This window comes from Shewanella sp. NKUCC05_KAH (genome assembly GCF_019345585.1).
GTDB classification, from domain to species: Bacteria; Pseudomonadota; Gammaproteobacteria; order Enterobacterales; family Shewanellaceae; genus Shewanella; species Shewanella oncorhynchi.
The window spans coordinates 1-115343 of record NZ_JAHKQZ010000002.1 but is presented as its reverse complement, the minus strand read 5'-3'; the positions used below and the strand labels follow the sequence as shown (position 1 = coordinate 115343).

Sequence of the window (115343 nt, the reverse complement as noted above, 5' to 3'; positions counted from 1 at the left end):
GATTCTTACTGGATCGATTGTTCGACAAAGACGGGAAGAGAAGGCGGCCTTGGTGGCACTTACCAGTGAACGATGAGTTAAGCGCGATGAGCAAAAGCAGAACACAGCGATTTTTAGTGGTGGGATTATTTTTAATTGGCGCAACATTGTTAGGAAAGGGACTCTATATGCAAGCTAAAGCACACTTTGCACAGTATTTGATTGAACAGGCGTGGACTAAAACCTTGGCTGATGGTCAATCCCATAAACCTTGGTCATGGGCGGATACCTATCCCGTGGCAAAGCTGTCTATTCATCGTGAGCAAGTGGCGGCGAACAACAATATTGAAGCAGAGCTTAATGACAGTTTATATGTTCTTGCGGGGGCTTCTGGGCGAAATTTGGCCTTTGGTCCGAGTCTGGTGTTGTCCAGTGCGCCAGCGGGGCAAAAAGGCAATACTGTGATTGCCGGCCACAGGGATACGCATTTTGCGATACTCAATGGCATGGCCGTGGGGCGTCGATTATCGTTACAAACGCTTAAAGGCAATCACATTATTTATGAAGTGGTGGCGACTCAGGTCGTACATGAAACAGAAACTCACTTTATGGCGCCATCCGATGATAATCGCTTAACGTTAATTACGTGTTATCCCTTCGATTCACTTCAAGGCGGTGCTGAACTGCGGTTTGTGGTGCAGGCGATCCCCGTCGAAAATGAGTCGATGGAAACACTCGGTACGAATGCATCCGTTTCAATAGGGAGTGGCGTGCAAGGGAATATTGGAACTGTTTCTCGCAGTTTCAAACATTAATCTGAAATCTCATTTAAATCCTTCATGTAGCTTTCAAAAAAATGCTCTTTTGTTAATCATCTTAGCCTGAAGCTGAATTATCGGCTTCAGGCTAAGTTATAACCATCAGTTACTGATAGGCAGCACACGATTTCGTCCTAAGCGTTTGGCTTCATAAAGTAATTTGTCTGCCGCTTCAATCAATTGCATACCCGTTTGTTTTTCTTGCCATTGGGCGACGCCAAAGGAAGCACTGATATTATTGATGCGTTCGTCTTTGCGTCTGTCTTTTAAACTGAGTTTTTCGAGTCCACGGCGCATAGCTTCGGCCAGTTGCCTTGCGATGCGTAGCTGACTTTTAGGGACAATAATCGCAAATTCTTCACCGCCAAACCGATACAGTTTCGTGCCATCGCGGCAGGATTCCTGTAGTCGTTTCGCCACAGCGCGTAACACTTGGTCGCCGAGCTGGTGGCCATAGGTGTCGTTAAACACTTTAAAATGGTCGATATCGGCCAAGATCACACAAGTGCCTAAGGGGGCTTGGGCTATCATTCCTGCAAAATCAGTGTCGAAGGCGCGGCGATTAAAGCAGCCTGTCAGTGCATCGTAGAGAACGTCTTTTTCTGTTTGTTCAAGTTTTTTCTTTAGTGCGTCTATTTCGGTTTGAGCCTTCTGCAACTGACCGGTAAAGAACTCTGTGCTCGAGCGAATATTGTCCGACTCTTTCACTAAGCTGCGGACCAGATCGAGTACTTGCTCAACACTAAAGCCCTCGTCTTCGATGCGGTTGAGCTTTTCAAAATTACTTTCGATACGTGACTGGAAGTCATTGGCATCTAGATTGGTATCTTTGAGTGATTGGGAAAGCTCAGTCACCATAGCATCCAGATTTTGGCGCATTTCTCTGACATCGAGTTCAACTGGGTCGGCAACATATTGGCGATACAAGATTTCGCTACTGACTGGAGGGCAAGTGTTGTATTGGGCAATAACAGTATCGAGTTGTTGATTTAACTCCGGATTTTGTTCACCAACATAAGTGTACCAAAGCGCATAGTTAACGGGGGTGGTCGGAATTTTATGTTTGAGCATCAGAGGCACTGCTTTTTTGAGGTTCAGTGCAGCGGCTTGTAATAACTCTAGCGACATATTGTTACCTTACTCAATGAAAATACACGGATATTTTAAAATTTCGCTATTTTTTATTCTGTTGCAGTCAGGTTTAGGTCAACGACAAAAATATCGGTCAGATGGAGACATGATTACCGTTTACTCTTGGATGTAGCGACTCCGTTTGCGCTAAGACTTCCATCATAAATTAAAGATGATATGGTAAAGTCTATCCTTAAAACCAAATAATGATAATAACTTGGGAGAAAGTTGTGAAAAATTTAATCATAACCACAAGTCTGTTGGCCACTATCTCATTACCTGTCTTTGCTGAAACGGCATTTGTGAAAAGTCTCGATCTCGTGCAATACCGAACCGATGTGAAAACCTTAGCGAGCGATGCTTTTGGGGGACGCGCGCCCTTGTCTGAAGGTGAGACGTTAACTTTAGACTATTTAGTGACAGCATTTAAAGATATGGGTCTCAAACCCGGATTTGGCGATAGCTATTTACAGGCGGTTCCTTTGGCGCAAATTAGTGCCGATCAAAACATGCAGCTTGATATCGGCGGACTTAAATTTGCCAATGGCAGTGAATTTACCGCGAGAACCCAAAGAATCGCCGAAAAAGTCAGCTTGAATAAAAGTGATGTGGTATTTGTTGGCTATGGTATCAATGCACCCGAATATGGCTGGAATGATTATCAAGGGTTAGATGTAAAAGGCAAAACGGTCATCGTACTCGTGAATGACCCCGGCTTTGCGACCCAAGATCCAACAATATTTAAAGGCAATGCTATGACCTATTATGGTCGCTGGACTTATAAATATGAGGAAGCGGCGCGTCAAGGCGCTGAGGCCGTGTTTATTGTCCATGAAACCGCGCCAGCCGCCTATGGCTGGGGAGTGGTGCAAAACTCCAACACGGGCACTAAGTTTACTCTGGTCGATGCCAATAATAACCAAGGTCAAGTGGGCGTGATGGGCTGGGTTCAGCACGAGGCCGCACAAAAAATCTTTGCCAAAGCGGGATTGGATTTTGATACCTTAAAACGGCAAGCTGCCAAGCCAAACTTTAAGGCTATCCCACTTAAGTTGAGCGCGCAGCTCACGTTAAACAATAAAATTGAACGCGCCGAGTCCCATAACGTTGCGGCTTTACTGCCTGGCAAAACGCGCCCCGACGAAGTGGTGATGATGCATGCCCATTGGGATCACCTCGGTACTGTGATTGAAGACGGTAAGTCAGAGATTTTAAACGGAGCGGTCGATAATGCCAGTGGTGTGGCGGGGGTTTTAGCGTTAGCGCGTTACTTCAAACAGCAAGCTAGCACGGCGCCACTGGATCGCTCGGTGCTCTTCAGTGCCTTTACTGCAGAAGAAACGGGTCTGATTGGTGCACAGCATTTTGCTCAGCATCCCAGTGTGCCAACCAAAAATATCGTCGCCTTTTTAAATATCGATGGCATGAATGTAAATAAAGGCGTGGATTACATTTTGCGCTATGGGGAAGGGGTATCTGAGTTGGAGCAATACTTAGATAAAGCTGCCAAAGCCCAAGACCGTTCGGTAAAAGCGGATCCAAGACCACAGAATGGATTGATGTTCAGATCAGACCATTTTGCGCTGGCCCAGCAAGGTGTACCAGGATTGTTATTTATGAGTCTTGGGGATACAGATCCTGACTATATTGCGCATAAATATCACCAAGGAGCCGATGATTATGATCCAAATTGGACGTTGGAGGGGGTGAGTCAAGACCTAGACTTGATCGCCAGTATGATAACCACTTTAGCGAATGGTTCAGATTGGCCCCATTGGCTTGAATCATCAGACTTTAAAGCCAAACGTGAGCAGGATGGCCGTAAATAGGTTTAATGGGTTGAATCATGAGGGCGTCCAGTAGGCGCCCTTATTTTTTAGCACTAATTTGGCTAGGGTTCGGGCAACTGTTTGAGTTAGAAGGGGTGTTTAATACAATATGGGAAGAGATTTTTTATAAAATTAAAAGGAATAACTGATAGAAAGCATAGGGCCAATAAAATTGTAATAGATGTTGTAATCGGCGATTTGAGTATCTTTATTCGGCGAATTTTGGGCGATATCAACGTCAACTTTATAGTAGTTATAGGCCACGCTCATACGCCAGTTTGGGGTGATTTGTGCATTAACCCCCACTTTAATATCAACCAGTTCGCCTTTGACATCATTGAGTTTGATATAGAAATACTGTGCATGGCTGGTGATTTGCCAACCGGGAACAAATTCATACTGACCATATATGCCAATATCGGGCAGTGGTGCAGTGACATTTTCGTCAACAATGCGCGGAATTGCTTGGCTACCGCAGACATTATTGAGTAATTCCGATGAAGCGCAAACACCAATCACCCCTTCAAAACCTGTCTTGATAAACATAGTATGTAAACCAAGTGATAGACCGACATCATAGTTACTGCCTTGAAATACATCATAGCCATAGCCGAAGCGCAGTACATCAATGTTTAAAGTTGAATTTAGATTACCGCCTGCTTTGATATCGTAAATGGTGTCGTTAATCTCGAGCTGGAAGGGTTTGGTTAAGGCTTGGGTTTCGGCGTTACGATGAAGCTGTTTCCAGTCTAGGTAGATATTGTGCCGTTCGTTAAAGTGATAATTTAACTCGATAAAGGGTAAAAATTCGTTTTCTGCAAGTTGTAGATCGGACTCATAATCTAAAGTGAAATTATTACCCGAAATAGGGTTAGTGACTTCCATATTGGTGTCTGATTGCGAATAAAAGCCGCCTAACTGAATAGTAAAATCATCGGCTTGCACTTGAGTGCTGAGCAGTGACGCTATGATTAGGGGTAATAGGCGGATCGACATGTTAAGGAGTGACTCCTGCATTATTCTTATTATGTTTAGCGATAAGGTCAGAATTTAGTGCCATAAAAAAACAACATTTGGAGTTTAACAGCAAATTTTTCAATGTGAACAAAATGTTTTAAAAAATGCAAAAAATTGTGATTCAAAACAAAAGTAGGGCTGGTTCTCGTGAGGTTGAATGAAATTTGAGTGAGCGATCACATCAATTGTGGATTGAAAGACTAAGGACAAGTGTTTCCTTCCTGAACGGCTTTAGGATTGTTGCGTTGTTGATGGGGCGAGATACAAATGGATATAGACACAAACATGGCGGAGAATCATCGATATTGAGAATATCTAGCGGTACGATCCCGCTAGATATTGATATGTCCTAGTGCTTCTATTTCGTCTCGATAGAGGACGCAGACGATAGAGGTGGCGGGGTAGAAGTCTCAGCCTCTACGCTATCAGCTACGATTTTTGGGCTACTTGGTTCATCTTTATTAAACATGCCTAAACGGATACGAATAAAATGCAAAATTTGCGCGGCAATATCCACATTCAAACAGGACTCTAAGCCCTCAAACCCTGGAGATGAGTTAGCCTCACAAATTTTGTAATGGCCGTTATCAAACAATAAATCGATACCTGCAACATCAAGATCGAGAATATTGGCTGTTTGGGTGGCAAGCCATTCAATTTCAGGAGTGATCTGAAATGGACGCGCTGAACCACCGGCACTGACATTGGCTTTGAAACTGTCTTCTTGACCACGCCTTTCATAGCAACCCGCCACACGACCACCAATAGTGAATACGCGTAGATCGCGCCCATGACTGTTAGCGATAAACTCTTGCAGAATGATGTTAGCGTTTTTATTGGTCGCTTCAATCAGCTGCATTAAATCGTCAAATTCACGCGCCTTATGGGATAAAAACACACCACTGCCCTGTGAGCCTGAAAGTGTTTTTATCACCACAGGAAAACCGAGATGGCGTTCTACGAGGGCGATATCGACGGGGAACTTAACCAACATGGTTTTAGGCGTAGGCAGATTTTTCTCGGCCAACAATTGTTGGGAGAATAACTTGTCTTTAACGATTTCAATGGCTTTAGATGGATTGAGGCAATATACCCCTAATCTTTCTAAGTGACGAATAATGGCTAAAGCAAAGTAGGTCGTGCCTGAGCCCATTCGCGGAATGATAAAATCGGGCAGCTCGACGGCTTGCCCATTCAATAAAATACTCTTGTTATCTTCTCTGGTGACAGTCAGATCAAATTCATCAGGTGCATAAACTTCCAACTCTATGTTATCGGCTTTTGCTGCCGCCAGTAGACGCTCAATTTCATACCATTCAGGTTTTAGCTGAGTCGCGGTTTCTTTATATAAAATCCAACCACGCATTTAGTAGCAAACCTTAATCTTCATTCTTTATCCTCGGGTTCAGGTTCATCCTGAACATCATCTTCAATATCAAATACAGCCTCAGCCTCAGCCTCTATTTCTATCTCGGGCTTGGTTGCAGGCAAATGCACTGTACCAACCACGGCATAAAAGGGTTTCCCCATGGCGAGCCTGCGATACTTTACCCAGATCTGCTCTAACAAGCTACTGGGGGCGATATTTCCTTTGGCGACTTCCACAAATTGGGCTTCATCAGAGGTGCAAGGCAGCGTTTTTCCTTCCGCTAAATTCTTCATCGCATGACCATGCAATTCAAGGAGTTCAGCTTCTTTATTGGTAAAATCGCCGCTTCGTTTAAAGCCTTTGGGGAAATTAGCGTCGTCGTAGAAACGTTTTTGAGAGACAAAACTGGCAGCAACTGAGCCGTTAAACGTCTCAGAACCCTTGTTAGCGTTAAAAAAAGACTGTTCAGACATGGCAGATACCCTCTAGTTTTTGATATACAAAGATTTGCAACTGGAGTATTGGCTAGTATTATTGATTTATAAATCAAAAAAATTTGCCTATGTTGGTCAAGAATTTTTATGGATACCGATTTACTAAAAACCTTTCTCGAAGTCTCCCGTACTCGCCATTTTGGTAAAGCGGCTGAGAATCTTTATCTCACCCGAAGCGCTGTGAGTTTTAGGGTGAAACAGCTTGAGAGCATTTTGGGTGTCGCCTTATTTGAACGGCAACGTAATAATATTCAGCCCACGCCAGCAGGCGAACGTATGCTTGGTCATGCCGAGGCGGTGTTAACAGCATGGGAGCGGGCTAAGCAAGATGTTTCCCTCAGCCAGTTACAGACAACGCAGCTTGCCATCGGTGCAGGGCCGAATATTTGGGACGCTTACTTGCAAGGTTATTTACAGGGACTGCATGTCGGTTTACCTGGCGTGGCGTTGCGCACCGAAGTGCTACCCGCGAATGCAATGACGCGTCAGCTAATGGACCGTACCCTCGATATTGCGATTTCATTCGATCCGCCAAAGCTTGATCAATTTGAGATAGTACAACTGGGGCAAATTAATTTGTTGTTGGTGTCGAGCTTAAAAGGTCAAACGGTAAAAGCGGTTGTGCCGGGGCAATATGTAAAAGTCGATTGGGGTACGGCGTTCAATATTGTTCACGCGCAGGAATATGCCTCGCTGCCAGTGCCAACGCTGCACACGAGTTCAGCACGTATTGCGTTAGATTTCATCTTGAATAATGGCGGCTGCGCATTTTTACCTGAGCATCTAGTGCAACATGCATTGCGCGGCGGCGAATTGCATCTCGTCAGCGGCGCGAATGCCATTTCACGAAATGTGTATCTTGCGTATTGGGCTGAGAATGACCGCTTAGCCCAGATCAAACAAGCCATCGACTTTTTAAGGGACGATGGCTCAATGGTTTCTCATACAACGGTTTAGAAACTAAGAATTAAAGCACTAGCGGTGTTAATACAACCAGCCAAGTTAATCCACAAAGCGCAAGACTCATAAAGACGGCAGCCGAGGCAATGTCCTTGGCTTGGCCACTTAACGGGTGTATTTCACTGCCGACACGGTCAACCACAGCTTCAATCGCCGAGTTTAATAGCTCAACAATCAACACGATAAACAACGTGAAAATCAGCATAAGGCGTTCAATAGTGCTGATATCAACCCATAAGGCTACGGGTAACATGACTATCGTCAAGATTAATTCCTGTCTGAAGGCGGCTTCGTGGATCCAAGCGGCTTTTAGGCCCTTCATCGAAAATCCCGTCGCTCTGAATATGCGCTTAATACCGTGATTATTGGCTGGTTTCATAGTGTTTCCAATTGACGTTAGCGACAAAGCGCTGAGGTTCTACTCATTCAAAACAGGGTGGATAAATCCTACTGTTGTCTTTGTTAACATTTGACTGAGTCATAAATTTGGCCGCAGTATAGCCTGAGATGAAAAGTGCATAAACAATTAACTGAGCAAATTTGATCATCAACATTCGTTGTTAACTTAGGGAGTTAGTGACTTTTGCGGTTATTTTAGTGCAACTTTAGCCGTGCGGCCTAAGCTTGATGAAGGATATATTGCCGCGTGGGCAAGGGAATGACTCATACTAACCCGTTACGAAATTTAACATTTAATCAGTTCATCCGTTTTAGTGTTTTTAAGCTCAGCTTGCTCATACTTTGCGGTTTAACTCTTTCGGTTAACGCACAAACCTCACCACCTGCCATACAACTAGCTACTGAGTTTGATGCGACTCGAACTTCGCAAGATATTAATATTCAAAATTTTTTGATTAGTGAGAAACTCGACGGGGTTCGAGGTTACTGGAATGGCAAGGAATTATTCACTCGGCAGGGAAATGCCATCGCCACACCCATTTGGTTTACTGCGAATTTTCCGAATTATCCCCTCGATGGTGAATTATGGCTTGGGCGAGGTCAGTTTGAAGCGATGTCGAGTTTAGTTCGACAAACCTCAGCTAAGGATGATGATTGGCGCAAAGTGCGATTTATGGTGTTCGATGTCCCCAAGGCGAGTGGCGACTTTCAGCATCGCTATCAATTTGCGCTGACTGAACTGAGTGGCAAATCGAATTATCTTGAAGTCATAGTGCAGTTCCAAGTAGAAAGCCTTGAAACCCTGTATCAAAAACTCGATGCCTTAGTTGCAAAAGGCGCCGAAGGCTTGATGCTGCATCGCAGTTCTGCGACTTATATCAGTGGCCGCAATCCTCATTTGATGAAGCTAAAACCTTATTATGATGCTGAAGCTACTGTTATCGCTTATATCCCTGGTAAAGGTCAATTTGCAGGGCAGATGGGCGCATTAAAAGTGCAAACGCCAGACGGCCGAATTTTTAGTATTGGCACAGGTTTTAGTCTCGCAGAGCGCCAACATCCCCCCGCAGTGGGCACTATCATTACCTATAAATATCTTGGTCTTACCGTTAACGGTTTACCGCGGTTTGCCAGTTTTTTACGGGTAAGAACCGATGTTGAAACTGAGTAGCCGTTCCTAGTAAATCAAATTGCGCATAAGTCTTTACGCTGAGTAATGCGCAATTGATATTTTGATAGTATTATTCGTAATAGGCGACTGTCGATAATAGTTGTTCACTGAAATTAAAAATATCATCTACAGAGTTAATAGGATGACGAGTTTCATTTTTATTTTCATCCACTAATCCTAGATACTTTTGTTTAGCATTGAAGTGTAAGCGGCATAAGGGTTTTCGGTTATTATCATCCAATAGTATGCCAAAGTAACTTTGGGTATCCCTTGCGATGATTCGATTAACTTCTATTTTTGCCTCAATATAGCTTTTATCACATTGAAACCGTCAATTTCTTCTTCAGTAGTAACTACTTTAATTTTTTCATCATTGGATGGGATTGGGGTATCGATTAAATTTTTGTTTTCATCAGTTGGTTTATCATTGCCAATAGCGGATTTTAAACGTTCATTAATGCTGTCGTTGAGAAATTGTCTTAGTGCTTTATGAGTAATTTCAGCAAATTGATGTTTTACTTTAGGTGTAAGAACCCCATCATAAGCCCTTGAGGCAAAAAAGCGAATAAACTCTTCTTCAGGTTCTTTAAATTGCTCACTAATAACACGTTTTATCTGACTCAAGTATTTTAGTTCTCCTGCCGCGCTGACTATTGAGTTAACGTCGAACGAGTTTTTAGTCAGCTTTTTAACTTCAGGAATTAAGTGTTCATCAATATTTTCAAGATCTAAGATCAGAAATGGTTTTTCATCCATTTTGTTAGGAGCATCAAGATCGGTATAAAATTGATATTCAGTACCGTTTGTAAGAATAGCTAAGCGTGCGTTTGTGACAGAAAAATAACGAAATAGTTGTGACGCATGCTTTATGGACAGCTTTTCATTGTACTTTTTGCATTCAATAAGGATTTGCACTTCACCTTCCTTAATTAATGCGTAGTCAACTTTCTCACCTTTTTTACCTATAGTATCTGCCGTAAATTCTGGGACAACTTCGCTAGGATTAAAAACATCATATCCTAGAACTGTATGCAAAAATGGCATGACTAAGGCATTCTTAGTCGCTTCCTCAGTTTGAAGGCTATTAGCAATTTGAGGGATACGTTTTGATAGAACATCGATTCGTTCAATAAAATCCATTTTACTTTTCCTCTTCTTGTACTTTGTGGTGTATTTTTTATTTGAGCGAGTATGCGGTGAACAGTCAGTTTTATTTTAAACCGTACTCTGACATATAAACCTAGTCGATAAAAAATCCTTAGCAAGGAGGCTAATTTGTTTCTGTGCTGTTTATCGTATATTTTACGGGTTAGGTTAAATTTTGTGCGTACTTGGTATGTATATGGCTCAAGGGGAATATTTTAGCTGAGGTGACACCCTTAACTTTCGGATCGTAGCGCGCATTTTATTTTTGATAATGGTTTGGCGTAAGAATATTTTGCTTTTATAGGTTTAACATGTTGTATTTATAGGTAAATAATTAATGTATTAAGCTGCTTATCATATTAAGTTTACATCTAGGTTTAAGCACATTAGATAAATTATTGATAATACTAAGCTATGAGGTATTCATGTTAAAAAATCAAAGTGTACGGCGAATATTGATGGTTTGTATGGGTAATATTTGTCGCTCACCGACGGCAGAGGCGGTTTGTCGTTTTAAGATTGCTGAGCGCAGGCTTAATATTGAGGTGGATTCGGCGGGTACTATTGGTTATCACCAAGGGGATAAGCCCGATAGCCGCGCTATTGAGGCTGGTAAAAAGCGGGGTTTTAGTTTCGAGGGCATGCGGGCGCGGCAGGTGGTGAATGCTGATTTTGAGCATTTTGATTTAATTCTAGCTGCGGATAATGCCAATTTGGCGGATCTGCTTAGCCGTTGTCCGGTTGAGTATCAACACAAGTTACAGTTAATGTTGTCCTATGCTGATACGCAAATAACGGAAGTACCAGATCCTTACTATGGCGGCGCACAGGGTTTTGAACTAGTGCTCGATCTCCTCGAGCAGAGTATGGAAGCTTTATTAGATCAATTGACCGAAAAGTTCCGTTGAGATGCGTATTTCCATTTACGGTTTGGGTTTTATGATAAGTGCGGGTAAATCCCCTTATGCGAGATGACGATGAAAGTAATGGATTCTGAAAACCGAGTATGGTTCCTTTTGGAGCATGAAGGTCGCTTGTACTTGAATGCAAATTGCAACATGAGTGCATTTGGCTATAGCTATATGATCCAGCTCAATGGTCAGGAACTGCAAAATTATGAAGGTGGTGGCCGCGAGTATCTAAATAATCTTGCTCACGATATTCATTATTCTGTTCCAATCGCAAAAGACACAACGTCAATTTACAAAGGTCGTGAAGTTTCAAAACAGCTAGCTGGTTTAGCAACAGAAGCGATTAAAGCGTGGCGTGCTTAAAATCGGTTAACTCTAAAATGCCCCAAAGCTTGTTTCAAAGTTTAAAATGCAAGTAGGGCGAATAAAGTTGTGGCTATAAAAAAGCTAATGTGATGAGGTTACTTTCAACCTAGAAGTCATGCCAGTCCTAACTTTCAATAAAGCCACAGCAAAGTAAACATCATCATAAAGTCATTAATAGATATCAGTATAGTTTGACTACAAACATCAATGGTTGTGGGCTGCTTGCCTTACAAGGTTAAGTTGGTAAGATGTTGTTCATAAAGAAAATCAAATCGTTGTACATCTAAGGACATATATGGAAATTTCATTACTTGCCGATAATCCCTCTGCGATAGACACGGTAGCTAGTTGGTATTTCAACGAATGGTGCCAAGACAATGGTAGCTATACCAAGGAGGAAGTCGCTGAAAAAGTCTCTGCATCAATAAATCGAGATACCGCGCCTATTCTGATCATTGGAAAAGTAAATGGTGTTCTTGCTGGTTCAGCAGAGCTAAAAATTCGAGAAATGGACATATACCCAGAATTTGAATTTTGGCTTGGTGGTGTTTACGTCACTCAGCAGGCTAGGGGACAGGGTGTCGCCTCAAAACTTGTGAAAGAGATAATATCGCTAGCACATAAAATAGGTGTGAAAAAATTATATCTTCAAACAGAAGATTTAACTGGAGGTTTGTACTTACATCATGGATTTAAGCCTATAGAACAAGTGAATTATAAAGGTATAAATGTATTGGTTATGGGCACAAACATCGGTGAATAACAAGTTTGTGAAGGTACACTGCGGCTCAATTGTGGGAAGCAAGTGGAACGATATGATCATATTTCACAGGGCTACCTAAGTAGGTCAAAGCATCCCCAAATGGCATCATTTTTAATCTTAGAGTTTTCGTCAGTACAAGAAAATAGATTTCCTGTTTCAACAGTAAGAACAAGTTGTGTTCTGTTTCAGTCAAAGTGTTTATAAAGTCATTAGCAAGGCCATATAATCAGATGCTGAGTGACTCTTTACAGAATCTAATGATGAAAATGAGTCGAAATCTTCCAAACTTTGACAGTTATTGTTGAATCAATGGCTACCAAATAAGAATAGGCCGCGCGTAGTTGCGACCGATTTTACGATCGCTTAGTTAGTTCCTGTCCACGCTTGGTCCTCGCAGACTTCAGATCAATGTTGAACTCTTGATATCACATTATGCTTTTTACCGCTGTTATCGTCGTGTCGTGCGGCGAGCTTTTTTGCAAATAAAATAAACCTCCTGCCTCACGCTTGACAATAAGTGAAACGTAAACAATCTTTTAACATGGAATATTTTCAGAAGGTTACTTTTCTTTCTGCAGCATAGAATTGTTTTCACTACGGGAACACAGGAGTGTTTAACCCTTCCACTGAGATTACTAGGTTCATTTGAGGTGATCCTCAATGAATAATCTAGACTCAAGGTATCGTGATAAAACGCAATCATGAAAAGGAATTTCAATGAAAGACGTTAATATTTATCCGTATCAATCAATCTGTTCAGACTGGCTCAGTAAGCCAGAGACTGCGATCAAAACAGCAAACTTCAATTTTAATATCGAAACCCATTTATTGGGATTTGGTTGAGGTCAAGTTTTGTTCGCTATTTGTATTGTGACATCACGCCTGCAGTGGCGAGTGTTGTGAAAGCCCTGATTTTAAGTCGTTAAAGAAAGTGGAGTTGTAAACGTTTTAAGCATTGAATAAGTCCCAATAACAAGGAGAGTTAATTTCATGTCTATCAAATCTTTTAGCTACAGTACGCTTTTTTTGTGTATGAGTGCTGCTGTACATGCAGAAGCACCAGTAGAGACAAAAACAGCTATAACGCTACCCACGTTAAGCCCTGTTATGCCACTGGAAATCACAGCAAAACCCCCGTTCTCACTCGAAAGCCTGCAACATGATTTTGATGATTTTTCTTGGCAATCGTTTATTGCACTTAACTGGCCAGCAAATGCCGATGGCACACCTAATACCACGTCCACCATTGGGCAAAAAACTAACCAGCCAGTCGTGTGGCTGCATTGGAAGGAAAGCCGGGAGATTTTTTTACCCGATGGCGTAAAACCACCTGGGTGGGATCAGTCCAATAATGTGCCGGATGTTTGCAAAAGTATTGATCCCAAGTCCATTCCTCAAGGGACTATTTATTTAACGCAAGTAGGGAAGACCCCGAATGTGTTGGATGAAAGTGGTGAGCCTTTTACAACGGGTCCATTGATTGATCAAAACGGGCTTTATACCCGTTATGAAATATTAACCAATGAAACCATGTTCAATTTTATTTTGGACAATAACCTTTACAGTAAAAAAGGACAGAAACAGTTTAATGCCGATGTCGACTTTACCGCGAGCGACAGTAAAACCGGGCAGGTAGGTTCTATCATGCTTAAAGCCTCATGGATAAAAATGGGCGGCAAGTTTGATTCGACGAATTACTATACAACTTACGCGCTTGTTTATAACAATCCCGAAGAGCAACACGGGGTCAAGCCCGCGTGTGCGCTTGAACAAGTCGGTCTAGTGGGGTTTCACATTGCTCACAAAACCACGGGTGAACCACAATGGATTTGGTCTACCTTTGAGCATGTCGCTAACGCGCCAACCCAAGGTGAGTCAGCATCATTGTCGGCATATAATTTTTACGATGCTAAATGTACTGACTGCAAAGTGAATGAACCACCAGCACGCCCGTGGGATCCGGCAAACCCGCACACTAAACCAACTCAAGTGGAACGCGTCATTCCTATCACTGCCGACGCTAAAGCCTTAAATGCCAGTTATCACGCTGCACTCGACGCTGTAGTGCCGGGATCGGTATGGATGAATTACGAATTGGTCAGTACGCAATGGCCTACCGATGCTAAAAATCCCACCGATCCAACGGGCGTGCCTGCTCCCTCATTTTTAGCGAACACCACGCTCGAAACTTATATCCAAGGTTCGGTAAAGCAAACATCAAGTAGCTGTATGGCTTGTCACAATAATGCGGCAACCACTAACGGTAATTTTGCAGATTTCACTTACTTGCTGCAACGCGCGCAATAATTTACGAAAGGAACTCATCATGACTGATATTACAGGCGCGACTGCCGATACTATGAATAATTTTATTGGTTTGAGCGCGGTATTAACCGGCTTTGCTACCAGTATTATTGCCCCGACATTGGATCCCGTGGATATTAAATCCGAATACTTAGCCGTGTTTACGCAAAAAATAACCGAAGAATCAAAGGACCTAACTTTAGTTACAACTATTCTGCACAAATTTACGGCGTTAAAAGCGCAGCAATTATCAGATCAACAAATTGGCACGCAAATGCTGGTGCCAGACAACGGGGCTAATTTTGTATTGGCCTGTCGTAAATTGATTTTTATGTGGTACTCCGGTGCATGGCCAACCATTATTCCCGCGACGGATACAGAGCCGGAAACCACGGTTAGCGATATGATTTCGGCAAAAAGTTATACCACGGGTCTAGTCTGGCAAGTTATGCAGGCGCATCCGATGGGGGATTCAAATTATCGATATGGCTATTGGGCAAAAGCACCCGCTGCACTGTCGGCATATACGGGTCATCAAGGAGGTGCAGTATGAGCGCGCAAACCAATTACGATGTCATTATTGTGGGCTCTGGTATTGCGGGCTCTATCATGGCTTATCAACTGGGGATGGCGGGGAAAAAAGTATTAATCCTCGAAGCAGGGCAGGAAGTGCCTGTTGACCGCAGTGGTTACATGGAAACCTTTTTTAAAGCCAATGCCAAAACACCTGAGTCACCTTATCCTCCTACTACGCAAAATCCAGCGGCATCGACGGCGGATAATCCACTCGGACTGCCTGATCCTGCGAAGGAAAATGTGCCGCGTTATACCGTGTTGCAAATTGGCGCATGGCGTAATCCAAAGCAATGTTATTTCGACTACACGCCGCAGCCTGAACATTTGAAACCTGACAGTACTGAAGCAAAGTTTGCTTTTGCCAGTTCCTATGAGCGCATTGGCGGCGGCACAACTTGGCATTGGCTGGGAACCAGTTTGCATTTATTGCCCAATGATTTTGAATTGCAAACCCAGTATAAGCAGGGCGTGGATTGGCCCGGTGGAAAACAATTTTATCAGGCGCTGGTTCCTTACTATGAACAGGCGACCAATGAGATTGGCGTCGCCGGTGACAAAGAGGCAATGGATCAGCTTTATCGCGGATTTAATGTTTCACCGGATGGTGTTTATGGGCCGAATTACGATTACCCAATGCCTGGCATTGTTTCATCTTTAGTTGATCAACAATATGAACAAGCTGTGAGCGATATGGTGTACGACAATATTCAATTGTCAGTCACGCCAACCCCTCAGGGGCGCAATTCATTACCGGGTGAACGCCGTCAATGTGCGGGGAATACAAATTGTATTCCTATTTGCCCTATCCAAGCCAAATACGATGCTACTGTGACGCTCGGGCGAGCATTGCAAACCGGTAATGTTGATGTGTTTTATCGTCACGTCGCGACAAATGTTCAAGTGGATGAAAATACAAAGGATGTAGTTGGTATTGATTATGTGACCTATCAAACTCACGGGGGGATAGCGACGGGCGGCGGTACCGTTACGGGTAAAAAATATGTGATTGCAGCTCACGCGATTGAGACGCCTAAATTATTGCTCATGTCTAAACGTAATAAAGCCTGTCCGAACGGCGTCGCCAACCATAGCGATCAAGTGGGGCGTAATTTGATGGATCATATTATGTATTTGGCCTGGGGTCTGGCGAAAGATCCTGTCTACGGTTTTCGAGGGCCTTTATCTACTGCGGGTATCGAAAGTTTACGCGATGGCGCCTTTCGTAAAGACCGTGCCGCCTATCGTATTGAAATCGGCAATGAAGGTTGGCAGTGGGCAGCAAATGATCCATTCACAACCTTAGCTGATTTTGTATTTGGACAAAATAATTCGCAATTAAATGGGGATTCTGTCAATCAGCAGGGAATTTCATTACGGTTTGATCCCGCCATGTCTGCGAATAGCGCTTTATTTGGTGCCTCACTGGTGAATACCTTGAATGGTATTTACACACGGCAAATTCGTATGGGCTATTTAATTGAACAATTACCTGATCCGGAAAACCGTGTCGAGTTGTCGGAGACGCTGAAAGATAACTTAGGTTTGCCGCGCCCCAAATTAACCTATCGTGTACGCGAGGATTATGTGCGCAATGCGTTCGTGTCGGCTAAAGATATTTCGACCAAACTCTTTGACGCCCTTGATGCGCGGGAATATACCAAGGCTCCGCCTGCGCCGGTATTTTATGGTGATAAGAGTCAAGTAACGTCGAATAATTTTGAATATCAGGGCCATAATTTTACGTTTTACGGTGCTGGACACATTGTGGGGACGTATCGAATGGGGGACTGCAGAGATACGTCGGTGGTGAATCCTCGTCAGCAATCTTGGGATCATAGCAATCTGTTTTTAGTCGGTAGCGGAGTGTTTCCAACGGTTGCAACGGGTAATCCAACCCTCACTTTGGCAGCGTTGGCATTCCAGGCAGCAGATCATGTTTTGGAAGACCTTAAAATAAGTTAAAAAGTTGTAATTATTCATTAACTCGCTGTTAATTCCCATTGAAAACCGCGTGCAAATTGGCGCGGTTTTTGGCTAACTGAATATACCTTCATATTACGCTAACTGGCATTTTCCTACTCATAATGCAGTTTATTGTCATCGTATTTAAAATCAAAATATTACAGTTTTTTATGTTGATAATTAGTTTGAAAACTGTGCATGCGTGTGTTGTCGGATAGTATGTTTGATAGAAAACTGATAAGTTTCATTCAAACAATGCGTTAATTGGGCGTGCTTTGATAAGCCAATAAGTTTAACGTTCACAAATACTTATTAAAAGGTTAGCTGAACACATGACTACTAAGAAATATATCGTTGTCAATCCACATGAAAGCGAGTTTCCTAACCCCATTACGTTCAAAAAAGGTGATTCTCTTACCGTTGGAGACAAATATGCAGGTCCTGAAGGCTGGGATCTCTGGTTCCTTTGCACTACGCCGGGGCAAGATGCTGGTTGGGTTCCTGGTCAAGTGATTCAGCGCCTAAAAAATGCCAACGGGCTGGCGCTTGAGGACTATACGGCAAGAGAACTTAATGTGCATGAAGGTGAACAACTCATTGGCACACGAATGTTGAATGGCTGGGTATGGTGTATAAAAGCTGTCAGCGAAGAATCAGGGTGGGTACCATTAGAAAACTTGAAAGAAGTGGTAGATCTATCCCGCGACTAAAGCACCTTTGCTGTGCAGTCAAACCCAAGATGGTTCCTTGGTGTATTGTGCTAAGAGGATGATGAATGGCTGATATTGAGAGCTTATATCAGGCACGCAGAAGTCATTGGCGTAAAAGTGTTTTTTAACGCGAAAGTTTCGTTTCAGATAATAAAAAAGCCAGTATATTCAATATATTGGCTTTAACTTTAAACTTGATAAATGAGCGCCATAAGCTGGAATATAAAAGTCATCAGCGTCTTGTCTTTAACGTCTTTAACAAAATCTGCGCCTTATATTCGAAATGCAGAGTGGCGGGCTGACTAGTCGTTATGGCGTTTGCCTGAACGTTTAAGTCTCTCTGCTGCCAGTTTGGCTTCTTTCTCTGCTTCTTTTTCGGCCATGATACGGGCGACTTCAATCTTTTCAAGCTCTGCCATCGCAGGCGTTTCTAGCGAGAGTAAGCCTATTTTCCCCGAGCGATATTCATGCAGTAATAACTCTGATGCCTTGTGCATATCGATGCGACCACCTGGACGCAGCGCACCACGTTTGCGGCCGATTTCCTCGAGAAGTGCAACATCATCCTTGGGTAATTCACTTAAGTTATAGCGCTCACAAATCTCTTTTGGATAAGCGGTTAAGAAATACTTGGCGGCGAACAGGGCCACATCTTCATATTCCATCGCCGTATCTTTAATGGCGCCAGTGACGGCAAGGCGATAGCTGCTCGCTTCGTTATCCACTTTGGGCCATAAAATACCCGGGGTGTCCGACAGCACGATACCGTTACGTAAATTGATCCGTTGCTGGGTTTTGGTTACCGCAGGTTCGTTACCGGTTTTGGCGATAACACGGCCAGCTAAGGTATTGATGATGGTAGATTTCCCAACATTGGGTATCCCCATGATCATAGTGCGAATGTCTTTTTCGGTTTTATCGCGACTTGGCACTAGCTTACGGCAGAGATCAGGGATTTTTTTCACCATTGCCGCTTGCAGTGTCGTGATCGCTGTGGCTTTGACGCCTTGCTCACGCTCTAAGTATTCAATCCATTGTGCGGTGATCTCTGGATCGGCCAGATCAGATTTATTGAGCAGTTTGATACAAGGTTTGTCGCCTCGAAGCTGAGCCACCATGGGGTTTTCGCTACTGTAGGGAATACGCGCGTCCAGCACTTCGATAACAAGATCGACCTGAGGCATAGCCTCTTCAATCTCCTTGCGTGCCTTGTGCATATGCCCCGGATACCACTGAATTGCCATGATAACGCCTTGTCCTAAATAACTTAAAGAACGGCTATTCTACCTTGAAGGTGGCGAATGTCATAAAAAAAGCGCCCTAAGGCGCTTTAATCGCTTAATCCTTGACTGTCTCTTGCGATTGTTACTTGGATTAATAGGCTGAATTAAGGCTTAGATCACCCCGAGTTCGCGCAATCTTTCCATTAGATAACTGTCAGCGGTATAGCGATCCGATAGCACTACAGCAGGGTTTGGATGTAAAAATAACGGCAAAGAGATCCGTGACTTGGTTTTATCCGTACCTTCAGGATTGATGACGCGGTGAGAGGTCGATGGGAAATAGCCGCCAGAGGCTTCCTGTAACATGTCACCGATATTGATAATAATGTTGCCAAAATCGCTTGGAACATCTAACCAAGTGCCATCTTTGGCTTTCACTTGCAATCCAGGCTCATTGGCAGCAGGTAATACTGTGATAAGGTTGATATCTTCATGTGCCGCGGCGCGAATGGCGCCCATTTCTTCACTGCCCGTCATCGGCGGGTAATGCAGAATGCGCAGCAAGGTTTTTTGGCTGTTGGCGATCATTTCTGGCAATGGCATCGAAAACTTGGCTTTTACGTCTTCTGGTGAGTAGGTTTCAATCCACTCTAAAAGCTCAGCGGCCAGCGCGTTGGCTTTATCGTAATAGGCGAGAATATTGGCACGCAGTGAATCGGGGATACGGCCCCAAGGGTAGACGTGGTAGTACTCTTTAATGTCTTTGACTGTGTTGCCTTTGGCAGTTTCAGAAATCGATGCGGGGAAGAAACCGTCGTGGGTTTCCTTTTTAAACATGTAGTCGTTTTTAGCTTCTGAGTTAAAAAAGGCTTGCCACTCGGTGTAGATGTCTTCAACTAAGCGCTTATCAATCGGATGATTAGATAAAACACCAAAGCCAGTTTCCCGAAGTGATTCAACGAATTGCTGGGCACTGTTTTCAGCGCGGTAATCAATGGTTTCTAATTTCATTTTGGTTTCTACTTGTTATATTTAGTTGTAATTTGACCCGCTGCAAGTGTAGCCGTGCGCTGATGTGGGTGCAAATACTCAGCGACTGTGATCTGGATCAACTGCCGTATTTTCCGTCATTTATGCAGTCGCTTATATGAGCACTTATATTAGTAGTTACTTGAGTGGTAAGATTTTAGTCACCAGCCGCATTTTGAAGCCGAGTGCAAGAAATCTTGCTTGGAGTGGGTCTTATGTTGGCTTCCTTATAAATCAGCTTCTTAATCAAAGAATATCGAAATACACAACGACGTGAGTCGAAAGGGCATTAATATGAATAAACTGACCGATTTTGAACGCTATGTTATCGAAGAGAAAGGCACTGAACGCCCCTTTAGTGGTGAGTATTATGAGCACGATGCTAAGGGTTTGTATTTATGCAAAAAATGCCATGCCCCCTTGTATCGCTCTGAGCATAAATTTAATGCCCATTGTGGCTGGCCTGCCTTCGATGATGAAATTGCTGGCGCTGTAACCCGCCATATAGACGCTGACGGCCGCAGAACTGAAATTGTTTGTAGCCAGTGCGGCGGTCACTTGGGGCATGTCTTTGAAGGTGAAATGTTAACACCTAACAATATCCGTCACTGTGTTAACTCAGTTTCTATGGTTTTCAAAGGGATGGATAACGCTGTTGAACAAGCAGCGAATCACTTTGCGACTTTTGGTGCAGGGTGTTTTTGGTGCGTCGAAGCGATTTTTAAAAGCCTAAAGGGCGTGGTGAATGTCACTTCAGGTTATGTCGGCGGCGAAGCCCATGATGCCGATTATAAATCTGTTTGCTCGGGCCAAACTGACCATGCTGAGGTTGTGCATATCGAGTTCAACCCTGAGGAAATTGATTTTACGACGCTATTACAGGTCTTTTTTGAGAGCCATGATCCGACCACGCTTAATCGCCAAGGTAATGATAAGGGGCCACAATATCGCTCCGTGGTGTTTACCCATAATGCTGAGCAGATAGAGCAAACTACCGCTATGCTTGCTCAGTTAGCAGCAGCCAAGGTTTTTGATGCGCCGATAGTGACCCAGGTTTCAGCGTTTGATACTTTTTATCCCGCTGAAAATTATCACAACGACTACTTCGCTTTACACGGTGAGCAGCCCTATTGTCAGATGGTCGTGCGTCCTAAAGTGGAAAAAGTAAAAGCCTTGTTTGCAAGATTACAGAAGGCTTAAGCGATTTAGCACAGGGTGTTAAATACAAAGACGCCACCAATAAAGGTGGCGTTTTTTATGGGGTTTCTAAAGTGCAAAACCTAGTTGTTCTCTTAACAAGCAGAATAGCTATGGGTTTAACGATTAGCGTAACTTTTGATTCGCTACCGACGCAACTATCGGCTTTCAGTTAACCATTGGGCGTATTGTTTGGTGTAATAGCTGACAATCAAATCTGCACCCGCCCGCTTTAAGCCGATAAATGTTTCAGTCACCACCGCACGCTCATCCAACGCGCCCGCAAGGGCGGCAAATTTAATGCCCGCATATTCACCGCCGACTTGATAGGCGGCGAGTGGTAAGTGGGTTTCTTGTCTTAAACGGCTGAGCACATCTAAGTAGGGTGTGCCGGGTTTAACCATCAGGATATCGGCGCCTTCGGCTTCATCTAATGAGGCTTCTAACAGGGCTTGACGACCATTAGCATAATCCAGTTGATATCCCTTGCGATTTCCACTGAGTTCACAATCGACCGCGGCTCTAAAAGGACCGTAAAAAGAAGAGGCGAATTTTGCCGAGTGGGCCAGAATCGCCACATGTTCAAAACCTGCGGCATCGAGCCCTTGGCGAATGGCTTTTACTTGACCGTCCATCATGGCCGATGGTGCTAACATATCAGCGCCAGCTTTGGCGGCTGTTATCGATTGCTTAACTAAATTTTCGACTGTGAGGTCGTTGCAGACTTCATTATTGTGAACTATGCCGCAATGGCCGTGATCTGTGTATTCACAAAAACAAATGTCGGGGATCACCATCATCTCAGGCACGGTAGCTTTAATGGTGCGCACCATACGGGCGAGTAAACCATTGTCGTCCCATGTATCGCTGCCCTTATCATCCTTAGTGTGGGAAATCCCAAAGGGCATCACATAGCGGATCCCGAGGGCATAAAGCTCGCGAACTTCATCCGCCAGTGCGCTCTCAGGTAAGCGGCTGATGCCAGGTAGCGTGGAGATGGGCACGGCATGGGTGATGTGCTCTTCAATGAACAGGGGATGGATAAGATCGCTCAGCGAAATATGGGTTTCGCGCAGCAGATCGCGCATTGCTTCTGAATTACGTAAGCGTCTTAAGCGACGCAATGGAGGCGTGTTTAACATGAAATGTCCTTATCGAAGGCGGGTTAAAGCAATCGTACAATACTAAGGGAATGGCAAGGGATAAATTCGCCCCTTACTTTTCTGCTCTGACAATCAAAGTTGAAAAAGTTTCCCCAAGCGAGCTATATTCGTTAATGAGTTTATTGATCATTGACTTAGATCACATAAATTCATCTCGTCCAGATTTGCGACTGAATATCATGAGGGCGCTATTTTAGCTGAGTTGCTTGCTTAGCCCTTTGTTTTCGGACATTTGATGTTATTATTTGCGCCAGTTTTCTCATGGCATATTCGCTCAATACAGATTATGTAAATTTGATGCGAAATCTTGCCCGCAATCCGGTTTTGAAATGACAATAACACACGAACACTCTGCTTGTATTCTTGCCTTAGACACTTGTACCGAATCCTGCTCAGCTGCGCTGCAATACCAAGGTCAGATTTATGCTGAACTTGCCGATGCGCCGCGTGAACACAGTCAACGTCTGCTGCCTATGGTCGATTCAGTGCTCAAGCAAGCGGGCATTCGCTTAGATAAAGTGACTGCGATTGCTTACGGACGAGGCCCTGGCAGTTTTACGGGGATCCGTATTTGCACGAGCATGACGCAAGGTCTGGCACTGGGGTTAGATTTGCCTGTGATTGGTATTTCAACCTTAGCGGCAATGGCACAAATGGCGATTAGCGAGCATCAAGCCGAGCAAGTTTTGTGCGCCATTGATGCGCGCATGGGGGAAGTGTATTGGGGCCAGTTTGTGGCCGTTGATGGTATTGCAACGCTTGTCGGTAAAGAAGTGGTCAGTGCGCCTGCGGACGTACTGCTTCAGCTCGATACTCAAGCGCCAATTGTGGGCTGCGGCACAGGTTTTGATGCTTATCCCGATTTGCTGGCACTCGGCAAGGGGATTTTAGCTCTCGAGGCCGTGAAATATCCCGATGCAAAGGCTATGCTGATATTGGCTGAAGCAGGCATAAAAGCTGGACTGACAACCTCGGTCGATGAGCTTGAACCTGTGTATTTACGTGATACAGTCACATGGAAAAAGTTACCCGGCCGTGAATAAGCTGTTCTTTGCTTGAGTATCTGCGATAGAATCTCAGGCAACTGATACTAAGCATTCTTTACGATGAATGGCTTAACGATGGATAGTGCAAACTTAAGGCTTCTTGATGCAAGTTAATGTGAATCAAATGAGTTTGACGAATGCTGTAGCGAGTAATAGACCCGCTATCGCTCAGGGGCTGACTGCGCCTGAATCGTCACGCCCAGTGATTGAGCAAGATGCCGTCGAAACCCTTAGTTTAGAAACTCAGCCTAAAAGTAAAAACGTAGCGGGAAATTTACAGTCAAGGCTTGGTGCGCACCTCGAGTATGAGCAAGATACTCGCGGCCATCAGGGAGCGATTGCCCAATATTTACAAACCCAACATGCCGCCAAACGCGATGAAATTCAGCAAATGGTGGGTGTGGACTTGTATGCTTGAGCATCAAAAAACGTCTTCCCGTTCAACCTCGCGATTTTCCTCTTCTAAACTGACAGGCTTAGCCACAAGCGGTGTGCCAAGCCGTGGTTTGTTTATTATCGAGCTAGTTTTAGCTTTATTGATAACTCGAATTCCCTATTTGAGCGTGCCGTTTAAATGGCTTGAAAGCTATTTCCATGAATTGTCCCATGGCATTGCAACGATTTTAAGCTCGGGCGTGGTCAGCCATATTCAGTTGTTTCCGAATGGAGCAGGATTTTGTTTTAGCCAAGGCGGCTCGCCGATGTTTATTGGCTTTGCTGGGTATTTTGGTGCAGCCTGTTGGGGATATTTAATCTATTTATTAGCGACTTGGCCAAAGGGGATCCGCGTGAGTTTTGCCTTGCTAGGTGCCTTAGTTGTGCTAAGCGGCTTGCTTTGGGGCAGGGATATTCTCACGTTAGCGATTTTAGCTGTGCTGACTATTATTTTGTTGTTACCGCTTAAACTCAGTCAAAACAAAATGTTGACTCAGTTTTTGCGTATTATTGGCTTGATGATCATGCTTAATGCGCTTGCGAGTCCGACAGTGTTGCTCGGGCTTGATGGTCAAGGTGATGCAGTGATGTTGGCCGAGCGTTCTTGGATCCCCGCGTGGATTTGGGTGGGATTATGGTTATTAACCAGTGCCTGCGCTTTGTATTTTGCGTGGCGCCGTGTCGATAACGCTGCGAGTCGTTAGTTCTCAAGCTTGTTTAAGGCCTCAGTCGTCTAGTGTTTTCCCCATCGTTTTTCTGCTTTGAACTTTGTTGATTTAGGTAAAGGTGATTTTGCTCATCACTTTGAGCTATAACCACTTATGTCGCTTAAAGCTTAGTTTTCCGACTTCTATTCCTTGGATTTTTGGCCATTGGCTGCTAGGTTAAGCCTTCGGTATCCATGGAGAATTACAATGAAAAAAGTCACCTTAGTTGCCAGTCTGCTGCTTGCTGGTTTATGTTCGAGTGTTACCTATGCCGATGAAAGCTTAGATAAAGTCTTAAAAAGCGATTTTCGTCAGGCTAAAAATGCCAGTCGTGACGTTTATCGTCATCCCGCTGAAACCTTAACTTTTTTTGGCATTACCCCAAAACAGACTGTGATTGAACTCTGGCCGGGTAATGGCTGGTACAGTGAAATATTAGGGCCTTATCTTGCTAAAGAGGGCCGATATATCGCAGCCAGTTTCGAAACAGCTCCTGCAACAGATACTCCCGGAAATCGTTATCGCGCGAACGCGGGAACTAAGTATGCTGCGTGGATGACGGCCAATAAAGACGTCATGGGCAATGCTAAGATTGTTACCTTCGATCCTCCACATAAGATGGATTTAGGTGCTGACGGTAGTGCTGATCTGGTATTAACCTTCCGAAATCTACATAACTGGGCATCGACAGATCAGTTGGAAAACGTGTTTGCCGCGTCTTATAAAGTGTTGAAGGACGGCGGTATCTTTGGCGTGGTAGAGCATAGAGCCAACGAAGGAATGAACTTCAGCACTGGCTATATGGATCAAGCGGCTATGGTTGCTTTAGCCAAAAAAGCAGGTTTTACCTTAGTTGAAAGTGCAGAAATCAATGCGAACCCCAAAGATACGAAAGATTACGCCAAAGGTGTTTGGACGCTACCGCCCTCTTTTGCCTTGGGTGATACCGATAAAGAAAAATACCAAGCGATCGGTGAAAGTGACCGTATGACACTTAAATTTGTCAAAAAATCATCTTAATTACCTGACATCAGAGGCATTATGTGGCAATCTTTCGCCCCCAAAAATCAAATCGAATTTGTATTACCTCATATTACGGTCGCGGGCCGATTATGGGGGGCGAAGGATAAACCTTTATTGCTTGCCTTACATGGTTGGTTAGATAACGCCAACAGTTTTGAACCTTTAACAGCGCATTTACTCGATTATCAAGTGCTCGCCATTGATTGGCCAGGACACGGCTTTTCTGCACATAGGCCGGGACACTATCCGCTGCATTGGATTGATTATTTGTATGATTTAGACGCGTTGTTAACGGCATTACCGCAAAAGCCAGCGGCAATGATTGGGCATTCGCTTGGCGGTATAATCGCCTCAGCTTACACGGCGACATTTCCCGAAAAGGTTAACAAGCTGGTATTGATCGAAGCGTTAAGCCCCTTGTCTGAGTTGCCAACGCAAGCTAAGGCGCGATTGAAAAAAAGCTTCTATCAGCATGAGAAGTATTTAACTCAGAAGCATGGGCAGGCAAAGATTTACGACAGTATAGATACTGCGGTGCGGGCGAGGGCACATTTAACAGGACTTGCCGAACCTTGGTGTCGTTTGTTGCTCGATCGTAATATGCAGCCCGAAGGTGATGGCATAGGTTGGCGTAGTGATCCTCGATTAAGATTAGATTCACCCCAACGATTAACCTTCGCCCAAGTTGATGCCTTGATGCAGGACATCAATGTTGAAACCTTATTAATTTGTGGCAAACAGGGATTTAGCCAGTTGCAGAGCGCGATACCTAAGGCCAGAACGTGGTTCAAGCATTTGTCTGAGCACATAATTGAGGGCGATCATCATGTGCATATGGACAATGCCGAAGGCGTTGCACGTTTGATCCGCAAATTCGTTTAATAGGTTGCTTATATGGGTATAAAAAAGACGCTAGGTTTTTTGTTTTTTTTATGTGATGATGATCAAAATTAAAACGCTCGTATGATTTATGACGAGTAAATTAATAACTATAAAATGTAAGCCGGTATTTTAACTCGGTATTTATCGAGTCTTGACGCTTGTATGGATATTGTTTCCGCAGTTGTGGGGATTTAGGAGAGAGTAGTGGATCAGCCTTGGATTAATCATTTGCCAGAAGATGTGCCTGCTGAAATTAATGTGGAACAATACTCATCGCTTGTCGACATGTTCGAGACGGCGGTGGCTAAGTATGAAGATCAACCTGCATTTATCAACATGGGTGCCACGCTAACCTATCGTAAATTGGAAGAACGCAGCCGAGCATTCGCTGCGTATTTACAAAATGAATTAAAGCTTGAAAAGGGCGACCGTGTCGCCTTGATGATGCCAAACCTGTTGCAGTATCCCATTGCACTGTTTGGTGTTTTGCGTGCAGGTATGGTGGTTGTTAACGTTAACCCACTTTATACACCGCGCGAGCTTAAACATCAGTTGATTGACTCTGGCGCCAAAGCCATTGTGGTGGTGTCAAACTTCGCCCGCACTTTAGAAGAAGTGGTCGAGCAAACTCCTGTTGAAAGCGTGATTATCACCAGTTTAGGTGATCAATTAAGTGCACCAAAACGTACCTTAGTGAACTTTGTGGTGAAGTACATCAAGAAGTTAGTGCCAAAATACGATTTACCCCATGCCTTATCAATGCGCGATACCTTATCAACGGGTCGTCGCATGCAATACATCAAACCAGAAGTCACTAACGATGATTTAGCGTTTTTACAATACACAGGAGGCACCACTGGGGTCTCTAAAGGCGCTATGTTGACCCATGGCAATATTGTTGCAAACGTATTGCAGGCCGATGGTGCATATTCTCCCGCTTTAAACGATGGCAGTGAGTTTGTCGTAACGGCCTTGCCGCTGTATCACATCTTCGCCTTGACCGTGAATTGCCTGCTGTTTTTGCACAAAGGTAGTCAGAATTTACTCATCACCAATCCTCGCGATATCCCAGGATTTGTGGCTGAGTTGAAAAAGTATCCTTTTACCGCATTAACTGGGGTGAATACCTTATTTAACGCTTTAGTGAATAGTGATGATTTTTCCCAGTTGGATTTCTCACGCTTAAAACTCTCTATCGGTGGCGGCATGGCGGTACAAAAAGCCGTGGCGGATAAATGGCAAACCATTACTAAAACCCGTTTACTTGAAGGTTATGGTCTGACGGAAGCCTCACCCTTATTAACCTGTTGTCCATATAACTTAGACGGTTATAACGGTTCAATTGGTTTTCCTGCACCTTCGACACTGATCCAAATCCGTAATGATGACGGCAAGGTATTAGCCCAAGGCGAAACCGGCGAGCTGTTTGGTAAAGGTCCTCAGGTGATGAAAGGCTATTGGCAACGTCCTGAAGAAACCGCCAAAGTGATCGACACTGACGGTTGGTTAGCTACGGGCGATATTGGTTATATGGATGAGAAAGGTTTCTTCTATATTGTCGACCGTAAGAAAGACATGATCTTAGTATCAGGCTTTAACGTATTCCCTAACGAAGTCGAAGAAGTGGTCGCACTTCATCCAAAAGTGATTGAAGTGGCTGCCGTTGGTGTGCCAAACGACGCCAGTGGCGAGTTAGTGAAGGTATTTGTGGTGGCAAAAGATAAATCTTTAACCGCTGAAGACATCATTAAGCACTGCCGTATTCATTTAACGGGATATAAAGTGCCGAAGCTGGTAGAATTTAGGGACGAGTTACCTAAAACCAACGTGGGTAAAATCTTGCGACGAGAGCTTAGAGACGAAGCTAAGCGCGCGTAAGATTGAAGCCGGCATTTGCCGGCTTTTGTTTTTATGGACTGTGATTGACCCACAGGATCTGGAGAAGAATTTGTCAGCGTTTCAATATGTGAGTGATGAAGCAAGCCTTAATGCCCTCGTTGCCCAATATAAACAGAGTAAGATACTCGTGTTAGATACCGAGTTTGTTCGTACTCGTACTTATTATGCCAAGTTAGGTTTGATTCAAGCCTATGATGGTAAAACCTTAGCTTTGATTGATCCGGTCGCTTTACCTGATTTAGCCCAGTTTTGGGCGCTGTTATCGGACCCGAATATCGTTAAGCTAGTGCATTCCTGCAGTGAAGACTTAGAAGTTTTTGCGCACTATGGCAAATGTCAGCCTACGCCTTTGTTTGATAGCCAAATTGCCGCCTCTTTGTGTGGTATGGGCCACGGTGTGGGTTATGCCAAGTTAGTTGAAACTTGCCTTGGTGAAGTAATCGATAAAGGTGAATCGCGTACAGATTGGATCCGTCGTCCTTTAACGGAAGCCCAGTTAAGCTACGCCGCCAATGACGTCCTGTATTTGTATCAGCTCTATCCTCAACTTGAAGCGAAACTCAGCGCCCAAGGGCGTTTAGCTTGGTTATACGAGGAAGGGGAAAGGATGACTCAGGGCAGGCTTGCCGATCCTGATCTCGATACAGCCTATTTGAAAGTGAAAAATGCTTTTCAACTCACTGAAATTCAATTGGCTTACCTTAAAGTGCTCGCCAAATGGCGCCTTGAAAAAGCCTTAGTCCGTGATTTAGCTTTAGGTTTTGTGATCAAAGATCATGGTCTTATCGCATTAGCGAAGAAGCAACCTAAAACTTCGGCTGATTTGTTTAAGCTCAATGACTTGACCGAACAGGAAAAACGCATTCACGGCAAAGATTTATTACGTGTGCTACAAACTGCGGATTTGGTTAATTTACCCGAGTTAGTGGATGTATTGGCGTTAAAATCAGGCTACAAATCGGCCTTTAAAGCGATTAAAAGCTGTTTGGTCGAATTATGTGAAAAGCATGATGTGCCGCAGGAAATGCTCGGTTCTAAACGTCATATCCATGAGTTTTTGCAATGGCGTTGGGATAAGCAACAAGGGGATTTACCGGCAGTGTTATGCGGTTGGCGAGGGGAATTAGCAACTGAGGCTTTAGCAAAGCTTGAGGTCTAGTGCTTAATATTTCGTACTTGAAGCTATCGCTGAAAAACATCCACATCAAAATGTCATCTTCAATTGAAGATGACATTTTTTGTGTCATCGACTTATCTGTCAGGCAAAGTGACGTTAAGCTCGAGTACCGACAGGTTGGCGTCGTTTTGATCTAACTGCACAGAAACTTGATCATCAGAAATCGGCACATATTTGCGAATAACGGCAATGATCTCTTGTTTCATCTGTGGGAAATAATCGGGAGTGTCCCTTTGTCCACGTTGATGAGCCACGATGATCTGTAGGCGCTCTTTTGCCATTACCGCAGTGCTAGGCTTTTTCTTGCTTTTGAAATAGTCGAGTAAAGACATAATTAGCTACCAAATATCCGTTGTAAGAAACCTTTCTTTTCTTCCGTAATAAAGCGTACTGGTACATCTTCACCCAGTAAGCGTGCGACTGTATCACTGTAGGCTAAACCTGCATCACTTTCTTGGTCGATAATCACAGGTACGCCTGAGTTAGAGGCTTTCAGTACAGATTGTGACTCAGGAATAACGCCGAGTAACTCAATGGCCAGAATTTCTTGAACATCGTCAACACTCAACATTTCGCCCGATTTTACACGGCTCGGTGAATAACGAGTCAAGAGTAAATATTCTTTTATCGGCTCTAGATTCAGTTCTGCGCGGCGTGATTTGCTTTGCAGCATACCTAAAATACGGTCTGAGTCGCGTACTGAGCTGACTTCTGGGTTAGTGGTCACAATAGCGATATCGGCAAAATACAGTGCCATCATAGCGCCTTGCTCAATCCCTGCGGGAGAGTCACACAGAATAAACTCAAAGTCTTTGGCCAAATCGTCTAGAACACGGCCGACGCCTTCTTTGGTCAGTGCATCTTTATCACGGGTCTGTGAAGCGGGTAAAACGAATAACTTATCGCAGCGTTTATCTTTGATCAGCGCTTGATTTAAATTGGCTTCACCATTGATCACATTAACGAAGTCATAAACAACACGACGCTCGCAACCCATGATCAAGTCTAAGTTTCGTAAACCTATATCGAAATCAATAACGACTGTCTTGTGTCCTTGCATGGCAAGACCGGTCGCAATTGCAGCACTCGATGTGGTTTTACCTACGCCGCCTTTACCTGAAGTGACAACAATAATTTGTGCCATGTTTCTCTCTATCCTTTGTTCTGCCATTTAGAGGGGCAATGATTCAACCATAAGCGACTCACCGTTTAGGCGAATGCAGCCGCTTTTATCTGAGCTATGTTGTTGTAGATTTTCAGCGAGCCAATATTGCCCTGCTATTGAAACGAGTTCGGCCTCCAGAGAGTGGGCAATGATAACGGCGCTGGTATCGCCCGCGGCGCCTGCCATGGCTTTCCCTCGTAATGCGCCATAGATATGAATGCTACCATCTGCGATGACTTCTGCGCCATTGCCTACCGCACCAAATATGATTAAATCACCATTTTTTGCATAGACTTGTTGGCCTGAACGAATATTTTGCTTCACTATTTTAGTTTGGCGCGGGGCCGGCGGCGGGGTACTGCTCTGTTTTCCCGCTTTGACTATGGCAAGGCCTAAGTCTTTTGCTTGTTTACTGAGTACGGTTGTCGCGCCCGTTATGCCAACAATCACTAATTGACGTGAGATCAGCAGATCCTTTAACGCACTTAAATTCAAGCTGTCGTGCTGAATGGCACTCAGATTGACGACTAAAGGAGCACCCAGAAAAAACTGAGGAGCCTGTGCCAATTTATGGTCTAATTCAGTCATGACAGCTTGTAAATCGCTGCTATTAATATGAAGCACTGAAAGAGTAAAAGAAGCGCCTTTTAACTCTAAGCTAGGTTTTGACATCCCGGCACTATTCTCCAGAAATCATCAGTCGGTTCGCTGATTTTACAATTAAATTACTAGGCGACCATGTTATAGTGTGCCCCATTGACTGGCAAGTTTGAACTATTGGATATTTGATTCTTATGCTATGTGCCGTTTATAAAAGTAGCCGAAAGGCTGATACTTATTTATTTGTGAAGAAAAGAGATTGTTTTGACGATGTTCCAGTGCCTTTGATGGAAATGTTTGGCGTGCCAAAGTTGGTGATGGTGTTTCCTATCGCTAAACGCGATGCGTTAGGTATGGCAGATATACATAAAGTCAGAGCAGCAATGGCAGAAAATGGCTTTTATTTACAAATTCCACCACCTCAGGTGAATTTATTGGCTGAGCATAAGCTGAGCCTTGGGATCAAAGATTAACTGGGTAGCATCAAGACGCTGCTAATGAGCTCAGGCGCGTGAAACCACACTCGTTAATCTCAGTGGCATTGCGTATCTGACGACAAATTAGTGTAAAATAGCCCGCATTGAGCGGGTTTTTTATTAAGAAGATACAGTTAATCATGGCATTTTGGCAGAGTAAAACATTAGCGCAGATGAGCACAACCGAGTGGGAATCCCTGTGTGACGGTTGTGGTAAATGTTGTTTAAACAAGTTGATAGATGATGAAACCGAAGACTTGTATTACACCAATGCAGCTTGCCTTTTGCTCGATCATCAAACGGCAGGCTGTCAGCATTACAGTGACCGTTTCACCTATGTCCCCCAATGTACAGTGATCACGATTGATAATATCCATGAGTTAACTTGGTTGCCCGACAGTTGTGCCTATCGCCGCCTAGCGGCAGGGCGTGAGCTACCGAGTTGGCATCCGCTGCTCACAGGCTCCAAAGAAGCGATGCATTTAGCGGGTATGTCGATCCAAGGCAAGGTGGTGGATGAAAGACGCGTGAAGGATATTGAAGATCATATCGTGCTATGGCCACTTAAAGACGTTGATTAACAGACGTGAATTCATTTTGCTGTAGCGTTATCGATTGAAAATTAACTTATTAATTGAAACGACACTTGTTGATTGGAACGTGACCGTCAGAATGAAAACAACAAGGGAGCGATTCGCTCCCTTGTGCATTTTGGGTGTTAAGTGAATTTAAATTCCATCAAATAATGCTCGACTAGATTTTTAATCCCACCATCAACTGATCAAGTTGACCAGCTGTTGCTTGCAGCTCATCACAACCTGAAACCGACTGGTTGGCCGATTGCTCCACATCGTGTGATTGGTTGCGAATTTCCATTAAGTTAGTCGCAATCTCGTTGGCCACTGCCGATTGCTCTTCGGCCGAGGTCGCAATTAGCACACTCATTTCAAACACTTTGTTGCTGTGGTGGGCGATAAACTCTAAGTCTTTACCCGTTTGCAGTACGTGTTGTTTACCTTCATTAGCTTGATTCACAGTACGTGACATCACTTGTGTCAGATTGCGAGTACCCGATTGAAGTGATTCGATCATGGTTTTGATTTCAACCGTTGCGGCCTGAGTTCTCCCCGCTAAAGTACGTACTTCATCGGCCACCACGGCAAAGCCACGACCTTGTTCACCGGCGCGTGCCGCTTCAATTGCCGCGTTGAGTGCCAGTAGGTTGGTTTGCTGGGAAATCGCATTAATGGTTGACACCACTTCATCAATTTTACTGGCGTTGTCATTGAGTACACCCACCGCATTTGAGGCCGCGGAGATCTCATCCGATAACACATCGATGGCCTTAACTGTGGTTTCAATATCTTTCCCGCCCGCGCTAACCTGTTGATTGGCTTCTTGGGTTTCGGCTGAGGATTGTTCGGCATTGCGGGCAACTTCTTTCACTGCGGCAGTCATTTCTTCCATTGCCGTCGCTAAGGAGTCCAGATGTTGTCTCTGGTTTACCGCCAAGGATTGGCCTTGCTGCGCTGTGCTACGAAACGATGATACAACTTCGCGTATTTTAGCGGTCGATTCTGCGATTTGCTTTACTAAGGTATGTTGACGTTCTACTAAGGTATCTATGCTGATGGCTAAGATACTGAACTCGTCCTTCACTTCGAAGAAGTTTAAACGCCCCGTTAAATCACCCGATGCGGCCCGTTTTAATGCCATCACCGTCGTATAAAGTGCGCCGCCTACGAAGGTTGAAATGTAATAGCTGAACAAAAATAGCACAAACAAGAGTGCCGCCATTAGGCCATAAACCAGCAGGTTATCGTTGGCGAGCAAGGCATCAATTTCTTTGCTGTCTAGGGGAATAATCGTGATCAGGTTTTGATCGTTAACCCGACTCACAGCTCTAGGTTGCTTACCGCTATCATCGATACCACCGCCACTGCGAGCGATGGATTGCGCTTTACTGTCGGCTTCATTTACCGAAACAATGCTGACATTACCTTCAATTTCGCGACTAAGTTGATTAAGGATAGTTTGGCGTTCTGGCTCTGGTAGTTTGTTATATAAGCTGCCAGTGACTTGGTTGATTTGTTGTGAAGCATTTTGCAGACTGTTGAGCTGTCCTTGAATTAAGGTTTGCTGGGATTGGTTATCTAGGAAAAGCGCCAGTCCGACAATCATTAACATGGGAACGATAGAGAGAATAGCGAATTTAGTTTTTAAGGTCATATGGATAAGATATTGATCTATCCAGCGAAATTTTACTTCTTTCATGAGTGCCTCGATAAAATGGGCTATAAACCGAATTTATATCGGTCAGTTTGCCATAGACTTTATAGTTTTCTGTTTTGTAATGATTTATATGGTTAATGTAGTCTAATTGCAGTCGTTATTGTGTTGTTTGCTGCAATTTTGGCAAGGTACAGATGTGAGTTTACAGTTTAGTTACAAATGCTGCTAGTGGCTGAAAGCGGAAGTTGTTTACGTCAGAATTGAGGTTTGGGTTTCCCCTTGAGCAAAACTCAGGCTCTGAACTGGGGTAACACATGAATTTGCATGATAAAAACCCCCAATAAGCCCTAGTAATATGCCGCTCGCTCGCGTAAAATTTCTATCCTTTTATTTCGTTATAGCTAGCAAAGCGTCTGGCATTAACGCCCGATAACCTGAGCACCCAAATAGCCTGAAAGTTTGGCGCCCATAGCACTTGTTTATCAAGCGCGACTATGCAGTGGAAGAGAAAATGCAGCAGTTAACTGAGATCGTAGAACAAGCCTTAGTCATTATTGACCAGGCCAGTGATCTAAAAGCACTGGATGATATCCGTGTCGATTACCTTGGTAAGAAAGGTAAGATCACCGACATGATGAAAATGATGGGTAGCTTAAGCCCTGAAGAAAAGCCAGCCTTTGGCCAAGCGGTCAATGATGCTAAACAGGCGATTCAACAAAAATTAACTGAGCGCATCGATGGTCTGAAAAGTTCGGAATTGGAAGCCAAATTAATCGCTGAAAAGATTGATGTGACTTTGCCAGGCCGCACCCAAGAGATCGGTGGCTTACATCCTGTGACTCGAACCATTGAGCGCATCGAAACCTTTTTCGGGGAATTAGGGTTCTCGGTAAAGCAGGGGCCTGAAATTGAAGATGATTTCCACAATTTCGACGCACTGAATATCTCTGAGCACCATCCTGCGCGTGCTGATCATGATACCTTTTATTTCAATCCTAAACTGATGCTGCGTACCCAAACTTCGGGCGTGCAAATCCGTACTATGGAAACTGAAAAGCCACCATTACGCATTATTTCTCCGGGCCGTGTTTATCGTAACGATTACGACCAAACTCACACGCCTATGTTCCACCAAGTGGAAGGGCTTTTGGTTGATGAGCATGTGAACTTTGCCGAATTGAAAGGCATTTTGCATGACTTCCTGCGTAACTTCTTCGAAGAAGATCTGCAAGTGCGTTTCCGTCCATCTTACTTCCCATTCACTGAACCTTCAGCGGAAGTGGACGTGATGGGCAAAAATGGTAAATGGCTAGAAGTGCTTGGCTGCGGTATGGTACATCCGAATGTGCTGCGCAGCGTTGGCATAGATCCAGAAAAATACTCTGGTTTTGCTTTTGGTATGGGTGTCGAGCGCTTAACTATGTTGCGTTACGGCGTAAACGATTTACGTGCGTTTTTTGAAAACGACCTACGTTTCCTGAAGCAATTTAAATAACGGAGCTGTAATAGCATGAAATTTAGCGAATCTTGGCTTCGTGAATGGGTAAACCCTTCAGTCAGCCGTGAAGCATTATCCCACCAGATCACTATGGCCGGTCTCGAAGTCGATGACGTTGAAGTCGTTGCTGCCGATTTTAGCGGTGTCGTGATTGGTGAAGTGGTGGAGTGTGGTCAGCATCCCGATGCCGATAAACTGCGCGTGACCAAAATCAACGTTGGTGGTAGCGAACTTATCGATATCGTCTGCGGTGCACCAAACTGCCGTCAGGGTCTTAAAGTGGCCGTGGCTATGGTTGGCGCCGTATTACCTGGCGATTTCAAAATCAAGAAAGCCAAGCTGCGTGGCATGCCATCAGAAGGCATGTTGTGCTCTTACAGCGAGCTTGGCATTAACGTCGAAAGCGATGGCATTATCGAATTGCCATTGGACGCGCCATTAGGCACTGATATCCGCGACTATCTGCAACTTAATGATGCCGTTATCGATGTAGACTTAACGGCTAACCGTGCCGATTGCTTAGGTATGGCAGGTCTTGCCCGTGAAGTGGGCGTGTTAAACCGCCAAACAGTGGTTGAGCCACAGTGGCAAGCCGTCACGGCAACGACAGATGCACAGGTCACGATTAACGTTAACGCGCCTGCTGCGTGTCCACGTTACTTAGGCCGTGTGGTTAAAAACGTCAATGTGAAAGCGCCTACGCCATTATGGATGCAGGAAAAACTGCGCCGTAGCGGTATTCGCTCTATCGATCCTATCGTAGACATCACTAACTTTGTGTTGATTGAATTCGGTCAACCTATGCACGCTTTCGATCTTGCCAAGTTAACGGGCGATATCCAAGTGCGTTTAGGCACTGGCGAAGAGAAAATCACCCTGCTTGATGGCAGCGAAGTCACGATTCCATGCGATACCTTAGTGATCGCCGATGATGCGCGTCCATTAGCCCTTGCTGGTGTGTTTGGCGGCGAATATTCAGGCGTGAGCGACACGACCCAAGACATACTGCTTGAATGTGCGTTCTTCGCGCCGCTTGCCATTATGGGTAAGTCACGTCGTTTAGGTTTGCATACAGATTCATCACACCGCTTTGAGCGTGGTGTTGACCCTGAGATGCAACACAAGGTTATCGACCGTGCTACGCGTTTAGTTCTGGATATCTGTGGCGGTGAAGCTGGCCCTGTAGTTGAGGCTAAATCAGAGGCTGATTTACCCAAACCTGCACAAATCGTTTTACGTCGCAGCAAGTTAGATCGAATTTTAGGTCACCATGTACCTGATAGCGATGTCGTTGAAATCCTACGACGTTTAGGTTTTAGTGTGGTTGTTGGCCAAGATAGTTGGCAGGTCACTACCGCGACTTATCGTTTTGATATGGCGATTGAAGAAGATTTGATCGAAGAAGTTGCCCGTATTTACGGTTATAACAATATCCCGAATACGGCGCCTGTTGCCGCACTGCGTATGTCAGATCATAAAGAATCTGACTTAAGCCTAAAACGCGTGCGTGCCTTATTGGTCGCTCGTGGTTTCCAAGAAGCGGTAACCTACAGCTTTGTCGATCCAAAACTGCAAAATCTGGTTCACCCTGGTTTAGACGCTATGGTGTTACCAAACCCAATTTCCAGTGAAATGTCGGCCATGCGCCTGTCAATGTTCACCGGTTTATTGGCCGCCGTTGGCTACAACCAAAGTCGTCAACAGAGTCGCGTGAGACTTTTTGAAACTGGCCTGCGCTTTGTTCCTGATATCAATGCAGAATCCGGTGTAAGACAGCAAGCAATGCTCGCTTGTGTCATTACTGGGCTCCAAAATGATGAACATTGGGCTATGGAATCGAAAACTGTTGATTTTTTCGACCTTAAAGGTGATTTAGAAGCAATTATCGGCTTGACAGTTTCCGCATCAGAATTTAGCTTTAGAGGAGCGACGCATTCTGCTCTCCATCCGGGGCAATGTGCTGAAATATTGAGAAATGATCGAGTGATCGGTCATATAGGTGCAATCCATCCTAGTTTGGAGAAGCCTTTTGGACTCAATGGTAAAACCATCGTTTTTGAGTTGGAATTGGATGCTTTATTGCATACCAGTTTGCCGCTAGCCCAAGCTGTATCTAAGTTTCCAGCTAATCGTCGTGACATCGCAGTCGTAGTAGATGAGAGTGTATCTGCAGGTGATGTAATGAAATTGATAAGAAAAGTTGGCGAAAATCAGTTGGTTGGCATAAACTTGTTCGATGTATACTTAGGTAAAGGTGTTGAACCTGGCAAGAAGAGCCTGGCGATAGCACTTACATTACAAGACACTACTCGTACGCTTGAGGAAAAAGAGATTGCTGAGACCGTTGGTTCAGTCGTTTCTGCCCTTAAGTCCGAGTTCAACGCATCGTTGAGGGATTAAAGTATGGCACTTACCAAAGCCGAAATGGCAGAACATCTTTTTGAAACACTCGGAATGAACAAACGTGTCGCCAAAGAGATGGTTGAGTCGTTCTTTGAAGAGATTCGGGGCGCACTTGAAAGTGGTGAGCAGGTCAAGTTATCTGGCTTTGGCAACTTTGACCTTAGGGACAAGAATCAAAGACCGGGAAGGAACCCAAAAACAGGCGAAGATATCCCAATTTCTGCTCGTCGTGTCGTGACTTTCCGTCCCGGCCAAAAGCTGAAAACTCGTGTAGAAGCAGCAAACACGGGTAAGTAATTTCGTTTGTTTGATGGGAAAGCCACTCCTTAGAGAGTGGCTTTCCTGTTTATTTTTTCGTGCAATATCTCCATTGTTTTTATCCACTGTCTGAGGTGAATTCTTTGTCAAGACAGCCCAAACATTTTGACCGTCGTTTTAAACTCGCCTTATTACACCCTAGATACTGGGCCACTTGGTTAGTGATTGGTCTATTAGTGATTTTCGGACTCATGCCCGCATGGCTGCGTGATCCTATTGCAAGATTATTGGCAAAAATAGTGATGCCAATTGCTAAAAAGCCCATTAGCGTTGCGAGAGCCAACTTAAGGGCGTGCTTTCCTGAACAATCCGCCGCCGAGATTGAAGTGTTAATCCGTGAGAACGTGCAAAACTTCGTTTTGGTGTTGTTAGCACAGGGCGAATTGCTGGTGCGCTCAAAAGCGCATTTACGTCGTCGAGTTAATTTAATCGGCTTTGAACATGTGACTAAAGCGCAGGCTGCGGGGCAACCGATCATTTTTATCATGCCCCATGTGTGGCCAATCGATTATGCTGGTTTACGCCTTAACCTTGAGTTGCCTATGGTGACTATGGCCAAAGCCCATAAAAACGGGTTATTCAATTGGTTTAGTAATCGTGTACGCAGCAGTTGTGGTGGCCATGTGTATATGCGCGAGGCGGGCATTCGGGCGTTATTGGCTGAGCTTAAGCGCGGTAACAGTTTCTTTTATCTTCCCGATGAAGACTTAGGTCCTGAACAAAGCGTGTTTGCGCCTTTTTTAGGCACAGTGAAGGCAACGCTACCTGTTGTTGGGCGTTTAGCGCAGGCGGGTAATGCTCAAGTGCTGCCAGTAAAGATTGGCTACAACCAAGCGACACGCCAATTTGATCTCACCGTGATGGCGGCCGTTGCGCCTGAAGACATGATGGGCAAAGAAAACGAAGCGTTGGCACTGAACAAAGTGGTCGAGCAAGTTATCTTAGCTTATCCAGAGCAGTATATGTGGTTCCTGCGGTTGCTCAAGACGCGCCCAGAGGGTGAAGCTTCTATTTACGGCTGATTGTAGCGTGACTGAAATAGTGTGGTTTAAAATGGCTTTGAGCTCTGATTGCTCGAAGCCATTTTTGTGTTGAAGGGCGTTATTTATTGATAGCACTCTTTATTTATAGAGCGTTTTATCAATAGCGCTGTCGTTAACCATGCGTATCGTGGATGATTAATCCTCGTTCTGTTCCATCTCAAGTTGCATCAGTAACATATCTTCGCCATCGAGTACGCGAGTACGAAAGCTTTGACATGCAGGGCAGACGACCGTGCGCTCACTCAGTACGGATTCAGTCTGGCAGTCTTGACAAAGTATCACTAGCGGCTGAATTTGCATATTGAGTAGGGCTTCTTTGCAAATCCCATCGAGCTTAAACGTATCGAAGGCCGTTTGTAGCAGGCTAGGTTCAACCCCGCTCATGACTCCCAGTTTGATATCCACTCGGGTGATTTTATCGGCATGATTGGCCTGAGCGTGCTGTTCGCATTGCTCAATCAGGGCACTCACAATCGAATATTCGTGCATCAGCAAATCCTTGGCAGCAGTTCACCTTGGGGAAGATCGAGATAACGCTTAGTATTCCAAGGCGTTCTTAGTACGACTTTCCCCACTAAATCTTCACTCACAGTGCCGATTATCGCTGCATGCTCACAGCGCCCAAAGCGTTGCATGATCTCGAGCGCACCTAAGGCGATGTCGTTGGGAACGGCGAGAATGAAAGTGCCTTCGTTGGCAAGATCCATGGCTTCGAAACCATAGAGCTCGCACAGACCTTTGACTTCATCGCTAACGGGAATACTGGCTTCATTCACTGTGATGCCAACATTGGAGGCAATGGCCCATTCGTTAAGTACAGCCGATAAGCCACCGCGAGTCGCATCGCGCATCGCATGAATGGGAATATTGGCGGCGATCAATTGCTCGACTATGGGCCAGAGCGTCGCACAGTCACTTTGCAATGCTGATTCGAGCGTGAGTCCTTCACGTGCCATTAAAATCGCTGCACCGTGGCAACCAATATCACGGGAGACAATAATGGCATCGCCCACGGTGACATTTGCCGCGGAAATATTGGGACGCAAGATACGACCAATGCCTGAGGTATTAATAAATAAACCATCGGCGCACCCCTTGGGTACGACTTTAGTGTCGCCGCAGACTATCCGTGCACCACTGTGTTTTAATTCTTTCGCCATACTGCGGACAATCGTCGTTAAATCCTTGATAGAAAAGCCTTCTTCGATGATCACACTACAACTCAAATACTGAGGTTCTGCGCCCATCATAGCGAGATCGTTGACTGTGCCTGCGATGGCGAGCTTGCCGATATCACCGCCGGCAAAAAATAAAGGGGATACGGTGAAAGAGTCTGTGGTAAAGGCGTTGGCACCGTGCAAATCGAGTTTAGCAGCGTCTTCTTCGCTGCGAAGGATTGGGTTATCAAACTCGGCAAAAAACAGATCACGGATCAGTTTATTCATTTCTTTGCCGCCACCGCCGTGGCTGAGTTGAATGGATTTATCTTTAAGCGTATCAGCCATGATGTGGCTCCTTGATATCGATACCTTGATAGCGGTAATAGGCATTGCAGGCACCTTCGGAGCTGACCATGCAACTACCTAAGGGCGTTTCGGGATTGCAGCCGCGTCCAAAAACTTTACAGTCCTTTGGTTTAGCAAGCCCACGAAGAATATCGCCACACTGACAGGCCTTGTGATCGTCAATTTCCTTCACGGGTAGTCGGTCTTTAAAGCGCAGTTCGGCGTCCCTGTGGGCATATTCGGGTTTGAGCTGCAGCGCTGAATTGGGGATTGGGCCTAGGCCACGCCAGCGAAATTGCGGTCTGACATTGAAGAATTGATTTACTTTGGCCTGCGCCGTGAGGTTGCCGTCCTCCGATACTGCGCGGCTGTATTGGATATCGAGCTCCGCTTTACCTGCGGCTTTTTGGCGCACAATCCGTAAAATCGACTCCATCACATCGACGGGCTCAAATCCTGCGACAACCACGGGCGTGCCATAGTTTTCGACTGTGCTGCGATAGATTTTTGCGCCGCTGATCACGCTCACATGGGCTGGGCCGATAAAGGCGTTCACTCTGGCTTTTGGGTCGTGCATTACGGCATCAATTGCGGGTGGCACTAATACATGATTGATATGAAACAGTAGATTTTCGAGTTTTTCTTGTTCGGCCAGTTGTAACAAAATTGCTGTCATTGGGGTTGACGTTTCAAAGCCAATGGCGAAGAACACTACGGTTTTATCGGGATTGTCGCGGGCAATTTTGAGCGTATCTAAGGGATCGTAAATTGGGCGAATATCGCAGCCCTTGGCCCTAAAACTGGCTAAAGAGCCTTGAGAACCGGGCACGCGGATCATATCGCCCAGGGTCACAAGAATAACATTTTCTTGGGAGGCAAGCGCCGCGGCTTGGTCGATGCGCTCTTTAGGCATAATGCACACTGGGCAGCCAGGACCATGGATAAATTCAATATTATCTGGCAGTAAATCTAGCAAGCCGTATTTCATAATCGTATGAGTATGGCCACCACAGACTTCCATGATATTGATTTGTTGCTTAACCAATTTAGCGGTTAACTGAATATCCCGTGCTAAATTGGCAATCGTTTGGGGATCGCGAAAGCCTTGATAGAGGTGTTTTAGTTCAAGCATGCTTTTTCCTCGGTGCACTCGATAGGGGTGCGCCTTGCGACTTAATCCTGCACTGCTGATGGTCAGTGTATGGCTTCATTTTCAAGCTTAGTGACGATTTCTTTGTATAGATCAATGCTTTGCTGCGCATCTTCCTTATCAATTTTGTTCATCACAAAACCAATATGGATCAACACATAGTCGCCAATTTCCAGTGGCTCATTCATTAAATGACTGCTGACATCGCGGCGCACGCCTAAGGTATCGACGGTGACACTCTGGCGCTCAATATCGACCGCCACCACTTGGGAAGGTATGGACAAGCACATTATTGTGCACCTCGAATATTGTCTTTAAGCCAAGCGGCTACAGCCTGCATGGAGTCGCCATCTTTAATTGAGACTTCAATAATTTGAGTTGCTGGATTGAGTTTTTTAAGCTGCGCTCTGGCTTCGTCCATCTTGAAATCAAAATAGGGCAGTAGATCGCACTTTGTGATAAAAACTACATCGGCGCGGCGGAACATCACAGGATATTTTTCAATCTTATCATCGCCTTCTGGCACTGATAGCAGCACGATATTTTTGTGAGTGCCCACATCATAACTGGCTGGGCAGACGAGATTACCGACGTTTTCGACAAAGCAAATATCGAGTCCTTCAAGCGGCAGATGATGTAGGGCACCGTGCACCATAAAGGCGTCGAGGTGACAGGCGCTGCCCGTTTGAATTTGATAGGCCTTAATGCCTTTAGCGATGAGGCGGTCGGCATCGCGTGAGGTTTCTAAGTCGCCCTCGATCACCGCATAGTTGAGCTGCGTGTATTCTTTGAGATTTTCTAATAGGGTGGTTTTGCCACTGCCCGGGCTACTCATGATGTTGAAGGCAGTAATATTATGTGCCTCAAAGTGGGCGCGGTTATGTCCAGCTTCGACATCATTTTTATCTAAAATTTTGTGGATGACTGACAAGGTTTTTTTATCGTTTAACTGAGGATTTGTGTGTAACTCTTGATGGCTATGCTCATGAGTATGTGAATGGTCATGATTATGCTCATGGCTATGGGCATGCGCGCCTAGATGATCATGGTCGTGGCGGGTAAGGGAGCAGCCGCAGTCTTTACACATTTTACCTCTCCTTGTATCGGCAGAGTACGAGGACTTTGCCTGACAAATAATGATTGATGTACGAATCGTTAATTTGGTTGCGCTAATGTTGAGTGTGATACAAATTGCGCTACGGATCTTTGATGTTCGTCAGGTTTATGGGGATAAAAATGGCGAGTGAACATCAGGGCTTATCAAATAAGTAAGGTTATTGACTCTGATGAATGCCATACCAAAGTTGGCCTAGGGCGATGCCGCCATCATTGATGGGGATCTGTTTACTGGATAACACTTTATTTCCTTGGGCGCTGAGCTTGCTCAGGCAGTATTCCAATAGATATTTATTTTGAAATACGCCACCGCAAAGCACGGTTGGGAGGTGTTGATACTGGGCTGCATAATCACAGATAGCATCACCTAATGTGTGTAAAAAGGCGCGGGCGATGGCATAGCATCTATTGTCTGTTAGCGGTTGTGCTGTAATCAATTCAACAATTTGCTTGAACATCTCACTGCTTCGCCACTGGTCGATGTCAAGAGGTAAGTTAAGCGAAATGACTTCAAGGGCTAATGCATCGGCGCGATTGGCCGCGGCTTCTATTGCCATGCCCGCTTGGCCTTCAAACAGTGTGGTTTCGATTAAACCTAAGGCGCAGGCGAGGGCATCGAACAGTCGCCCGACAGAGGAGGTTTTTATCGCGCTGCCGTTCTGCCAGATCTTATGTAAGTTAGCCAGAGTGTTTGGGCGCATGTTGTTTAATATAGGTAATTGTAATGCGAGCACAGCATCGAGGCTCATTTGCTCGAACAATAATGCCAGTAACAACCTCACGGGTTGCTTAATGGCTTGCTCGCCGCCTAGCAGGGCTATAGGCTCAAAATGGGCCAGTCGCTGCGCTTTATCGAGCGTAGTTAATAGCACTTCACCACCCCATAAACTGCCATCTTCCCCAAGCCCAGTACCGTCAAAACTAAAGCCCAATACGGGATCTCGATATTGGTTAACTGCCATTACGCTGAGCACATGGGCATGGTGGTGTTGCACCGATAAACATTGATTTTGACGGGTATCGCTGAGTTTTACACTCGAGTTTGAGTGCATTTCAGCCCAGCGTGAAGGGGCATAATCTGGGTGTTTATCGCAAATAATAAGATTTGGCGTAAAGTGATACAACCGAGCAAAAGTGGCTAAGGTGCGCTCAAAATACTGCTCGGCGCTGACACTGAACAGGTCGCCAATATGGGGACTTAAAAACACATTATTGCCAAAGCCTAAGGCAATGGCATTTTTTTGTTGTGCGCCCACGGCCAAAATTGATTGGGTCAGCGGTATCTCTAAGGGGAAACTTAACGGTGCATAGCCGCGGGCGAGGCGCAATACTTGCACCTCTGCGGAGGAATCCAGTTGCGGCTGGATCACTTGCACCACACTGTCATCACAGCCATTAATAATCGGCCGATTATGATCGACTATCGCATCTACCACATGGCTTAAGTGACTAATAAGCTCATCACAATCAGTGATGATAGGTTCACCGGAAACATTGGCGCTGGTTGCAACTAATGGCCCTTTGAAGAGACCTAATAGCAAATGATGTAGCGGTGTGTAGGGCAGAAATACCCCGAGTTTATTCAGATTGGGGGCGACAGCTAAGCTGAGATCATGTTCGGCTCGGCTGCTCATCAGCACTATGGGCCTTTCCTGCGAACTCAGCACTCGCCACTCGGCATCCGTCCCTGTGACATAGTGCTGCGCCATGGTGATATCCGCCATCATCACCGCTAGCGGCTTGGCTTGGCGCTGTTTTCGCAGCCGGAGTGCGTTGACGGCATTGTCACTTCGGGCATCACAGATTAAGTGAAATCCACCCAATCCTTTAATTGCCAGAATCTGCCCTTGGCGTAATCTGTCAGCCGCTGCTGTCAGTACCGCAAGGTCCGTACTCAATTCAGGTGCGCTGACATTTGAGGCACTGGGAAGGATGTATTCCCCTTGCGGTGTTTTTAAACTGAGTCTGGGGCCACAGGCGGGGCAGCTCACGGGCTGGGCATGGTAGCGGCGGTCGAGTGGGTTTTGATATTCTTTGGCGCACTCGGGACACATGTCAAAATCGGCCATGGCGGTGTGGTGTCTATCATAGGGTAAAGCATTGATAATCGTGTATCGAGGGCCACAGTTAGTGCAGTTGGTAAAGGCATAGCCAAAGTGGCGGTCATCAGGATTATGTATATCGTTCATGCAGTCTTGGCAGGTACTTTTATCTGCCGATACCGCCACCAGTGCACCTATCGGTGAACTTGGGTCATCGTCCTCATGGCTGTCGCTTTTTATGATCTCAAACGTGCTTTCGCTTAATAAAATCGGCAGTGGTATTTGGCTGATATTGTCGATACGGGCGAGTGGCGGTGGAGTGGTATTGAGTACAGTGATAAAGCGAGTGAGGTTTTCATCATTACCTTGCAGCTCAATGGTCACGCCCTTGGCATTGTTGAGCACAGTGCCCGTCAGTTGAAACTCAAGGGCATAACGATAGACAAAGGGGCGAAATCCCACCCCTTGTACTATGCCAGTGACGTGCAACTGACAACGCTTTAACGTGGCTCCCTTGTGGACAAGGTATTCCAACGCGAGCCTTCGTTTTATCTGCAGGTCACTGTGCTTTTTGTGGCGACTATTATGCCTATGTGGCTTCATGCGTTGTGACTTAACTTTTGGCCTCCTAATCATGGGCATTCAGTTGGCGCTGCTTAACGTAAAGTGCCCCAACGGCTAAGTTATCGCCGTCTAAATCTAGGCTGCGATTGATCACTAAGGGAAAGTTTTTGCCTAAGCGTAAGCTGATGCGTTTGCACAGGGTTTCATTGATTAATTCATTACCCGCTAAGGCTATATTGTGCACGCCGATATTTAAATCGATATGCTCGATCCAGTTAGATAAATAGTCCGCCAGCGAGTCTTGCATCGCAAAGGCGAGCTGACTCGGATCGTCATTACCCGCAATACGAAAACTTAAGACAGTGCCTAAGGTTTTACACCAATTTAGGCTGCGGTGGGCTTCACCTTTGGTCAGCGGATAATCGATACGCGGTGCATTGGCACCGTGGTAGCGCATGGCAGCGGCCATGAGTGCATCGCTGAGCCTTGCTTGGCTTTGAGTCTCTTCTTGTGTATTAAGGCCAATTAATATGGCAGCAATCGCCCACAGGCTTTGTAAGTTGTCCCGTCTGCCGTGAAGCTTCAGGCTTAAAAGTTTTAGGTAATCTTCGGGGAACAGGCTCTTAAATTTTTGCGCTACGGCTTTTTGCGGACTGCTGTCCAGTTGATGGAAGATTTCGTAACCGTTATCGGGCAGCTCGGGCAGGGCAAAGAAGAGTTCAGTGTCGCCCTTATTATCGCAGGTGACAATTTGACTGGCGTGGGTATGGCTTAAGTAAATGACCGCGGCATTTTTTGCCTGTTTATGACTGGTAAACTTACCGTTGAGCAGCGCACTGAATAGCGCTGCGTCTGCAAGGGTGTGATTTTCTGTGTTGACTGTATTTTGATTATTATCGCTTAGCATACTAGTGCAATGAATATCACTGTCTTCACTTGACGCTACTTGAGTCAATACTGCCACACTCAGTTCGCCTTGGTGCGATCGTGAACGTTTCGCCGCTTGCCATTGGGCTTGATAGCCGTGAAAACTGACTTTTTCCCTTAAGGGTTCTGGAGCGATAAAGTGCTTGGTTTGAACCTGTGTTGAGCTTAAATCGTGACTGGCGATTTGTGCCCAAGCACCATCGACCCACGCTAGCTTTGGCCTATTATGCGGCCCTTTAATGTAAACCCAATCGACCCCTTTTTGTCGTAATACTTCCCCGAGCACTAAGATCACTCGGCTGTAGGCAAAGCAAATGTCGTACAGTGGTGCACTGAGTTTGTCGTGTTCTTGCGTGGGTCTCGCGCAGATAAGCGGCTTTTCAATACTCGAAAGCGCGAGTACCTGCGCATCGTTCAGACAAAAATGGGCATTCAGCGTATTGGGATTACAAATTAACAGTTGTGGCCGCTCGCCTAAGGGCTGAGCAAACGGTGTCAGACAAAGTTGCAGATTATCGGCGGCCGCTAATGTCAGTGGACCTTGTGTCAGCAGTCCCTGTGCCATGGCTTTAATATCTGACAAGGTTAACGCTTTTTGTGCGGACGTTAATTGTGTTTCGCCCTTGCAGCAAGGGCAAATTAAATCGAGTGTGCCAAACTTAGCCGACTGATTATCGCCAATCAACGGATAACAATGCTGGCAAAAAGGCACTATGGCAGGGCTTGATCCAGACTGTGGAAAGGGCAGTAAGGTTTTACTGCCTTGGGGCTCGTCGATGACTTTAATGCTAGAGTCAATCAACCAAGCGGAAATCAAAAAGTCCGCGGCAATGGCATCGGCCAATTGTTCTAGTTGGTTTTGCTCGCCCTGAGCTTCAATAAAATAGCTTTGGGGGCCAAAGTCATGTTGGCCAGCACTATATTGACCTGAGCTATGTTGACCATCACAGCCTATGCTGATATTTAGTTCATCATAATTTAGATATTGATTACATAAATGCGCGTACAAAGGCACCTGACGTGAGCAGGTAAAATCAAATCTGATGTTTTTCATCTTCTATATACTTTCACCAGTAGTAACGCCACGTTTATAAGAGTCAGGGATCAGCGAGTCGATACTATGCTCGGCAACACGCGTCGCAGTGAACCCAAGGGAGGCTAAGTGGGATAACAAGCTTGATTCCATTAAAGGTACCGCGGCGGCGACTTTAGGGGTCAAGCCTAGCACCATAGGTTCGAGCACGGTTGGGGTGACGCCAAGCACGAAGGTTTTAGGCCTGTCACCGACCATTTCCATCATATTGAGGGTTTGCAGCATTTCGACTTCATGGGCGCTGCCTTGCCAGTCGATTTCCTTCGGCGCTTTATCAAAATCGAAGAAATAGACTTCGCCGGCTTCTACGCCATTGGCGTTAACAGTATCGACCACGATTAAATAATCGTATTGGCAAATAATAGGGATAAGTCCCTGAGCCAAGGTGCCGCCATCGAGCAGCGTTAGCTGGTGGGACTCATGGGTAAACTGATAATTATCAGCTATATAATTGACAAAATGTACGCCGATGCCTTCATCGGCGTACAGGACATTGCCAATACCGAGTAGCAATATCTTCATTGGACTCCTAGTGGTGTGAGTCTGGCTTTGGGTAGTCATAGCCAGAGACAATCGAGTCAACTGAGTTATGTTTGAAGCGTATCCCTGACCAAACCGCCATATAGACGTGGATAACTACAAAGATAACAAATGCCCAGGTGAGGTAGTGATGCCAAATCCTAACTTGTGCCAGCCCACCCATTTGTGCCGTAATCCAAGCGGCGCTGCCCCAAAGCATGCCACCTAAACCTTGGTGATACACATTGGCATACAACACCAGACCCGTTATACATATCACAAGCGCGACCAGTGAGATTGCTACATAAGTCACAAATTGCAGCGGTCCATAGACACCGGCTTTATGTAAGTGCCCCATCCATAAGTAAGATTTCAGCTGAGTGATCCAGCTTTTTACACTCATCACATCGCGAAATGAGCGCCGCTCAATGTCGCTTCGGCTGAAAAAATACAGGTAGAAGCGCACTAAAGTGATTGCGGTTAGTACAAAACCGCAAATCAGATGAGCGAAGCGGATCCAGCCTTGTACGAGTACGTCCGTACTTTCAGGCGCCACAAGAAACGGCCAAGCAATATAGAATCCGGTGATCACTAGCACCAGAATTGACAGTGCCCTGAGCCAGTGAAAAATCCGTATTGCCGGACTAAAAATCAGTGTCCGAATGCGGGTTGCAGAATGGTTCATTTTGCGTTCCCTCCCTCGATTATTGACCATTGGGACTGACACGGAACTCGCTCAATGCTTGGCCTTTGAAATCCATTACGTGTACAGAACACGCCATGCAAGGGTCAAATGAGTGAATAATACGTATCACCTCAAGGGGCTTAGTAGGATCTTCCAGTTTCAAACCAATTAAAGAGGCTTCATAGGGACCCATTTTACCGTTGGCATCCACAGGACCTGCGTTCCAGGTCGTCGGTACCACGGCTTGATAGTTCTCAATCACTCCATTTTTAATGCGGATCCAGTGGCTTAACATGCCGCGTGGCGCCTCGATCATGGCGTGACCTACATACTCTTTATTTGGATCAATATTGGGTTTTACATAGGTAGATTCATCGGACTGGATATTCGTCAGCAGCGCATCAAAGGTTTTTAACCCTTCTTGGGCGACGATGACAGTCTGCAACATACGGGCTGCAGTGCGACCTAAAGTGGTAAATAGAGCCGCTACGGGTAGACCTGTGCGAGCGAGCAGGCCATTGACCGAATCCACGACCACCTTGTTACCGCGGGCATAACTCACCAATAGGCAGGCGAGTGGACCCACTTCGACAGGTTCACCTTGATAACGGGGAGATTTCACCCATGAGTATTTGCCATCACCATCCAGTGTTGGCAATTTGCCGTAGACAGTGTCGCGTTCAACAAAACCAGTGTAATTAGGAATCGTTGTACCGTCATAGGGATGCTGCGGTGCATCGGCGCTATACCAAGCGTGGCTGACGTCTTCGGCAATCAGATCTGGATTCACATCACTGACGCCGGCAAGGTCGCCATTCATGATCACGCCTTGATTAAACATGTATTCGCCATTGGCTAAGACAAAGTCATCGGTCGCCATGAAGTTTTTCACGTTTACGCCGCCCAACACGCTAGGTTCAGTACCAAAGGCTTCGGCTGCCATCACGATATCTGCTTGATAGGCACGCAGAATAAAGTCAGTTACTGTCGCATGTTTTTGCTTCCATTCCTGTAGGCGAGCAGGGCTGAGCATGTCGCGCACCGAAGTTACACCACCGACAACAACGGATTGTGGATGTGGTGATTTACCACCAAATATGGCTAGCATTTCTGCCGCAACACGTTGTACTTCAAGCGCTTTAAGGTAGTGAGATAGCGCGATAAGGTTTTGCTCTGGGGTAAATTTATACGTGCCGTTGCCCCAATAAGCGTTGGCAAATGGACCTAATTTTCCCGTTTCGACAAAGCCTTTAACTCTTTCTTGTACCGCTTTTAAATCACCTTCACCCGCCGCTATGGGATGGTCTGTGTATTTCAGGGCAACTTGTGCCGCTTTAGCAGGATCGGCGCTCAGTGCAGAAACCACATCAACCCAATCTAAGCCGTGTAGATGGTAAAAATGGACAATATGGTCGTGCATGTATAAAGAGGTTTGCATTAATGAACGTAAGTATCTTGCGTTCAATGGAATTTGAATTCCTAACGCATTTTCAACCGCTTCAGTACCGCAGCGGTAGTGGGAATAGGTACATACGCCACAGATACGTTGCACAATAAGGCCAACATCCATAGGCGTGCGGCCTTTGAGAATGACTTCAATACCGCGCCAAAGTGTGGAGGATGACCAAGCCTTGTTGATGACGTTATTTTCATCAACTTCGACTTCGATACGTAAGTGACCCTCGATACGTGTGATAGGGTCGATAACAACGCGCTTGCTCATGGGTTATTCCTCCAGCGGTTTGGCAAAAATACTGGCAACGGCATGGGCTCCAATGCCCACCACAGTCGCGCCTAAAATCACCGCACCAATAGTATCTGCGGTCGCATCCAATCCATGGAGGAGTTGACGGCCAAGGGGTTTTTCAAAGTCAGCCATATCGTCCCAGAAGTTAGGTTCTGAGCAACCCATACAACCGTGTCCAGCGAGTACTGGCCAGCTAGTGTGATGGTTAAAGCGCTCGGTTGGGCAGTTGTTGTAGGTGTAAGGACCTTTACAACCGACTTTATAAAGGCAGTAACCTTCTTTCGCACCGTGATCGCCAAATTCTTCAACGAATTCACCGGCATCAAAGCGGCCGCGGCGTTCACAGTTATCGTGTACCCGTGCGCCGTAAGCCCATTTAGGTCTATTAAACATATCCAGCGCAGGTAATTTTCCGAACATGATGAAGTACATCAAAGTGCCGACTATGTTCTTTTCACTCGGTGGGCAACCGCCTAAGTTAATCACGGGTTTACTGACCACTTCATGCACGCCTTTAGCCCCCGTTGGGTTTGGATAAGCGGCTTGCACCCCACCAAACGCCGCACAAGTGCCGACAGAGATAATCGCGGCGGCGCCTTCGGCAGCATGCTTGATGATTTCTAACCCTGTGTGGCCTTTACAACCCACAGTTAAGAAACTGCCGTTATTTGCAGTCGGAATCGCCCCTTCAACGGCCAGTAAATAGCGGCCCTTGTAGGTTTCGAGTGCATGTTCGAGGTTTTCTTCGGCTTGCCAACCCGCTGCAGCCATTAAGGTTTCGTGATATTCCAAGGAAATATGATCGAAAATCAGTGAGTCTAGATTGGGGGTATCGGTACGAATTAAAGATTCGGAGCAGCCAGTACATTCGGCCATATGTAACCAGATTAAGGGTACACGATCGGCTAATTCGGCAGCTTCGGCTACTAAGTTACTAAAGGGGAGGGGTAATGCGAGCATGCTCGTCACCATGGCACTCCACTTCATAAAATCACGGCGACTAATGCCGTGCTGTTGCATTTTCTCAATCAGCGATTGTTGTTGACGGGGAGCGAATTGGCGTAACGCATCTAAGCGCGCCTTTCCCTGTTCATATAGGGCTGCATGTGTGTCCATGGGTCAACCTTTTTTGTTATTTAAATGTAAATTGGTAAGGGTTTACATAATTGACAGTGTCAGTTTAGGCCGTTGGAGTGTAAAGATTATTGATGTATATCAAGAATTTTTAAGAGATGTGACCGAACTGATTTTGACATTTAATTAACATGACGCAGATCTAATTTCACTTTTTCTAATGGGACAAAATGTCTCACATTTGCCATTTTGGATGAAATCGGTCACTTAATCAGCACTCATGTGATTAAGGCCATGCAGATGACTATGGTTCATTCGCGTGGTGAGTCTGGGCGAGCAGGTTAATTAAACTTATATAAGCTTGTTTAAGAAAACCTTAAGATTCAGTTAATAGATTCGAACGTAATCGTTAACGCGGAATATGCTATGAAGAAAATATTATTGTTACTCAGTTTATTGGCCGCAGGCGTACAAGCCGCGCCATCGCTGGACTATCAAGTGTTTAATGCGCAAAACCAAGCTGTTTCCCTGAGTGAGTTTAAAGGCAAAGTCGTCTATGTCGATTTTTGGGCATCCTGGTGTGGCCCTTGCCGTAAATCGTTTCCTTGGATGAATGAAATACAAAAAAAGTATCAAGATCAGGGATTAGCTGTCGTCGCTATCAACTTAGATACAGATAACGAGTTAGCCCAGGAATTCTTAAAACAAGTCCCTGCCAATTTTTCAGTGCGTTTCAATCCAGAAGGTGATGTCGCGCGCAGTTTCGATTTGCTGGGCATGCCGAGCAGTTTTATGTTCAATCGACAAGGTCAGTTAGTACAGCATCATGTTGGCTTTTATGCCGATAAAACCGCTGAATACGAGCAAGAGCTCGTCAATTTACTGAAGGAGTAATTTATGCTTAAACCCGCATTAGTCGCAGTAACGCTCATCATAGGTTTGAGTGGATGTTCAAGTTTAGGAGTGCAGCCGTGGGAGAAAGGCCAGTTGGCCCGCAGCGATATGGCGCTCGACAGTGAAAAGCTCGACTTAGCACTCGATGATCATATTTATTTTAGTAAAGAAGGCAGTAGCGGCGGTCGTGCATTTGCCGGTGGCGGATGTGGCTGTAACTAAACTCTCCGTTGGTGTTATTTGCCCTGAGATGTAACGAATAAATGTAATGCACAGATGTAATGAACAGACGTACTAAAACAAATGTGACGAGCAGATGTTCTAAAATCTGGGGCGAAATCCCGCGGTATTGAATAGATTGAAGTGACCTACAGGTGTTGTCAGTTATGACCCAAAAAAAGAACCCAATAAATACAAGACAATCGAAGCAGATAGCGGGTGCTCTCGCATTAGCCAGTTGTGGACTGTTTGCAACAAGTGGCCATGCGACTGAATTATCTAAAAAAGCTGACGACTGGAAGATCGATGCTGCGTTAATGTATTACGGTGAGCAAGATAGAGTACAAGCCATCGAAGCTATAGGCACAGCGCAAAAAGCCTTTGGCGATGACAGTGTGCTGGATCTCAAACTCGTGGTTGACAGTCTAACGGGTCCTTCAGCATCGGGCGCTGTGGCCCAAAGTACCAGCCAAACGTTTACTCGACCATCAGGTAATGGGCAATATCATGTTTCAGCGGGGGAAACGCCGTTAGATGACACTTTTCACGATACTCGCGTACAAGCCAATGTCGGTTGGAGTGAAGTGCTAACACCAGATTGGAAACTCAATGTTGGCGCATATGGCTCGAAAGAGTTTGATTATATGTCAATGGGCATCAATGCCGGAATTGAGCGAGGGTTCAATAAAGACAACACCACTTTATTTTTAGGTACGGCTTATAGTTTCGATGTGGTTGACCCCGTTGGCGGTCGTCCGGTGGATTTATCTTCGATGGTCATTCGCGATAACTTCACCAGTGAGGAAGCTTATCGCAGCGCATTCGATGCGACCCGTCAAGGTGGCAGTGATAATAAGCAGACCGCGGATGTGATGTTAGGTATCACCCAAGTGCTTAGTCAGCGCTGGTTGTTGCAGGCCAATTACGGCTTGTCGAGTGTGAATGGCTATTTAACTGATCCCTACAAGGTGCTCAGTGTGGTGGATAACAACGGCATTACTCAGGATTTATTGTATGAGAGCCGCCCCGATTCGCGCTTGAAGCACAGTTTTTACGTGATGACCAAAGGCGCATTAGATGCGGGTGTGGTGGATTTTTCCTATCGTTATAATACCGATGACTGGGACCTCACATCGCATACCTTAGAAACCCATTATCGGTATTACTTTACCGGCAATTTCTATGGTCAATTACATCTGCGCTATTACCAACAAACTGCGGCTAACTTCTATCAACCTTTCTTGACGGCTGATACGCCACTGCCAGAGTTTGCCAGTGCCGATTATCGTATCGGTGATATGTCGGCTTATACGATTGGGGTTAAATTTGGCCATAGATTATCGGGCGGTCATGAAATGTCGTATCGCTTAGAGTATTACCAACAGGATCCGAAAAATAACGGCGCTACAATTCCTGGAGAGCTGCAAAACTTCGATCTGTTTCCGACTCAGAAGGCAATTACAGCACAGTTTAGTTATTCTTTTTAATACGAAATAATGCTACTGGCTCAGATAGCAAGGCGTTAAACTGTATGGGTAGCTTAGCTACCCATACTCAATTTACCCCTGAACTTATTCAATCGGAATCCCAGTGGGATGCCATGTGAAGAGGTGATTTATGATGTCGACATCGTCCCTAAAGACCGCACCTTATTCGTTGCAGCGCCGTGATTGGGGTTATGTGGGCGAATTTAGGGCCATGGCGAGTCCCTGTGAAATACTCATTGGGTGCGATCAATTTGATATTGCAGACGATATGTTGGACATGGCTGTCACTGAGGCGCTGCGTATCGAACATAAGTACAGTCGCTTTATTGCGCAGAATTGTCTGTGGCAATTAAACCATGCCAATGGTCATAAGCAGCTTATCGATGAAGAAACCTGGCAGTTATTGGCTTTTGCTAAACAATGTTTTCAGCTCAGTGATGGACTCTTTGATATTTCTGCTGGGCCGTTAATGGAACTGTGGCGCTTTGATCCCAAAGCCCAATTGCCCGAACATGGCCGCATACTTGCCGCGAAAGCCTTAGTGGGGTTTGAGCGTATCGAGTTTGATTCGCGTCATATTGAGATGCCAACAGGTATGAAATTGGATTTTGGTGGTATCGCAAAAGAATATGCGGTCGACAGAGTCGCCTATGAGTTAGCCGAATGTTATCCAGACATTCCAGTGTTAGTGAATTTTGGCGGTGATATCGCTTGTCCCGTGTCTAAAGTGACGCCATGGCAAGTGGGAATTGAAGATCCACGACACCTTGACCACGCTGCGAGTGTACTGGCGATTAGTCAGGGTGCATTAGCGACCAGTGGCGATACGCGGCGATTTTTTGAAGTCGATGGAAAGCGTTACGGCCATATTGTTGACCCACGCACTGGCTATCCCGTTATCCATGCGCCGCGCTCTGTGACTGTGTTAGGGCCAAACTGCGTGACTGCAGGTATGCTCGCCACTATGGCTATGCTGCAGGGGCGAGACGCGGAAGATTTTTTACAGCAACAAGGTGTTAAGTTCAGTATTTTCCGTTAGGGCTCAGTTAAGGACATTGAATGCGTATTATGTTGGTTGAAGACAATGAGTTATTAGCCCAAGGGATTTGCTTGAGTTTGGCAAAGCTGGGCATGCAAGTTGATCACCTTAATAGTTATCAGCAAGCCTTGCTGGGGGTTAAAAATGAAAGCTTCAGTGCCATAGTACTCGATCTGGGATTGCCTGACGGTAATGGTAAAGAGTTGCTTAAAGCTTGGCGTCAGCAGGGCGTGTCAATTCCCACAATAGTCCTGACCGCTAATACGGATTTTGACACTAAGCTCGAATGTTTAGACATGGGCGCCGATGATTATCTCGGTAAACCTTTTGATGTGCGTGAATTAGCCGCGCGTATTCGTGCTATCGTCAGACGTCAGTATGGGCTCGATCACAACATTTTGATTATTGGTGCTTTGTGTATCGATTTAAATACCCGTGAAGTGACCTTTCGCGATCAAAATGTGCTGCTTTCACGGCGTGAATTTCAATTACTGCTCGAACTCGCTCAGTCGGCAGGGCGTGTATTGACCCGCAGTCAGTTAGAACAGTTAACCTATGGCTGGGATGAAGTCGGCAGTAATTCAATAGAAGTGCATATCCACCATCTGCGCAAAAAACTTGCCAATGAATTAATCAAAACCGTGCGTGGAATAGGCTATACCTTGATTGAAATAAATTAATTTGAAGAGTTAAGTGACAAGCTCCACGTTTGTGGGTACTGATAACGCAGTGATGACTTGAAGCATAGTCGTTAGGAAAAAGAAGTGATTCGATTAAAGGGGCTAGATGTGTATTCACTGCGTTTGGTACTGACATTATTAATTTTGTCAGGTATTTCAGTATCCGTCGCTGTGTCTAGCTGGTTGAGTACTCGGGATTCTAAGCATCAAATCGAAGAACTCTTCGATGCGCAAATGCTCCAAACCGCTAAAATGTTGGAGTTGTTCTATCATACTGAGCCCGATGCAACAGCTCAGGATCTCGTCATACCCCAAGTGCTCCACGTTCCCGATAGCCAGATCAGTTCCTTTGCCGAAAAGGCCGATGCGCTGAAACTGGCCTATGAGCATAAATTGGCGTTTCAAATCTGGAGTGAGGCGGGTGAAGCCTTAGTTTTATCGGATAATATTGGTCATCAACCTATCAGTCGATTCGTACAGGGTTATCATAAGAAAGTGTTCGAAGGAGAACTCTGGCATGTGTTCAGTTTTTTTTCGGTTAAAAATCATGTTTGGATTGTCACAGCTCAACAGGATGAAGTACGCCAAGAGCTCGTATCGCAAATCATGCATAACGCCGTTATCGTGCCTTTAATGGTAGTGCCTTTAACATTAATTATTGTTAGCTTCTTGTTTTATCTCTTGTTTCGGCCATTAAAAACCTTTGAAAGAGAATTAATTGGACGGGCGCCCAACGATTTGACCCCGTTGACTATGTCATTGCCTAAAGAATTAGTCCCTGTTCGGCGCGCATTGAACTTATATATCAATAGTATCGCGCGATTTATCGCCCGTGAGCGTCGTTTTAGCGCCGATGCGGCCCATGAGCTTAAAACGCCATTATCTGTGATTAAATTACATCAACATGGCTTAGAGAGTCTGATTGATGATGATCCGCAGCAGAAATTCCATTTAGCTGCGATAGATGCTGGCGTAGTGCACATGAGTCATACCGTTGAACAATTACTCGTATTAGCAAGGGTGGACTCGATTAATGAGCTTAATGTGTCATCCCACGCCATTTTGCCTATGGTCGAAGATGCGCTTAATCAATTAATGCCACAAATCACAGATTATGAATGGAATATCGATATCGCATCCAATCTAACGGTGACCTGTGATCGTTTTTATTTGCTACTTGTACTGAAGAATATTATCGAAAATGCCTGTAAATACAGTCCACAGGAATCGGAGATTTCAGTGTCGGCCCATGCTTTGGATGATGAAATCTGTATTTGTGTCGCGGATCGAGGCCAAGGCATGACAGAGCCGCAGATTGCCAATGCGACAGAACGTTTTTATCGTGTGAATGAAAATGAAGGCATAGGCGCGGGATTAGGTTTGTCTATCTGCTATCACATCATAGAATTGCACCAAGGTCGTTTAGTGATTGCGCCTAGGGATCAAGGTGGATTATCTGTGGCACTTTTTCTGCCAAAATAGTTCAGGCAATGAAATGTTAAAATAGATCCGCAGTTTCAGTGACATCAGCTCAGTTGTTTTGATACATTTAAGCGGGTAAAATTTTGAATTTTCCTGCTGTCTTAGTGTTAATCCTTAGGCTTACCAACGGATTGATTCGCTTATTGTGATATTTCATCTATGATCATCAACACTTAGTTGAGGTGTAAAAAGGCTCATTTTACTTTCAATAATGTAGCATTTGGATCACTTAATTTGTTTTTGTAACTTTGAAAACAGAAATAAGCATGATAATGTTATTTTAATATTCATTTTTGGTATAAGCTTATTCTCAAATAGTATTGTGTAGAAGGGGTTAACTGCATCTTTATTTATGAGTTTTTTTCTCCTTCTGATATCTTTCGCGATATGTAAGCAACTGTTTTTTTTCATCCCTAAATCAGAGTGAAAAAAATTCACTGTATACATAAAAAACATTGATTTCTTAGTTTATTTTTTAGGTTACCTATCTATGGTTAGCTTGTTGCGTTGCCCATCGTCCAAACCTTATTCGTCACTCATATGTTCACTGACGCTAGGCGCTGTAGTCGCCCTGTCTGGTGTCGCGTACGCTGAAGAGACAAAACCCGCCGAGGCAGTTCCTGTGGTTACTCCACCGAAAGTGATTTCTCAGCCCAGTACAAAAAATCAAATCAGATTCACTAAGACAGGCGCTTTTGATAGCGAAACTGTCGTGAAGATTGCAAAACGTTTGGCAGCGAAACCTTATGTGACCCTCAAAGATCCTTTGCCAGCTGGCCTTGCTAAACTGTCATACGATGAGTACAGAGATATTCGTTTTAACCCGACTGCGTCTATTTGGCGTGATCAGGGCGTGCCATTTCAAATGCAAATGTTCCACCGTGGTTTCTATTTTCAGGATCTGATCGAGATTGCGATTGTAGAAGGTCAGAATGCAACGCATTTAGCCTATGAGCCTAAATATTTCACTGCGGGTGAAGTGATTACTCAAGCGCTGCCGAATGATGACATTGGTTATTCAGGATTTCGTATTCATAACCAATTGAATACGAACGGTGTATTTGACGAGCTTATGGTATTCCAAGGTGCGAGTTATTTCCGCGCTTTAGGTAAAGGTAACGCCTATGGCTTATCTTCCCGTGGTTTGGCGTTAAAAACGGCTGACGCTGAAGGGGAAGAATTCCCGATATTTCGCGCCTTCTGGGTTGAGCGTCCACACAATGACAGCAACCTGATTGTCGTGCATGCCTTGTTAGATAGCCCAAGCGTAGCAGGTGCCTATACTTTCTCTGTCCGTCCCGGTGATAACACCTTGATTGACGTTGAAGCGACACTGTTTCCTCGTGTTGAGCTGAGCAAAGTTGGTTTAGCACCAAGCACTAGCATGTTCTTACATTCACTCAATGGTCGTCACGACACCGATGATTTTAGACCTGAAGTACATGATTCTGATGGTTTATTGATGTTAAATGGTCGTGGTGAGCATTTATGGCGCCCATTAGCTAATCCACGTCAGTTACAAGTCAGTGCGTTTTCTGACAACTCGCCTCAGGGATTTGGTCTGATCCAACGTGAGCGTGACTATGCGTCATATCAAGATTTAGAAGCCCATTACGAACGTCGCCCAAGCCTATGGATTGAGCCTGTGGGTAATTGGGGGCAAGGTTCAGTGGTGTTGACTGAAATTCCGACAGAGTCTGAAATTCATGACAACATTGTTAGTTATTGGAAACCACGTCAGCCTATTCCTGCTGGCGGTGAATTTCATTTTGCCTATCGCATGAGTTGGGGTGAAGAACCTGCTGCGAAAGTCGGTGCCGTACATATTTCTCGCTCTGCCAGTGGTCGTGCCGATATTGCTAAGGCGACTCCAAGACGTTTATTTGTGGTCGACTATCAAGTTGAAGGTCCGATGACAGATGAAATGCCAGTCGCTAAAGTTGAAGCTTCTGGTGGTGTGGTCACGAACGTGGTGATTGCCCGTAATGCCGCTAAAAATGGCTATCGCTTAGCTTTTGAATTAGAGCCAGAAGATAAAGATCTTATCGAACTGCGCGCTGAACTTAAGTTCCCAACTCCTCGTCAGGTTGAAACCTGGCTCTATCGCTGGACGCTGTAAGGTTCATGACGGAGCAACATGATATGACTGTATCCGATAACTCGGTACTCGAGACGGAAGTCCTCGTGGGTGGTAGTGCTATGCCAAATGAACGGCCTGGCGCTATGGAACCCCAAAATTTAAGTAAGATGCCAGAGGGATTCCCTCGCCGTAGCACTGTGGCTGATGGGGTACGCTCGCGTACCTACCGTCGTGTGTTTGTGGTGGGTGGGGCTTTATTATTATCTTTGTTTGCTATCTATGAAATGGGGGCGGTGTTTAGCATTGGCGGAATTACTCCTCTGGAATATTTAGTGCTAGTGCTGTTTGCGGTTAACTTTTGCTGGATTGCTTTGGCGTTTTGTAGCGGTATTGCAGGTTTTTTAATTTTACTGCGAAAACCGCGGGCAAAAGATTTGCAAGTGACTGAACTGCATACGCGAACCGCGATTTTGATGCCGACCTACAACGAATCTCCTGATAGGGTATTCTCGGCGGTTTCAGTAATGGCTGAAACCTTGTCGCAAACGGGTCATGGTCATGCTTTTGATTGGTTTATCTTAAGTGATACTACCGATCCCGACATTGCTTTGCTCGAAGAGCAGGCATTTCTGGTGCTACGTCAAGAAACCCATAAGCATTCGCGGGTGTATTACCGTCGCCGTCGTAAAAACGTCGCCCGTAAAGCGGGTAACGTAGCCGATTTTTGTCGTCGTTGGGGGTCGCGTTATGATCACTTGTTAGTGCTTGATGCCGACAGTTTGATGGAGTCTTCAACCATCACAGGCTTAGCTCAGCGCATGCAGGCCGATCCTGATGCGGGTTTGATCCAAACGATTCCGTCGTTGATCAATGGCACCACTTTAATGGCCCGTTTACAGCAATTTGCGGCGCGTATTTATGGTCCCGTAATTGGTACCGGTTTAGGCTGGTGGGTACAAAAAGAAGGTAACTTCTGGGGCCACAACGCCATTATCCGCACCGAAGCCTTTATGACCGCGGCTGGATTACCCAACCTTAAGGGTAAGCCACCTTTTGGTGGTCATATCATGAGCCATGACTTTGTTGAAGCTGCGCTGATCCGCCGTGCGGGCTGGAGTGTGGTCATTGCCTATGACTTACCGGGTTCATACGAAGAATGTCCACCGTCGATTATCGACTTAGCCGTGCGTGATCGTCGCTGGTGCCAAGGTAACTTGCAGCATTCGCGTATTTTGCCGACTAAAGGTTTGCACTGGGTAAGCCGTTTACATTTACTGACGGGTATCATGGCTTATTTGTCATCTCCTTTCTGGTTGATGTTGATTTTGACCGGTTTGATGTTGGCTTTGCAGGCACACTTTATTCGACCTGAATATTTCACCGATCAATTTTCACTGTTCCCGACTTGGCCCATCATGGACTCGGATAGGGCATTAAGATTGTTCTACATTACTATGGGGGTTTTGTTTGGCCCTAAAGTATTTGGGGTCTTGTTGCTGCTTAAAGACGGTGAGTTTGCTCGCAGTGTTGGTGGTCGAATTAAAGCGATATTCAGTGTGATTTTTGAGGTCATACTTTCAGCGCTGATTGCACCTATCATGATGTTTATCCATTGTGGTGCTGTGATGTCAATTCTGATGGGGCGGGACAGTGGTTGGTCGCCGCAACGTCGTGATGACGGCAGTATGCCTTGGATGACGTTAATTTATCGTCACCGTTGGCATATGCTGGCAGGTGTGATGTTAGGTTATGCGGCTATTTTGGATTCTTTGACTTTGTTAGCTTGGATGAGTCCGGCGTTGATCGGTCTGTGGATTGCTGTGCCAATTTCTGCATGGACAGGTTCAGTCAAAATTGGCGAAGTGTTCAAGCGTGCCGGTATTCTTGCAACACCAGAAGAACGTAACCCTGCGCAAATTTGTCTGCAAGCGCAAGAAGCGCGCGCCGCTTACCAAAGACACATTGCTGAGCCTTGGACGTTAGCACAGGTACTTAAAGACCCTGCGTTGATGGAATTGCATTTAGCCATGGTGGATAAACAGCCTTTGCGTGCTGCGGGTACACCAATTGAAGCGATGGAAGCCATAGTGCATGTGAAGGTGCATGAAGCTCGTTGTCAACAGAGCGCATTAGCTTTACTCAATCGTCAAGAAATGGCGATGGTGTTGGCAAATCCTTTGATGTTACGTAGCCTACAGAAATTACCAGAGCAATTTGTCGAAGAAGATCTCGTGTCTTTTTGCTAACGAGCACTTGCTCAGCATATTTATGCGAGTTTGTTTGATATCAATGCCACTGACGACCTCAGTGGCATTTTTCTTTTCGTTATCTGGAGTTAACCCCTAGTAATTAATTGATCTCCATGGAATAGTCATATAACAGTGTTGTTGACTGATATAACCGCTGGCTCTCAGATGACCTTAAAATAGCTAAGGGAGTATTTATGATATTGAAAAAGATCATTCGCTATTTGCCCCCATGCATGCGTGTAACGCTAAACGTGAGAGAACTCAAATTGATAGAGCAGGAGTTCCACATCGCGAACTTGAAAGCATTGCAGATTAACCCTATGCCGACGAGGCGTAATCTCGCGCAACTATTACTCAGCCTTTTTTTCTGTATTCCAATAATTTTAGTGCCAAATGTAGGTGCAGCTGATAGCGCTCAATCCCTGACATCAAATTCGAGTATTGCTGCGCAGCCAAATCTTGAGGGTAAAGCTGAAGAGCTTACTGCTGTGCTGCCGCTTGCGGCCTTAGTGCCACAGGTGTTGCTATTGGATCTCGCGGGCGTTAATCCAGTATTTGGCCAGCATTATCGTGACTTAACACTTTCTCCTAATACCTTATCTACTGCTGATTTAGTACGAATCCAAGCTGATGTTACCGGTTACTGGCATTATGTGATGACATCCGCAGAATGTAACAACGCTGGATCCCCAGAGACGGTTTCATCCGTTATTCCAGAGGATCCCCAATATCAAAAGGTGCTTAAGCAAATCGCCCATTTAGTGCAATTGGACACAATTGAACCATGGGAAACTTTAGTGCTAGATGAAAAGCTAACCTTAGGAATGAGTCATCAGATCGTTGATACCATAGCAAAGCGTGTGTGGATATTGGGAGACTTAGCCACTGAGCCTAGAGTGAATCAAGTTTATACCGAAGAACTTATGATTGGCATTAAGCGCTTTCAGCAAAAGCATGGGCTAAAACAGGACGGGGTGATAGGTAAGCAGACCTTATTTTGGGTGAACCAATCGCCAAGGGCGAGGGCGGTACTATTAGCTAAAAACACTATTCGACAAAGAGTGTTTGAACGTAAATTAGAGCCGAGTTATTTGCTGATTAATGTGCCCGCTTTTGAGATGACGTTGGTCGATAATGGTACGCCAGTGTTAAGTTCCAAGGTCATTGTGGGTAAATCTTCTCGGCAAACACCGATTTTGGACAGTCAGATTTCTAGCGTGGTGCTTAACCCTAGTTGGCGAGTGCCTAGCAGCATTTTACGGCGGGACATTCTGCCGCAAATTCAGCGAAATGGTCATTATCTTAATGAACGTCAATTTGATGTATACGATTATAACGGTCAACGGGTGCAACGCATGCCAGAGGAATGGCAGGCCTTAGCCAGCGCTTCGTTTCCCTATCAGCTTGTACAACGCCCTGGGGCGAAGAATGCATTAGGTAAATATAAGTTTCACTTTGATAACAGTTTCAGTGTCTATTTACATGGAACTTCTGAGCCAAGTCTCTTTAAAAAGGACGATAGGGCACTATCATCTGGCTGTATTCGTATTGAAAAAGCCACTGAATTAGCCCAGTGGTTTAAAGAACATTTAGTGAAAGACAAACGTTTATGGGACAAGTTAGCCCCTGGTATTACTGAACCTCAGTGGTTTTCACTTTCCGAAAAGTTGCCCGTGCATCTGGTTTACTGGACTGCATGGTTAGACGATAGTGGGCAGGAGCAATACCGTCGCGACATTTATCATTTGGAACCTGAGCTGACGAATGCTGTGCCTGCCACGGTTTTGGAACAACATTAACGTTTTTGTGCTGTAAAGCTGAGCAAGATAAGCATCTGAACTCGCTTGGCATTTTGAAATCCTGCTCAGAATGGGGTTGGCAAAACTTGATCTTAGGGCTTATTCAGTATAATTTGCCTTACTAGTGACCAAAAAGCATACAAAAGGTGATCATGTGACTTTAATATGTCCTGCCCGTAGGCAGTTATTGTTAGGCCTTAGTGGTGTGGCATTATGTTCCTTTATTCCCTCAAAAGCGGTTGCCAGTCGTTCAACCAAAGGGATCCGCGAGTTAAGTTTGTTTAATCGTCATACTGGCGAGCGCGATGATGGTAGTTACTGGGTAGATGGTCATTATCAGAGCAAGGTGTTAGACAATTTTAATCATTTGCTGCGGGATCATCGTCAGAATGTGGCAGCACCTATGGATAAGCGCTTATTTGATTTACTCCACTCGCTCAAAACAACCTTGAATACCAACGATGAAATCCATGTGATTTCCGGTTACCGTTCACCAAAAACCAATGCCATGCTCGTGAGCCACAGTGGCGGAGTTGCTAAGAAGAGTTATCACATGCGCGGCATGGCGATGGACATAGCGATCCCTAGCGTTAAACTAAAAACCCTCAGAGAAGCGGCTTTATCCCTGAAACTCGGTGGTGTGGGTTATTATCCTAATTCTGGTTTTGTGCACGTCGATTGTGGTCCGGTAAGGCACTGGTAGCAATGATCTGTTGTTGGATCTGCTGATAAAAATCTTGTTCCAAGGCTTGCGATTCGATCAAGTAATGTCTGAGCAGCGGGATAAATTGTTGATTGAGTTTGTTCATTTCTCTATGTTGTTGCCAATCACAGATCAATAGGCTGAGACGTTGTGAAAATTGATATTGTCTTTGCCTCTGCGACTCAATATCGACAGACTCAATAATTTGCATAAGTAAGATCAAGCTGCGGTTTTTTTGTTGGGTGCAGGCAAGCAATTCTAAGAATTTTAATTCGAGGGTATTTTGCTGATAAGGAACGGTTTCGATAAGAGAGACGAGTTCACGGGCCAGTTGGCATGAAAGTCTATTTTCTTGTTGTAACTGGTATAGCGCATGACGCATTTTTTGACACAGCAGTTATCGAAATTTGCCCGAGCTTAACAGGCTTCTCAATTTCCCAGTGTGATCTAGATCTCGTGTTTTTTGTTTGAGATCAAAGCCTTTTCTCTGCCGTAACAGCCAAGATACAAGTTCCTCAATTTGATAAATAGCGGTCTGTTTTGCTAACGCTGACGCCGATAAATAGGGGGCTTGCGGTATTCTTGTGCGCCTTGGGTATCTATGTTAGTATTCGCGCGCTTTATATGAGCCGTCATTGGTCGAAAATGCCGGCAACTTTTTACTCTAAATTTAAGTGAGAAACACATGTCTTACACTATCCAAGCACAAACCCGCACTGAAATAGGGAAAGGTTCGAGCCGCCGCCTACGCCATGCTGGTAAAGTACCTGCTGTTATTTATGGCCAAGGCAAAGAGCCAGTTTCTATTGTTTTTGATCACAAAGATATCATTAACATTCAAGCTAATGCTGACTTCTACACTTCTACTCTGACTATCGTTGTTGATGGCAAAGAAGTGGGTGTTCGTGCACAAGCTATGCAACGCCACGTGTTCAAGCCAATCATTGAACATGTTGACTTCGTTTACGCTTAATTGTCGTAACTGAAGCAAAAAGCGCCTAAGGGCGCTTTTTTTGTGGCTGATTTTTAGTTGTTTGTATTTATGGGTAGACACTTAGGCTTTACCCAAACAACCTCAACATACTGTAACGCGTATTTTGAGATTGTTTGGCTAGAGTGATTGGATGCTAATTTTTTAGTATCAATATCTTGGTATTCATATGGTTACTTGATATTGAAGTTGTAATAGATATCAAGTGATTGGCCTAAAGTGCCTGACACGGTTTCTAGATAGAGTTGTGAGAGCAAGTAATACCTGACTGTCATTTCGTAACCAGGGTTAAATACACCTACTCCGTATTTCACCATTAAGTTATCGCCGATAAAGCCACTGATCGCCACACGCCCTTCATCATTAGTGTCGAGTTGCACGTTAGAGAAACCAAATTCTTCAATGAGTCCTGTCGCAGTATTCCCTAGGTTGTTAATTGCGCCGCCGCCCACCTGTGAGCCTAAACCGAGTGCCGCGCCCATCATCAGCGAGTTATTTTGCTCATTGTTGGCGCTGTTAAAGCCACTGCCTTTGATAATGTAAGACAAGATTTCGGCTTGCTCTTTGGCTGGATTGGAGAATAAGGTCACCACTGGGCGTGATGGCGTGCCTGTGACGCGTACACCTGCCACTAAGTCTTCAGTCTTAATTTCCCGTATCGCTTCAATATTCAGGTTTGGTAATGATGTTGGCCCCACAAATTGCACTTCACCAGTACGGATTTTTAGGGTTTGGCCCATAAACTTGTAGCTACCTTGATTGACTTTGATATTACCGAAGAGCAAAGGAGGACGGAAAGCTTGCTGCTGTAGCTTTAAGGTCCCTTGGAGTTTACCTTTGAGGCCCATACCATCAATTCTGAGTTCGTTCCCCACACTGATATTCAGATCTGCAACGATGGCGTAGGGGCTAGTTTTAGGCTGAGTGGCGGCAATGGAGTCGTCAAATACCACGTCTTCGGAGGCGGCGACACCGCCTTCCGCTAATGGCACAATTTTAATGTTGCCAGAAGGCACTGCTATTTTTCCTTTTACTGCCAGTTGCTTACTGTTGAAGGTTAAGTTGATCTCGGGGGAAACATCGAGAATAGCCAGTGGCGGTTGGATCACTGCGAGCTTATCGCCTTCGAGGGCTAACTCGCCACTAAATTGACCTTGGGGCCATTGCAGTTGACCATTCACTCTGCCTAAACCATTGCCCATCATCCAGCGTCCCTTAAGCTGCGCTTGTTGACCCGCAAATGACATCGACATGTCAATTTTGTCGATTAATGTTGGGTTTGCTGTTAGGGCTAAGGCGCCCTCAGTTAAGGCCATGCTCCCCGATACTTCGGGCGCATCTAGACTACCCGCAAAGTTAAGTTGACTCGTCAGTAAACCTTGCACTGTATTTAATTGAGGGAAAAACTCTCCAAGTGGCTGCAAGTTGATTTGCTTGATGTTGGCATAACCTGACAGGGTGCGATCGGGTGTGACATTGACGTTAATCTCACTCTGCCAACTGGCCACGCCTTCTGATTCAAAATCTAAAACCGTTGCCAGCCGTTTTGCATCTAAGTTCGCTTTTAATGACAGGTTTTGGTAATTAATGGTGACTTCACGATTTTTATCCCGTTTGAGCATAATGCTGCCGGGAGCAAAATCAAAGTTCACATCGGCAGTAGGCTTACGGCCAGCAGCCCATGCAACATTGGCTAATAGCGATGCAGGGCCGTTCCAACGCATATTCGTTGGTAATATAGGGACAAGTAATTTCCCTGGATTACCTGAGTAGCTCACCTGTGCGCTGCCTTTTTTACCTATTGGTGTATTACTGTTTAGGCAGATACGGCTATTGGGATTCATGAGGCAAAAGGGCGTAATGCTGCCTTGATTCTTGATTTGGTCCCAAGCCAGATTAATGGTGTTATCGAGCTGCCATAGGCCTACGGGCGTGTTGAGATTTAAACGATCAACATCGAGCTGTAGTCGTGACTTCTTCACATCGTATTGGCTGCTCATTGTTGCATCGAGCCCAAGATCGCCCGTGGCGTTGAGAGTGAGTTTTTGAGCGTTAATGGTACCTTTCGCCCCGAGTGTCACTGTATCTAAATTTTGTTCTGCAATCTGTAAGGTTTTTGATTTTAGCGAGATAGCAAATTCATGTTGATCTAGCGGCTTGTAATAGGCCTTTAAATTAGATTCCTGCAGTTTAATGTTTTGATAGTAAAGTTCTGCCAGCTGCGCAGTAAGCTCGACCTGGGGGTGTTTCTCGTCACCAGTGACATTGATCTGCGCCTGTAGTTGGCCGCTGGCCTTAGGTAACCACAGGCCAAAGTCGGGCACTTGTAATTCACCTTGGAGATCCCAGTTGGCATTGGCTTCGCCTTTGAGTGCCAGAGTTGAACCTAGTACTTTGGCGTTCAGCCCCTTAGCACTGACATACAGGGAATCATTCACACTGATATCCCCTGTAATATCGAAGGGATAACCTTGTAAAGTGCCAGTGAGCTCAGTATCGCTCAGGGATACTTGCCAACGGGGGTCTGCAAATGAGCCTTTAGTGCGTAATTTTCCTGAAATCAAACTGTCCGGTAAACCCGTTGTACTTTGCGCTGTATCCGTTTGTGGCAGCTGTATTTCTTGTAATATGACGTCATTGATCCAGAGATTGGCGTTCCAGCTAATGGCTTTTTGATAATCGAGTTCGCCCGTGAGCTTGACCTTACCAATCGCGCCCATTACATCAAGATTATTGATGGTTAACTTAGCATCTTGATGTTGGATGTCAGTGTCTATGTCGAGCACTTTGTGAAAGGGTGTGATCAGTTGGCCAGTAAGACTCGCCTCTTGCCGATTAAGGTCGCCTTGGCTATCGAGTGTGGCATTGCTTACCGAGTATTCAGGGTTCTTCAGTGGCCACTGAAGCCGTGTCTGTTCAAGTTTCACCTTGTAGGGCAGGTTAGGGTCTTGCAGTGTTATTTGGCCATCTAGTGTAAAGTCGGCATCGCCCTTTGCGACGGCATTCACCTGAAGTTGCCCTAAACTTTGGCTCAGCTTTAACGTTAATACTTGATGAGTGAGATCTGGCAATTCGACTAGTTGGTTAAGGGTGAGATTTGCCTCTAAATCGAGTGGATAATCTTTATCAAGTGTTAGGCTGCCTGTGATATCGACGCTGCCATCGGTGTGGCTGATGGCAAGATGGTCTAAGGTCAATTGGTATTCACGGAAACTGCCTTGTAGTTCTGCATGGCCAAAAACATCTTTACGATCGCCGATTTGCAGTGTGGTGTTGTCTAATGTTAGGGCATTGACTGTCACAGGGAAAGGCATAAATACTTGTGGCAATTGTGCTAAAGCCCATTCAGCCTCTTTTGTTCGCGACGGACTGGCTGATGGTGTCGGTGTAGTATTTGTAGCAGTGCTGGGATTTGCTGCATTCGTTACCGCTGCCGTGCTAGTTTGTGTTGCTACATCGGTTGATGCAGGGATCAGTACGAATAATCCTTCGCTGGATAGCTGTTTAACCGACAAACCTTCGGTAAACCATTGTGCTTCTGCGTTAAGACGATTAGCGGTAAATTGCATATCATCCACTTGGATATTAACACCATTGAGTTCAGCAGAATCTAAAACAATATCAAAGGGTAATAGGAGCTCGCTGGGTTCTTCATCAAGTGGCGCGACTGGCGCTTCGTTTGAGTCAGCAGAAAGCGCTAGGGTATCAATAGTGACATCGACTTTAGCCGCAGATAAGCTATTCACGCATAAGCGTTTTTGCAGTAAACAGGCGGGTTGCCACAGTAAATGCAGATCCTCAAGTTGCACGTTCATTCCGGCCATAGACCAAGCCGCGTGTGATAGGGCTAAGTCTTTGTTAATGGAACCAGAGGTATAAGTCAGTTCAAGATCGGGTACAAATTGATCGGCTAAACCCACGGTAATGCGCGAGCCAAATTCAGTGCCGAGTAATAGGGCGGTTAACACTAAAAGCCCTAATGGCACATAGATAATAATCCGAGTCCAGAGTTTGAACTGCCGCCACAGTCTTTGAATGAATGACACCGATGGGGTGACAGAGGTCACTATGGTTTCAGTGGCTTCGGCTTCAATGATGGGATTATCAACGATATCTTGTTCGCTTGGCTTATTATGCTCTGGGGGCTGGCTCATAGATCTGTCCCCATGGTTAGGTGAATTCGCCATGATCTTTCAATGGTCTCAGTTTCTTTCAATCCGACCCCTAAATCTAATTTGATTGGACCAATCGGGGAGATCCAATGGATACCGCCACCGACAGAGACGACAGGTTCAAATTGATTATTATCGAAGGCGTTACCCGCATCGATAAATGTGCCGACCCGCCAAGTGGGGGTCACATAATATTGATATTCCAAACTACCAACCATTAAATAGCGGCCACCGATAACCTCGCGATTGGTTTTTCCATCGTCAGCAACATAGTCTAAATAGGGGCCGAGTTCTTGATAACCATAACCTCGGACACTCTGATCGCCGCCGGCAAAATAGCGTAGTGATGGTGGGATAGAGGCAAGATCATTTTCGTTAGCTAAGTTGGCGGCTAAATCAATACGAGCGACGATTCTGTGGTTATCGAAGAAGGTATCAATCCATTTAAATTTAGCTTGTAAGCGGGCTAGGCGGGTTTCTGATCCTAAATAGGGATCGGCATAGTCTAGGCTATAAATTTGTCTAAATCCGGATTTAGGATCCAGTGAGTTATCCCCCCGGCTAGTCCGAGAAAAGTTAATTCCTGCCAGATAAAATGACGGCATATAATCGACGTCAGACTGAGTATATTCTTCGCGTATGGCCTCCAATGAATAACTCATTAGCCATTGATTTTCTAGTCTTTGCTGACGTAATAGTCCCAGAAGGTACTTAGTCGACTCGAGCTGTCCTGTGTTACTAAAATCACGATTCTCGGCATCATATACTTGAGTCACACCGTATTTGTCCCGCAGCAAACCGAGGCGGATCTTTAATTGATCGTCTAAGGGATGTGTGAGCGGAATCGTATAAGTGGTTAATAACTTTGGTCTATCGGGCGACCATTCGAGACTGGTTTCTTGGGAATGCCCGTATTTATTGATTTGTGGTGTACGCCAAGTCACGCGTACCCTCGGATCAAAGGCTTGATCTGTTTTGCCAATATCACCACCAAAACCGAGTTCAATTGCGTGACTTGCCTTAGGCGTTAATTCGACTCGCATTGGAATATGGTTATCTTCGACGTTATCGATTTGCGGGATCACTTTGATATTGGCGAAATAACCAGTATCTAATAACTGACGATTCAAGGCGCTTACACGGCGAGTTGAGTATGAAGCACCTTCTTTAAAGGGGATAAGATCCTCTAATATATCGGGTTCTAAGCTATGGCCATCGAAACTGACTTGGCCAAATCGGTAACGTTTGCCTGAATCAAAATGCAAACTTACCTGTGCGGTATTAATATCGCGGTTAACTTTAATTTGTGATTCAGTAAATTCGCCATCGAAGTAACCTCGTGCCAAGGCTAAGGTGACCAGTTGCGATTTTACGTCGCTGTAAACACCGTGATTTAACACATCGCCGGGTTTAATGTTGACCTTTGCGAGCCATTGATCGAAGGCTCGGTCATCAAGCATTTCACCACTAAAATTAATATCGACCCACTGAACAATGGTTGGCTCGCCGGGGCTGATTTCAAGTTTTAATTCCCACGGTCCCTTGTCATGCTCAATCAGCTTTTCTTCTACTTCACTGTGATAGTAACCCATGGATTCTAAGGCGGTGCTGATATTGTCATCGACATTAAACAAAAAGGCACGGCGCTGCACCTCAGATTCAGGTAAAGCACCTAAGTGAGCAACTATGTTGCTTCGAAGCGCTTCATTTACGCCTGTAACAGATAATTTGATAAAATCATCTGCTGCCGCGACTGATGTGACTGAAATCAGACTCAGAAACAAGCAAAGACGAATGTAATGTGAGGTGATTTGCAAAAATGGCTGCACTTTATAGTCCCTGTGATTTGGCATCATTGTCGCCAGAATAAAACCAACAGGCAAGGAGATGATTGAAATTACACGATGAAATGGTTACAAAGGACGCTACTTTTTAAGGGGATGTAAAGAATGAAAACAAAATTAGCCACCTTTAGTTTAATTATTTCGGGCCTACTTTTTATGTCACATAACACCTTTGCCAATGATAAACCGTTCGCCATTGCGATCCACGGCGGCGCGGGGACGATTTCTAAAGCTAATCTCACCCCTGAACAACGCCAAGCCTACAAAGATAAGTTAAAGGAAGCGGTCGATAAAGGCTCAAAAGTCTTAGAGGAGGGCGGTGACAGCTTAGTGGCAGTACAAACCGCAATTAATATCCTTGAAAATAGTGCTCTGTTTAATGCTGGTATAGGCGCGGTTTATACCTATGACGGCGGACATGAATTAGATGCCTCTATTATGGATGGCAAAACGATGAATGCCGGCGCTGTCGCTGGAGTGCGTCATATTGCCAATCCAATTGACTTAGCCTTGGCCGTGATGAATAAATCTGAGCACGTGATGCTCTCGGGCGCAGGAGCGGAAGAATTTGCCCTGACTCAAGGCTTTACTTTAGTGCCAAACCATCATTTTGATACTGACGAGCGTTATCAGCAATTACTCGATACACGGCAAAAACTGCAAGTTGCGGCTAAATCTGAACAAGTTGCTAATGTTGAGATGAAGGACCTCGATTACAAATTTGGTACCGTTGGTGCTGTCGCCTTAGATAAAAAGGGTAACTTAGCTGCAGGTACATCGACCGGTGGTATGACGGCAAAACGCTTTGGTCGTATCGGTGACTCTCCTGTCATCGGTGCTGGCACTTATGCTGAAAACGGTGTTTGTGCCGTATCGGCAACGGGTCATGGTGAATTCTTTATCCGTTACCTCGTCGCGGGGGATATTTGTGCCAAGGTGAAATATCAGCAAAAATCTATCATTCAGGCAGCAGATGAAGTTATTAATCAACGTCTTATCACTGCTGGCGGTTCAGGTGGTGTGATTGCAGTCGATCAGCGTGGCAATATTGCTACGCCATTTAATACCGAAGGTATGTACCGCGCCACCCGTAGTAATGGTGAGCCAGCCCAAGTGCTGATTTGGCATGATCAATAATGTCATTGGTAGAAGCATCTAGGTTTATAACTGACATGACTTAGAAACGTTAAAACTTCGAAACCTTAAAAGCGAGTGCCGCAAAAGTGGACTCGCTTTTATTTTTATATCTCAATTTTACTAATATATTGAAAAATAACCAGATAAATATCATTAAGCAGTATGGCTTATGATGTTTATCTGAGTGGTACGGTTTGAGTTGGCCTAATAATTAGCGTTGTTTTACCCTTTGAAATTCAAATCTAGCAGTATAGAAGCCTAGATGTTTATATATCTAAATGATCTATTATTACTGTTTAATATATCAAATAGTTATTGATTCATTATCCATCGACCCATAAAGGCATAGAATCCGGCTCAGACAATGCATTAAATGGGAGTCATTGATGGAACAATTACCGATATTGAATTTAAGTGATTGGCATGCTGGTGGACAACGTCGTAACGCTTTTATTACTAAGCTTGCCGATGCTGCCAGAAGAATAGGGTTTTTCTATCTCACAGGCCACGGCATTGAGCTTGCTAGACAGCAGCAAGTACTTAAGTTAGCGGCAGATTTCTTTGCACTGCCCGTAGTAGATAAACTAGCGGTGAAAATGGCTAATACACCGCATTTTCGCGGTTATACCCGTTTGCAAGGTGAATTGACCTTAGGGAAACCGGACTTGCGGGAACAATTTGATATCATGCAAGAAGAAGTGGCTAACCCTCAGCAGTCTGATGTGCCTATATGGTGGCAGCTACAGGGGCCTAATCAATGGCCGTCACAATTACCACAGATGAAATCGACTTTATTGGCATGGCAACAGGATTTAGCCGATACCAGTGTCATACTATTGAGGGCTTTAGCTGTTGCGCTGGAGCAGCCAGAAAGCGCCTTTGATGCCACGATTGAAGCGGGTCCATATCAGCATATGAAGCTTATTCGCTATCCCAGCGCGGATGGACAGACTTCTGGCCAAGGCGTAGGGGCACACAAAGATCCTGGCTATTTGACCTTAGTGCTGCAAGATAAGCAATCCGGTTTAGAGGTTCAGACTGACAACGGTTGGTTAAGCATACCGCCATTAGAAGATGCCTTTGTGGTGAATATAGGTGAATTACTTGAGTTGGCTTCTAATGGGTATTTAAAGGCAACCAACCATAGGGTGACGAGCCCGCCTGCTGGGGTCGAGCGCTACTCGTGCGCCTTTTTTATGGCGGCGCAGTTGAATGCGACAGTCCCTTTGTTACCTTTGCCAAAGCATTTGGCGAACCAAGCTCAAGGACCGGCAAGCGATCCATTAAATCCACTTTTCCACCAAGTGGGCCAGAACGTATTAAAAGGGCGTTTACGCTCTCATCCCGACGTTGCTCAAGCACATTACGCCTCATTCGCTCATGCCATTTAATGGTTATTAGGATCTATTATGCAATTTAAAACTAAATTACTTCACACCCATTATGCCGCTGATAACTCGACGGGCGCTCTTACAACTCCTATCTATCAAAGTAGCACCTTCGCCTACGGTAGTGCCGAGGATGGTCGAGCCCGTTTTGCAGGTGAGCAACCGGGCTTTATCTACAGTCGCATGGCGAATCCGACAGTGCAGGCGCTTGAATATCAATTAGCACAACTGGAAGGGGCTGATGAAGCACTCGTTGTTGCGAGTGGGATGGCGGCAATCAGCAGTATTTTCTATGCTTTAGCCAGTCAAGGTGATGAAATCGCATTTATCGACCCCGTATACGGTGGCACTGCGGCATTTTTAATCCAAACGTTAACCCGCGCGGGTATTACTGTGCGCCGTTATCAAGATGATGATCATTTATTGGCAGAGATTACCGCCGAAACAAAAATTATTTTATTTGAGCCCATCACCAATCCGACCTTAAAAGTCAGTGACTACCGTAAGGTTAAGCTTGCCGCCGAAAAAGTGGGCGCTATAACCATTTGTGATAATACGTTTTTAACCCCGTATTTATTCAAACCGCTGGAACATGGCATTGATATCGTGATGCACAGTGCCACTAAGTATTTAAGTGGCCATGGCGATTTAATCGCAGGTGTTGTCGCTGGACCTAAGGCATTAATGCAACCTATTCGCACTATAGCGCTTAAACATATCGGCGCTGCGATTGGGCCACAGGAAGCCTATTTATTACAGCGAGGCTTACGTACCTTAGCACTTAGAATGGATGCTCATCTTGCGGGCGCGGCTAAGGTCGCCGCTTTTCTTGCAACCCATCCGAGCGTTGCAAAAGTTTATTACCCAGGGCTAGCAGAGGATCAAGGTCATCAAGTTCTGAGTGAAACCATCAACGCCTTTGGCGGTATGGTGAGTATTGAGCTCGAAGGGGGCTTTAATCGAGCGGCGCAGTTTTTAGATCATTTGAATTTGTTTACCCAAGCGGTCAGTTTAGGCGACTTAGAGAGCCTTGCTTGCCACCCCGCTAGTACCACCCATGCCGCTATGGATGCCACGAGTCGGCTAGCTTCAGGGGTGAATGACAACCTGATTAGATTGAGCATTGGCGTCGAAGATCCTCAAGATTTGATTGCCGATCTTGAGCAAGCCTTAGCCATTTAAGCATATTGATACTAGCCATCCCCAGTTAAATTGATTGGGGATTTCAAAAGTATAATGTTATTAATTTCGTCTATCTAAAGTTAATTTCCGTATTTTTTTACGTTTTTTTTACGCGTCAGAATTGTTTTCGTCTGTTAAAGTGAAAATCTGTATGACATAACGACTTACATTTTGATGGACAAACTAAGTGTTTTTAAACTCTCTGTTAGGTTGAGCTTTATTTCTGAGTGCCTACTCGCTATTTGCTTGTATTTACCCTCTTGGAGGGTGTCATCTAAAGCATTATTATTGTACTCCAACTCGTTGTCGTTATGATTACACTTCAATGTTGTTTTCAATATACGTATATGGCTGTATTTGTTGAAGCTATTCGTGTTTATTTTTTATTTAACGCTCCTTATTATTCTCTCCCAATGATAGATGTGGCTGTTTTTATCAATCTAATCGCTTTTATTGTCATAGCCATTGTCGCGACGATAAGTCAACTTGCAATCCACCTTAGACGACAACAAAGAGTATTCGGGACGATCTATTTCCTAACCTAACTCTGTTATCGATTGCATATAATTTTAGAACAGGACGTGAGCGCTTGTATTTTATGATACCTAATAAATTATTCATTAAGTCTTTCACGATAAATATCTAAAGGTGAGTTGGAATGATTGCAGTCAGTGGAATACAGAAATCTAGCTCTCGATTTCATACCATAATTCATCTATGTAGCTTTTTGATTGTCATATATAGCTTCACCATGTTGATGCCTATCGCTGTTGCATTATTTTATAAAGATGGATATATCACTCCATTTTTAATCACATTCCTCCTTTCCCTTTTTATTGGTGTGGTCGGTTGGAAGATGACAAGTGAGGAAAATAAAAATCTGCAAAAACGTGATGGCTTCATGGTCGCTTGTTTATTTTGGCTGATATTTTCCTTAATGAGTGCATTACCTTTTCTTCTTGATAGACGATTGGACTTGAGTTTAATCGATGCCATGTTTGAAGGTGTGTCAGGCATTACGACGACTGGAGCCTCGATTTTTTCTGATATTGATGAACTACCCAAATCGATTTTATTTTATCGAGCACAGCTTAATTTCCTCGGTGGGTTAGGGATAATTGTTTTGGCCGTTGCAATTATGCCATTTCTTGGTATTGGTGGCGCAAAATTATATCAGTCTGAGATGCCAGGTCCCATGAAAGAGGAAAAGATGACGCCCCGCCTTGCGGATACGGCTCGAAATTTATGGGGGCTTTATAGCGTACTTGCCTTAGGTTGTGCAGTTGCTTATAAACTTGCAGGAATGAATTGGTTTAATGCCATATGTCATAGTCTATCTACCGTTTCATTGGGTGGATTTTCCACACATAGCGACAGCTTAGGATATTATAACAGTGCTGCAATTGAGCTTGTGGGTGGTGTATTTTCAATACTGGCAGCAATCAATTTCGCCTTATACTACATAGTGTTAGTTCGACGAAGCTTCAAGCCTATTTGGTATAATGCGGAGGTTCGATTTTTTATTCTCATATTATCTATTGTTGTTGGGATCGCTTGTTTAGAGCTGAATCGTACTCAAACTTTTGATATTAAAGATTCATTGGTACATGGATTTTTTCAAACAGTTTCAGTTATGACGGACAATGGATTAGGCTCTGCAGGTTATCCTAATTGGCCCAGTCATATTGTGCTTTTATTATTAGGCGCGAGCTTTTTTGGTGGATGCTTTGGTTCTACTTGTGGCGGTATTAAAGCTGTCAGATTTTTACTTTTGTACCGTCAAGGGATCCGAGAAATTCATCAATTGGTTCATCCTAATGCCATTTTAACGACAAAGATCAGTGGCCAAGTCGTTTCAGACAGAGTCATTCGTTCAGTATGGGGATTATTTTTCCTGTACATATTTTTTACTTGCGTTTTTGTATGGGGATTGGTCGCCATTGGACATGATTTTGCCACCGCCTTTGGAACAGTCGCCGCGTGCATTAATAATATGGGGATTGGTTATGGTGACACTGCATCTGGATTTGGCACGTTAAAAGATGCGGCTAAATGGCTGATGTGTGTCGCTATGCTTTTTGGGCGATTAGAAATATTTCCTGTACTCATTATTTTCTCACGGGCATTCTGGCGATTTTAATTTTAAGTGTATTTTATGGTTGATTTGTCGAATTGACTGGGAGGGGCAGTAAATGAAATGGTTATTGAGATGTATATTACTCATTATGCTAGTAGGGTGTCAGAAATCGCCAGTTTATACTAAGTTAGAAGGCCTTGCGCAGGGAACGAGTTGGCATGTGACATTTTGGAGTAAAGACAAGATAAATAGTACAGAGATAAATCGCGAGATTGAGCGGCAATTGTCAGAAATAGATCTTCATATGTCTACTTATCGTTCAGATTCGGTGATTTCTCGTTTTAACAGTATGCACTCCGCTATGGCGGTCGGGGATGATATTTTAGGGCTCATAGGGATAGCCAAGGAGGTCACTTCAAAAACGGAGGGTTGTTATGATTTGACCATTAAACCATTATTCGATTTGTGGGGATTTACCCATAACCAATTAACCATTCCTACAGAAAGTGCACTCCAACAGACATTAACCTATGTAGGCTTACATCATTTAAGTATTGATAATCAAATGTTAACTAAAGATTTGCCAGAGGTACATCTTGATTTATCTTCGATTGGACAGGGATATAGTGTTGGCAAAGTTGCAGATGTGCTAAAGCGATACAATATCGATAATTATTTGGTAGAGATTGGCGGCGAAATGGTCGTACACGGCAGTAAACTCGATGGTTCTGCTTGGAAAATCGCGATTGAAAAACCACTGCCCGAACAGCGAACAATGCAAAAGGTTCTGCTTATTGATTTCCCTCAAGCGATCATGACATCGGGTACATATCGTCATTATTTTGATCATTTAGGACAGCGCTATTCACATATTATTGATGCGCGAACCGGTAAACCCGTAACCCATAACACAGTATCTGTAACTGTATTGGCAACGGATCCGGCTAGAGCAGATGCTTGGTCTACAGCGCTATTATGTTTAGGAAGTCAAGAAGGATTAGTCGTCGCTAATCAGAATGATATAAAAGCATTATTTATTGATGACAATAAAGGTGTACTTAAAGAGATTAAGACAGATAGCTATAATAAAATGAAAAATATAGAGCTTAATTAATCTACAATATCATCGCTTGGTCATGTGTTAATGCCAGTTAGTATTTCTAGCTGGCATTTTTATTTTACTTTTATAGCTAATGCCATGGTTTATTGTGGCCTTATTTACCACTGATTATGATGACTTTTACGTATTCTTTACGGGATTAGTCATTTGAACTCTAGAGACTTTACGCGGTTAATTCATATATTTGTCCTGTTACTCACTTTCTTAAGGACAAATTATATGGACTGGATATTTCTAATACTTTCCATAGCACTTTTCATCTACTTAGCAGTGGCAATGTTTGCCCCTAATAAGTTTTAGGAGTCGTTATGTTTGAAATTACCCTTATTTTTACTACTGCGCTTGGGCTCGCATGGCTGTTGGGATCCTATATGACAGGGGTTTTCTCTGGTCAGTCCCATTTTTCAGATCGTTTATTTAATCCCATTGAAAAGTGGATTTATCGGGCTATAGGCGTAAATGCCCATTCGGGGATGACATGGAAATCCTATGGTGCGGCGTTTCTTATCAGCAACTTGGTACTTGGCATTTTGGCGTTTCTTATCCTTAAATTCCAACATGTGCTACCACTTAACCCCGATGGTATAGGACCATTATCTTGGGATCTGGCGTTGCACACTGCGGTGTCATTCCTCACCAATACCAATCAACAGCACTATTCCGGGCAGGCTCAGCTCAGTTATTTATCCCAAGGATTTGTCATTGTCACGCTGCAATTTGTTACTCCAGCCATGGCGCTGGCGGTTTGTGTGGCGATTTTGCGGGGAATGTTAGGCGGGTTGAATAATGACAGCGCCAAAGAGGGCGAGGCTCGAAATCTGGGTAACTATTATGTTGACTTAGTGCGCGGTGTGCTCAGACTTATGCTGCCATTAGCGGCTATTGTGGCGCTGTTACTGACTTGGCAAGGCGTACCGAGTAGTTTTGACGGTGCGCAAAAAGTAAACACCTTAGATTCTGCATCACCTATCACTGAGCAGGTCGTTCCGATCGGCCCCGTTGCTTCTATGGTGGCCATCAAGCAGTTAGGTACTAATGGCGGTGGCTGGTATGGCCCCAACAGCAGTAACCCGCTTGAAAACCCAACGCCAGTCAGTAATGTAATCGAGACCATTGCCTTAGTGCTGATCCCTATGGCCGTCGTCTTTATGGCTGGCGGAATGCTAAGACGCAAAAAATTTACCTTGATGGCTCTGGTTGCTATGGGTTTATTGAGCGTCAGTTTTCTTGGGGCAACTGTGTACAGCGAGTTGCAACCCAACGCCGCCTTTGCGGGATTAAGCGCCCAAGGGCCGAATATGGAGGGTAAAGAAGTTCGCTTTGGACCTGAGCTTTCGGCGCTATGGGCTTCTTTTACCACACAAACCTCTAACGGTTCGGTCAATGCCATGCACGATTCATTCAATCCAATCGGGGGATTGATGACGCGATCAGGCATGTTACTTAATGCGATATGGGGCGGTATTGGCTGCGGTTTTGTTAACTTTATCGTTTATGTGTGGATTGCTGTTTTCTTATCGGGATTGATGATTGGCCGTACGCCAGAGATATTTGGTCGTAAGCTCGAAACCCGTGAAATCACCCTTTTGGGAAGTCTATTAGTTTTACCTACCTTGTGCGTCTTAGGTTTGACGGCGATCACTGTAGCTATTCCGAGTGTTACGGGCAACAGCAACCCCGGCTTTCATGGAATTTCGCAAGTCTTTTACGAATATACCTCCGCTTTTGCTAATAACGGTTCGGGTTTTGAAGGTTTAGGTGATAACACGCCTTGGTGGAATATCAGCTGCGTTATCGCCTTACTGCTTGGTCGATACCTGCCGCTGTTTTTACCGCTGGCGATTGCGGGGATGATGTCGAGTAAAAGAGTGAGCCCCGACAGTAACGCGAGCTTGAAGCTCGAGAGTCCCACCTTTTGTTTCACCCTTATTGCTGTGATTTTAATCATTAACTTCCTGTCTTTCTTACCTGCGGCGGTATTAGGGCCTATTGGCGAAGCTTTAGAACTTGCCACTATGAGTCTGGAGAAATAGTCATGCATAAACCTGCTCAAATATTAGATAGCGCCGGCGTGAAGCAAGCTGCCTTTGGTGCTGTAAAGAAAATGTCCTTAGTGAGTATGGCTGGCAACCCTGTGATGTTCGTAGTGATGGTCGGCGCTTTACTCGCCGCTTTGATCACAGGACAAAAGTTCTTCAATGGCGAGACTGTTGGTTTTGAGCTAGCCACGACCCTTATTCTTTTGCTTACCGTGTGGTTTTCTAACTTTGCGGAATCCGTGGCAGAGGCAAGGGGTCGTGGACAAGCGGCCAGCTTAAAGTCGGCGAAAGAGGCCTTGCAGGCGAGGCGCATACGCCACGGTGAGTTGGAATCAGTATCCGCAACTTTGCTTGTCAAAGGCGATAAGGTGAAGGTTTTACAGGGTGATTATATTCCTGCCGATGGTGAAATCATTGAAGGGATAGCCACGATCAACGAATCGGCGATTACCGGTGAATCTGCGGCTGTGCTGCGTGAAGCGGGTACAGATCATTCCGGTGTGATTGGCGGCACTAAGGTACTTACGGGTGAAATTACTGTGCTGGTTGCCAACGATCCTGGGAATAGCTTCTTAGATCGCATGATAGGGCTGGTCGAAGGGGCAAAGCGTCAGAAAACACCGAACGAAACGGCGTTGACTGTGCTACTTGCATCATTGACTGCGGTTTTCCTCATCGTGGTGGTGACTTTGCCACCCATGGCGGGTTTCGTCGGTGCAAGCCTTGATTACACTATGTTAATTGCGCTGTTAGTGTGTTTGATCCCAACGACGATTGGTGGCTTGTTACCCGCTATTGGTATTGCAGGCATGAACCGCGCCTTAGCCGCCAATGTGGTCGCTAAATCGGGTAAAGCCGTGGAAGTTGCGGGGGATATCGATACGTTACTGCTGGATAAAACTGGCACTATCACTTTCGGTGATCGTCAAGCGACCGCATTTTTACCCGTGAAAGGCATTGCAGCTGAGATGTTGCGTGATGCGGCGGTGCTGTCTTCCCTCGATGACCCCACCCCTGAAGGGAAATCTGTACTCAAATTAGCCATAGATTTGGGCGCGGTGTTACCCGTCAAACCTACGGATGCGACTTTTATCCCATTTACACCGGAGACTCGGGTTTCTGGGGTCATTTTAACCGATGGTATTCAAGGCATTAAAGGCGCGGGCGATGCGATGCAGTTTTGGGCGCAGCAGCATCAAATTCACTGGCCTGAATCTGTTAACGCGCTTATCCGCAAAGTGGCTTTGCAGGGGGGCACTCCCTTAGTCGTCGCCAGTTGCACGCACATTTTAGGGGTTATAGCCTTAAGTGACGTGATTAAGCCAGGCGTTGCGGAGCGGTTTGCCCGTTTAAGGGCGCTCGGTGTACGGACCATCATGGTGACAGGGGATAATCCGCTAACGGCTGGCGTGATTGCCGCCGAAGCTGGGGTCGATGATTTTGTCGCTGAAGCTAAACCTGAGGATAAACTTGCCCTTATTCGTGCAGAGCAGGCCAAAGGTCGATTAGTGGCTATGGTGGGGGATGGCACTAACGATGCGCCGGCATTAGCGCAGGCCGATGTAGGTCTTGCGATGAACTCGGGTACCCAAGCCGCTAAAGAAGCTGGCAATATGGTGGACTTGGATTCTGATCCCACTAAATTACTGGCTATCGTTGAAGTCGGAAAACAATTGCTGATCACCCGCGGCGCCTTGACTACATTCTCCCTCTCTAATGATGTGGCTAAGTATTTTGCCATTATTCCTGCGGTATTTGCGGGGGCTTTGCCTGCGATTGGTGCACTGGATCTGATGCAGCTTCACAGCCCAACCTCAGCCGTACTCGCAGCGCTCGTATTTAACGCTCTTATCATTCCAGCCTTAATTCCATTGGCATTAAAAGGCATCAAACTCAGACCCATAAGTGCAGAAAAATTACTGCGAAATAACATGCTGATTTATGGCTTAGGTGGGGTGATTTTACCCTTTGTCGGCATTAAAGCACTCGACTCAATCATTGCACTTATGCTCTAGGAGACAGTAATGAATTCAATCGTATATACCACTAAAACTCAGCATGCCGTTATGGGATTGAGAGCCAGTCTCGCCCTGTTATTTGTGTGTGGCGTTGTCTATACCGGCACTGTGACTCAGCTCGGAGGCGCTTTATTTCCCGTACAAGCTAAGGGCAGTGTGATCCACAGGGATAATATCGCTATGGGTTCTGAGTTCATCGCTCAGCCCTTTGTTAATCCGGCCTATTTTTTTAGTCGGCCGAGCGCTGTCGGTTACGATCCTATGGCGACAGGTGGTAGTAATCTTGCGCCGAGTAACCCGGCGTTACGTGAACGTGTGATGGCAACAAGCCAAGAAATCCAAGCCAGAGAATCTGTTCAGGCCGCTGATATTCCAGTGGATTTACTCGCCACATCGGGCGCGGGACTGGATCCTCATATTTCACCCGCAGCAGCCAAACTGCAAGTCGCGCGCGTGGCTCAGGCTCGACAGTTAGCCGAACCACAAGTGTCGACCTTAGTGGCGCAATTTATCGAACCACCGCAGTGGGGCATTTTTGGGCAAGCGCGCGTCAATGTGCTCAAGCTCAACCTCGCTCTCGACCAGATTGCTAAACACGCTCAATAAAACAATATTCTACTGAATTTAAGGATAAATTTTTATGTTACCGATTAAGTCAGCTCCTTGTTCGCGCCTCTGTGCGGGTGTGATGATGGCGTTATCTTCACTCTCTATGGGCGCGCTTGCCAGCACTGAGACTCATGGGGGCAATGCCTCTTGGCAGAGTCAAGGGAGTGTGATGCTCATCAGTGATTATGCGTTTCGCGGTATTTCTCAAACTGATGAAGGACCTGCAGTTCAAGCAGGGTATAGCTTAAGCCATGATTCTGGCTGGTATGGCTCGCTTTGGGGCAGTAACATCGAATTTGGGGATGGAAGTTTAGAACTCGACTTGTCCGCTGGCTGGGCCAAGGATTGGGATAATGGCTTAACAACGGACCTAGGCGTGATACGTTACCAATACTCTCAGGACGATACCGACCTGAGTTATAACGAAATTTATGCTGTGGTAAGCTACGCCGATGCTAAGTTAGGGCTGGTTTATTCTCCTGATTATTTTGGCGAGAATGTGGACGATTTTCAGTATGTTTATGCCAGTTATGAGCCGCAGCTGTTCTCTAATGTAAGTCTAGTACTGCATCTTGGGAGCAATTTTTTTGCTTCTCAGCAAGATATGGCACTGTTTTTAGGTTCTATGGCCGCAAGCAATAGCCACTATTTAGATTGGCGAGTTGGGCTGAACCTCAATATGACTGAGCAGGATGTGTTGAGTGTCGGTTATGTCGATACGGATTTATCGCAGAGTCAGTGCCAGTCCCTGTGTGATGCGCGCTGGATAGTGAGTCTTTCAAGGAGTTTCTAATCGTGGTACCAATCAGTCAAACACAGCAAGCCAATGCGCTCTTAAGTCAGATACAGCAAAATGATAAAGGTAAACTGACGGTTTTTCTTGGGGCGGCACCTGGCGTGGGCAAGACCTATGCAATGCTCAGTGCGGCAAGGGAAATGGCCCAGCAAGGTGTCGATTTGCTGGTTGGACTGGTGGAAACCCATGGGCGTGCCGATACCGAGGCCATGGTAGCGGGTTTTGAGGTATTGGCACGTAAACCCATTGATTATCATCATAATCGTTTAACGGAATTCGATTTGGATGCGGCGCTGCTTCGTCGGCCTAAGCTTATCTTAGTCGATGAGTTGGCCCACACGAATGTCCCCGGTAGTCGCCATAAACGGCGCTATCAAGACGTCGCAGAATTATTGGCAGCGGGCATTGATGTCTATACCACAGTCAATATCCAACATTTGGTCAGTTTGAATGATCTGGTGTTGCAAATTACTCAAGTGCGGGTACGGGAAACCGTCCCCGATCGCTTCCTTGATGAAGCCCATGAAATTATATTTGTCGATTTACCGCCATCAACACTCATCGAACGCTTACAGCAAGGCAAAGTTTATCTGCCAGAGTATGCTCGCTCGGCTTTAGATGCTTTTTTTTCGGTCTCGAATTTGACTGCACTGCGCGAATTAGCAATGAAAAAAGTCATAGAGCGAGTCGATGCCAAGCTGATTTGCGAGCTAGATGCTAAGGCTCTCGGCACAGAGTTTGTACTCAAAGACAGATTGTTGGTTTTAGTGAGCAACAGCAGTGATCATCAATACTTGATCCGCATAGGCCGACAGATTGCCGAGCGGCGGCAAATTCCTTGGTTAGTGCTTTGGGTCGATACCGGCAAAGCGCTGGGCCTTTATCAGCGGAAAAGGCTAAATGAGGCCTTTGCCTTAGCGAAGGAACTTGGCGCGCAGACCGAAGTATTACGCGACACGAGCAGTTATCAGGCCATTTTACCTTACATAGCCCTGCATCGAATTAACACAGTATTAGTCGGCGCGGGTGTGAAACGCACCTATCCTTGGTGGCGTAAAAGGCTGTATCAACGCTTGATTGAGTCTGGTTTACCTGTTGAGGTGAGTGTCTATCACGCACCCGAAAACCAAATACAAGTACGAGATCCTATTACGCCTAAAGCCAGTTTTGGTGATCTTCGAGGCCATATTCTTGGGCTGATTGGCGTGGTGGTTATTTTTCCGCTGGTGGCATTTTTAGATACTTGGCTCAGTAATGGCAATCTGGTGTTGTTATATGTTTTCTTGATTGTCAGCATTGGTTTAACCTATGGCGCTAGGCCTGCCATGGCAACTGCGGTGTGGTCTTTTTTCAGCTTTAATTTCTTTCTTACTGATCCCAAATTTACTATGAATGTAAATAGTCAGGATGATATTGCCACTTTAATCTTTTTGATGTGTATAGGGCTTATCAGTGGCCCTGCGGCATCTCGGATCCGAAATCAGTTTATTTTGCTGCGTGAGTCAAATCGTTATGCTGAAACTTTAAAAGATGTTGCCCAAGAATTATCGGTCGCCGATGATGAAAAAGCCCTTTGGCAAACGATAGGGCGCAAGATTGCTGGTTCAGTGAATGCCGATTGTTATATTGTTTTGCAGCGTAAAGATGGTCAGCGATCCTATTTACCGCTGCTGAATACGCCATTTAACGACCTTGATTTAGCCGCAATCGATTGGACCTTGCGCCATGGGCAAGCGGCGGGGCGTTTGAGCGATACCTTGAGCGCATCGGGTGTGAGTGTGTTCCCCATTGAACTTGAAGGTACGACGATTGGCGCGGCGATTTTAGATTGGCAACCTACGGTCAACGAACTCAGTCCGTTTGATAGAGAGCTTATTCTGGCCATGTTACAGCAAGGCGCTAATACATGGCGGCGTATTCAGTTAGTGTCAGATCTTGAATCGGCACGGGTGAAAACAGAAATTGAGCAGTTACGTTCTGCATTATTATCGTCAGTGTCTCACGATCTAAAATCACCACTCTCTGCCATGATGGGGGCGGCGGAGAGCTTAAAACTATTGAATAAACAATTGCTAGAGGCCGACCGTAACGAGCTACTTGATACTATTTTGCAAGAAAGCCGTCGCTTGGACAGCTATATCCAAAATCTACTCGATATGACACGCCTGGGTCATGGCACTTTGAGCATAGAGCGTGATTGGGTTTCGGCAGATGACATTATTGGCAGCGTACTTGGCAGGCTTAAACGCTATTTCCCTAATGCAATCGTTGAATATCACAGAGAAAAAGAACCCCCACTCCTATTTGTGCATGCGGCGCTGATTGAGCAAGGATTATTTAACATTCTAGAGAATGCTGTTCGATTTTCACCACCAGAAGAGCCTATTTGTATTGAATTGACCATTTCTAATCACCGTTGCTGTATTGCCATTGAAGATAGAGGCCCAGGGATTCCCGCCAGCCATAGGGATCAAATTTTCGATATGTTTTATGTGGTTGCCGATGGCGATCAGAAAAAACAGAATACAGGTATGGGGCTGGCTATTTGCAAAGGCATGATAGCTGCACACGGCGGTAGTGTTCGCGTTACCGATTGCCTACAGGGGCAAGGTACTCGTTTTGAAGTTGAATTGCCGTTAGACTATCCCGTTCCTGGCTAATCATTTTTAGCCAAAATATCCTTAATAAACCACAGAATGGACTAGAGACGTGGCAATAAAAATCGTGGTTATCGATGATGAGACCCAAATACGCCGCATGCTGCGGATTGCACTCACCAGTGAGGGCTATGACGTTACCGAAGCTGAAAATGGTCAGCAAGGGCTCGCAGCTGTCGCTCGACAGCAACCTGAATTAGTTATTTTGGATTTAGGCTTGCCGGATATGGAAGGCCATCAAGTGCTACAGGAGTTACGGGGATGGTCCGATGTTGCTGTGATTGTATTGTCGGTTCGCAATCAAGATAAAGAAAAAGTCGCAGCATTAGATGCAGGCGCGCAGGATTATGTGACCAAACCCTTTAGTGTGGAAGAGTTACTGGCAAGGGTGCGAGCGATTTTAAGGGACCATATCAAACCTGAAAAATTACCCATATTAGATGACGGCAAGTTACAGATTGATTTAAGTCGCAGGCTGGTTAAAGTTGATCATCAAATTGTCGAACTTACACCCAAGGAATACGCAGTATTGTCTAAATTGGCGTCGTCACCTAACTGCGTTGTCACTCAGACTCAGTTGCTCAAAGAAATTTGGGGGCCCGCTCATACAGAAGACACACATTATCTACGAATTGTGGTCAGTCACTTAAGGCAAAAATTAGGCGACTCCCCGAGTGAACCTCAGTATGTGCGGACTGAGCCCGGTGTAGGTTATCGCTTTTATATCGACTTATAGCTTGTATCAATAGCGAATTAAAACGCGTTGGAATGACAAGTAAAATGATCACCGAAGACTGATGGTATTACCTTCCTCAATCAGATACTTGTCTGATTTCAGTTTGTAGTGTTCGCTTCAGTTAACTCTAAGTCGCTCTTTCTGGCTGCCTTTTTTGACGCTATTTTTGTCCTGTTAGCTCTTGTTGACATTGGATTATACCAATCGTATTAAATATCTGTTCATTCAGCGGGAGTTCAACGCGCTTTAGACAAGGCGAAGGCTTGAAGGCATAGTGGTGCTCTGTCGAAAGCCTTAAACGCAGTATAAAGCGCTTTGCCATGCAGTTAACATCAGCCGCCCTTCGGGAGCCACACAGGCATCCCACTCCGGTGTTGCATTGACTTAAAAGGGAATAACCATTTCTGCGTCAATGCGCCTTGGATTGAGATGCCTGTGAGGCTCTGAACTGATTAGATATTTAATGTGATTGGTATTATGCACTAGATAAGCCCAATCGATATAAATCGCACATTCTTGCCGATATTTTGACTAGACTACAAACGTAGGGTTAATTCGAGGGAAAGACTATGGACTTAATTAAAATCCGCGACCATATGGATCGTCAGCCCGTGTTGCTGCGCGCTAATATGTCGCTTGCGACTGCGGTCGAAAAGCTGTTGGATAATAATAAAATGGGCGCAGCAGTGGTTGATGATGCGGGCGATTTGGTGGGTTTTTTATCCCAGCAGGATTGTTTGGCTGTGATGATCAAAAGTAGCTATCACTGTGATATGACCTCAGTGGTGAAGGATTGCATGCGCACTGAAGTGCTGTTCGTTGGACCAGATGACAGTATTTTGCAGCTCGCCGAACAAATGCTAGGGCCTAAACCTAAAGTGTATCCAGTGGTTGAACATGGCAAAGTGATTGGCACGATTAATCGCACCAATGTGCTCAAAGCCATGAATATCTATATGCAACAATGTTATCTGTCACCGGTTTAATCTAAGTCGAGCCAGTGCGAAACTGACACGCCATATACTGAGTGCAGAGTAAATTAGCAATACCATTACGCCACTTTCCTTGCTAGGATCGCCGTTTTTGATGCTAGCAATGGAATTTGGATTTGAACTCAGACAAACATCCGCTATCGAACGCCTTTCTTAATCTTTGTTATCAGAGCGACGCGTCGCGGATCCGTCGTCGTTTATTTAAGCTCAATAAAGAAGCCGACTCAGATAAAAAGACCCAAGTCTTAGCTCAGCTGAGCGAGCAAGCGCAGGCGGCGTTTGAGAAGGTTGAGCAGCGCCGTAACGCTCGCCCTAAAATCCACTATCCTGAAAACCTGCCTGTTTCCTTGATGCGCGATGATATTGCACGCGCGATTGCGGGCAATCAAGTGGTGATCATCGCCGGTGAAACGGGCTCGGGCAAAACAACCCAGTTACCTAAAATCTGTTTGGAATTAGGCCTAGGTTGCCGTGGCATGATAGGCCACACCCAGCCACGACGTTTAGCAGCCCGCAGTGTGGCGAGCCGAGTCGCAGAAGAATTACAAAGTCCGCTCGGTGAAGTGGTTGGCTTTAAAGTGCGTTTTGCCGATGCGCTTAAGAGTGACTCTTATATCAAGTTGATGACCGACGGTATTTTACTGGCGGAATTGACCTCCGATCGCAATCTCGATCAATACGATACCATCATCATAGATGAGGCCCACGAGCGCAGCCTCAATATCGATTTTATTCTGGGCTACCTTAAACAGATCCTTAAAAGACGCCCCGATCTCAAAGTCATCATCACGTCGGCGACCATAGATGTTGAGCGTTTTTCTCAGCATTTCAACAATGCACCTATTATCGAAGTGTCGGGCCGTACCTTTCCGGTCGAAACCCGTTATCGTCCATTGGTGCAAGATAGCGATGCCGATTTAGATCAAATCGAAGGCATTTTTGCCGCGGTCGATGAGCTGGTGGCCGAAGGGCTGGGCGACATTCTGATCTTTATGAACGGCGAGCGGGAAATTCGCGATACGGCCGAGCAATTGAGTCGGCGTAATTACCGCGATACCGAAATTTTGCCGTTGTACGCGCGTTTATCTTACGGTGAGCAGTCTAAAGTTTTCAGTAGTCACAGAGGTCGGCGGATTGTATTAGCGACCAACGTGGCGGAAACCTCGCTGACTGTGCCGGGCATTCGCTACGTTATTGACCCTGGTACGGCGCGTATCAGCCGTTATAGCTATCGCACTAAGGTGCAACGTTTACCGATTGAACCTATCTCGCAGGCGAGTGCCAATCAGCGCCAAGGCCGTTGTGGCCGTGTAGGGCCGGGTATTTGTATCCGTTTGTACGATGAGGCGGATTTTAATAATCGTCCGGCGTTTACCGATCCAGAAATTTTGCGCACTAACTTGGCTTCGGTCATTTTGCAGATGCTGGCCATCGGTTTGGGTGATATCGCCGGTTTCCCCTTTATCGAGCCACCTGATCCACGCCATATCCGCGATGGTTTCTTACTGCTCGAAGAATTACAAGCGGTTGAGAGCAAACACGGCAAGCTAGTGTTGACGCCACTTGGGCGTAATTTGGCGCAAATTCCTGTGGACCCGCGTTTGGCGCGTATGGTGGTCGAGAGTCAGCAGTTAGGTTGTTTGAACGAAGTGCTAGTGATTGCTGCGGGCTTATCGATTCAAGATCCCCGCGAACGTCCGATGGAGAAGAAGCAAGCCAGTGATGAAGCCCATCGCCGTTTTGCCGATCCCAGTTCCGATTTCGTCAGTTGGATAAACCTGTGGCAGCACTTAAAAGATCAACAAAAAGAGTTATCTGCTAGCCAGTTCCGTAAAAAGTGCCGCGATGAATATTTAGCCTATTTGCGCGTTCGCGAGTGGCAGGATTTATACGCCCAGCTTAAGCAAGCCGTACACGATTTAAAGTGGCGCCTAAACGATACACCAGCCAATTACGACAGCTTGCACCGTGCGCTCTTATCGGGCTTATTGAGTCATGTTGGTTTTAAAGATAACAATAACGAGTACTTAGGTGCCCGTAATCGTAAATTCTTTGTATTCCCAGGTTCGCCACTGGCCAAAAAAGGCCCTAAGTGGATCATGGCGGCTGAGCTTACCGAAACCTCACGCTTATTCGCTCGCTGCTGCGCCAAAATCGAACCCGAATGGCTAGAGCCCTTAGCCGCGCATTTGATCAAGAAAAGCTATGTCGAGCCCCATTTTGAGGCAAAACCTGGCAGCGTTATCGCCCTTGAGAATCAAGTGCTCTACGGCTTGACGGTTGTGCACCGTCGTAAAGTGCAATACGGCCCCATCGATCCCGTTGAAGCGCGTGAGATTTTTATCCGCAGCGCTTTGGCAGAAGGGCAGTTACAGACCCAAGAAGCGTTTTTTGTCGCTAACCAAAAGCTGCTCGAAGACATTGAATCCCTCGAGCATAAATCCCGTCGCCGCGATATTTTGGTGGACGAGCAAGTCTTGGTGGACTTTTACGAGCCGCGGATCCCGGAAGGGATTTACAACGCCCAGCTGTTTTTTGGCTGGTGGAAGAAGGCAAAGCGCGAGCAACCGGATTTACTCGATTTCAGCAAAGCACTGTTAATGCAGCGCAATGCCGACCATATTTCGACCTTGGATTTCCCCGATACGTGGCACAAGGGCAATTTGCGCCTGCAGCTGAGTTATCACTTTGAACCTGCGGCGGCGGATGATGGCGTGTCGGTGCACATTCCGGTGGCGCTGCTTAATCAAATCGACGATAGCGATTTTGATTGGCTAGTGGCAGGGCTAAGGGAAGAAAAGTGCATCGCACTGATCAAATCTCTGCCTAAGAGTTTACGACGTAACTTTGTACCCGCGCCTGACTATGCCCGCGCTTGTGTGCAGGCCATGGTGCCTTTTAGTGCCAGTTTGCTTGAGGCCATGTGCAAGCAATTATTGCGCATGAGTGGCACGCGTATATCGCCGGAAGATTTTGATTTAACGCAACTGCCCGCGCATTTGCAGATGAACTTTAAAATCGAAGACGATAAAAACAACTTAGTGGCCGAAGGTCGGGTGCTCGATATCTTAAAAGCCGAGTTACAAGGCGTGGTGGCTAAGGCCATTCGTCAGGTGGCGGATAAAGGTATAGAGCAAGAAGCGTTAACTGAGTGGTCCTTTGGCGATTTGCCGCAGCAATATCAGCAGCAAAAAGGCAATTACCAAGTGCGGGCGTTTCCGGCGCTGATCGATAAAAAAGACAGTGTTGCGATCAAATTATTTGATGATGAATTTGAGGCCTTAGATGCCCATCGCCAAGGTCTGCGACGGTTATTGCTGCTAAACATTCCATCACCGGTGAAACACTTACAGCAAGCTTTGCCGAATAAGGCGAAATTGGCGATGTATTTCAATCCCTTCGGTCAAGTGCAAATCTTGATTGATGACATTATTGCCGCCGCTGTGCAGCAATTGTTGGATGAAAAAGCCCTCGATGTGCGTAATCAAACCCAATTTGAGCAGGCAAAGGACTGGGTTCGCCAAGAACTAAACCCGACCGCCGAGCAAATTGCATTGAAGGTTGAGCAGATTTTGACCTTGTATCAGAGCATTAAAAAGCGTCTTAAGGGCAAAATTAGCTTAGATATTGCCTTTGCTATGAGTGATATTCAAAGCCAATTAGACAAGTTAGTGTTTAAAGGGTTTGTCGAATCCTGTGGTTGGAATCGGTTAGCCGATGTGGCGCGTTACTTAAAAGCGATTGAAATCCGTGTCGAGAAGTTGCCCGTTGATCCGACCCGTGACCGTTTGCATATGCAGAGCATCAACAAGGTTCAAGAAGCTTTAATCGCACAACTGGCTAAAGTACCGCGTTCTATGCCAACACCGCCTGCGTTAATCGAGGCACGCTGGATGATTGAAGAGTACCGTGTCTCTTGTTTTGCACAGGTATTAGGCACGGCTTATCCGATATCTGAAAAGCGGATCTTGAATCATATTCAACAGGTTTAATAGACTGATTTAAAGGTCGAGCTGAGCGTCTTTGTCCGATTGATGTAACAATAACGCGATCAAAAAATGACTAAATAAACCGAGAAAACTAACTATTTTCTCGGTTTTTTATTTTCCCTATGCTTACGCTTCTCACGCGATATACCTCCAGTGGTGCGCCATGAAATGAGCGCTTTTTCTGGGTGGCAGCGATGCTTTTATGCCGAATATCTTTCTTTTGGGATCAAGTCGTTATCTCACATGTTTTAACACCTTTCTACTGCCTACTCCTTTATGAATACTCAGGTTTTTTTTGCGGGTTTTCTGTTGTTTTCTCGTAGTGATTTATCCATTTCAGTCGCTTATTAATCATAAAATAAATTCAATAATCTAATTTGTAATAGCAAAAAACGTTTAAAAACTGAGATCTGACGAATACTCACATCAAATTGATGATCTGGATCAAGCATCATCCGCTTTACCAATTTGGAGGTATACATTTTGTTAACAACTAAAAGGTATGATCGCTTCGTGATCCAAAGATGCAATAGATATACATAAAACCTGCCGCTGGCGATTTTTTGCAGCGCATTCAAAGTGGCAGGAACACACCTCTTGGAGGATGCATGAGTGCTAGCACCGCAGAAGAAAAATCCTTAGAACTGAAAATCTTTATCTTTTTAACCGTGTTTCTCGCACCGTTATTGTCCGTACTACTGGTCAGTGGTCTGGGCTTTGCTATTTGGTTCAGCCAAATTTTGACGGGTCCACCGGGCGCTGGTTAAACGTAACATCATCAAATAGTTAAAAATAAGAGTGGAATGTCGGATGAGCAAAGAACTCCATATCACCAGTTTAGTGGTGCAGGTCTTACCGCAGAAAATGGCAGATGTTAGACAACAAATAATGACCATTGAAAATGCCGAACTTTCCGTCAACAACGAAGTGAAATTGGTCGTCGTGATCGAAGGCGAAACGCAACGCGCCTTGATGGACAGTATCGAAGCGATCAATGCCATTCCGGGCGTGTTATCAGCCACGATGGTTTACCACCAGAGTGAAGTGCTCGAAGAGGGTGAAGAATGAATATGAACAGACGTGACTTTATCAAGGCCAATGCGGTGATTGCCGCTGCAGGCGCCGCGGGTTTAGCCTTGCCCGCTGGCGCAAGCAACTTAATTACCAGCTCAGAACAAACCAAATTAGAGTGGAATAAGGCCCCTTGCCGTTTTTGCGGCACGGGCTGCTCCGTGATTGTCGCAACTCGCGACGGCAAAGTGGTTGCCACCCATGGCGATGCCAACAGTGAAGTGAACCGTGGGCTCAACTGTATCAAGGGTTATTTCCTGTCGAAAATCATGTATGGCAGCGATCGCTTAACCACGCCTATGCTGCGGATGACAGGTGGCAAATACGACAAGCACGGTGAGTTTTCGCCCATCAGTTGGGACAGTGCCTTTGACATCATGGCGCAAAAATGGAAAGAAACCATTAAAGCCAAAGGGCCAACTGCTGTGGGCATGTTTGGCTCGGGCCAATGGACTGTGTGGGAAGGTTATGCTGCCGTTAAGTTGATGAAGGCTGGTTTTGGATCGAATAATATCGATCCGAATGCGCGTCACTGCATGGCGTCAGCCGTGGTCGGGTTTATGCGCACCTTCGGTATCGACGAACCTATGGGTTGCTATGACGATATGGAAGCCGCCGATGCCTTCGTCCTTTGGGGCTCGAATATGGCGGAGATGCACCCGATCCTCTGGAGTCGAGTGACAGACCGACGTCTCAGTGCCAGCCATGTAAAAGTGGCCGTGTTGTCGACGTTTGAACACAGATCCTTCGATTTGGCTGACTTGCCGATCGTGTTCACCCCGCAAACTGATTTAGCCATTTTGAACTACATAGCTAACTACATCATTCAGAATGATAAAGTGAACTGGGACTTCGTGAAAAAACACGTTAACTTCCGTCAGGGCACAACAGATATTGGCTATGGTTTACGTCCGACACATCCCCTTGAGAAAAAAGCGAAAAATGTTAAAACGGCGGGGGATTCAACCCCAATTGATTTTGAGACCTTTAAAGCCTTCGTGGCGGATTATAGCGTCGAAAAAGTCAGTAAGTTGTCGGGTGTACCTGAGGATAAACTGATTGCACTGGCCAAGCTGTATGCCGATCCCGACATCAAAGTGACCTCATTTTGGACCATGGGTTTTAACCAACATACCCGAGGTGTGTGGTGTAACAACCTGATTTATAACATTCATCTCTTGATGGGTAAAATTTCAACCCCAGGTAACAGTCCATTCTCTTTGACGGGTCAACCATCAGCCTGTGGCACGGCCCGTGAAGTGGGGACGTTTTCCCATCGTTTACCCGCCGATATGGTCGTGACCAATCCTGAGCACAGAAAGCATGCCGAAGACATTTGGAAGATCCCAAGCGGCATTATTCCACCTAAACCCGGTTATCACGCCGTCGAGCAAAACCGTCGTCTAAAAGATGGTGACTTGAATTGCTACTGGGTGCAAGTGAACAACAATATGCAGGCGGGCCCAAACATCAATGAAGAAGGTTTACCGGGTTACCGTAACCCTGCCAACTTTATCGTGGTGTCCGATGCCTATCCGACGGTGACGACTCAAGCTGCCGATTTGATTTTGCCCACCGCTATGTGGGTGGAAAAAGAGGGCGCCTACGGTAATGCCGAGCGCCGCACTCAGTTCTGGCATCAAATGGTGCAGGCACCGGGTGAGTCCCATTCGGATCTGTGGCAATTGATGGAGTTTGCCAAACGTTTCACCACAGACGAAGTCTGGCCTAAGGATGTATTAGCGGCGAACCCTGAGTTTAAAGGGAAAACCCTATTCGAAGTCCTGTATCAGAACGGTAATGTTGATAAGTTCCCGCTTGCGGATGCCGATCCTAAGTATTTGAACGATGAGGCTAAACACTTTGGCTTCTATGTCCAAAAAGGCTTATTTGAGGAATATGCTACCTTTGGCCGCGGCCATGGCCACGATCTCGCCCCATTTGATGTTTACCATGAGGCTCATGGCCTACGTTGGCCTGTGGTCGATGGTAAAGAAACCAAGTGGCGCTTCCGTGAAGGCACAGATCCTTATGTTAAAGCGGGTAAGGGCTTTGAGTTCTACGGTCATCCCGATGGTCGTGCGGTGATTTTCGCGCTGCCCTATGAACCTGCCGCAGAAGCGCCCGATGAAGAATATGATATCTGGTTGTCGACGGGTCGAGTGTTGGAACACTGGCATTCGGGTTCTATGACCCAACGTGTGCCTGAGTTATATCGTGCCTTCCCCGATGCCGTATGTTTTATGCACCCCGAAGATGCGAAGAAACGCGGTCTGCGCCGTGGCGATGAAATTCGCGTGGTGTCCCGTCGCGGTGAAATTAAGACCCGAGTCGAAACCCGTGGCCGCAATAAACCGCCCGTGGGTTTAGTGTTCGTGCCTTGGTTTGATGCTAGCCAGCTCATTAATAAAGTCACTTTAGATGCGACAGATCCCTTGTCAAAACAAACTGACTTTAAAAAGTGTGCGGTGAAGATCGTCAAGGTTTAAGGAGAACACGATGAAAACCCTAAAATTAGTCTCAGCGATCGGTTTATTGGTATTTGGCTCATTCATCATGACCAGTGTGTCTGCCGCCAGTATTCCCGAAGATAAAATTGATACCCTGCGCCAAGCGCCTATCAATGTCGAGCCTACGCCACCTGCGATGCAAAGTGTGCGTAATACTGATGTGAAGGAAGTGCGCAGCTATCCCATGCAACCACCGGTGATCCCACACAAGATCGACGGCTATCAGCTTGATCTTAAAGTGAACAAGTGTATGGCTTGCCATGCTCGTAGCCGCATTGGGGATTCGCAAGCGCCTATGGTCAGCGTCACGCATTTTATGGACAGGGACAATAACTTCTTAGCCGAGTTATCGCCGCGCCGCTATTTCTGCACTCAGTGTCATGTGCCGCAGTTAGATGCCAAGTTACTGGTCGAAAACGACTTTGTGGATATGGAACATCTGATCAAAGCCAACACTGAGCAGAAAAAACACTAGGAGTTAGCATGTTAGATAAACTGAAAAAAATCTGGCAGGTACTCAATCGTCCGAGTGTGCATTACAGTTTAGGTTTTTTGACCTTAGGTGGTTTTGTGGCTGGCGTGATTTTCTGGGGCGGATTTAACACTGCCCTAGAAGTGACCAACCAAGAAGCTTTCTGTATCGGTTGCCATGAGATGGAAAATAACGTCTATCAAGAGTTACAGACGACGATTCATTTCACTAACCGCAGTGGCGTGCGGGCGACGTGTCCTGATTGCCACGTACCGCATAACTGGACCGATAAAATTGCCCGTAAGATGCAGGCATCTAAGGAAGTGTGGGGTAAGGTTTTTGGGACGATTAATACCCGTGAGAAGTTTGAAGATAAGCGTCGTGAACTGGCAGAACATGAGTGGGCAAGGTTAAAGGCCAATGATTCGCTCGAGTGTCGTAACTGCCATAACTTCACTTACATGGACTTTACTCGCCAATCACCCAGAGCGGCGCAGATGCACTCAACGTCACTGGCAAGCGGCGAAAAGACCTGTATCGACTGCCACAAGGGGATTGCTCATCATCTCCCTGACATGGCCGGTGTGAAGGGGTTTTAATCTAGGGCGTAGTGTTTATCCGTGTGACTTAGCCTTGCTAAGTTGGACAACTCCAGCAAAAGGCCAAGCGTACTCCACGCTTGGCCTTTTTATTTGCACGTCACTATTTTTTAGGGATGCTTCAATAGGGTGTTATTCAGTCCGATTAGCGCGCTACAATCTGACTGAGATAGTCTTGCTTGTATGAGAGGTAAAGAGATCATGATGGAAGATCAGCCGCAACTTGAAAAACTGTTAGAAGATATTTTATGTACCAGCCCGAGTCTGTTTGAAATAGTGCAGGGGGTGAGGCAGGAGGTCAAAACTGCCGCTACCACATCGTCGCGGGCCATTACTGAAGCCGTTAAATACGGCGGTATACTCTTTAGCACCAAAGCCAGTTTTTGTGGTGTGTTTGCCTATAAACAGCATGTTTCATTGGAGTTTAGCTTAGGCGCGAATCTTAGCGATCCACATCAGGTACTTGAAGGCAGTGGCAAGTTTCGTCGCCATATTAAGTTGGTGTCAATCGATGATATTGCTGCCAAGCGAGTCGCGGAATATATTGCGCAGGCGTTGAGTCTGGCGGATTAATGGTTGTTTAGCCGCATGATGTGACTAAAAACGGACGAACAAAAAAGGAGCTGAATATTCAGCTCCTTTCGTTTTGCTAAGGCTTAATAGAGATGTCTTAGCTATGCAGTCCCAAGTTAAGGGAGATTAGAAGTTCGCAGTGCGCGGTGCACGTGGGAAAGGAATAACATCACGAATGTTGTTCACGCCCGTCACGTAAGATACTAAACGCTCAAACCCTAGACCAAAACCTGCATGTGGCACTGTGCCATAACGGCGCATATCACGGTACCACCAGTAATCTTCTTGGTTCAGATCCATTTCGGCTAGACGCATATCTAGCACGTCTAAACGCTCTTCACGTTGAGAGCCACCGATGATCTCACCGATACCTGGGGCTAACACGTCCATCGCGGCAACGGTTTTACCGTCATCGTTTAAGCGCATGTAGAAGGCTTTGATATCTTTTGGATAGTTCTTCACTACCACAGGGGCTTTGAAGTGTTCTTCGGCTAAGTAACGCTCATGCTCAGAAGATAAATCGATACCCCAAGACACAGGGAACTCGAAGGTTCTGCCACAGTTTTGCAGAATTTCAACCGCATCCGTGTAATCCACTTGAGCAAAATCGCTTGAAACGAAAGATTGCAGACGGTCGATCACAGTCTTATCAACGTGCTGGGCGAAGAAAGTTAAATCGTCCATACGCTCAGTCAAGACTGCATTGAATGCGTATTTCAACATAGCTTCGGCAAGGCCTGCGATGTCGTTTAAGTTAGCGAAGGCGACTTCAGGCTCAACCATCCAGAATTCCGCTAAGTGGCGGCTAGTGTTTGAGTTTTCAGCACGGAAAGTCGGGCCAAAGGTATATACTTTTGACAGTGCACAGGCGTAGGTTTCAGCATTCAACTGGCCCGATACGGTCAGGAAAGCTTCTTTACCGAAGAAATCTTTATCGTAATCGACTTTACCTGCTTCAGTACGCGGCAGGTTTTCCATATCTAAGGTCGATACGCGGAACATCTCACCGGCGCCTTCGCAATCTGATGCTGTGATAAGTGGAGTCGATACCCAAATAAAGCCTTCTTCGTGGTAGAAGCGGTGAATCGCTTGGGATAAACAGTTACGTACGCGGGCAACGGCACCAATAATGTTAGTGCGTGGGCGTAAGTGCGCTAATTCGCGTAAATGTTCAATTGAGTGACGCTTAGCGGCCATTGGGTAAGTGTCTGGATCATCAACCCAGCCAGCGACTTCAAGTTCAGTCACTTGCAGTTCAAATGCTTGACCTGCACCAGGAGATTCCACCACGTCGCCAGTCATCACAACAGAACAACCCGCAGTCAGCTTTAACACTTCGTTGTCGTAATTATCTAAGCTATTGGGCACGACACCTTGGATAGGATTAAAGCAAGAGCCGTCGTAAACAGCTAAAAAAGAGATGCCGGCTTTAGAGTCACGACGGGTTCTGACCCAGCCACGCACTGTGACTTTAGAACCGACGGCGTGCTCACCTTTAAATACAGATGCGACAGATGCAATGCTCATTGTTGCTTAATTCTCCAACGAAACGTTTTATATGAAAATTTTGGAGGTTTATATTACCTTGCTGGTGGCTTTTCTCAAGCTGAAAAAGGTATCCTGAGGTTAATAATATCGATATTGAGCGATATAGTGAGTTAAACGGCGGGAGGCGGTATGAGCAAGACTAGAATATTTCAAATTATCCTTGCGACCTTATCCATTTTAGGCTGGGCAATAGCCGTCTATGCGCTATTAGTGTTTAGTGATGCAAGGCCAGACCGTGAAGTTGGGGCCTATTTGACTCGTGGCGCGACATTTAGAGTCCATTGGGACCCACATGAAACCCAACTATTGCAGTATTTGATTTGGGTTTGTGGCGGTATTAGTTTGGTCAGTTTAGCGTTTAACTATTATGTCGCCCACCACAGTCGTATGGGTTATTGGTTTAATATTCCCATGTTGCTGTTAACCTCTATTGTCGCCGGTTTGTATATCCACTTGGTGGTTTAAGCTAGGCATCATTGTTTGGCTAATTTAACAGTTTGGCTTTTTAACGGTTTAGCAATGGCAAGTGAAGTCAGAGGATATCGGCAGGAATGCTTAACTGGCGGCACAGATGGTCGATAATGGCCGCAGTCGCACCCCAGATAAACCGTTGTTGATAGGGAATAAAATGCACGCTGTAATAGCGCCCTTGGCGTAAAAAGCGTTTTTGGTGGCGATTATTCGGTTCAATAAAAAAGCTTAATGGCACGGTAAAGCAATCGGCTACCTCACCGGGATCGAGTTTTAAATCAAATGCCTGCTTAATAATGCCAATCACAGGGGTGATTTCAAACCCTGTGAAGGTATTGTGGGAAGGAAACGTGCCCACCACCTCGACGTTATGCCTTGAGAGTCCAATTTCCTCTTCTGCTTCCCTTAACGCGGCCGCAATCGCATCAATATCATAGGGCTCAATTTTACCGCCAGGGAAACTGATCTGCCCCGGATGGGCGCGCAGATGCATAGGTCTTTGGGTCAAAATTAGATTCAGCTCACCGTTAATCTCCAGCAGTGGGATCAACACTGCGGCTTTGCGTAATCCAAGATGAGGGAAGGCCGCCGGATCTTGCCGCGCTAACGGGTGCAGATTAAATCTGAGTCTAAATTCCGCTTGATCCATCGACGTTCTCGTTACTGTTTAGTATTAAAGCTTACGGCTTTTGTGACGCAGCGCCAAGCAAAGGTAAAATACGGCTGATCTTATCAAAGGTTTCTTGGTACTCGGCATCCACTTCAGAATCCGCCACTATGCCGCCGCCCGCCCAGCAATAGAGTTTGCCCTGTTCGGCCACAATAGTGCGAATGGTGATGCTGGTATCCATTTGACCGTCTTGGCTGATATAACCCATAGATCCACAATAAAGGCTGCGCCGTGAAGGTTCGAGCTCTTCAATAATTTCCATGGCGCGAATTTTCGGTGCGCCGGTAATTGAGCCGCCGGGAAACGCTGCACGCAGCAAATCACTCGCCGTGAATCGGCTATCAAGCTTGGCAGTCACCGTACTGACTAAGTGATGCACCGCAGGAAAACTTTCAATCTCAAATAGATGCGGTACACGTACTGAGCCTGCTGCCGCCACTTTGCCGATATCATTACGCAGTAAATCGACAATCATGACATTTTCGGCGCGATCTTTTGGTGAGTTTGCCAGTGTATTGGCGGCTTTCACATCCAGTGCGGGATCGGTATGACGCGGCAGTGTGCCTTTGATGGGTTTGGTTTGAATATCGTCACCGCGAAGCTGAATAAAGCGCTCGGGTGAAATCGACAAAATCGTGTTTTGCGGCAGACGCATAAAGGCCGAGAAGGGCGCTTTATTGGCATTGCGCAGTTGGCTATAGGCCGACCACTCATCGCCTTGATAATGGGCTTCGAATCTTTGGGTTAAATTTATTTGATAGCAATCACCGCTGTGTAAATAGGCTTGAACTGCTGCAAATTTTGCCGTGTATTGGGCTTTGTCTATCTGTGCTGTCCATGGGCTAGTAAGCACAAATGTGGCAGAATTTGGCTTTTTGGTGATTTTATCTTGAATTCTATTCAACTCAATGTCGAGTGCTGCTTCACCTAAATAATGCAGTAAATGCCAACACTGGGCTTGGTAATCAAAAACTAACGCCCAGTCGTAAAAGCCGATGTTCATCTCTGGCAGTTGTATATCTTGCTTGGCCGTTATCGGCAGTGATTCAATTCTGCGGCCTAAATCGTAGCTAAAACTGCCCATTGCGCCACCACTAAAGGGCAAATCACAATCAAAAGATTTTGAATACCAATGGGTTAATAAAGTGTTGAGTAACTCGAAGGGATCACGGTTTGGGTCTATTGCCTCGGGTAAGCTCAAGCTCGTATCGATGAGCTTTATATCGCTACGCTCGCCCTGAGTCACTAACGTTGCGATAGGATTGGCGCAAATGATGTCGAATCTGGCGTCTTGATGCGGCGCGTTCGCCGAATCTAACAGAATTGCCCAAGTGTCATTTGCAAAGTGTTCGAACAGTGCTGCGGTACTTAATGTCCAGTCAAGTTGGCGTGATGCAAGCTGTTTTGACGCCCTAATTGCCATCGATTAACCCTATTCAAAATGTGATGTAGCCCAAAAAGATGTGAAAGAGTATCATATTGGCCCAGAAAGAATTAAACAAAAACAAGTTAGGCCGCAAAGGCTGCTGGAGCGCTCCTACTATGTCATCTCACCATAAAATGTCTGAAACTTCTGTGATTAAACAAGCCGACTTTATTGAAAGTGTGGCGGATGCTTTGCAATACATTTCTTATTACCACCCGAAGGATTTTGTTGATGCTATGAGCCAAGCTTATGAGCGTGAACAAAGTGCGGCGGCGAAGGATGCGATTGCCCAGATCTTAATTAACTCGCGTATGTCGGCCGAAGGTAAGCGTCCTCTGTGTCAAGACACTGGGATTGTGACCACTTTCGTGAAAGTGGGCATGGGTGTCCAATGGGACAAAACCGATATGACGATTCAGGAAATGGTCGACGAAGGTGTTCGTCGTGCCTATACCAATCCTGATAACCCACTGCGCGCATCAATAGTGTCAGATCCTGCGGGCAGCCGTAAAAATACCAAAGATAACACGCCATCTGTGGTGCATATCGACATGGTGCCAGGCAACCATATCGAAGTGGCGATTGCGGCTAAAGGTGGCGGCAGTGAAAACAAAGCTAAGATGGTGATGTTAAACCCATCTGACGATATCGCCGCATGGGTAGAAAAAACGCTACCGACCATGGGCGCGGGCTGGTGTCCACCGGGTATGCTGGGTATCGGTATCGGCGGCACGGCGGAAAAAGCGGCCGTATTAGCCAAAGAAGCACTGATGGAAAGCGTGGATATCCATGAGTTGATGGCCCGTGGCGCGCAAACGACCGAAGAAAAACTGCGTTTAGACATTTTTGAGCGCGCGAACAATTTAGGCATAGGTGCCCAAGGTCTTGGCGGTTTAACCACAGTGTTAGACGTTAAAATCAAATCGGCGCCCACCCACGCGGCGTCAAAGCCTGTGGTGATGATCCCTAACTGTGCCGCGACTCGCCACGTGCATTTCCATTTAGACGGTTCAGGTCCTGCGGAATTAACGCCGCCATCATTGGCCGATTGGCCAGAAATTACCCGTGAAGTGGGTGATGATGTGCGCCGCGTGAACTTAGATACTGTGACTCAAGCGGATATCGAACAGTGGCAAAGCGGTGAAACCATTCTGCTGAGCGGTAAAATGCTCACAGGTCGCGATGCGGCCCATAAGCGCATTCAAAGCCTAATCGAAAGTGGTGAAGGTCTGCCAGAAGGCGTGGACTTTACCGGTAAGTTTATTTACTACGTTGGCCCAGTTGATCCAGTAGGTACTGAAGTTGTCGGTCCTGCGGGCCCAACCACAGCAACTCGTATGGATAAATTCACGGACTTAATGTTAGAGAAAACGGGCTTGATGGGTATGATAGGTAAAGCTGAGCGCGGCCCTGCGACAGTTGAATCGATCAAAAAACACAAAGCGGTATATCTGATGGCCGTTGGCGGCGCTGCGTATTTAGTGTCTAAAGCGATTAAACATTCTCGCGTCGTGGCCTTTGCTGATTTGGGCATGGAAGCGATTTACGAGTTTGATGTGCAAGATATGCCAGTGACAGTTGCCGTGGATTCCAATGGTGTGAACGCCCATGAAACTGGCCCTGCAATTTGGAAAGTGAATATTGCTAACGCGAAAGCGTAAAGGTTGGGATGCAGCGGATTGAACTTGATGGCTTTTTAAGCAAAATAGCTTAAGTTTGAGTTCTGATATCTGTTCTTTAGGTAAAACGTTGCGCCACTGACATTTTGTCACAAAAAAATACGCTCAGGTTCGCCATTTGGCTTGCCTGAGCGTTTTTGTTTCGATAGTGTGGCAAGCTTATCTTCGAAAGATACGATCTCAGATCGTTTTTTAACATTCGTGCGGTTGCAACTCAGTAGAACTATTGCAATTTCAATAGAACCCTTGCAATGATTGGCGCAACTATCGAACCAGTTTAACCAAAGACGGACATAACAATGAAAATAGCTCCTCTCCTATTGGCGCTCGGCGCTGCAGGACTGGCGTTATCAGCCCAAGCGGCCGATCCAACGCCTTTTACTGTGCAACAACTCATTAAACTCAATAAGATGCACTCTGCGACTGTGTCCCACGATGGCACTAAATTAGTTTATGGTCTTAAAACGGTAAACGATAAGGGAGAGGCCAGCTCGGATCTGTATCTATTAGATTTGATAGACACGAAGGCGAAACCACTGCAATTGACCTCTGCCACGGGCACAGAGCACGATGTGAGCTTCGCCAATGACGACAAGTCGATTTATTTCCTTGCCAGTCGCAGTGGTTCAAGCCAGTTATTTCAACTGCCATTAACGGGCGGTGAAGCGGTACAAGTTTCTGATTTACCTTTGGATATTGATGGCTACAAATTATCAAACGACGGTAAACAAGTTGTACTTAGCATGCGGGTATTCCCCGAGTGTAAGGACTTAGCCTGTTCAAAGGATAAATTTACCGCTGAAGCTGAGCGTAAATCGACTGGCCGTGAATACAAGCAGTTAATGGTTCGCCATTGGGATACGTGGGAAGACCACGCCCGTAATCATTTATTTGTGGGCGCTGTAAACGGTGAGAAACTCACTAGAGTAGTGGATGTGACTCAAGGTTTAGACACTGAAACGCCGCCAAAACCTTTCTCGGGTATGGAAGAAGTAACTTTCACCCCAGACGGTAAGTTTGTGGTTTATAGCGCGAAAGCCCCCAGCAAAGATCAAGCTTGGACCACTAACTATGATTTGTGGCAAGTGCCAGTGACAGGCGGCACCGCAACCAACTTAACCAAAGACAATCTTGCATGGGATGCGCAGCCAACATTTTCGAGCGATGGTCGTTACATGGCCTATTTAGCAATGAAAAAACCGGGTTTTGAAGCAGATCGCTACGGCATTATGCTGCGCGATACTAGCACAGGCCAAACTAAAGAAGTGGCGCCATTATGGGATCGCAGCCCAAGCTCACTGATGTTTGCCCCTGACAATCGTACCTTGTATGTGACGGCACAAGATTTAGGTCAAGTCTCAATTTTCCAAGTGAATACCCAATTTGGCGATGTGCGTTCTGTCTACAGTGATGGCACGAACAGTTTAATTGCGGTCACTAACGAACAACTGATTTTCGATAACAAAACCTTAGTTGAACCGGGCGATCTCTATAGCATTACGACTGAAGGTGAAGGGCTTAAACGTCTGACCGAAGTGAATAAAGACAAATTGGCCGAGATCAAGTTTGGTAAGTTTGAACAGTTCAGCTTTAAAGGTTGGAATAACGAAGACGTTTACGGTTACTGGATCAAACCGGCGAACTTCCAAGAAGGGAAAAAATACCCAATTGCCTATCTCGTTCACGGTGGGCCGCAAGGTTCATTTGGTAATGCCTTCAGTGGTCGTTGGAATGCCCAATTATGGGCAGGTGCGGGTTATGGCGTCGTTATGGTGGATTTCCACGGCTCTACTGGTTACGGCCAAGCCTTTACGGATTCAATCAGCCAAGATTGGGGTGGTAAGCCATTAGAAGATCTGCAAAAAGGCCTAGCGGCGGTGAGCCAGCAACAAAAATGGCTCGATCCGCAAAACACCTGTGCGCTCGGAGGTTCTTACGGCGGCTACATGATGAACTGGATCCAAGGTAACTGGAACGACGGTTTCAAGTGCTTAGTTAACCACGCGGGTCTGTTCGATATGCGTTCTATGTATTACGTGACCGAAGAAGTGTGGTTCGCAGAGCATGAGTTTGGCGGCACTTATTCAGATAACAAAGCGTTATATGAGAAGTTTAACCCAGTGAATTATGTTGAAAACTGGAAAACACCCATGCTGGTTATCCACGGTGAGAAGGACTTCCGCGTCCCTTATGGTCAAGGTTTAGCGGCATTCAGTTTTATGCAGCGCAAAGGGATCCCATCTGAGTTATTGATTTTCCCTGATGAAAACCATTGGATCTTAAAACCTGAAAACTTAGAGCAATGGTATGCTAATGTCTTCGGTTGGATGGACCGCTGGACTAAGCAATAACGACCAGTGCGTTTATGGGCTTTGCACCGACGAAAGCCCATAGAAGCAAGGCTCATCCTGATAGGATTATCATCGGCGAGTTGACTATTAGAGTGTTTTAAGCGGAGCGCTTTAAATAAGCTAAGCGTTTTCAATTACGTGCACTTTGTTCAGCGTTTTAACAAAGCCAGAACTCTGTTCTGGCTTTTTATTGTGTCATGAAATTTTTTTAATCAAGGAGTTAAGATGAACATTCGAGCCGCAACCTTAACTGACATCCCTGAAATAAGCGTATTACTCACTCAATTAACCCAAGAATTTATCGCCCCAACTTGCACTGCAGAGGGGGCTACAATCTTAGTTAATGCCATGTCGATAGAGGCGATTGGTAGCTACTTTGCTATGGGTTATCAGTACCATGTTGCCATAACGGACTCGGGTCAACTCGCAGGCGTAGTGGGGATGAAGGCGAATAGCCACTTGTACCATCTTTTTGTCGCCTCCCATGCACAGGGGCAAGGCGTGGCGAGAATGCTGTGGGAACATGCCAAAGCTCAATGTTTAGCCCAAGGCAATCTGGGCATATTTACCGTGAACTCGGCGCTGAATGCGCAGGCTGTGTACTTAGGCTTTGGCTTTGTGCCCCTTGGACCCGAGCGAGAACGCGGCGGGATCCGTGATATTCCCATGCAGCTAGTGCTTTAGGTTGACTGTACTCATTTATCATCCAAACACGAGCACTATCATTCGACTGAATAGTAATTCAACGAAAAAGCTTGAGCGAAAAGAGCTTGAACGAAAGCACTAGGGTGCAAAGAACTTGAATAAAAAGAACTTTACCGAATAGAACTAAAAATAGAGGAATTATGGCAAATTTAACATTTTATCCCATCGGCACCGTAGGCGAAAAATGGGGCGAGGCTGAAAAAGCTGCATGGCTTGCAAGCGCCAAAATCAAGCGTTCGTATCAGGACGATGTCGTGACGCCACTCAAGGCGATGGAAGCAGCACTCTTGGCTCTTGGGCTTACCGTTGTGCAATATGGCGCCTTGTCGATAAATGCGGAGCGTTACCCATTATTTGCGGTAAAAAGCCAGCAGTTTGATCCACAAAAGCCAACCGTGCTCGTGACTGGTGGCGTGCACGGTTACGAAACCAGCGGTGTTCATGGTGCCTTGGCATTTTTAGCGGATAAGGTGGCGCATTATGTTGATCGCGTCAATCTTGTGATCGCCGTGTGCGTGAGTCCTTGGGGTTACGAAACTATCAACCGTTGGAACCCTAAGGCTATCGATCCTAATCGTTCATTTTATGCCAACAGCCCTGCAGAAGAATCGGCGGCCTTGATGGCTCTAGTTGCTTCAGTTGAGCAAGGTTTTGATGTGCATGTGGACTTACATGAAACCACGGATTCCGATGAATTAGAATTTCGTCCAGCACTTTGCGCCCGTGATGGTAAGGAGTACGTCAAAGGAACTATCCCAGATGGTTTTTATGCTGTGGGTGATACCGAAAACTCAATGGATGCCTTTCAGAAAGCCATTATTGATGGTGTGAGTAAAGTGACGCACATTGCTCCTGCCGATGAGAAAGGCGAGATCATTGGCTCGACTGTGGTGCAGCACGGGGTGATTAACTATCCGCTTAAGTCATTAGGGCTTTGCAGCAGTGTCACTGGCTGTATCTATAACACAACGACAGAAGTGTACCCAGATAGCCCAACGGCCACGCCTGCCGAATGTAATCTGGCGCAGGTTGCAGCCATCACCAGCGCCATTGATTATGTACTGGCACAGCGTTAGTCACAGTTTGTTGTGATGTTCAGCTTAGTGATCGTAAGTGAGTGATGCCCAGTTGAGTTAGCTGCTAGTGAAGTCATTTTGCGTGCGATCGATTAACGCATCGACTCCTTAATTAGGTCATTCACGGAACATCACGCAATAAAAAGCCCTCATTCGAGGGCTTCTTCATTTATGTCGCGAGGCTTTTATTAAGCACGAGCCTAGCATTGGCAGATAATAATCTAGTTGTTGTCGCTATAGTCACGGCCATAGTAGCTATCGAGGAACAGTTGTTTCAGCTCGTTAATCAATGGGTAACGTGGGTTGGCACCGGTACATTGATCATCGAACGCATCTTCGGCTAATTCATCTAACTTGGCGAGGAAGTCGGCTTCGTTGACGCCGGCTTCTTGGATAGAAGCAGGAATGCCAATCGTCTTCTTGAGGTGTGTGATTTTCTCAAGCAATTTTTCGACTTTTTCTTCATCCGTCTTTCCGCCTAGTTTCAAGTGATCTGCGATGGCAGCATAACGGCACAGGGCTTTTGGCCTGTCGTATTGGCTAAAGGCCGCTTGCTTAGTGGGCAGATCCGTTGCGTTAAAGCGTATTACGTTGTTGATCAGCAGCGCATTGGCTAGGCCATGGGCGAGATGGAACTCGGCGCCCAGTTTGTGTGCCATTGAGTGGCAAATCCCAAGGAAAGCGTTAGCAAAGGCGATACCCGCAATAGTGGCGCCATTGTGGACCTTTTCACGGGCGATAGGTGATTGTGAACCCAAGTTGTAGGCATCGGGTAAATATTTGCACAGTAAGTCGAGGGCTTGTAGCGCTTGGCCATCGCTGTACTCATTCGCCATCACGCTGACATAGGCTTCTAATGCATGGGTCACCGCATCTATGCCACCAAAGGCGGTGAGGGATTTAGGCATGTCCATCACAAGATTTGGATCAACAATCGCCATATTGGGCGTGAGTTGATAGTCGGCAATCGGGTATTTTTTACCGGTAATTTCGTCTGTCACTACCGCAAAAGGTGTGACTTCTGAGCCAGTGCCTGAGGTGGTAGGAATTGCCACCATCATGGCTTTGGTGCCCATTTTAGGGAATTTGTAGATACGTTTACGAATGTCCATAAAACGCAGCGCCAAATCGGCAAAATCCACATCTGGATGCTCGTACATCACCCAAATAATCTTAGCCGCATCCATTGGTGAGCCGCCGCCGAGCGCAATTATCACATCGGGTTTAAAGCTTTGAGCGACCTTAGCGCCTTGACGGACTATGGCTAAGGTGGGGTCGGCTTCAACATCGTAAAAAATTTCGGTTTCAAGGCCTTGGGCTTTTAAAATCCGCATGGTTTCATCGCAATAACCGTGGTTGAACAAAAATCTGTCTGTGATGATTAAGGCGCGCTTTTTATCGCTCAGTTCTTCGAGCGCGATGGGCAAACTGCCGCGGCGGAAATAGATAGATGCAGGAAGCTTATGCCACAACATGTTTTCGGCCCTCTTAGCGACGGTTTTTTTATTGATCAGATGACTCGGGCCAACGTTTTCTGAAATCGAGTTGCCGCCCCAAGAACCACAGCCTAACGTCAGCGAAGGCGCCAGTTTGAAGTTGTACAGATCGCCAATGCCGCCCTGTGAAGCTGGGGTGTTGATCAAAATACGTGCTGTTTTCATTCTAAAACCAAAGGCATGAACACGTTCGGTTTGGGTATCTTGGTCGGTATAAAGCCCTGATGTGTGGCCAATGCCGCCGAGTGCGACTAAGGCTTCGGCTTTATCCATGGCATCGTTAAAGTCGATGGCGCGGTACATGCCAAGTAATGGCGATAATTTTTCATGGGCGAAGGCTTCGCTGTCGCAAATGTCGGTGACTTCACCGATCAACACTTTGGTCCAGTGCGGCACTTCAAAGCCCGCCATTTGCGCGATACTGGCAGCACTTTGGCCAACGATATCAGCATTTAAACCGCCATTTTTCAAAATGACGTGTTGCATCGCAGCGGTTTCATCCTTCGATAGCATATAGCCACCGTGGGTTGCGAAACGCTCTTTAACCTGCTCATAAATACTGTCGACCACAATTACCGCTTGCTCTGACGCACAAACCACACCGTTATCGAAGGTTTTTGACATGAGAATCGAACTGACTGCGCGTTTGATGTCGGCGGTTTCATCGATAACAATAGGCGTGTTACCCGCACCTACGCCAATAGCAGGTTTACCGGAAGAGTAGGCGGCTTTCACCATGCCTGGGCCTCCCGTTGCGAGGATTAAATTGACCTTAGGGTGAGTCATTAATTGATTTGATAGTGCAACGCTGGGTTCATCAATCCAACCAATAATGTCTTTGGGTGCGCCCGCGGCTATGGCAGCATCAAGCACTAATTTTGCTGCGGTTGTGGTTGAAACTTTGGCCCTAGGATGGGGCGAGAAGATAATTGCGTTACGGGTTTTAAGGCTGATTAAGGCCTTAAATATCGCGGTCGATGTGGGGTTCGTGGTGGGGACTATGCCACAGATGATGCCTACGGGTTCAGCAATGGTAATAGTACCGAAGGTGACATCTTCAGATAAAATCCCGCAGGTTTTTTCATCTTTATATTTGTTATAAATGTACTCAGAGGCAAAGTGGTTTTTAATTACTTTGTCTTCAACGACACCCATGCGGGTTTCTGCGGCGGCCATTTTGGCCAGCGAGATACGCGCATCGGCAGCGGCGAGGGCCGCTGCACGGAAAATTTTATCGACTTGCGCTTGGCTGAATGTCGCATACTCGGCTTGTGCTTTCGCCACTCGCTCGACCATGAGATCCAGTTCTTGTGCATTGGTCACTGTCATGATTAATACTCCTAAAAAGATTTAGTGAATCAAGGCATTCACTAAATCCTCTTTATGGTAGAAAATTACACCTAAAGCCACGTTGAAAGTGTGATATCAACGACAATATCGTGCTTTTATGTAATAAAACTACACTTAGGGTAACTTGTTTGTTTAAAATTGCGCTGAAAATGCATCGGCTTCGATAACTAAATATTATTCGAAGTTGTGATTTAACCTCAAAAATCTCATTTTTCAGTCAATAGCGCTTGAGATACTATACTTGCCCTCAAGCTTATTTTGATGAAGACGGCGTGACACGCACATAAGGATAGTCCCTTGGAGTTAACTCTTTACGTTAAATTTTTTCTTGGCCTCGTTGCCATCATTAATCCGGTTGGCTTGTTGCCTGTGTTTGTGAGCTTAACCAGCCATCAAACGGAGGCTGAGCGGAATCACACGGGTAAAGTAGCGAACTTTGCGGTTGTGGTGATCCTCTTAGTCACGATTGTGGCGGGGCAGCACATTCTGAATATGTTCAGCATTTCGTTATCTGCCTTTAGAATTGCTGGTGGCAGCCTGATTGCCATTATTGCGATGTCAATGTTGCAAGGTAAGTTAGGTGAAGTGAAGCGTAACCAAGAGGAAGACCGCGAATCCTCGGCGATGGAATCTGTGGCGGTTGTGCCTTTGGCTTTGCCACTGATGGCGGGACCTGGCGCTATTAGTTCGGTGATTGTCTTTGCCGCTGAGCATAATTCATTGTCGAACATTATTGCGATGTTCATTACTGTGATAGTGTTTGGTTTAGTAAGTTTTGGCCTGTTTAGAATGGCATCTATCATTTATAAGATCCTCGGCAAAACGGGTATTAACGTGATTACCCGTCTCATGGGACTCTTGATGTTATCTATTGGTATCGAAGTCATTGCGGCTGGTGTGAAGGGGTTATTCCCACAGCTTTTCAGCTAGAGTCATCTTCAGTCACAGATTAAGTGTTCCTTTCTCTAGAAAAACGCATTGGAATTTTCAATGCGTTTTTTATTTCTATCTGATCCTTGTTTGACGTTTCTTAAGTTTGCTCTGCGATTAGCAAAATCTAAACAATTGATGGAATATGGGGGAAATCCTCGTTTATCAGGATATTAGCTCGCGCAATTTCCATAAACCTTAGTCGTCCTACGGTTGATATTATGCTATACCTAGTGTTCGGTATTTGGATCTAAAACTAAGTTTAAAAGGATATTTCTATGAAATGGCAATGGATTGGTAATCTCAGTCTAAAACAAAAATTATTAATGGTTGTCTTGCCTCCACTATTAGCCTGTTTTTTATGTGGCACGCTTTACCTCATTGAAAAATATGAATATAGAAAAGATTTAACCTTAGTAGTGCAATTAAGCGAGCTAGCCGTCACCAACAGTAATTTAGTGCATGAGTTACAAAAAGAGCGCGGCATGAGTGCTGGATTTATTGGCTCAGCAGGAAAAGCGTTTGCGGGTAAAATACCTAGTCAAAGACAATTAACGGATACGCAGCTCGGCCTCTATCAGCGTTTTATCACTGAGAATCATCTTCCGGAGATATTTGCCCCAAAACTTAGAGAGCTAAATGCTCAACTCGGGCGTTTAAATGCAATCCGCTCACAGGTGGATAGTTTAAGTATCAATGTCGCCGATGAAGTCGCCTATTACACTGAGTTAAATAAGTTATTACTGACGATAGTCGATGAAACCGCAAAAACGGGTGCTAATCAAGAAATCGCCATTAAAGCGACGGCTTTTAGTGCTTTTTTGCAATTAAAGGAAAGGGCGGGGATTGAAAGGGCGGTACTCAGCTCAACCTTTGGCCAAGCTGGATTTAAGCCTAAGGTTTATGCCAAATTTATCACTTTGGTTTCGGAGCAAAATACCTATCAAGAGCGTTTTTTAGCGCTAGCAAATTCTGATTTATTATCCTCGTTTAACCGTTTACAGAGTTCAGCTGCAATGCATGACGTTGAGCTGTTACGTCAAATCGCATTCGAGCAAGATAATCAAAAAATCCTGCAACAAAGTCCTGAAGAGTGGTTCAGTAAATCGACCGCGCGGATTGAGCTATTACGTGAGTTTGAACAGCAAGTCTCGGCAGATTTACTTAATACCACCCATGAAAGATTAACATTAGCGAATGAGAAAATGTTCTTAGTGCTCGCGACCTTAATCTCAGTATTGGCGATAGTCTTGATATTGAGTCTATCTGTTATCCGTTATTTGCATGACAGTGTGCATCACTTATATTCGACCATCACGCAAGCCCGTAAACATTACGACTTAAGTGTGCGTCTGACTCACTCTAGCTCCGATGAATTCGGTGAACTCGCCATCGCCTTTAACGATATGATGAGTGATTTTGAAAAGGTGATCTTACATGTACGTTCCAGTGGCGCTAAATTGCAACAAGCTGTGGCGCAAATGGATCTCTGTACCCATGCCATGGAGCAAGATGTGATGGCGGGCCACAGTGAGGCAGAACAAGTGGCCTCCGCTATGACAGAAATGAGTGCAACAGTGGCCGAGATTGCCAGCAATGCAGTGCAGGCATCCGAAGCGTCTTCCGCCGCCAATATAGAGGCTAAAGAAGGCAACCTCGAAGTCGGCCGAACCAGCAAAGCGATCAAAGCATTAGCCGACGATATTAGTGGAGCTTCTAAAGCCATTAACGATTTAGACCGTGAAATTCACGGCATAGTGGTAGTGCTTGAAGTGATCAGCAGTATTGCTGAGCAAACTAATTTACTCGCGCTTAATGCCGCCATTGAAGCTGCCCGCGCAGGGGAAATGGGCCGCGGTTTTGCTGTAGTTGCAGACGAAGTCCGAAGTTTAGCGCAGCGCTCACAAACCTCGACCTCTGACATTAAAAATATGACAGATAGATTGAAGGCGGGAGCGAGCATTGCAGTAAAAGCCATGGACAGAGGATTAGCTCAGGCTAATAGCAGTGTCCATGAAGCTGAACAGGCAGGTATCGAATTGAAACGTATTGTGGAGCAAGTAGACATTATTGACCGCATGAACGAGCAAATTGCTACAGCAACTCATGAGCAATCGGCGGTATCCGAAGACGTAAATCGTAATGCACTGAAGATCAGTGAGATTTACCTTAATACTCAAAGGATCTCAGATGAGCTTAGGGAGCTGACCAAAGCTCTGACGTTTGATGCGAATTCAATGTCAAAAGAAGTGCACAAATTTACCGTCAATTAACGGTATAAAACGGTGAAAAGATTCAAGAAATCACGTCGGTTTGTTTAGCAATTGTGCAACCGCCTGAAACTGAGTCTTTTTTACTTGACCCCCTTTAGGCTTTTGCGTACAGTACCGCTCCGTTAACGATGAAAGCCTCTCGGCAAGGCTATACGAAATCGTTAGTGATTCTTGAACGTGAAAGATTAACCACGCTAACATAAATCGACATATGGTGAGGTGTCCGAGTGGCCGAAGGAGCACGCCTGGAAAGTGTGTATACGGTAACGTATCGAGGGTTCGACTCCCTCTCTCACCGCCAAATTAAAGTAAAGGGAATCAGTATCTTACTGGTTCCCTTTGTTGCTTTGGGACTTATTTAGGACCAATTTAGGGTGTTCTAGTCCGTTATTCTCCTCACTAAAACCCATCATTTCAGAGATACGATTAGCTATTTTTTGCGAGTCCTTAGGTTTTTGCCGCATTAGGTATGTTATTCGTCGTCATTCTTTTACGCGCTTGAACTAAGGTATAGCCGCCACTTAATACTATGAGTAGGCTTCCCAGAATAGTCAGCAAATCTGGGGATTCTCCAAATATAAATATTCCTAAAGCTAAGGCAAAGAGTAAACGTGTATAACGAAAGGGGCTTACTACCGATACATCTCCAGTGCGCATAGCGATTGTCAGCGCATTATAGGCAACTACACCAAAGACGATTGCTCCAATTATTTGTATTGCTGCGGTAGCACTAAACTGTATAGCTTCATTTTGGTAAATCAGTATCGCTAAGCCTGTAGGAATCAACACAAAAAAACCATATACTCCAAGCTGCATATTAGATAACACGGGGGAGGCTGCGCGTGTTGCTAAATCGCGTCCTGCAAAACCTAAGGTAGCGATAACGGCGAATAAAAATGTGACCTCAAAACCATCAAGTCCTGGACGAATGATCATCAGCACGCCCATAAAACCAATCAATACAGCAAGCCATCTCTTATGACCCACTTGTTCACCGAACAACAATGCCGCGCCAAGCATGGCGATTAAAGGTGTGGCTTGCAAAATAGCGGATGCACTTGAGAGTGGCGTTAACGTGATGGCTAAAGCAAAACAGAATCGGCCGACGATTTCACATAGTGCACGTACTAATATGGGGGTAGACAAGACGGCAGGATGAAGCACAGTTTCACCCTTTCGCCAGGTTAACAGTATAAAAATCAACATTCCACCTAGGCCAAATAGCGCTAAAATGAGGCCGATAGAGGTGGTTTCTGCTGCGGATTTGATCAGCATGTCTTCAATAGAAAATGCTGCCATCGCAGCAACCATAAACAGACTACCTTTTTTATTATTCAAAATAAATTCCCTAAATGCTTAGACGCTATCTCTAGTCAAAAAGTTTTGTCATGAGAGTTCTGGTTTAATTAACAAAGACACAGAAGTTACGATATAGCTTATTAGAATCCAATAGAAACATCATTTTCTGATCACTATAGCAAGCTTTCTCTGCTTATCTGAATAGGATTTGCTGCTTAAGGTAGTAATGATTCTGGCTTAAAAATAAATAAGGATAATAAGCATTGGCAAGAAATGATAATAGATACAGATATGGTTTTTTTATCTATATCAGATGGAAAATTAAGTCTCTTTTACCATAAGGAATATGGCTAAAATATTGTTTTTAATATTATCAACTTGTGCGGTTAGTCTAAGATATAGATGTCATGGATGTGCTGCTGTTTTTCAGCTTTTATGATGAATAACATTGTTTGAAAGAGGTCTGTATTGTGAGGTTAATTTTATATGTAGTAGTCTTAAGTAAAATAATCAGGGCAACCGCATGAGTGTTTAAAATTCGTCCAGCTGCAACCCTGCTAATAGAACCGATTCTAAATATTCAGGTTTCATCCAAGCTCTTTTCTGTTTCGCTGGAATGCTT

At 45.5% G+C, this 115343-nt stretch carries 96 protein-coding genes and 1 tRNA gene (1 of these 97 running past the window's edge); 65 read left to right on the top strand and 32 right to left on the bottom strand.

The features are described 5' to 3' along the window. Together KO533_RS02375 and KO533_RS02370 are read left to right on the top strand one after the other, a co-directional pair. Window positions 1-76, top strand: the 3' portion of a protein-coding gene (locus KO533_RS02375; protein WP_219252716.1) for a marine proteobacterial sortase target protein. It extends 2231 nt beyond the left edge of the window; only the last 76 of its 2307 coding nucleotides appear in the window; the start codon falls outside the window, past its left edge; it ends in the stop codon at window positions 74-76. Between the two features lie 10 nt (window positions 77-86). Further along, window positions 87-794, top strand: coding sequence for a class GN sortase (locus KO533_RS02370; RefSeq protein ID WP_219252714.1), 708 nt, complete (start codon window positions 87-89; stop codon window positions 792-794). 105 nt (window positions 795-899) lie between these two features. Here the strand turns inward: KO533_RS02370 and KO533_RS02365 are convergent, their stop codons facing one another. Continuing rightward, window positions 900-1925: a GGDEF domain-containing protein gene (locus tag KO533_RS02365; protein WP_028760265.1), complete on the bottom strand. Its 1026-nt coding sequence runs from the start codon at window positions 1923-1925 to the stop codon at window positions 900-902. A gap of 209 nt (window positions 1926-2134) precedes the next feature. Between KO533_RS02365 and KO533_RS02360 the strand changes: the two genes are divergently transcribed. After that, entirely contained in the window at window positions 2135-3757 is a 1623-nt protein-coding gene (locus KO533_RS02360; RefSeq protein ID WP_219252712.1) for a M28 family metallopeptidase, read from the top strand. 132 nt (window positions 3758-3889) lie between these two features. Here the strand turns inward: KO533_RS02360 and KO533_RS02355 are convergent, their stop codons facing one another. The 3 genes from KO533_RS02355 to KO533_RS02345 all read right to left on the bottom strand — a co-directional run bounded on the left by KO533_RS02355 (window position 3890) and on the right by KO533_RS02345 (window position 6616). Further along, window positions 3890-4753 (bottom strand): hypothetical protein, encoded by an 864-nt coding sequence (locus KO533_RS02355; protein ID WP_028760263.1) that lies wholly within the window; start codon window positions 4751-4753, stop codon window positions 3890-3892. A gap of 379 nt (window positions 4754-5132) precedes the next feature. Further along, window positions 5133-6140, bottom strand: a complete 1008-nt coding sequence (locus KO533_RS02350) for a RimK family alpha-L-glutamate ligase (RefSeq protein WP_198572720.1) — start codon at window positions 6138-6140, stop codon at window positions 5133-5135. A gap of 20 nt (window positions 6141-6160) precedes the next feature. Next, on the bottom strand, window positions 6161-6616 hold the full coding sequence (locus KO533_RS02345) for a DUF413 domain-containing protein (protein ID WP_219252710.1): 456 nt from the start codon (window positions 6614-6616) through the stop codon (window positions 6161-6163). Window positions 6617-6724: 108 nt separating this feature from the next. Between KO533_RS02345 and hdfR the strand changes: the two genes are divergently transcribed. Further along, window positions 6725-7594, top strand: coding sequence for an HTH-type transcriptional regulator HdfR (gene hdfR / locus KO533_RS02340; RefSeq protein ID WP_219250518.1), 870 nt, complete (start codon window positions 6725-6727; stop codon window positions 7592-7594). A gap of 10 nt (window positions 7595-7604) precedes the next feature. Here hdfR and KO533_RS02335 read toward each other — a convergent pair whose 3' ends face one another. Next, the gene (locus tag KO533_RS02335; protein ID WP_028760259.1) at window positions 7605-7976 is read right to left on the bottom strand and encodes a diacylglycerol kinase; all 372 of its coding nucleotides are present in this window, start codon (window positions 7974-7976) and stop codon (window positions 7605-7607) included. A gap of 279 nt (window positions 7977-8255) precedes the next feature. Between KO533_RS02335 and KO533_RS02330 the strand changes: the two genes are divergently transcribed. After that, window positions 8256-9167 (top strand): DNA ligase, encoded by a 912-nt coding sequence (locus tag KO533_RS02330; protein ID WP_219252708.1) that lies wholly within the window; start codon window positions 8256-8258, stop codon window positions 9165-9167. Between the two features lie 291 nt (window positions 9168-9458). Here KO533_RS02330 and KO533_RS02325 read toward each other — a convergent pair whose 3' ends face one another. Further along, window positions 9459-10307 (bottom strand): type I restriction endonuclease, encoded by an 849-nt coding sequence (locus tag KO533_RS02325; RefSeq protein WP_251073340.1) that lies wholly within the window; start codon window positions 10305-10307, stop codon window positions 9459-9461. A 431-nt stretch (window positions 10308-10738) separates the two neighbouring features. Here KO533_RS02325 and KO533_RS02320 point away from each other — a divergent pair, with 431 nt between their 5' ends. The 8 genes from KO533_RS02320 to KO533_RS02290 all read left to right on the top strand — a co-directional run bounded on the left by KO533_RS02320 (window position 10739) and on the right by KO533_RS02290 (window position 17905). After that, window positions 10739-11221: a low molecular weight protein-tyrosine-phosphatase gene (locus tag KO533_RS02320; RefSeq protein ID WP_219233724.1), complete on the top strand. Its 483-nt coding sequence runs from the start codon at window positions 10739-10741 to the stop codon at window positions 11219-11221. A 69-nt stretch (window positions 11222-11290) separates the two neighbouring features. Further along, window positions 11291-11587, top strand: a complete 297-nt coding sequence (locus KO533_RS02315) for a hypothetical protein (protein ID WP_028760210.1) — start codon at window positions 11291-11293, stop codon at window positions 11585-11587. Window positions 11588-11885: 298 nt separating this feature from the next. After that, window positions 11886-12353, top strand: a complete 468-nt coding sequence (locus tag KO533_RS02310) for a GNAT family N-acetyltransferase (protein WP_219252706.1) — start codon at window positions 11886-11888, stop codon at window positions 12351-12353. 717 nt (window positions 12354-13070) lie between these two features. Then, window positions 13071-13196, top strand: a complete 126-nt coding sequence (locus tag KO533_RS22735) for a hypothetical protein (RefSeq protein WP_263171210.1) — start codon at window positions 13071-13073, stop codon at window positions 13194-13196. 147 nt (window positions 13197-13343) lie between these two features. Next, entirely contained in the window at window positions 13344-14660 is a 1317-nt protein-coding gene (locus KO533_RS02305) for a hypothetical protein (protein WP_219252704.1), read from the top strand. Window positions 14661-14679: 19 nt separating this feature from the next. Further along, window positions 14680-15210: a hypothetical protein gene (locus KO533_RS02300; protein ID WP_219252702.1), complete on the top strand. Its 531-nt coding sequence runs from the start codon at window positions 14680-14682 to the stop codon at window positions 15208-15210. Then, window positions 15207-17195, top strand: coding sequence for a GMC family oxidoreductase (locus KO533_RS02295; RefSeq protein WP_219252700.1), 1989 nt, complete (start codon window positions 15207-15209; stop codon window positions 17193-17195). Before KO533_RS02300 ends, KO533_RS02295 begins: the two co-directional genes overlap by 4 nt. Before the next feature lie 332 nt (window positions 17196-17527). Further along, window positions 17528-17905, top strand: a complete 378-nt coding sequence (locus tag KO533_RS02290; protein WP_219252698.1) for an SH3 domain-containing protein — start codon at window positions 17528-17530, stop codon at window positions 17903-17905. A 302-nt stretch (window positions 17906-18207) separates the two neighbouring features. Here the strand turns inward: KO533_RS02290 and ylqF are convergent, their stop codons facing one another. Together ylqF and KO533_RS02280 are read right to left on the bottom strand one after the other, a co-directional pair. Further along, window positions 18208-19149, bottom strand: coding sequence for a ribosome biogenesis GTPase YlqF (ylqF, locus tag KO533_RS02285; protein WP_011919190.1), 942 nt, complete (start codon window positions 19147-19149; stop codon window positions 18208-18210). 150 nt (window positions 19150-19299) lie between these two features. Further along, entirely contained in the window at window positions 19300-20139 is an 840-nt protein-coding gene (locus KO533_RS02280; RefSeq protein WP_113939512.1) for a 2OG-Fe(II) oxygenase family protein, read from the bottom strand. 312 nt (window positions 20140-20451) lie between these two features. Between KO533_RS02280 and KO533_RS02275 the strand changes: the two genes are divergently transcribed. Beyond that, window positions 20452-21357 carry a bifunctional methionine sulfoxide reductase B/A protein gene (locus tag KO533_RS02275; protein WP_219252695.1) on the top strand — a complete coding sequence of 302 codons (906 nt, stop codon included), beginning with the start codon at window positions 20452-20454 and terminating at the stop codon, window positions 21355-21357. A 155-nt stretch (window positions 21358-21512) separates the two neighbouring features. Here KO533_RS02275 and hemB read toward each other — a convergent pair whose 3' ends face one another. Next, window positions 21513-22496, bottom strand: coding sequence for a porphobilinogen synthase (gene hemB / locus KO533_RS02270; protein WP_219252694.1), 984 nt, complete (start codon window positions 22494-22496; stop codon window positions 21513-21515). A gap of 350 nt (window positions 22497-22846) precedes the next feature. Here hemB and tsaB point away from each other — a divergent pair, with 350 nt between their 5' ends. From tsaB to rnd, 7 genes are all read left to right on the top strand, one after another. Beyond that, the gene (gene tsaB, locus KO533_RS02265) at window positions 22847-23560 is read left to right on the top strand and encodes a tRNA (adenosine(37)-N6)-threonylcarbamoyltransferase complex dimerization subunit type 1 TsaB (protein WP_219252692.1); all 714 of its coding nucleotides are present in this window, start codon (window positions 22847-22849) and stop codon (window positions 23558-23560) included. A 106-nt stretch (window positions 23561-23666) separates the two neighbouring features. Continuing rightward, entirely contained in the window at window positions 23667-23981 is a 315-nt protein-coding gene (locus tag KO533_RS02260; RefSeq protein WP_028760199.1) for a hypothetical protein, read from the top strand. Then, a complete protein-coding gene (locus KO533_RS02255) occupies window positions 23974-24702 on the top strand; it encodes a M50 family metallopeptidase (RefSeq protein ID WP_028760198.1) in 729 nt (242 codons plus the stop codon). The genes KO533_RS02260 and KO533_RS02255 overlap by 8 nt, the downstream gene beginning before the upstream one ends. Before the next feature lie 210 nt (window positions 24703-24912). Further along, the gene (locus tag KO533_RS02250) at window positions 24913-25725 is read left to right on the top strand and encodes a class I SAM-dependent methyltransferase (protein ID WP_105252272.1); all 813 of its coding nucleotides are present in this window, start codon (window positions 24913-24915) and stop codon (window positions 25723-25725) included. Window positions 25726-25746: 21 nt separating this feature from the next. After that, window positions 25747-26610 (top strand): alpha/beta hydrolase, encoded by an 864-nt coding sequence (locus KO533_RS02245; RefSeq protein WP_168824028.1) that lies wholly within the window; start codon window positions 25747-25749, stop codon window positions 26608-26610. A gap of 204 nt (window positions 26611-26814) precedes the next feature. Beyond that, window positions 26815-28488, top strand: a complete 1674-nt coding sequence (gene fadD / locus KO533_RS02240; RefSeq protein WP_105252274.1) for a long-chain-fatty-acid--CoA ligase FadD — start codon at window positions 26815-26817, stop codon at window positions 28486-28488. Window positions 28489-28558: 70 nt separating this feature from the next. Next, window positions 28559-29668, top strand: coding sequence for a ribonuclease D (gene rnd, locus KO533_RS02235; protein ID WP_028760194.1), 1110 nt, complete (start codon window positions 28559-28561; stop codon window positions 29666-29668). A gap of 92 nt (window positions 29669-29760) precedes the next feature. On the opposite strand, the gene minE is transcribed toward rnd, so the two are convergent. The 3 genes from minE to minC are packed head-to-tail and all read right to left on the bottom strand — an operon-like array spanning window position 29761 to window position 31523. Further along, window positions 29761-30018 carry a cell division topological specificity factor MinE gene (minE, locus tag KO533_RS02230; protein ID WP_028760193.1) on the bottom strand — a complete coding sequence of 86 codons (258 nt, stop codon included), beginning with the start codon at window positions 30016-30018 and terminating at the stop codon, window positions 29761-29763. Between the two features lie 2 nt (window positions 30019-30020). After that, a complete protein-coding gene (gene minD, locus KO533_RS02225; protein ID WP_006086391.1) occupies window positions 30021-30830 on the bottom strand; it encodes a septum site-determining protein MinD in 810 nt (269 codons plus the stop codon). Between the two features lie 27 nt (window positions 30831-30857). Continuing rightward, window positions 30858-31523: a septum site-determining protein MinC gene (gene minC, locus KO533_RS02220; RefSeq protein ID WP_006086392.1), complete on the bottom strand. Its 666-nt coding sequence runs from the start codon at window positions 31521-31523 to the stop codon at window positions 30858-30860. Between the two features lie 122 nt (window positions 31524-31645). Between minC and KO533_RS02215 the strand changes: the two genes are divergently transcribed. Both KO533_RS02215 and KO533_RS02210 read left to right on the top strand, forming a co-directional pair. Continuing rightward, window positions 31646-31924 (top strand): YcgL domain-containing protein, encoded by a 279-nt coding sequence (locus tag KO533_RS02215; protein ID WP_028760191.1) that lies wholly within the window; start codon window positions 31646-31648, stop codon window positions 31922-31924. Window positions 31925-32067: 143 nt separating this feature from the next. Continuing rightward, entirely contained in the window at window positions 32068-32508 is a 441-nt protein-coding gene (locus tag KO533_RS02210) for a YcgN family cysteine cluster protein (protein ID WP_028760190.1), read from the top strand. 172 nt (window positions 32509-32680) lie between these two features. Here KO533_RS02210 and KO533_RS02205 read toward each other — a convergent pair whose 3' ends face one another. After that, entirely contained in the window at window positions 32681-34201 is a 1521-nt protein-coding gene (locus KO533_RS02205; protein ID WP_219252690.1) for a methyl-accepting chemotaxis protein, read from the bottom strand. A gap of 469 nt (window positions 34202-34670) precedes the next feature. Here KO533_RS02205 and pheS point away from each other — a divergent pair, with 469 nt between their 5' ends. The 4 genes from pheS (at window position 34671) to lpxM (ending at window position 39400) form a co-directional block, all read left to right on the top strand. Further along, window positions 34671-35654, top strand: coding sequence for a phenylalanine--tRNA ligase subunit alpha (gene pheS / locus KO533_RS02200; protein WP_006081368.1), 984 nt, complete (start codon window positions 34671-34673; stop codon window positions 35652-35654). Window positions 35655-35669: 15 nt separating this feature from the next. Then, window positions 35670-38057, top strand: coding sequence for a phenylalanine--tRNA ligase subunit beta (gene pheT, locus KO533_RS02195; protein WP_219252688.1), 2388 nt, complete (start codon window positions 35670-35672; stop codon window positions 38055-38057). 3 nt (window positions 38058-38060) lie between these two features. Further along, window positions 38061-38357, top strand: coding sequence for an integration host factor subunit alpha (gene ihfA, locus KO533_RS02190; RefSeq protein ID WP_006081370.1), 297 nt, complete (start codon window positions 38061-38063; stop codon window positions 38355-38357). Between the two features lie 104 nt (window positions 38358-38461). After that, window positions 38462-39400 carry a lauroyl-Kdo(2)-lipid IV(A) myristoyltransferase gene (gene lpxM / locus KO533_RS02185; RefSeq protein WP_219233709.1) on the top strand — a complete coding sequence of 313 codons (939 nt, stop codon included), beginning with the start codon at window positions 38462-38464 and terminating at the stop codon, window positions 39398-39400. Between the two features lie 156 nt (window positions 39401-39556). Here lpxM and hypA read toward each other — a convergent pair whose 3' ends face one another. The 11 genes from hypA to hyaA all read right to left on the bottom strand — a co-directional run bounded on the left by hypA (window position 39557) and on the right by hyaA (window position 51885). Further along, the gene (gene hypA / locus KO533_RS02180) at window positions 39557-39910 is read right to left on the bottom strand and encodes a hydrogenase maturation nickel metallochaperone HypA (protein WP_168824038.1); all 354 of its coding nucleotides are present in this window, start codon (window positions 39908-39910) and stop codon (window positions 39557-39559) included. Further along, entirely contained in the window at window positions 39910-40926 is a 1017-nt protein-coding gene (hypE, locus tag KO533_RS02175) for a hydrogenase expression/formation protein HypE (RefSeq protein WP_113939524.1), read from the bottom strand. The genes hypA and hypE overlap by 1 nt, the downstream gene beginning before the upstream one ends. Next, the gene (gene hypD / locus KO533_RS02170; RefSeq protein WP_131525472.1) at window positions 40919-42058 is read right to left on the bottom strand and encodes a hydrogenase formation protein HypD; all 1140 of its coding nucleotides are present in this window, start codon (window positions 42056-42058) and stop codon (window positions 40919-40921) included. Before hypD ends, hypE begins: the two co-directional genes overlap by 8 nt. Before the next feature lie 62 nt (window positions 42059-42120). Then, window positions 42121-42366, bottom strand: coding sequence for a HypC/HybG/HupF family hydrogenase formation chaperone (locus KO533_RS02165; RefSeq protein ID WP_028760183.1), 246 nt, complete (start codon window positions 42364-42366; stop codon window positions 42121-42123). Continuing rightward, window positions 42366-43163 carry a hydrogenase nickel incorporation protein HypB gene (hypB, locus tag KO533_RS02160; RefSeq protein WP_105252278.1) on the bottom strand — a complete coding sequence of 266 codons (798 nt, stop codon included), beginning with the start codon at window positions 43161-43163 and terminating at the stop codon, window positions 42366-42368. The genes KO533_RS02165 and hypB overlap by 1 nt, the downstream gene beginning before the upstream one ends. A gap of 187 nt (window positions 43164-43350) precedes the next feature. After that, a complete protein-coding gene (gene hypF, locus KO533_RS02155) occupies window positions 43351-45768 on the bottom strand; it encodes a carbamoyltransferase HypF (protein WP_219252686.1) in 2418 nt (805 codons plus the stop codon). A gap of 94 nt (window positions 45769-45862) precedes the next feature. Further along, the gene (locus tag KO533_RS02150) at window positions 45863-47779 is read right to left on the bottom strand and encodes a NiFe hydrogenase (protein ID WP_219252684.1); all 1917 of its coding nucleotides are present in this window, start codon (window positions 47777-47779) and stop codon (window positions 45863-45865) included. Between the two features lie 3 nt (window positions 47780-47782). Further along, on the bottom strand, window positions 47783-48340 hold the full coding sequence (locus tag KO533_RS02145) for a HyaD/HybD family hydrogenase maturation endopeptidase (RefSeq protein ID WP_105252281.1): 558 nt from the start codon (window positions 48338-48340) through the stop codon (window positions 47783-47785). Window positions 48341-48347: 7 nt separating this feature from the next. Continuing rightward, window positions 48348-49022: a Ni/Fe-hydrogenase, b-type cytochrome subunit gene (gene cybH, locus KO533_RS02140; protein ID WP_028760178.1), complete on the bottom strand. Its 675-nt coding sequence runs from the start codon at window positions 49020-49022 to the stop codon at window positions 48348-48350. A 19-nt stretch (window positions 49023-49041) separates the two neighbouring features. Further along, window positions 49042-50745, bottom strand: coding sequence for a nickel-dependent hydrogenase large subunit (gene hyaB, locus KO533_RS02135; protein WP_028760177.1), 1704 nt, complete (start codon window positions 50743-50745; stop codon window positions 49042-49044). Window positions 50746-50748: 3 nt separating this feature from the next. Next, entirely contained in the window at window positions 50749-51885 is a 1137-nt protein-coding gene (hyaA, locus tag KO533_RS02130) for a nickel-dependent hydrogenase small subunit (RefSeq protein ID WP_028760176.1), read from the bottom strand. Between the two features lie 384 nt (window positions 51886-52269). Between hyaA and KO533_RS02125 the strand changes: the two genes are divergently transcribed. From KO533_RS02125 to KO533_RS02080, 10 genes are all read left to right on the top strand, one after another. Beyond that, the gene (locus KO533_RS02125; RefSeq protein WP_028760175.1) at window positions 52270-52737 is read left to right on the top strand and encodes a TlpA disulfide reductase family protein; all 468 of its coding nucleotides are present in this window, start codon (window positions 52270-52272) and stop codon (window positions 52735-52737) included. A 3-nt stretch (window positions 52738-52740) separates the two neighbouring features. Next, window positions 52741-52959 (top strand): DUF4266 domain-containing protein, encoded by a 219-nt coding sequence (locus KO533_RS02120; RefSeq protein WP_028760174.1) that lies wholly within the window; start codon window positions 52741-52743, stop codon window positions 52957-52959. 164 nt (window positions 52960-53123) lie between these two features. After that, window positions 53124-54443, top strand: coding sequence for a DUF3570 domain-containing protein (locus KO533_RS02115; protein WP_173245241.1), 1320 nt, complete (start codon window positions 53124-53126; stop codon window positions 54441-54443). A 130-nt stretch (window positions 54444-54573) separates the two neighbouring features. Then, complete coding sequence (locus tag KO533_RS02110; protein ID WP_173245239.1) at window positions 54574-55482, top strand: FAD:protein FMN transferase; 909 nt, start codon at window positions 54574-54576, stop codon at window positions 55480-55482. A gap of 20 nt (window positions 55483-55502) precedes the next feature. Continuing rightward, window positions 55503-56162 (top strand): response regulator transcription factor, encoded by a 660-nt coding sequence (locus KO533_RS02105; protein ID WP_173245236.1) that lies wholly within the window; start codon window positions 55503-55505, stop codon window positions 56160-56162. Window positions 56163-56246: 84 nt separating this feature from the next. Beyond that, window positions 56247-57644: an ATP-binding protein gene (locus KO533_RS02100; protein WP_219252682.1), complete on the top strand. Its 1398-nt coding sequence runs from the start codon at window positions 56247-56249 to the stop codon at window positions 57642-57644. A 490-nt stretch (window positions 57645-58134) separates the two neighbouring features. Continuing rightward, window positions 58135-59763 carry a glucan biosynthesis protein G gene (locus tag KO533_RS02095; RefSeq protein ID WP_049821716.1) on the top strand — a complete coding sequence of 543 codons (1629 nt, stop codon included), beginning with the start codon at window positions 58135-58137 and terminating at the stop codon, window positions 59761-59763. 23 nt (window positions 59764-59786) lie between these two features. Then, entirely contained in the window at window positions 59787-61970 is a 2184-nt protein-coding gene (mdoH, locus tag KO533_RS02090; protein ID WP_105252289.1) for a glucans biosynthesis glucosyltransferase MdoH, read from the top strand. 197 nt (window positions 61971-62167) lie between these two features. Further along, window positions 62168-63772, top strand: coding sequence for a L,D-transpeptidase family protein (locus KO533_RS02085; RefSeq protein WP_251073339.1), 1605 nt, complete (start codon window positions 62168-62170; stop codon window positions 63770-63772). A 154-nt stretch (window positions 63773-63926) separates the two neighbouring features. Next, window positions 63927-64475 (top strand): DUF882 domain-containing protein, encoded by a 549-nt coding sequence (locus KO533_RS02080; RefSeq protein ID WP_028760165.1) that lies wholly within the window; start codon window positions 63927-63929, stop codon window positions 64473-64475. Here KO533_RS02080 and KO533_RS02075 read toward each other — a convergent pair. Beyond that, window positions 64426-64857 (bottom strand): hypothetical protein, encoded by a 432-nt coding sequence (locus KO533_RS02075; protein ID WP_028760164.1) that lies wholly within the window; start codon window positions 64855-64857, stop codon window positions 64426-64428. The two genes, KO533_RS02080 and KO533_RS02075, sit on opposite strands and share 50 nt — an antisense overlap. Window positions 64858-65160: 303 nt before the next feature. Here KO533_RS02075 and rplY point away from each other — a divergent pair, with 303 nt between their 5' ends. Next, on the top strand, window positions 65161-65448 hold the full coding sequence (gene rplY, locus KO533_RS02070; protein ID WP_028760163.1) for a 50S ribosomal protein L25: 288 nt from the start codon (window positions 65161-65163) through the stop codon (window positions 65446-65448). 191 nt (window positions 65449-65639) lie between these two features. Here rplY and KO533_RS02065 read toward each other — a convergent pair whose 3' ends face one another. Together KO533_RS02065 and KO533_RS02060 are read right to left on the bottom strand one after the other, a co-directional pair. Continuing rightward, window positions 65640-69620, bottom strand: a complete 3981-nt coding sequence (locus KO533_RS02065; protein ID WP_219252680.1) for a translocation/assembly module TamB domain-containing protein — start codon at window positions 69618-69620, stop codon at window positions 65640-65642. Next, the gene (locus KO533_RS02060) at window positions 69617-71467 is read right to left on the bottom strand and encodes an autotransporter assembly complex family protein (RefSeq protein ID WP_219252679.1); all 1851 of its coding nucleotides are present in this window, start codon (window positions 71465-71467) and stop codon (window positions 69617-69619) included. The genes KO533_RS02065 and KO533_RS02060 overlap by 4 nt, the downstream gene beginning before the upstream one ends. Before the next feature lie 120 nt (window positions 71468-71587). Here KO533_RS02060 and KO533_RS02055 point away from each other — a divergent pair, with 120 nt between their 5' ends. From KO533_RS02055 to KO533_RS01955, 19 genes are all read left to right on the top strand, one after another. Then, entirely contained in the window at window positions 71588-72619 is a 1032-nt protein-coding gene (locus tag KO533_RS02055) for an isoaspartyl peptidase/L-asparaginase (protein ID WP_219252678.1), read from the top strand. Between the two features lie 386 nt (window positions 72620-73005). Beyond that, window positions 73006-74010 carry a 2-oxoglutarate and iron-dependent oxygenase domain-containing protein gene (locus KO533_RS02050; protein WP_219252677.1) on the top strand — a complete coding sequence of 335 codons (1005 nt, stop codon included), beginning with the start codon at window positions 73006-73008 and terminating at the stop codon, window positions 74008-74010. An 18-nt stretch (window positions 74011-74028) separates the two neighbouring features. Further along, window positions 74029-75189 carry a PLP-dependent aspartate aminotransferase family protein gene (locus KO533_RS02045; RefSeq protein WP_219252676.1) on the top strand — a complete coding sequence of 387 codons (1161 nt, stop codon included), beginning with the start codon at window positions 74029-74031 and terminating at the stop codon, window positions 75187-75189. Between the two features lie 658 nt (window positions 75190-75847). Beyond that, window positions 75848-77329: a TrkH family potassium uptake protein gene (locus KO533_RS02035; RefSeq protein ID WP_219252672.1), complete on the top strand. Its 1482-nt coding sequence runs from the start codon at window positions 75848-75850 to the stop codon at window positions 77327-77329. A gap of 52 nt (window positions 77330-77381) precedes the next feature. Then, a complete protein-coding gene (locus KO533_RS02030) occupies window positions 77382-78380 on the top strand; it encodes an FAD:protein FMN transferase (RefSeq protein WP_219252666.1) in 999 nt (332 codons plus the stop codon). A 314-nt stretch (window positions 78381-78694) separates the two neighbouring features. After that, window positions 78695-80419 carry a potassium-transporting ATPase subunit KdpA gene (kdpA, locus tag KO533_RS02020; protein ID WP_219252665.1) on the top strand — a complete coding sequence of 575 codons (1725 nt, stop codon included), beginning with the start codon at window positions 78695-78697 and terminating at the stop codon, window positions 80417-80419. A 2-nt stretch (window positions 80420-80421) separates the two neighbouring features. Continuing rightward, complete coding sequence (gene kdpB, locus KO533_RS02015; RefSeq protein WP_219252664.1) at window positions 80422-82440, top strand: potassium-transporting ATPase subunit KdpB; 2019 nt, start codon at window positions 80422-80424, stop codon at window positions 82438-82440. Window positions 82441-82449: 9 nt separating this feature from the next. Next, window positions 82450-83049, top strand: coding sequence for a potassium-transporting ATPase subunit KdpC (kdpC, locus tag KO533_RS02010; RefSeq protein ID WP_219252663.1), 600 nt, complete (start codon window positions 82450-82452; stop codon window positions 83047-83049). A gap of 34 nt (window positions 83050-83083) precedes the next feature. After that, window positions 83084-83845: a TorF family putative porin gene (locus KO533_RS02005; protein WP_219252662.1), complete on the top strand. Its 762-nt coding sequence runs from the start codon at window positions 83084-83086 to the stop codon at window positions 83843-83845. Window positions 83846-83847: 2 nt separating this feature from the next. Next, entirely contained in the window at window positions 83848-86508 is a 2661-nt protein-coding gene (locus KO533_RS02000; RefSeq protein ID WP_219252661.1) for a sensor histidine kinase KdpD, read from the top strand. A 49-nt stretch (window positions 86509-86557) separates the two neighbouring features. Continuing rightward, window positions 86558-87241, top strand: a complete 684-nt coding sequence (locus KO533_RS22825) for a response regulator (protein WP_028760150.1) — start codon at window positions 86558-86560, stop codon at window positions 87239-87241. 569 nt (window positions 87242-87810) lie between these two features. Continuing rightward, window positions 87811-88227, top strand: coding sequence for a CBS domain-containing protein (locus KO533_RS01990; protein ID WP_006081403.1), 417 nt, complete (start codon window positions 87811-87813; stop codon window positions 88225-88227). A gap of 116 nt (window positions 88228-88343) precedes the next feature. Next, window positions 88344-92225 carry an ATP-dependent RNA helicase HrpA gene (gene hrpA / locus KO533_RS01985; RefSeq protein ID WP_219252660.1) on the top strand — a complete coding sequence of 1294 codons (3882 nt, stop codon included), beginning with the start codon at window positions 88344-88346 and terminating at the stop codon, window positions 92223-92225. 605 nt (window positions 92226-92830) lie between these two features. Next, window positions 92831-92989, top strand: a complete 159-nt coding sequence (locus KO533_RS01980; RefSeq protein WP_028760147.1) for a nitrate reductase — start codon at window positions 92831-92833, stop codon at window positions 92987-92989. Window positions 92990-93032: 43 nt separating this feature from the next. Continuing rightward, window positions 93033-93290, top strand: coding sequence for a chaperone NapD (locus tag KO533_RS01975; RefSeq protein WP_028760146.1), 258 nt, complete (start codon window positions 93033-93035; stop codon window positions 93288-93290). 2 nt (window positions 93291-93292) lie between these two features. Continuing rightward, window positions 93293-95782 carry a nitrate reductase catalytic subunit NapA gene (napA, locus tag KO533_RS01970; RefSeq protein WP_219252909.1) on the top strand — a complete coding sequence of 830 codons (2490 nt, stop codon included), beginning with the start codon at window positions 93293-93295 and terminating at the stop codon, window positions 95780-95782. A gap of 10 nt (window positions 95783-95792) precedes the next feature. Continuing rightward, the gene (locus KO533_RS01965; RefSeq protein ID WP_028760144.1) at window positions 95793-96278 is read left to right on the top strand and encodes a nitrate reductase cytochrome c-type subunit; all 486 of its coding nucleotides are present in this window, start codon (window positions 95793-95795) and stop codon (window positions 96276-96278) included. 8 nt (window positions 96279-96286) lie between these two features. After that, the gene (locus KO533_RS01960; RefSeq protein WP_028760143.1) at window positions 96287-96874 is read left to right on the top strand and encodes a cytochrome c3 family protein; all 588 of its coding nucleotides are present in this window, start codon (window positions 96287-96289) and stop codon (window positions 96872-96874) included. A 201-nt stretch (window positions 96875-97075) separates the two neighbouring features. Further along, on the top strand, window positions 97076-97447 hold the full coding sequence (locus KO533_RS01955; RefSeq protein WP_251073338.1) for a DUF1801 domain-containing protein: 372 nt from the start codon (window positions 97076-97078) through the stop codon (window positions 97445-97447). A gap of 126 nt (window positions 97448-97573) precedes the next feature. On the opposite strand, the gene asnS is transcribed toward KO533_RS01955, so the two are convergent. Continuing rightward, window positions 97574-98974, bottom strand: coding sequence for an asparagine--tRNA ligase (gene asnS / locus KO533_RS01950; RefSeq protein ID WP_105252305.1), 1401 nt, complete (start codon window positions 98972-98974; stop codon window positions 97574-97576). A 150-nt stretch (window positions 98975-99124) separates the two neighbouring features. Between asnS and KO533_RS01945 the strand changes: the two genes are divergently transcribed. Further along, entirely contained in the window at window positions 99125-99460 is a 336-nt protein-coding gene (locus KO533_RS01945; RefSeq protein WP_113939548.1) for a hypothetical protein, read from the top strand. A 67-nt stretch (window positions 99461-99527) separates the two neighbouring features. Here the strand turns inward: KO533_RS01945 and KO533_RS01940 are convergent, their stop codons facing one another. Both KO533_RS01940 and pabB read right to left on the bottom strand, forming a co-directional pair. After that, window positions 99528-100115 carry a CoA pyrophosphatase gene (locus tag KO533_RS01940; protein ID WP_219252658.1) on the bottom strand — a complete coding sequence of 196 codons (588 nt, stop codon included), beginning with the start codon at window positions 100113-100115 and terminating at the stop codon, window positions 99528-99530. Window positions 100116-100146: 31 nt separating this feature from the next. Further along, the gene (gene pabB / locus KO533_RS01935) at window positions 100147-101559 is read right to left on the bottom strand and encodes an aminodeoxychorismate synthase component I (protein WP_219252656.1); all 1413 of its coding nucleotides are present in this window, start codon (window positions 101557-101559) and stop codon (window positions 100147-100149) included. Between the two features lie 119 nt (window positions 101560-101678). Here pabB and KO533_RS01930 point away from each other — a divergent pair, with 119 nt between their 5' ends. The 4 genes from KO533_RS01930 (at window position 101679) to KO533_RS01915 (ending at window position 107373) form a co-directional block, all read left to right on the top strand. Continuing rightward, the gene (locus KO533_RS01930) at window positions 101679-103223 is read left to right on the top strand and encodes a fumarate hydratase (protein ID WP_173248642.1); all 1545 of its coding nucleotides are present in this window, start codon (window positions 101679-101681) and stop codon (window positions 103221-103223) included. A 317-nt stretch (window positions 103224-103540) separates the two neighbouring features. After that, complete coding sequence (locus KO533_RS01925; protein WP_219252654.1) at window positions 103541-105592, top strand: S9 family peptidase; 2052 nt, start codon at window positions 103541-103543, stop codon at window positions 105590-105592. 225 nt (window positions 105593-105817) lie between these two features. Next, window positions 105818-106276 (top strand): GNAT family N-acetyltransferase, encoded by a 459-nt coding sequence (locus KO533_RS01920; RefSeq protein ID WP_219252653.1) that lies wholly within the window; start codon window positions 105818-105820, stop codon window positions 106274-106276. 161 nt (window positions 106277-106437) lie between these two features. After that, window positions 106438-107373 (top strand): M14 family metallocarboxypeptidase, encoded by a 936-nt coding sequence (locus KO533_RS01915; protein ID WP_168824090.1) that lies wholly within the window; start codon window positions 106438-106440, stop codon window positions 107371-107373. 221 nt (window positions 107374-107594) lie between these two features. Here KO533_RS01915 and adhE read toward each other — a convergent pair whose 3' ends face one another. Next, on the bottom strand, window positions 107595-110198 hold the full coding sequence (gene adhE / locus KO533_RS01910; protein WP_219252652.1) for a bifunctional acetaldehyde-CoA/alcohol dehydrogenase: 2604 nt from the start codon (window positions 110196-110198) through the stop codon (window positions 107595-107597). Between the two features lie 318 nt (window positions 110199-110516). On the opposite strand from adhE, the gene KO533_RS01905 reads away from it, so the two are divergent. From KO533_RS01905 to KO533_RS01895, 3 genes are all read left to right on the top strand, one after another. Further along, on the top strand, window positions 110517-111149 hold the full coding sequence (locus tag KO533_RS01905) for a YchE family NAAT transporter (RefSeq protein ID WP_006081420.1): 633 nt from the start codon (window positions 110517-110519) through the stop codon (window positions 111147-111149). Between the two features lie 278 nt (window positions 111150-111427). After that, window positions 111428-113422 (top strand): methyl-accepting chemotaxis protein, encoded by a 1995-nt coding sequence (locus KO533_RS01900; RefSeq protein ID WP_173245192.1) that lies wholly within the window; start codon window positions 111428-111430, stop codon window positions 113420-113422. Between the two features lie 213 nt (window positions 113423-113635). Next, a tRNA-Ser gene (locus KO533_RS01895) sits at window positions 113636-113723 on the top strand. Between the two features lie 146 nt (window positions 113724-113869). Here the strand turns inward: KO533_RS01895 and KO533_RS01890 are convergent. Further along, complete coding sequence (locus KO533_RS01890; protein WP_251073337.1) at window positions 113870-114760, bottom strand: DMT family transporter; 891 nt, start codon at window positions 114758-114760, stop codon at window positions 113870-113872. Between the last annotated feature and the right edge of the window lie 583 nt (window positions 114761-115343).

What these genes read in the sequence shown, in the direction of transcription:
- KO533_RS02370 (WP_219252714.1), top strand. Translation starts at nt 87, where the DNA reads ATGAGCAAAAGCAGAACACAGCGATTTTTAGTGGTGGGATTATTTTTA.
- KO533_RS02365 (WP_028760265.1), bottom strand. Translation starts at nt 1,925, where the DNA reads ATGTCGCTAGAGTTATTACAAGCCGCTGCACTGAACCTCAAAAAAGCA.
- KO533_RS02360 (WP_219252712.1), top strand. Translation starts at nt 2,135, where the DNA reads ATGATAATAACTTGGGAGAAAGTTGTGAAAAATTTAATCATAACCACA.
- KO533_RS02355 (WP_028760263.1), bottom strand. Translation starts at nt 4,753, where the DNA reads ATGTCGATCCGCCTATTACCCCTAATCATAGCGTCACTGCTCAGCACT.
- KO533_RS02350 (WP_198572720.1), bottom strand. Translation starts at nt 6,140, where the DNA reads ATGCGTGGTTGGATTTTATATAAAGAAACCGCGACTCAGCTAAAACCT.
- KO533_RS02345 (WP_219252710.1), bottom strand. Translation starts at nt 6,616, where the DNA reads ATGTCTGAACAGTCTTTTTTTAACGCTAACAAGGGTTCTGAGACGTTT.
- hdfR (WP_219250518.1), top strand. Translation starts at nt 6,725, where the DNA reads ATGGATACCGATTTACTAAAAACCTTTCTCGAAGTCTCCCGTACTCGC.
- KO533_RS02335 (WP_028760259.1), bottom strand. Translation starts at nt 7,976, where the DNA reads ATGAAACCAGCCAATAATCACGGTATTAAGCGCATATTCAGAGCGACG.
- KO533_RS02330 (WP_219252708.1), top strand. Translation starts at nt 8,256, where the DNA reads ATGACTCATACTAACCCGTTACGAAATTTAACATTTAATCAGTTCATC.
- KO533_RS02325 (WP_251073340.1), bottom strand. Translation starts at nt 10,307, where the DNA reads ATGGATTTTATTGAACGAATCGATGTTCTATCAAAACGTATCCCTCAA.
- KO533_RS02320 (WP_219233724.1), top strand. Translation starts at nt 10,739, where the DNA reads ATGTTAAAAAATCAAAGTGTACGGCGAATATTGATGGTTTGTATGGGT.
- KO533_RS02315 (WP_028760210.1), top strand. Translation starts at nt 11,291, where the DNA reads ATGAAAGTAATGGATTCTGAAAACCGAGTATGGTTCCTTTTGGAGCAT.
- KO533_RS02310 (WP_219252706.1), top strand. Translation starts at nt 11,886, where the DNA reads ATGGAAATTTCATTACTTGCCGATAATCCCTCTGCGATAGACACGGTA.
- KO533_RS22735 (WP_263171210.1), top strand. Translation starts at nt 13,071, where the DNA reads ATGAAAGACGTTAATATTTATCCGTATCAATCAATCTGTTCAGACTGG.
- KO533_RS02305 (WP_219252704.1), top strand. Translation starts at nt 13,344, where the DNA reads ATGTCTATCAAATCTTTTAGCTACAGTACGCTTTTTTTGTGTATGAGT.
- KO533_RS02300 (WP_219252702.1), top strand. Translation starts at nt 14,680, where the DNA reads ATGACTGATATTACAGGCGCGACTGCCGATACTATGAATAATTTTATT.
- KO533_RS02295 (WP_219252700.1), top strand. Translation starts at nt 15,207, where the DNA reads ATGAGCGCGCAAACCAATTACGATGTCATTATTGTGGGCTCTGGTATT.
- KO533_RS02290 (WP_219252698.1), top strand. Translation starts at nt 17,528, where the DNA reads ATGACTACTAAGAAATATATCGTTGTCAATCCACATGAAAGCGAGTTT.
- ylqF (WP_011919190.1), bottom strand. Translation starts at nt 19,149, where the DNA reads ATGGCAATTCAGTGGTATCCGGGGCATATGCACAAGGCACGCAAGGAG.
- KO533_RS02280 (WP_113939512.1), bottom strand. Translation starts at nt 20,139, where the DNA reads ATGAAATTAGAAACCATTGATTACCGCGCTGAAAACAGTGCCCAGCAA.
- KO533_RS02275 (WP_219252695.1), top strand. Translation starts at nt 20,452, where the DNA reads ATGAATAAACTGACCGATTTTGAACGCTATGTTATCGAAGAGAAAGGC.
- hemB (WP_219252694.1), bottom strand. Translation starts at nt 22,496, where the DNA reads ATGTTAAACACGCCTCCATTGCGTCGCTTAAGACGCTTACGTAATTCA.
- tsaB (WP_219252692.1), top strand. Translation starts at nt 22,847, where the DNA reads ATGACAATAACACACGAACACTCTGCTTGTATTCTTGCCTTAGACACT.
- KO533_RS02260 (WP_028760199.1), top strand. Translation starts at nt 23,667, where the DNA reads ATGCAAGTTAATGTGAATCAAATGAGTTTGACGAATGCTGTAGCGAGT.
- KO533_RS02255 (WP_028760198.1), top strand. Translation starts at nt 23,974, where the DNA reads ATGCTTGAGCATCAAAAAACGTCTTCCCGTTCAACCTCGCGATTTTCC.
- KO533_RS02250 (WP_105252272.1), top strand. Translation starts at nt 24,913, where the DNA reads ATGAAAAAAGTCACCTTAGTTGCCAGTCTGCTGCTTGCTGGTTTATGT.
- KO533_RS02245 (WP_168824028.1), top strand. Translation starts at nt 25,747, where the DNA reads ATGTGGCAATCTTTCGCCCCCAAAAATCAAATCGAATTTGTATTACCT.
- minE (WP_028760193.1), bottom strand. Translation starts at nt 30,018, where the DNA reads ATGTCTTTACTCGACTATTTCAAAAGCAAGAAAAAGCCTAGCACTGCG.
- minD (WP_006086391.1), bottom strand. Translation starts at nt 30,830, where the DNA reads ATGGCACAAATTATTGTTGTCACTTCAGGTAAAGGCGGCGTAGGTAAA.
- minC (WP_006086392.1), bottom strand. Translation starts at nt 31,523, where the DNA reads ATGTCAAAACCTAGCTTAGAGTTAAAAGGCGCTTCTTTTACTCTTTCA.
- KO533_RS02215 (WP_028760191.1), top strand. Translation starts at nt 31,646, where the DNA reads ATGCTATGTGCCGTTTATAAAAGTAGCCGAAAGGCTGATACTTATTTA.
- KO533_RS02210 (WP_028760190.1), top strand. Translation starts at nt 32,068, where the DNA reads ATGGCATTTTGGCAGAGTAAAACATTAGCGCAGATGAGCACAACCGAG.
- KO533_RS02205 (WP_219252690.1), bottom strand. Translation starts at nt 34,201, where the DNA reads ATGAAAGAAGTAAAATTTCGCTGGATAGATCAATATCTTATCCATATG.
- pheS (WP_006081368.1), top strand. Translation starts at nt 34,671, where the DNA reads ATGCAGCAGTTAACTGAGATCGTAGAACAAGCCTTAGTCATTATTGAC.
- pheT (WP_219252688.1), top strand. Translation starts at nt 35,670, where the DNA reads ATGAAATTTAGCGAATCTTGGCTTCGTGAATGGGTAAACCCTTCAGTC.
- ihfA (WP_006081370.1), top strand. Translation starts at nt 38,061, where the DNA reads ATGGCACTTACCAAAGCCGAAATGGCAGAACATCTTTTTGAAACACTC.
- hypA (WP_168824038.1), bottom strand. Translation starts at nt 39,910, where the DNA reads ATGCACGAATATTCGATTGTGAGTGCCCTGATTGAGCAATGCGAACAG.
- hypE (WP_113939524.1), bottom strand. Translation starts at nt 40,926, where the DNA reads ATGGCTGATACGCTTAAAGATAAATCCATTCAACTCAGCCACGGCGGT.
- hypD (WP_131525472.1), bottom strand. Translation starts at nt 42,058, where the DNA reads ATGCTTGAACTAAAACACCTCTATCAAGGCTTTCGCGATCCCCAAACG.
- KO533_RS02165 (WP_028760183.1), bottom strand. Translation starts at nt 42,366, where the DNA reads ATGTGCTTGTCCATACCTTCCCAAGTGGTGGCGGTCGATATTGAGCGC.
- hypB (WP_105252278.1), bottom strand. Translation starts at nt 43,163, where the DNA reads ATGTGTAAAGACTGCGGCTGCTCCCTTACCCGCCACGACCATGATCAT.
- KO533_RS02150 (WP_219252684.1), bottom strand. Translation starts at nt 47,779, where the DNA reads ATGAAAAACATCAGATTTGATTTTACCTGCTCACGTCAGGTGCCTTTG.
- KO533_RS02145 (WP_105252281.1), bottom strand. Translation starts at nt 48,340, where the DNA reads ATGAAGATATTGCTACTCGGTATTGGCAATGTCCTGTACGCCGATGAA.
- cybH (WP_028760178.1), bottom strand. Translation starts at nt 49,022, where the DNA reads ATGAACCATTCTGCAACCCGCATTCGGACACTGATTTTTAGTCCGGCA.
- hyaB (WP_028760177.1), bottom strand. Translation starts at nt 50,745, where the DNA reads ATGAGCAAGCGCGTTGTTATCGACCCTATCACACGTATCGAGGGTCAC.
- hyaA (WP_028760176.1), bottom strand. Translation starts at nt 51,885, where the DNA reads ATGGACACACATGCAGCCCTATATGAACAGGGAAAGGCGCGCTTAGAT.
- KO533_RS02125 (WP_028760175.1), top strand. Translation starts at nt 52,270, where the DNA reads ATGAAGAAAATATTATTGTTACTCAGTTTATTGGCCGCAGGCGTACAA.
- KO533_RS02120 (WP_028760174.1), top strand. Translation starts at nt 52,741, where the DNA reads ATGCTTAAACCCGCATTAGTCGCAGTAACGCTCATCATAGGTTTGAGT.
- KO533_RS02115 (WP_173245241.1), top strand. Translation starts at nt 53,124, where the DNA reads ATGACCCAAAAAAAGAACCCAATAAATACAAGACAATCGAAGCAGATA.
- KO533_RS02110 (WP_173245239.1), top strand. Translation starts at nt 54,574, where the DNA reads ATGATGTCGACATCGTCCCTAAAGACCGCACCTTATTCGTTGCAGCGC.
- KO533_RS02105 (WP_173245236.1), top strand. Translation starts at nt 55,503, where the DNA reads ATGCGTATTATGTTGGTTGAAGACAATGAGTTATTAGCCCAAGGGATT.
- KO533_RS02095 (WP_049821716.1), top strand. Translation starts at nt 58,135, where the DNA reads ATGGTTAGCTTGTTGCGTTGCCCATCGTCCAAACCTTATTCGTCACTC.
- mdoH (WP_105252289.1), top strand. Translation starts at nt 59,787, where the DNA reads ATGACTGTATCCGATAACTCGGTACTCGAGACGGAAGTCCTCGTGGGT.
- KO533_RS02085 (WP_251073339.1), top strand. Translation starts at nt 62,168, where the DNA reads ATGATATTGAAAAAGATCATTCGCTATTTGCCCCCATGCATGCGTGTA.
- KO533_RS02075 (WP_028760164.1), bottom strand. Translation starts at nt 64,857, where the DNA reads ATGCGTCATGCGCTATACCAGTTACAACAAGAAAATAGACTTTCATGC.
- rplY (WP_028760163.1), top strand. Translation starts at nt 65,161, where the DNA reads ATGTCTTACACTATCCAAGCACAAACCCGCACTGAAATAGGGAAAGGT.
- KO533_RS02065 (WP_219252680.1), bottom strand. Translation starts at nt 69,620, where the DNA reads ATGAGCCAGCCCCCAGAGCATAATAAGCCAAGCGAACAAGATATCGTT.
- KO533_RS02055 (WP_219252678.1), top strand. Translation starts at nt 71,588, where the DNA reads ATGAAAACAAAATTAGCCACCTTTAGTTTAATTATTTCGGGCCTACTT.
- KO533_RS02050 (WP_219252677.1), top strand. Translation starts at nt 73,006, where the DNA reads ATGGAACAATTACCGATATTGAATTTAAGTGATTGGCATGCTGGTGGA.
- KO533_RS02045 (WP_219252676.1), top strand. Translation starts at nt 74,029, where the DNA reads ATGCAATTTAAAACTAAATTACTTCACACCCATTATGCCGCTGATAAC.
- KO533_RS02035 (WP_219252672.1), top strand. Translation starts at nt 75,848, where the DNA reads ATGATTGCAGTCAGTGGAATACAGAAATCTAGCTCTCGATTTCATACC.
- KO533_RS02030 (WP_219252666.1), top strand. Translation starts at nt 77,382, where the DNA reads ATGAAATGGTTATTGAGATGTATATTACTCATTATGCTAGTAGGGTGT.
- kdpA (WP_219252665.1), top strand. Translation starts at nt 78,695, where the DNA reads ATGTTTGAAATTACCCTTATTTTTACTACTGCGCTTGGGCTCGCATGG.
- kdpB (WP_219252664.1), top strand. Translation starts at nt 80,422, where the DNA reads ATGCATAAACCTGCTCAAATATTAGATAGCGCCGGCGTGAAGCAAGCT.
- kdpC (WP_219252663.1), top strand. Translation starts at nt 82,450, where the DNA reads ATGAATTCAATCGTATATACCACTAAAACTCAGCATGCCGTTATGGGA.
- KO533_RS02005 (WP_219252662.1), top strand. Translation starts at nt 83,084, where the DNA reads ATGTTACCGATTAAGTCAGCTCCTTGTTCGCGCCTCTGTGCGGGTGTG.
- KO533_RS01990 (WP_006081403.1), top strand. Translation starts at nt 87,811, where the DNA reads ATGGACTTAATTAAAATCCGCGACCATATGGATCGTCAGCCCGTGTTG.
- KO533_RS01980 (WP_028760147.1), top strand. Translation starts at nt 92,831, where the DNA reads ATGAGTGCTAGCACCGCAGAAGAAAAATCCTTAGAACTGAAAATCTTT.
- KO533_RS01975 (WP_028760146.1), top strand. Translation starts at nt 93,033, where the DNA reads ATGAGCAAAGAACTCCATATCACCAGTTTAGTGGTGCAGGTCTTACCG.
- napA (WP_219252909.1), top strand. Translation starts at nt 93,293, where the DNA reads ATGAACAGACGTGACTTTATCAAGGCCAATGCGGTGATTGCCGCTGCA.
- KO533_RS01965 (WP_028760144.1), top strand. Translation starts at nt 95,793, where the DNA reads ATGAAAACCCTAAAATTAGTCTCAGCGATCGGTTTATTGGTATTTGGC.
- KO533_RS01960 (WP_028760143.1), top strand. Translation starts at nt 96,287, where the DNA reads ATGTTAGATAAACTGAAAAAAATCTGGCAGGTACTCAATCGTCCGAGT.
- KO533_RS01955 (WP_251073338.1), top strand. Translation starts at nt 97,076, where the DNA reads ATGATGGAAGATCAGCCGCAACTTGAAAAACTGTTAGAAGATATTTTA.
- asnS (WP_105252305.1), bottom strand. Translation starts at nt 98,974, where the DNA reads ATGAGCATTGCATCTGTCGCATCTGTATTTAAAGGTGAGCACGCCGTC.
- KO533_RS01945 (WP_113939548.1), top strand. Translation starts at nt 99,125, where the DNA reads ATGAGCAAGACTAGAATATTTCAAATTATCCTTGCGACCTTATCCATT.
- KO533_RS01940 (WP_219252658.1), bottom strand. Translation starts at nt 100,115, where the DNA reads ATGGATCAAGCGGAATTTAGACTCAGATTTAATCTGCACCCGTTAGCG.
- pabB (WP_219252656.1), bottom strand. Translation starts at nt 101,559, where the DNA reads ATGGCAATTAGGGCGTCAAAACAGCTTGCATCACGCCAACTTGACTGG.
- KO533_RS01930 (WP_173248642.1), top strand. Translation starts at nt 101,679, where the DNA reads ATGTCATCTCACCATAAAATGTCTGAAACTTCTGTGATTAAACAAGCC.
- KO533_RS01925 (WP_219252654.1), top strand. Translation starts at nt 103,541, where the DNA reads ATGAAAATAGCTCCTCTCCTATTGGCGCTCGGCGCTGCAGGACTGGCG.
- KO533_RS01920 (WP_219252653.1), top strand. Translation starts at nt 105,818, where the DNA reads ATGAACATTCGAGCCGCAACCTTAACTGACATCCCTGAAATAAGCGTA.
- KO533_RS01915 (WP_168824090.1), top strand. Translation starts at nt 106,438, where the DNA reads ATGGCAAATTTAACATTTTATCCCATCGGCACCGTAGGCGAAAAATGG.
- adhE (WP_219252652.1), bottom strand. Translation starts at nt 110,198, where the DNA reads ATGACAGTGACCAATGCACAAGAACTGGATCTCATGGTCGAGCGAGTG.
- KO533_RS01900 (WP_173245192.1), top strand. Translation starts at nt 111,428, where the DNA reads ATGAAATGGCAATGGATTGGTAATCTCAGTCTAAAACAAAAATTATTA.